A 115,343-nucleotide genomic window follows, 5' to 3' on the forward strand; every position below is an offset into this window, starting at 1 on the left:
GTCTATACCTTCGTATCTTCCGCAGATAAAAACCAGGTTTTCTTTACGGCTGAGTTCGACTGCCTTTTTCTGCGTAAACTGCTTTCCGCTGGGCGTCACGTAAATAACGTGCTGCTGCTTTTTGTAAGCCTGTATGCTGTCTAAAGCTCGTCCGAGAGGTTCGGGCATCAAAAGCTGTCCTGCTCCCCCGCCATAGGTCCCGTCGTCACATGTCTTGTGTCTATCCAGGGCAAAGTCCCTGATATTCACTAAATCGTAAGCAATAATTCCCTTTTCCACAGCTTTTGCCATGATTGAAGTTTTGAAAAAAGCTTCAGGAATTTCAGGGAATAAGGTCAGCACTGTAAATTTCACAGGAATTACTCCAGAATCCAGAGGTGCATCAGCTGCATTTTCTGCCCTTCAACATCAACTTCGCCAATAAACTGATCCTTAAACGGTACATAAACCGTCTTTGGATTGCCTTTTTTGTTCAGTTTGACGCTGTCTGCCAGTAATGTACAGCTCTCGGACAGCAAAATCTCAACGAGATAACCTGATCCGCCTTCCAATACGTTTGTGACTGTGCCAACAACATGTTCTGCTGCCGGTGCGTCTTCCGCCGTTTCCTTATATATTATTGAACATCCTTTAAGATCTTCAATGTACCACTCACCCTTCTGCAGAGGATGTGCGTATTTGCGTGGAACTACGATTTCCCACCTGTTGTATTTTGCAGCTTCTTCAGGTGAATTTATTCCCGCCAGTTTCATATACAGAACAGCAGCACCTTCTCTGGTTGATTCAACCGTAAAAGTTTTTTTTATGTTACCGTCTGTTAAAGTCACTTCTTCCATACATGCAAAATGCCCGTACTCGCCGGAAGTGCTTTCTACTTTAAATTCGCCCGTAATTCCATGGGAACCCCGGACAATACCCACAACAAACTGATCTACCATTATAAGCTGCCGTCAGTCCAGAATTTCAAGAGTGTAACGAGTACCATCTTTACTGGATGTTGCACTTAAAACAGTACGAAGAGCTTTTGCAATACGACCGTACTTTCCAATAACTTTGCCAATGTCACCCTGAGCAACGCTGAGCTGAAGAACTCTTCCACGTTCACCCTCGGTTTCTGTTACAGAGACTGCATTTGGATCATCGACCAATGATTTTGCAATGTATTCAATCAGGTCTTTTTCCATTGTTTAGTTCCCTCTGTTAATTATTTGGCAATAGATTTTCCAGAAGCAGACAAGCCCTTGATGTTGAAAAGCTTCTTCACCATGTTTGTAGGCTGTGCACCGACACCAAGCCAATACTTTGCACGTTCTTCGTCAAAGCTTACCTGATTAGCTTCTGCTGCGATCGGGTGATACTGACCGATTTCTTCGATTGTAACTCCATCACGTGGTTTGCGTGAATCCTGAACTACAATACGATAGTCCGGGCGCTTTTTAGTACCGAACTTCTTGAGTCTGATTTTAACCACTTTATTCCTCCGAAGGTCTCTCGCGAACGGGGTCAAGACCTGAGATATAGTATGCACACTATACAGTGTGAATGCGAATGATATTGAAAAGAAAGGTTTTAGTCAATGGTGTGAAGCGCATACCGGTGCAGACAGTGCATTTTTATGCAGTTTGCTTGAGCTTTTTTGAAAAGTTTTAATAAAGGTATTATTAAATAAAAAAACCTGCATCGTAATGATACAGGTTTGTCGGGATGTACGAGGCTCGAACTCGTGATCTCCGGCGTGACAGGCCAGCGCGATAACCAACTTCGCTAACACCCCAAAAGTGTGGTTATCATACAGACTGATTTGCTTTATGTCAAGTAGTGTTTGTAAAAAATCATGACATTACGGCTTTTGCGAGCTGGTCTGCGCAGGATGTTGACTTTGCACCGCAGATATTGCCTTTTAATTTTGAAGAGATTTCCTGAGCCGTCATTCCTTCACAGAGTTTTGCAATTGCTTTCAGGTTGCCGTTGCAGCCGCCTGTAAATTTTATGTTGCGTATGATGTCTCCGTCTTTTTCAAATTCGATTTTTGTGGCACAGGTGCCTTTTGTTGTATAGCTTATTTTTTCCATAGACGACTATTTTATAGCTTTGGGAGTTTTTATGTAAATATGTATTTATATAGAAAAAAAATATTTAGAGGATTTTGAAAGAATTATTAATTAATAAGTTGAAAGAAATATATTGCTTCAGTTAAAATTAAGTATACTTAATAAGGGAGTCTAAATTGAAAAAAATAGTTTTATTGCTTGCAGTATTCTGTCTTGTATCTGCCGGACTGGTTTCCTGCAGTGCAGAAAATACTTCGGAACCGGTATAGACCTGTACTGTTGCTTTTTATCCAAATACAGACAGTACTTCATATCAACCGGTAACACAGGTTTTTACTGTTGGAGAAACAAAGCCGCTTACTGGAATAGACCGTCTTGGTTTTTATAATCCCGGATATTATTTTGCCGGCTGGGCCTTAACACAGGATTCAGAGGAAGTTGTTTACAGTGATTGTCAGACTGTAACTTTGGATAAAAGTATTAATCTTTATGCAGTCTGGTCTGCCAGTCCCCGTTATTCGGTTACTGTGGCTGGTCTGGAGCATTGTACTATAAGCTTTTCTTCATCTTCTGCTTATGAAGGCGAGAAGATTTCTGTTTATGCAGTAATTGATGCCGGCTATAAAATTAATCAGATATCTGCAGAAACTCAGACTCATGAGGCAATTGAATTAAAGCACTATGAAGACGTAGAAAACTACTGGTATTTTATTATGCCGGATGAGGATGTAGTGTTTACGTTAAAAACGGAAGCTCAGGTGTATAGTATTTCTGTAAAGGATGGGCTTACCGGTGGACAGGCTGTTCTTAATAAAAATTCCGCCTGTACGGGAGAAGAGGTTGTTCTGACTGTAACGGCAGACTATGGTTATAACTATAGTTCCTTTGTAAAAGTTACCGGGGAAAATAAATTTGGCGATATAGATGCTGAAAAGACAGAATCTGACGGTAAGATTATTCTTACTTTTGATATGCCTGCGGGAGATGTTGTTATTGAAGTATTCTTTACACCAGTTTCTAATTATGTAATTGCTTCAGATTCAGAAAATGGAAGTATGGAGGTAATTAATTATGCCGCTTATGGAACAGAGGTTTCTGTAACTTTGATTCCGGATGAAGGCTATGCAGGCGAACAGGTTTTTGTACAGGACAATGAGGGAAATCCTGTTTCTGTAACAAAAAAGACTGAGAGTGAATATACTTTTACGATGCCGGCAACCAGGGTAACGGTTTCCTGCTTATTCAAGCTTGTCAGGGAGTATTCTTTTCATACAGAGCCTGAACTTCTTCCAGAAGGAACTGAAGGAACTGCGGGAGTTACAGGTAAATATGTTTACTTTGGAGACTGGCCTCAGACTGTAAAGTCGGATAAGGTTACTGTTGATGAAGAGCAGACGTTTACAGCTGGAGATAATACTTATTATCTTGGAAGTGATAATTTTTATTATGCAAAGATTTTAGAAAATGCTTATTCAGATGAATGTAAATATTCAGACAGGAGCGTCGCAAAGACATCTGAAGAAAACAGTTACAGGTATTTTAAGGTTGAACCTGTTAAGTGGAGAGTATTGAATCCTGATGCAGATGCAGCTGAAAATAGAATTCTTCTTGCAGAAACTATCCTTACTTCAGGAATAGCTTTTGAAAAAGATGCTGCTGATTCTGCAACTTATGAAACATCAGACATCTGCACCTGGCTTACTTATACTTTCAGACTGTCAGCATTTGCTCAAAATAGTTATGCGCTGCTGGAGCATGCCGGGGTTGTTGATGATAGTGATACGAATAAAGATTATGTATTCCTTTTAAGTGAGGAAGAACTTATTAATACCGCTTATGGATTTTCTGCTAACAAGGATGAAGAGAATTCTGTAAGGACAAGAACGGCCTGTGATTTTGCTGTTGCAAATAATGTAGAAAAGAGTTATTCAGGCTGTATGTGGATGTGCCGTGATGTTTATAATATTGTTGCTTCAGATACAGATTCTGTTAGATATGTAGCATATGATGGTAAATTAGATTCTGTTAGAGCCCTTGATGATGCTCATTTAGGAATCTGTCCTGCAATCTGTATCAGTGCAGAAAATTTACAGTAGCAGTAAATCAGTTTTTTTTTATAAACTCCTATGCCCCACCAGGCGTAGGAGAATTTTTTTCATCTTTTACAGAAGTAATTTTAATGATTATTATTGTCGGATAGTTTAAGTTATCTCCGATAAGTACATTGTAACATTCATCTGGCTTAAGTTCATATTCTAATAAATTCTTTGTTTATTTGTCGTGATTTTGAAAATTCAGTGAAAATATATATATGTAAAAATATATAAAAAGGAGCTGTAAAAATCATGAACGGACAATTCACCAGACCGTGGAAGGACCTGACCTTTAAGGACAACTTTATTTTCTGCAAGGTTATGAAAAACGAAGAAATCTGCAGAAAGATGCTTGAGATTCTTCTTAAAATTAAAGTCGAAAAAATCGAATACATTGAATCAGAAAAGACCATCGAAAACTATTATGAATCCAGGGGAATCAGGCTTGATGTCTACGTAAAGGATTCCGACAGAATCTTTGACATAGAAATCCAGACCGGCAACTATGATGACCTGCTGCTGAGGGCCCGCTACTATCAGGGAGCCTGTGACGTAGCAACCGTAAGGCGCCGCACTAAATTCAGGAACCTTAAGGAAACCTACATCGTCTTCATTTGTGAAGAAGATCCTTTCGGAATGGGACTGCCCGTGTACACGAAGAAGAACCGTTTTACAGAAACAGACGCCCTGATTTATGATGACAAAACCCATGCCGTATTTTATAATTCAAGTGCATGGAGCAGGGTTCAGGACGAAGAACTAAGGGACGTACTGCGTTTTATTTATGAATCCAAAGCAACTTCTTCTTTTTCAAAACTTCTTGAAGAAAACACCCTCCGTGCAAAATCCAGACCCGAGATGGAGGATGAATACATGTATTTTATGGACATACTTGAAGAAGAAAAGGAATATGCCCGTGAAGCTGGTCTTGCCGAAGGTGCCCGTCAAAAAGCTGTTGAAACAGCAAAAAATCTTTTAAGCATGAATCTTTCTCCTGAACAGGTTGCACAGGGAACAGGACTTTCTCTTGAAGAAGTTTTAGATTTAAGAAATTAAGTTTTTAAAGTTTATAAATCTGTCTTTCTAAAATATTTATTCCCCGTATTAACAAATTTTTAATAAAGGAATATAATCTCTTATCTATAGTATTGAATTTTTTTTTAAGGAGTGACGATATGGCTAAGGATATTGACTGGGGAAGCCTTCCGTTCGGCTATAAGGAGACTTCAAAGAGTTTCGTTGCAAATTTTAAAGATGGAAAATGGGATGAAGGTACATTGACTTCGGATCATACCATCACGCTTAACGAGTGTGCCGGTGTACTTCAGTATGCACAGACTTGTTTTGAGGGACTTAAGGCTTATACTACTGCAGACGGTAAAATTGTATGTTTCCGTCCTGACCTTAATGCAGACCGCATGGCTGATTCCTGTGCCCGTCTTGAAATGCCTGTTTTTCCAAAAGATAAGTTCATTCAGGCAGTAAAGGATGTTGTAAAAGCTAATCTTGACTGGGTTCCACCATATGGTTCCGGAGCAACCCTCTATATTCGTCCGTACATGTTTGGTTCAAATGCTGTTATTGGCGTAAAACCAGCTGATGAATATCAGTTTAGAATTCTTGTTACTCCTGTAGGACCATACTTTAAGGGTGGTGTAAAACCTATTAAAGTACGCATTTCAGATCTTGACCGTGCTGCTCCTCATGGAACAGGTGATATCAAGGCTGGACTTAACTATGCAATGAGCCTTCATAATATTGTTGATGCACATAAATGCGGATATGCAGAAAACATGTATACAGATCCTGCAACTCATACTTATATTGAAGAGACTGGCGGTGCAAATATTCTTTTTGTTACAAAAGATGGAAAACTTGTTACACCTAAGTCAAATTCAATTCTGCCGTCTATTACCCGTCGTTCACTTCTTGTTGTTGCAAAAGAATATCTTGGTATTGAAGTTGAAGAACGTCAGATAAATAAGAATGAACTTAAGGATTTTGTTGAAGTTGGTTTGTGCGGAACCGCTGCAGTAATTTCTCCTGTAGGTCAGATTGATGACCACGGAACTTCAATAATGGTTCCTAGCGGAATGGAAAAATTCGGTCCTGTTCTTGGAAAACTTCGTGATACCCTCACTGGAATTCAGATGGGTACTGAAAAAGCTCCTGAAGGCTGGGTAGTTCAGATTGCTTAGTTAAATTAAATTAAGAAGAGTGCTGCATTGAATCATGCGGCACTTTTTTTGACAAAAAATAATTTTATAAGGAAAAGAAAATGGATTTTGTAAAAGAATTGCGTGCAAAGGCAAAAGCAGCCGGAAAAACAATCGTTCTGTGTGAAGGTGAAGATAAGCGTGTTGTTGAAGCAGCTTCTCTTGTAGTAAAAGAAGGTATTGCAAAGATTATTCTTCTTGGAAATAAAACTGAGATTGAAAAGTTTGGGTTTGATATGAGTGGTGTAACAATTGTTGACCCTACTGCTGATGCTAATGCCGATAAATATGCTGAACTTCTTTATAAGGCTCGTGAAGGTAAAATCAATAAAAAGACTGGCGCTCCGGAATATGCTGATGTTGCTGCTGCAAAAGCTGCAGCTCTTAAAGATTATACAATGTATGGAGCACTTATTCTTAAAGCAGGTGACGCTGACGGTTTTGTAAGCGGTGCATGTCATTCTACAGCAAATACTCTTCGTCCTGGTCTTCAGGTTATTAAGACTGCTCCTGGCATCAAGACAGTTTCTTCATGCTTTATTATGGTTGCACCTGAAGGTGGAAATAAATACCTTTCTGATGGAATTGCAGTTTTTGGTGACTGTGCTATTAACATTGAACCTAGCTCAGAAGAACTTGCAGATATTGCAATTGCTTCTGCTGATACTGCAAAGAAAATTGCCGGAATTGATCCTAAAGTTGCACTTCTTTCTTTCTCAACAAAAGGTTCAGGTAGTGATGCAAAAGGTCTTAATACAGTCGGCAAGGTTGTTGAAGCTGTCGGTATTGCAAAGCAGAAGGCTCCGGAACTTGCCCTTGACGGTGAATTCCAGTTTGATGCAGCTATTGCTCCTGAGGTTGGAGAACTTAAGGCTCCTGGAAGTTCTGTTGCAGGTCATGCAAATACATTTATTTTCCCTAATATTAATGCAGGAAACATCGGTTATAAAATCTGTGCACGTATGGGTGGATGGAAGGCAATCGGGCCTGTTTGTCAGGGATTTGCTAAACCACTTAATGATTTAAGCCGCGGATGTAATGTGGATGAAATTGTTGATACTGTAGCAGTAACTGCCCTTCAGGCTTAGATTTCTTATTCACTGTAAATAAAAATACCGGTTGTTACAGGTTTTAATATGAAACTTACTTCATAATTGTCCTGTAACAGCCGGTATTTTTTTTGTATTAAAACCGGAAACTAATTGTGTTACCGGTTAGTTTTTTGTTATCCGCTAGAAAATCGTAAGAATGAATGAAGTTACGAGTCCTACGAAAATTGATATTCCTAAAACATGAACAGGCATGAATGAACTGAGCATGATTGCTCCAAATGAAAATGCCGTTGTAAAGAAGGAAAGTGCTATGGCAAATGTTTCTGCCTTGCTTTCTTTGTTTTCCATTTTGTAGATTATGTAATCCAGTCCAAGTCCAAATACAAGAATCATACCTGTAATGCAGAAGAATTCTATTTTAAGTCCTGCAAGGGAGAATATGGCTGTAATCATAAGTACGCTCAGGGCAGGAACGGAAGCAATCTTCAGTGTGTCTTTCCAGCTGTAGAAGATTTTAAGAACGATGAAGATTACAACATATGCAATAAGGAACATTTCCATAATCATGAAGGAAAGCCTGTCCAGACCGTAGCTGATGTCTTTTATGCGGTTCTCGAAATAGATATTGCTGTCCTGATCTGCAATTTCATTGTATTCTGCTTCTTCTTCAGGGTGAACGATTGCCGGAAGCACGAGCGAATAGTATTTGTTTTCGTATCGCCCGATCCAGATGATATCAAGTACGCTTTGTATTGCTTCAGGAAATTCATTTTTTGGAGTCAGATATTTTTTATCTCTGCTTTCAAAGTCTTTAACAAAGTTATTTTCAATCTCATCGTCAAAATCAAGATATTCACTTCTGAAGTCTTTTAATGCCACAAGATTTTTTGCAGCTTCATAGGATTCTTTCTGTGACTTTATGGAAGGAACAAAGCAGGCAGTACAGATGTAAGGCTTATCTTTTAACGCGGTCATTATTTTTTCTTCACGCTGAAGAACTTCTTCTTCCGTGTTTCCGCTTACGATGAACCATGACGTAGGATTATAGTTGAGGATCTGGAAGGCTTTTGCTGCATCATCCTTAAGACGGCCTTTTGGCTGATATAGAGATGTAAGGTCATTCTTGACGCTTATGTCTTTGCGGTTGATGAAGATCACTGTAAGTGAAAATACCAGCAGTGCTGCAGTAATGATTTTTGAAACCAGATTTTTATTAGGAATGGTGAAATTAATTTTATTAAGAATTGGAATTACACGTTTTTCTCTTGGAGGAATTTTGAGCAGGGAGAAAAGACCCGTTACTGTAAGGAATGAACTTAAAATTCCTGTAAATGAGAATACGGCAACCTGCTTGAGCATATAGAACGGTGCACCCATTAAAAGTGCGTAGCAGATTTCTGTAGAAAGAAGAGAAAGGAACAGTCCGTTAAAAAGATGTGCACGGATTTTACGTCCGGAATTCATCTTTTTGCGTCCTTTCCAGTTAATGAAGAAGTGAAGTGTGTAGTCTATCGATGAACCGATAAGGGATGTTCCAAATACCAGGGACATCATGTGTACTCCGCCGAATACAAAATGTGTGGTAAAGAATGCCGTAAACATTGAGACTGCAATAGAAAATACTGATGCAAAAATCGGCAGAGGGCTTCTGAATACTACAAGCATCATCACAATAATCAGGATTACGGAAACCGTAGAGATTATTGAAACTTCGTTTGTTGCATCGGAAGAACTTTTATAACTGTGGAAGGTTGTTCCTGAAAAAACAAATTTAAGGCCGTCTTTTTCTAATGGAAGACATACATCATAAATGAGCGGGACGGCATTTTTCTTGCTTGCCAGGGCTGCTCCTTCATCTGAGAGCTGAAGCCTGAGCATTACATTCCATTTTGTTTCTTCTGTCGGATTACCGTTTTCATCAAGAGGCCATCTGTTTGCCAGAACACCGTCTTTCGGCTGCATTGCAGGACCTGCATTCTGTGCATATTTCATGTAGTTCATGAGGTTTGTATTATCCAGACAGAAAGGATCGTTTTCTGTATCTACAGCTGCTCCAAAACTAAGTGCGCTGTAAAGGCTGCTTAAGGCTTCCATTGAAAATTCCTGTGCACCTTCTTCTGTCGAAATAAGTTCCCTCAGTTCCGGGGTAAGTAAGTTGTATCTCCACTGGGACATGAATTCCTGATAGCTGTTCATGTCTTCTGCAGTTCCTGAATATAGTGATACGCTTTCAAACTTAGGGCTGTCCTTAAGTTTTTCATAAACAGTTTCAGCACCTTCCTTTGCTTTTGCAAAATCTTCATGCGTTGATAAAATGAACAGACTTCTGCCGCTTGTAGAGGTAATGTTTTTGTCTGCAATCTTTGCAGCCTTGTTCAGGTTATTTGACGGAAACATGTTGTACAGGTCTGCGTCAAACTGGAGTCCGTTTGTAAAGAAAAGTGAAACAGAAAATAAAAGTGTTAAAGTTGCATGAAAGAGTATCCATGAAACAGTAAAAAACTTATTTGATAAAGTAAGCTTCGTCTTCATTTGAGAGTGTCTCTTTAAATTTTATATTTTTGAGTGAATATTTTGTATAATCAGTATCGCTCTGCATGATTGTAAAGGAATTAAGTTTTGCTGCTGTTCCTTCATAGCTGCCGCCGATGATAATCTGTTTGAGGGCAGAAGAAATCGTCATGTCTTTCGGTGCAAGAGTTATAGTCCATTCATGTCCGTCAGAAACAGTAACATCAAAATATTTTTCAATTTCTGAAGAATCTCCTGAGAAAATAGATGTCATTGCAGATGCAACGGTTCCGAAAATTTCTGAGGAAGAACTTTCAATTACTGAGCGTTTTCCTGATGCAGTTGTCTGAATTATGTAATCAGGTGTAACTGCTGTCGAAGTTTTCATTGGCTTAAGCGTGCGCCAGAGAATTTTGTCCTGAGAAAAAATAAATGTTCCTGAAGACTTCAGAGGTTTCTTTAAGGCTGATGAATATTTTTCCTGAGTAAAATCACCTGCAGTTATTTTATGAGATGTAATCGAGGTTAAAATTTTGTCCAGCTGAGCATTCTGAGCAAAAACCGTTGCTGACATCATGAGAGTCAGTGTAAAAATTGCATGTTTAATAAAGCTTTTCATGGGTAAAAGGATAGCATATTTATTAAACTTGAAAAAGTATCTGTACACAGTATCTTAACACAGTTTACAATATGCTTACTATGACTTTACGAGAACATATTGTAGCGCCGGGGACATATATTCCTGAACTTAAAATTGCTTATCCGGCTCGCCCTGACGAAAGCATGCGCAATCCTGAAAAAGTAAACGATATCGATATTGAAAATGATTTTGATTTTCTGCAGAAAAGTTTTAGCAGAAGAATATGGAAGGCTGTCATATATGCAGGAATATTTTTTCTTGTTTTCCCGCTCAGCAAGATTTTATACGGAATAAAAATTTCTGGAAGGGAAAATATCCGTAAGAATAAACGCTTATTGAAAAACGGAGCAATGACTGTCTGTAATCATGTTCACAGATGGGATTTTCCATTCGTACTTCAGGCTGTCCGCTGGAGAAGAATGTGGTTTCCGGCAAAAGCATCTAACATTCAGACAAAGGATGCTAATCTGATCCTTGGAGCCGGAGGAATTCCGATTCCTCAGACTATGGCGGCAGTCAGAAAATTTAATGAGGCCTTTAATTACATACATGCAAAAAAAAGATGGATTCATGTTTTTCCGGAAAGCTGCCGCTGGGCATTTTACGAACCGATACGTCCGTTCAGGGCAGGAGCTTTTAAAATGGCATTGAGATATTCCCTTCCTGTCATACCTGTTGCGATTTCTTACAGACCGGTAACAGGCTGGAGAAAATTTCTTGGAATAAAGCATCCTCTTATAAATGTCAGAGTCGGCAGTGTGATTTTTCCGCAGGATATAAAGGGGGAGTCAAAAAAAGAACGCTGTGCATTACTCAGGGATGAAGCTCACCGTCAGGTTGTAAGTCTTGCAGGTATTGAGCAGAACAAGTGGCCTTCAGCTTATGATGATGAATGAGCGGGTAGTGTAAGATTATAGTTCCTTTATTTTATTCATTTTTTAGAAAGTGTGCCTGTATTAGCTGGCATATTTCAACCCAGGTAAGAGTCTCTTCGTTTTTTTTAGTTTTATGAGTAAGTACCTGAATGTAGTTCATGCCGGCAGCAAGTGCTCCCTTTCCGTCGGTATCAGATCTGTCTCCAATAAATAGAGTTTCTTCAGGTTTTACCTTAAGTTCTTCCGTAATTTTATAAAGCAACTGAACTGCAGGTTTCAGTCCTCCTAAATCTTCAGCGTTAAAAATTCCTGTAACAGTAGACGTGTTGATGTTCAGCGCTTCCATTCGTTCTTTAGTTTTTGAATAGTCACTGTATACGGCTGTTTTGATTTCCTGTTCTTTTAAGAAGGTAAAAAGACGGTTTACATTTGCTCTTGCCTTGAAATTTTTTTTAAGGGAAGTAATCATTGCCTCAAGGTATACGCTGTCATACCAGTCCTGAAGTTCTTCGGGATTTTTTTTTACAATGCGGGAAAATTCATAAAAAAAACGTTCGTCAAATGACTGCCTGTCTCCTGTGTATATTCCTTTCAGTCTGGATCTTACTCTGCGCTCTGCACCGGCAAGAAGCTTATGAGAAAATTTCAATTCTTTTAGAAGTTTCCGGACGGCTCCCTTATGGTCGTAAAGAGTTCCGTCAAAATCAAAAATAACGGCTTTTATGTTTTTCATTGATGTATTATTCCGTTACAAGTTCCTTAAACATTTTATGACGTTTTTCATCCTGCATGAGAAGGTTAAGCTTGAACTGTCCGTCCCTTGCACCGCCAAGAATGCAGCGTTCCTTATAAGTTTCAAAACTTTCTTTTTGAAGTCTGTGGGCTTCAGGAGTTTTTATGCGGAAAGAATCTCTTTTAGCTGCGTATTCTATATTGATTTCTTTAAGCTTTTCATCAACTGTTTTGTTAAAGAATTCAACCTGTTCTTCCGGAAGATTGCAGTCTTTAAATTCGTAATAAAAGTGATAGACGGAATTTTCTACGTCTGCAAAACCTACATAGAACTGAAGTTTGATTTTTGTTTCATGTTCAGTCTGATGCACGGCTTCTATAAACTGTCTTTCATGGAGTTTTTCGCCGGTCATAGAAATGATTCCGTTTATTTTCTGAATGAATTGAATTGTAGGAATCGAATTATAGAAACCGGTAACTTCTATGAGATCATTCATCGGATATCTGTAAAGCCCTGACCAGGTAGTAACGTATACGGAATACTGTTTACCTTTTTCAAGTTCATGGAGTTGCAGAAATTCAGGATTCTTTTTTTCCAAATCTTCTGCACTGATAAATTCAAAATAGTGATAATGCGGGAAGAGTACTGTATCGTTTTTTCCGTTAAGCACAAGTCCGGCTCGGCATTCAGAAGCAAAATAAGAAAATTCCTGATAAAGAGTATTTTCCGGGAATGAGTTGGAAAATTTTTCCATGTAAACTTTTGTGTTTCCGCATTTCCAGGTTGTAAGAATTTGAAAATCCGGCCAGTAATGTTTTGGAAGAATTATTTTATGTTCTGCTTTCAGAGCCCTGAGTTCAGCAGCGCGTTTCGGATTTGGTTTCAGAGTTGCCTCTATTGTTTTTCGGATTTCAGGATCAATGTTAAGCTTTGAATTAAGGGTTCCGTTTTCTATATCCGTTACATAATCATCAAAGAACTGGTTTACGTTGTTCTGCATTTCTACAATGGTACTTGGGTTTGCAGTTACGATAATAGTAATGTGCTGCTCGATGCCGATCCTCATTATAGTGTAGTAGCGGGCGGTGTAGTCTGCTATGGCAAATACGGCATCAGGTGCTGAATGAATCGGTCGTACGAATGCCGGAATATCACGTCTTGTTACTCCGGATACAGATCCGTAAACAGTTCCGTCCGGAGCATGTCCTTCAATAGCCTTTCCTACTATGGAAATTGTCTGTCCGTAAAAGCATTTCGGTCTGTGCATGAGGAAAGTGTAGAGCCATATTTTGGACATTTTGTTGTAAACGTTTTCATAGTATTCATTTGTAATCGGAATCCATTTTGGTTCTTTTGTAGTGCCGCTTGTGGTTGCATACATTTTTGGTTTGCCTGGAAACAGAATATTTGCTTCTCCGTTTTTATGGCGTTCAATATAAGGACGAAGATCTTCGTAATCCTGAGGAGGAACATTTTTTTGATATAATGAAACAAGTTCATCATCTGTTTTTGTGGAAAGAATTTGACTGAAGTTATGAGCTTTCCCGAATTCAGTATCTTTTGCATAGTTCAGAATCTGTCTGAGGGTTTGCATTGAAACTTTCCGGCAGTTTTTTGAAGCCTTATTTACTTTTGCAAGCTGAATTTTTCCTGCCATCGAAAGTGCGAGTTTTATCAGACGAGAATTTTTAATCGTGTTTTTCATTTTTAATTCCTTCAGGCTCGATTTTTTTTGCTATAAATTTATGGAATCACTTGAATTGAGTTCTACAAATCCTGCATTAAGTCTGTTCATTGCTTTATAAAAGTCTGGGAAACTTACACTGCAGCATTCAGCATCTTTTACGGTAATGAATTCTCCGCTTGGAAGTCCAAGACCGAGGCAGGCCAGGGACATTGCAACTCTGTGATCTCCGTAACTCTCTACGATTGCACCGCGAAGCTTAAATGCCGGGTTTGGCCGTCCTTCTTTTGTTACCGGTGAATGACCTCTTACGATAAGATAGTCTTCTCCTTCTTCAAGTTCTGCACCGATTTTTGTAAGTTCACTTACCATTACCTTGATTCTGTCTGTTTCTTTTCTGCGGCAGCCGGCAATGTCTTCAATGTATACTGTTCCTTCCGTGAAGCAGGCTGCAACAGCCAGTGCGCATATGGCATCAGGCAGTCCGGAAAGATTTACATGCAGTTCCCCGTTTTCAAGATGTTCTGTAGAAAGCCGTCCGATTTTATCTGAAGATTTTTTTAATCCTCTGACAAGAAGGGTTTCTGCTGTTTTATTCCATTCAATATCAGCACCCAGTTTCTTCAGAATATTTACGATTTCATCATCACCCTGAGTTCCGCTGGAGTCTACATGTTCGATTAAAATCTGACTGTCTGTGATTAGGGTAGCTATAAGCGGAAATGCAACTCCTTCCCAGTCGCTTGGTATTGTTGCATTAAAAGCGCTTATGTCTTTTGGACCTGTAACTTTTATATGGTGAAAGTCGTCAGATATTTCTGAAGAGATTCCGACTTTATCAAGCCATTTCTGTGTCATGGTAAGATAAGGCGTTTCTTTTGGATCCTTAAGTTCTATTTCAAGAGTTCCGTTGAGCCTTGAAGCGGCCATCATCATTCCTGAAATATACTGGCTTGAAATGTTTCCGTCCGTGATAAGTTTTTTTTCTGAAGAGATAGGGCCCCTGATAATAAGGGGACAGTTTTTTGAACCGGGAATTGCAGTAGTTGCTTCTGCACCCAGCTGGTTAAGTGCATCAACTACATGGTGTACAGGTCTTGTCCGGATGCTTTCGTCTCCAGTAAAAACGCTCCATCCGTCAAAGGTTGCTGCAATAGGTGAAAGAAAATAGAGCAGGGATCCTGAATCTCCGACATTGACTACATCATAGGGCAGGTGAATGTTTTTTCCGGCCCCTTTTACAGTCCATGTTTTAACCGGAAAGTCTGATGTTTCCTGAAGGTCAATCTGCGCACCTATAAGCGGAAGGGCTGCTGCAGTGCTCAGACAGTCTGCGCTGATAAGCGGGTTTGTAATGTTACAGGTGCCGTCTGACATGGCTGCAAGAAGAAGTGCCCTGATTGTATGTGACTTTGACCCAGGTACCTGAATTGTACCTGATAATTCTGCATGTTCTGCTCTTATTTTCATAATATAATAGGTTACCATAAGGCTATAATTTTTTAAAGATAAAGAAGGAGTTATAAAATTAAATTAAGTTTACTTAAGTTTTTTTACAGTTTTATGCACCAGAATGTATTTGCTGCCTTCCAGTTAAAGATTCTGTCTGAAATATTGTTGATAAGAAGCTGACGTATTTTATCTACGCCTGCTGAAGAAATTTCTGAAGCCAGTTCTTTTCCGTAAAGAGAGTTTTCTGAATCAAGCCATAAGTTTGCTTCGGCCGGGCTGATGCGTCGTTTTTCTATAAGACATTCTTCTTTCAGACTGAATTTGAATCCGGCTTCTGATAATGATTGTTTTATGAAATTGCAGTCCCAGGAGTATATCTGTGTTTTTTCTGAACTGTAGAATTTTCTGTCAAAGGCCTGCATGTTTTTTAGAAGCTCCAGCGTCTGTGTATCTGTATCTTTTGTAACAATCTGTTCTATTATGAGGTCACTGAGTTTCTGACTGTCACAGGGAATTCTCTGGCTTAAGAGAATGCGTGCGTCTTCAGAAAAGAGAGGGGCATTTTCTTTTAATACTTTAATGCAGCGGAATATGTCTTCTTTTGCAGCAAAGCAGTCCCGTAAAAAAACTCTGTCAAAGACTGCGTCGTTAAATTGGGCCACAGTTCTTGCAAAATTGTTTTCAGAAAAAATATTCCCGGAAGACAGTACGAATTTTGTTTTATCCAGATCGTCCAGGGTGTTCTGATAGGTCTTCAGTATTTCAATTCCTTTTTTTGTCCTGCATACACCATAGGTTGCACCTTCAGGTGTTTTTCTGCAAAGGTCAAAGATAAGCAGGGCATCATCTGCATTCCATACCAGAACGCGGCTGTGCCTGTAGATTTCAGACATTGATAAAAGGGTTGTTTTTATTTTTTCAAGAAGTTCGGCTCTGTTTGAGTCAAGTCTGCTTCTCCAGCTTCTTTCTGCCTTATCAAGAAGGGCATTTTTCTGCCTGTCCTGGGGAGTGAATGTTAGGTTTTCTTCCTTTGGCTTGAACCAGCTCTGATGCTGATCAATCCACCACTGGCTTAAAGGTTCAGCGCAGCTTTTGGCAGTTGCAGAGCGTTGAGGTGAATTTTTGTTGTATTCCGAAGTATAAAAGTTTTCCGGATGATTTTTGATTTCTTCTTCCAGAAGACTGGCAATTTGAAGTTCCCTTCTGTTGAGAACTTCATCTCTTATTTTTGCTTCATATCCTTGTGTTGAAGGATTGTAAAATATTTTTCCCGTCAGGTTTCCCGGAAGGTACTGTTGTGCTACCCAGTGATCTCTGTAGGCGTGCGGATACATATACCCGCTTCCATGTCCGAAGCCTTCTGCGTCCCTGCTGGAATCTTTTAAGTGATTAGGCACATCGGCATCCTGGGTTTCTACAGAGTGCAGTGCATCAAAAAAAGCCATGCTGGAATTTGATTTTGGTGCTGTAGAAAGATAGAGCGCTGCATGAGCAAGAAAATATCTTCCTTCTGGAAGACCGACTCTGTCAAAGGCTCTGGCACAACTTTCTACTATTGAAATTGCATTAGGATCTGCAAGTCCTGTGTCCTCACAGGCAGAGATGAGCATGCGCCTGAATATAAAATGAGGGTCTTCTCCTGCCTTTACCATTCTTGCCAGCCAGTAGCAGGCTGCATCAGGATCCCTTCCTCTCAAACTTTTTATGAAGGCACTGATTATGTCGTAATGATAGTCTCCGTCTCTGTCATAGAGAACAGCTTTTTTCTGAATAGATTCTTCTGCTGTTTCACGGCTGATGAAAATTTTTTCTCCAGCTTCAGGCGGCCACTTTTCCGGTGTGGTTTCTACTGCCAGTTCAAGTGCATTTAAAAGAGAGCGGCAGTCTCCGTTTGCTGTTTCTACAAGATGTTCCAGTGCTCCGTCTTCAAACTGAACGTCATATTTTCCGTAGCCTCGTTCCTTATTTGAGAGAGCCTGCCGTGCGGCTTTTAGAAGATCTTCTTTTGTAAGCGGCTTAAGCTGAAATACACGGCTTCTTGAAACCAGCGCCTTGTTTACTTCAAAGAACGGGTTTTCTGTTGTTGCACCGATTAGAATTATGGTTCCGTTTTCTACCCATGGAAGAAGGGCATCCTGCTGGCTTTTATTCCATCTGTGAACTTCATCTACAAAGAGAATTGTTTTTCTGCCGTACAGTTTTTTCTGCTGTTCTGCATTTTTTATGGATTCCCGAATGTCTGCAACTCCTGTAAGAACTGCATTAAGGGTTATAAAGGCTGAACTTGTGTGGTTTGCAATAACTCTTGCAAGAGTGGTTTTTCCTGTTCCCGGCGGGCCGTAAAAAATAACGGAGGTAAGCTGGTCTGCTGCTATTGCCCTGCGTAAAAGACGGCCTTTCCCTACAATATGATCCTGTCCGACATATTCATCAAGAGTCACAGGCCGCATTCTGGCAGCCAGTGGTTCATGAGAATAATCTTTTTCCGCAGAATCAAAAAGGTCGCTCATTATATAAAGCTGCTGTCTGATCAGTTTCCGTTGGAAGAATTATCAGAAGTTCCGTCACGGTTCCAGGTTCCTCTGTTTTTATAATATGCGTAAAGACCTGTATCTTCCCAGTTGTCGGATGAACCTGAAATTGAACCGTAAATAACGGATGCTACATATTCATCATCATCGCCTTCTGCTGCTGAAGGATCGAGGGCAAAAACACTCATTCCGTATTCTGTGATGATTGAATCACCATTGTTGCTGAAGGATGCGGAAGAAGTATAAGGAATATTATCCAGTGAAGTGGATGAACCTGTGCTTGAAAGTACAACTCTGGAAAGTCCTGAGGTTGTTCCTAAAAGCAGGTAATTGCTTGTAACTGCAATTGAAATGATTCCGCCTGCATTGCATGAAGTTGAGGATGCTGCTTCTGAATCAAGAAGGAATCCTTCAGCGGATGAGCGGGTATAATAGGTTTTGCCGGAGGCCTTTTCTGTATCAGAGGTCAGTACATAGTTGTCATCAGAATCTTTTTCATACCAGCCTGCAGCAGAAGGATCTGTTACGCTGGAATCAGAAGCTGATGAATATGTATAGTATGTACCGTAGCCGTTTGCCCTGAAAATTGAAGAACCTGTGGTCATTGCTCCTGAACTGCTGTATGTGGTTGTGTAGTACATGTATTCATCATTTGCAGTCAGTGAATAGTATTTGCTGAAGTAAGTATTTCCGTCTTTAGGGAAGTAAACTGCCGTTACAGTATCGGTACTGAGACCGGTTGATTCATCGGTAAGTTCTTCCGGGGCAGAAGAACCGTTAAGCTTATATATTTTGTAGGTTGAGTTTTCAGAATCATAAGCCCTCAGGTAGGCAATTCTGTTTGCGGCATCAACGGCATTGTTCATGAAGAGCTTGATTGGAGTGATTGTGTCATCAAGTGTTATTTCCGTCCATTCAATTCCATCAGAGAAATCCGTATCTGTTGTAGTGAATATCTGTCTGTTCTTAATGCTGTTGTATCCGGAAGAGTTTTCATACCAGGTGTGCATGGTTATGTAAAGGTTCGTGCTGTCTGAAACTGCATAATAACACTGTCCTGCTATGTAGTCGACTTTTTCTGTTGCAGGAAGCTGGGCTTTGTTCCATTGTCTGTTGTAAAGGCCTGTTGTATTTGAAGATTCGTTAGTCTTGTAGTAAAGCTGTCCTGTAGGGAACAGAAGATAATCTGCGTAACGGGAAATTGCTGCGGCTCCGTTGATTCCGTTTGACTCAAGTTTTACTTCATTGTTAATTGATTCAAAAAGGTTGTCATGGCATGCAGAAAAAAGAACTGCTGCAGCTGATAATGTCAGTAATGTTTTTATTCCTTTATACATTCTTTCTTCCTTATTATTAGAAATAGTAGCGGGCTACGGCTGAGATTGTTGCAAACTGTCCGAAATAATTTTCTCCTGTTCCGTACAGTTCACAGAACTGAGGCATAAAAATATAGGATGCTTCTAAACCGGCAGACCAGTCCTGGTTAAAGCGGTAGTGTACTCCGATTTCAGGTTTGATTATGAGTCCCGGAAAGTAGTTGTCGTTATTGTAAGATTCCCATGCAAAACCGATGTTGAGGGTGAGCGGGAATTCAAGTTTGTTCCATGTTGGCTGGTACATTGCAGAAAAAAGAATTGGTACATAATTGAATATGTGGCTTCCGATTGTAGGATTAAATCCAAAGGAAACGTCAAAACCAAGGGCAAAGTCCTTTGCAATGAAACGGTGGTACCCGAGACTTCCCATTCCTCCAAGGCTCAGCTGAGTTCCGTCCGTTTCAAACAGGGAAGGTATGTCAGGAAAATTGAGGGGAAATACAAGTCCCAGAGCAAGCCTGATGTTCTGGTCACCGGCTTTGTTTTCAATATGCTGCGGTTCAAAATAGATGGTGTCATCTTCGGTTGTCTGTGCTGCAGCAGAAAAGGTCAGGGCAAGCAAAAGGCATGCTGTCGTGAATAAACGTTTCATAATTCCTCTCTTGAATGTATGAGCCAAAATACTTTATATGGCAATTTATGTTGTTTTTCTATAATATATCAACTGTAATTTCTATAGAAACGGCATAATCATACATTTTATTGTTTTCAGTTTCAATATTATAGAAAATTTAACACAGGGGAAGGTTACATTATGAGCGCTGTTATTATTGACGGAAAGGCTGTTGCCGCAAAAGTAAAGAGTGATGTTGCTGCTAAAGTTGCATCGCTGAATGAAAAAGGAATCCGTCCGTGTCTTGCCGTAGTTCTTGTGGGAGATAATCCTGCAAGTGTAAGTTATGTTACCGGTAAGCGGAAAGCTCTTGCAGAAGCCGGCATGGTTGACCGCAGCGTAATTCTTCCGGCAGAAACTTCAGAGGAAGAGGTGCTCAGGCTTATAGATGAACTTAATAAAGATCCTGAAGTTCACGGAATTCTTGTTCAGCTTCCACTTCCGAAGCATATTGATGAAAAGAAAGTTACAAATGCAATACTTCCTGAAAAAGATGTAGACGGTTTTCATCCGGTTAATGTGGGAAAACTTGTTACCGGAGAAGACGGTTTTCTGCCGTGTACTCCAAACGGAATAACTGTTCTTTTAAAGGAAGCAGGAATTGAAACTTCAGGAAAAAAATGCGTCGTAATCGGAAGAAGCAATATAGTCGGCAAGCCTATGGCACTTTTAATGCTTCGTAAAGAATTTAATGCAACGGTAACTGTATGTCATACCGGAACAAAAAATATCGCGGAATTTACAAAAGATGCAGACATTGTCATTGCAGCAAGCGGTCATCCTTCTACTTTAACTGCAGACATGATAAAAGATGGAGCTGTTGTAATTGATGTAGGCGTAAACAGAATTCCTGACAGTTCTAAAAAAAGCGGTTTCCGTCTTGTAGGAGATGTAGATTTTGAAGGAATAAAAGAAAAAGCTTCCTTTATCACGCCGGTTCCAGGTGGAGTTGGTCCTATGACCATTGCAATGCTTATTTACAATACACTCCAGGCTGCGGAGAATACTTTAAAATGATAGACATTCAGAATACGCCTGATAACAGGGAAGTTCCTCTTGAAAAAGTTGGAGTTAAGAACTTAAAGTACCCGGTTAAAGTTCTGGATAAAGTAAACCGGACTCAGGCCACTACTGCAGAAGTAAATCTTTTTGTAAATCTTCCTCATGATTATAAGGGAACTCACATGAGCCGCTTTGTGGATATTTTTCACAAACATCATCAGGATCTCGGCATGAAGCAGTTTCTTGTGATGCTTGAGGAAATCAGGGCGTCTTTAGAAGCACAGCAGGCTTTTGGCAGCATGAAGTTTCCTTTTTTTATGGAAAAGACTGCACCTGTAAGCAGGGAAAAAAGTATCATGAGTTATACCTGTACTTATGAAGGGGAAGTAAGAAGTGACGGCAGCCATGATTTCTTTGTAAAGATTGAAGTTCCGGTTACGACGGTATGTCCCTGCTCAAAAGCAATAAGTGCGTACGGGGCACACAATCAGAGGGGTACTGTTACAGTACGTCTTGAAAACTCAAGTCTTTTCTGGATTGAAGACGTCATTGAACTTGTAGAGAACTGTGCTTCTTCAGGTTTGTACAGTCTGTTAAAACGGCCGGACGAAAAATACGTTACCGAGCATGCTTATGACAATCCTCGTTTTGTGGAAGACGTGGTCAGGGAAGTTTATGTTGCATTGAAGAAATTTGATAAAAGTGAAAAACCTTTTTCTTATTTCAGCATTGAATGTGAAAACTATGAAAGCATTCACAATCACAATGCTTATGCAACTGCTACTTACAAAGCTTAGCTGCCAGTGCATTACAGCATTTGACGCCATCCATTGCAGAACTGACGATTCCGCCTGCGTAGCCTGAGCCTTCTCCTGCAGGATAAAGGCTTTCTATGCAGACAGATTCGCAGGTTTCTTTATCACGAAGAATTCTTACAGGGGTACTTGTACGGGTTTCAGAAGCAATGAGCAGCGCACAGTCACACAGGTAGCCCTTCATTTTTTTATTGAATACCGGAAATGCTTCCTTAAGTCTTTTAGAAATATGAGCAGGAAGCCACTGATCCAGCCTGCTTGAAATTACTCCCGGTGCATAGCTTGATGCTGGAAGTTTTTCAGAAAGTTTTCCTTCCATAAAGTCTGTCATTATTTGTGCAGGGGCTTTCTGACCCTGTGCATTTTTGAATGTAAGTTCTTCAAGCCAGGTACGCCATAAAAGTCCTGCAAGAGCCGGGCATCCTTTTTCTTCTGCCTGTTTCTTAAATTCTGCAGGAATGTCTTCAGGTCTGATTTCTACAACAATGGCTGCATTGCTCCATTTACTGTTTCGTTTTGCAGCACTCATTCCGTTTACGACAATCTGATTCTGTCCGCTGGCGCTTGGTACGACAAATCCGCCTGGACACATGCAGAAACTGTATACGCCTCTGTCTTCTGCCTGTGTTACAAGGGAATATTCTGCTGCTCCGAAATTTTCAGGCTTAGTTCCGTGAAACTGAATTGCATCTATAAGTTCTCTCGGATGTTCAACCCTGACTCCGGCTGCAAATGTTTTTGCTTCAAGTGATTCCGGAGCTGCTTCTGCCATCATCTGGTAAATATCTGATGCAGAGTGTCCTGTTGCCAGAAGGCAGGCATCTGCCCTGAATATTTTTTCTTCTCCTGTTTTTACGTTTACGGTTTTTACAGCTGAAAACTTTTTAGAAGAACTTTCTGTCATTATGGCAACGGCTTTTGTATCAAAATGAAATTCTCCTCCGCATTCAATTATGAAGTTTCTCATGTTGTTGATAATTGCAGGGAGTCTGTCCGTTCCTATGTGAGGATGTGCATCGGTGATAATTTTTTTATCTGCACCGAAATGAGCGAATATTTTTAATATAAGAGGAATGTTACCGCGCTTGTTGCTTCTGGTGTATAATTTTCCATCTGAAAATGTACCGGCACCGCCTTCTCCGAAACAATAGTTTGAGTTGTCGTCAACAATATTTTTCGTACTTATGGCAGCAATGTCCCTTTTACGTTCTGAAGTTGAGCTTCCGCGTTCAAGAATCACAGGTTTTATTCCATGCTCAAGAAGAGTGAGGGCACCGAAAAGTCCTGCAGGTCCTGAACCGATAATTACCACTGAGGTTTTTCCGTCAGTCTTTTTCCAGTCAGGAAGTGAATTAAGTTCATCTTCCGGTTTTTCTCCGATGTATACTTTATAGCGCAGGTAGAGTTTTATTTTTGAGTGGCGGGCATCGATTGATTTCTTAATGAATACACTGGTTATATCATTTTTTTGTGCATTGATGCCGGCTTTTTTTAATTCTTTTTGAATTGCTGAATTAATTATGCTCTGATTTGTTTCCTGCTCAGGAAGCAGACATATTGAAATTTCTTTAACCATTAGAAAAATCCTCTTTCTGTAAGCCAGGTTTTAAGGTCTTCATTCCATCTGAATGTTTTCATGAATTTGTTGTTCAGCATGCCGAAGCCGTGTCCGCCCCAGGGATAGGTTTTAAAAAAATAATCTGTATTTTTTTCTTCAAGGGCTTTTGCAAGACGGACTGAGTTTTCGTAAATGACAACAGGATCATCTTCGCAGGCTACAAGGTATGTCGGAATCATGTCGTCAGGAACATTTTTTTCAAGAGAAAGAGAGTCCATTTCTTCCTGAGAAGGATTTTTTCCGAGAAGACTTTTTCTTGACCAGGCATGTCCTATGTCTTTATCCATTGTAACTACCGGGTATACTGGAATGGTTATATCCGGTCTGAGGCTTACGTTAGTTTTTATTCCAAGTTTTGCAAGATGGTTTATTCTGCTGCCGAATTCTCCTGCCCAGCATACGAGATGTCCTCCTGCAGAAAATCCGATGGCCGCAACTTTATCCGGACTGATTTTAAACTTTTCTGATGATTCCCTGATAATCTGAACGGCTCTCTGAAAGTCTTCCATCATGGCAGGATAGTGCCAGTTGTTTTTTGCGACACGGTACCACAGTACAAATGCGGCGGTTTTATTTGAGTTGAACCATTTTGCCGTGGAGTAGCTTTCTGTAATGATTCCAAGATGATCGTAACTTCCTCCCGCACAGATGATGGCAGCGCTTCCGTTACAGTCTTCAGGAATCCATGCTTCCATTATTACGCGGCAGTGCTTCATGGAAGGAACATCCTGCCAGATATTGATTACTTCTTTTTTTACTTTTTCTGTGTGGGCAGAAAAAAGAAATACTGAAAAAAACAGTGAAAGAAGAATTTTAGTTCTGTTTGTTTTTATCTGCATAAGGATCTTCCTCTTTTGCTTTATCCAGTATTTGTTTTATGTCTTCTGTTATGCGTCTGGCGGCAATCTGCTCTTCAAGTCCGCTGTATTTGTCTATGCTGACTGTTTCCAGAACTTTTATTGTATAAACCAGCTTGCTGTCCGGCAGAAAACTGAAGTACGGGTCATGTTTTCCAAGGCCGTATTTATCAGTTCCCCCGATATAAACCGGAAGAATGTTTTTTTTGCTTTTGTATGCAATGTGCCCGGCTCCGCGTTTATAGGAATTTGTACCGTGGCGGGGAGTTCTTGTTCCTTCAGGGAATATGATCAGGTTTGTTCCGTCTGAAAGTGATTTGTCTGCAAGAGAAAACATTTCTTCAGAACCGAGTGTGTTAACCAGATACAGATATTTGATTACAAATACAAAGGGCGTGTGTACGAGACTTCCCCGGACTATGCAGTCTGCGTTACGTATCAAAGAAATAAGGATTACTACATCCAGAAGGGAAGGGTGGTTTGCAACAACTATTGTAGATTTTAAATTCTTCAGAGTGTCTTTTCCTTCTACATGAAGTTCCATCAGCTGAAGGAGACGGAGCATGAAAGTAAAGTGCCGGAATGTCATGCTTATAAAACTTTGTGCCCGTCTTTTAAATATTTTTTTGTTCCAGGAGATAAGAAAAATCAGGGGAAAAACTATAGAGCCAAGAATCATTCCGCCTATTGTAAAATAAATAATGGCAGTACATTTTCCTAAACACCTGTAAAAGTGCAGGAGTAAGTTCTTAGGCTTTGGAAGTTCACTGTGGTCATATTTAGGATCAATGGTTTTCATTTTAATTTTTCCAGAATTTCCTCAGGAGAGAGAGCCTTTAATTCCTTGAGTTCGAGAGGCTTCCATCCTTCTTTTTTTTCTGAAGAAGCAATTACTGCAAAAGCCATTGCCCTGTTGTCTTCAGGTCTGAGGGAACCGTATTCTTCCTGAATGTATTCATCTCCGTAAGCAATGAGCATTTCTTTTTCGTCTTTACAGATAACCGGTGCAAGTGCTGCCTGGAGTGCCTGATAAAGGTTTCCTTTTGAAGGAAATATTACTGAGTATCCGCTTTTTAAGGAGCAGGCCAGGGTTGCCTGTGCAATCGGGGTATTGAACACTGACAGGGAAAAGCCTGCCGGAAGAATTTCTTCATCGTTGATGAGCTGCTCGTTTATGGAGAATTCCCGTCCGATGTCTCCCCGCTTTGAGATAAAGACCTGCTTTGCGTTTTTTATTCCTGTAGTTTCTGTTACGTCATGAACAACCTGAACTATCATTTTTGTAAGCTGACTGAGCCTTCTTCTGAACAGCGGCGTCGTAAATTCAAGTTTAGGAGAAGACTCTGGCTGTGACGGATCCGGAATATAAAATTCAGGCTTAGAAAAATAGAGAATCATTTTTTCTTGTTGAATACCAGCAGTGAATAGCAGTTTGATCCGAGATTGTGGTGTGCGGTCTTCAATTCAAGTCCGGATTCTTCAATTGCGTCTACCAGTTCCTGGAAACGGTACATTTTTGAGTTTCCGTTTGCCATGCAGGTAAAATAGAGGGAAGTTGCCTGAAGGGAATATGAGCTTGCCGTAAAGTGCTGTTTGTCCCATAAAGGTTCAAGTACGTAAACGTTTGTATTCTCGTCAGCTGCTTCATATACTTTTTTTGCAATTTTAGAAATCTGGTGAAGGGAGAAGCAGTCAAGAAACTGACTCATCCATACGGCATCAGGTTTTGAAGGAAGCTTTGTTTCTTCCCTGAGAATGTTTCCTGCGCAGGTAGAGATTCTGTCTGCAAAACCGGCTGCGGCTGCATTTTTTTCTGCAACTGCGGTCTGTCCCGGAAGATCAACGATTGTTACGTGAACATCGCTGTCGAATTTGCAGGAAGCTATTGCCCACTTTGCAGTGTTGCCTCCGATATCAATGAGGTGCTTCGGTTTTTTTGCATATACGATAGGAAGTGCTTCCGGAAATGCTATGTCTGAATAAAAATGATCAAAATCAAACCAGGATTTTTTTGCACGTTCCGGCAGTGTCGATAAAGCTTCATAAATAGTTGTCCACTGAGTTCCGAAAACTTTGAGACCTTCAGGCTTTGAATTCTTTATTGAATCAAGAAGGTCCCAGGCTCCCTGATAGCAGATGTCATTTGTAAAATTAAAGTTTGCTTTTGTAAGATCGTCTTCAAGAAGCATCCATCCTGTCTTTCCGAGAACGAATTTTTCATTATGGAAATCAGTTGTATCTTTACTGAATTTAAGTACGTCCATTCCCAGTGCCATTTCGCAGAGAACGCCTACGCCGTATTCACTGATTTTTGATTTTTCTGCAAGCTGTGTGCGGGAAATTCCTTCATCTCCTGCGTCTTCAATCATCTGAAGAAGTCCTGTTTCGATAAGTGCACGTACAGCCTGAAAAGTAAGGGGGCTGAATGCGATTTTCTGTGCTTCGAATTTTGCATCTACAGCGCGAATCTTGTCATTTTTAAAAGTGTCATCGTTATATAAAGCTTTATCCATAGTTCTATGATTCTATCGGATGATTGATTTACTTTCAATAATAAGGGCGTTATATTGCATTAAACCGTCTGTTTAGTTATACTCAAAACATTATGGACGAATTAAAACAGCAGATAAAGGAAGTAATTATTGATTCTCTGGATCTTGAAGATGTAAAGCCGGAAGATATCATTGATTCAGAACCATTGTTCGGTTCTGGACTGGGACTTGATTCTATTGATGCTCTTGAACTTGGTGTAGCTCTTAAGAAGAAGTTTGGCGTAAAGTTCTCTTCGGAAAGTGCAGATAATAAAAAACATTTTGCTTCTGTAAATGCACTGGCAGAATACATTTCTGCAGAAAAAGCTAAGGCGTAAGGATTGTTTTATGACTCATGACGAATTGTTTTCAAAAGTTAAGGAAATTCTTGTAAAGGATTTTGAAATTGATGAAGCAGATGTTGTTCCTGAAGCACATCTTGTTAATGATCTTGATCTGGATTCCATTGATTTTATTGATCTTGTTGTAAAAACAAAGGAATTTATTCCTGGAAGAATTGATCCTGAGATTTTTAAATCTGTCCGCACTGTAGAAGATGCAGTAACGACACTTCTTCCTTATACGGAGCAGTAAAAAGAATCCGGCGGCCGCTGTTTATGAAATTATTTTTCAAGATTTTATTTTATGTAACTGCGGCTTTGTATCCGGTTCTTATTTTTACTTTTCTTGTTATTTTAAAATTGCCGGTGCGAATTCTGTCACTTTGTATTGTGGGACTTGCACTGGCATTTTTTATTGCACTTACAGGAAAACGCAGTGATAAAAAAAAGTCATCCATGAGCTGGAAACCGATGGTATCTGCCTTACTGTTCATGACTGCCGGAATAGTCTGTTTTTTAACTAATCAGACGGTTTTTTTAAAGCTGTATTCTGTAGTGATATCAGCAATGCTGCTGATTGTTTTTTCAAGCACACTGTTCTTTGGTCCCAACATCATATTCAGATTTGCACTGATGGGAAGAAAGCCTGTAAAAAATACTGTGTGTGAAAAAATGGTGGAAGCCTACTGTAAAAAAGTTTGTATAGTATGGTGCTTTTTTTTCATTATTAATGGAAGCATTTCTGTATGTACGGCTTTTTCTCAGAAACTTTTCGGTCTGACTCCGGCTCAGGCTGATGCTTTGTGGTCTGTATACAACGGTGGAATTTTTTATGTGTTGATGGGAATTCTTTTTACCGTGGAATATATTATCAGAAAAATGGTGGATAAAAAAATGCCTGAATCGTTTGCTTTTACAAAATTTAAGAGTTCTTCACGTCCTGATGATTTTATTCTCTGTTATGAAGATAAATATTCTTCAGGCAGTTATAAAACGTGGAAAGATTTTCTTATAGAAACTTCCCGCATGAGGAACTTCCTTACTTCAGAAAAAAATAAGAGGGTTTCTGAATGGATCCTTCACTGTGAAGATTACTGGTATTTTCTTGTGACGTTTGCTTCTCTTTTACAGTGTAAAAAAACTGTTCACCTTACTCAGAATATAACGGAAAGTTTTCTCTGTGAAATAAAAAAAGACGGCTATAATTTTTTAACGGATCAGAATGTTGATGCAAAGTTTAATGCGGATTTTATTCCTGATGTAATTGCAGAAACTGCTGAAAGTGAAGATTTCCGTACAATTCCTTCTATTAACAACGATGATACACAGATTCTCATGTATACTTCAGGTTCTACCGGTAAGCCGAAGGCTGTACATCAGCGCATGACTGAATTTGAGGCAGATAACGCTTTTATCATAAGCAGATGGGCCCGTGATTTTTTAAGCCGCCGTCTTGTAACCACAGTAAGCCAGCATCATATTTACGGCTTTCTTTTTGGAATAAGCCTTCCGTTTTCTCTTGGCGTTCCTTTCAGAAGAAAGAGAATAGAGTTTCCTGAGGAATTTGAAAGTCTGACTGATGATAAATATATCATAATTGCAACGCCTGCATTCCTTAAGAGAACTGTTGAGGTTGAGGAAAAGCTTCCTCTTGATGACTGTTTTATTTTTACATCAGGAGGCGCATGTTCACCGGAACTTTCTAAAAAAACTCTTGAAGTGTTCGGGTTCTGTCCTCTCGAAGTATATGGTTCAACAGAGACTTCCGGAATTGCATACAGGCAGCAGAGTAAGGATGGTTTGTATTTTACTCCTTTTGACAATGCAAAGATATGGAAAGGAGAGGACGGCTGTCTTAGAATTATTTCTCCTTATATAAAAGATCCTGAGGGGTTTGCTACAGCAGATCTTGTTGAGATTTTTGATGACGGCAGATTCCTGCTGAAGGGACGTTCTGATTCAATTGTAAAGATTGAAGAAAAACGCATAAGCATGACTGAGGTTGAAAACCGCATTCTGGAAACAAAACTTGTAAGGGATGTTAAGGTAGTTGCTCTGGAAGACAGACGTCAGTATCTTGCTGCTGCAATTGAATTGAATGATGAAGGAATGAAGAAGTTTGAAGGTCAGAGAAAGCTTGTTCTTAATAATTATTTTCATGATTTTCTTACTAATTATTTTGAAAATGTTGTCATCCCGAAAAAGTGGCGCTTTGTTGAAAAACTTCCTGTAGACGTACAGGGTAAAAAGCATAAGGATGAAATCGTTAAATTATTTGAAAAATCAGAGCAGGACTAATGGAACATCATTCAATAGAAAATGAAAAGGTAAAGTCGCGCACAGAAGATTCTGTAGAACTGGAGTTTTTAATTCCGGCAGAGTGTGATTTTTTTGACGGACACTTTCCTGAGTTTAAGCTTCTTCCGGCTGTAGCTCAGGTTCAGATTGTGACAAGGTTTGCTTCTGAATATTTTAACGTTCCGTGTACTGTCAGCAGGGCAAAGAGATTTAAATTTTTAAGTCCGGTTCTTCCTGACACACAGGTTATTTTGAGTCTCTCTGTAAACAAAGAAAAGAAATCTGTATCATTTTCCCTTGCAAAAAAAGATGGCGGATGTTTTTCTACCGGATCTTATTTTTATGCTGATGCAGAAATGAATAAAAATTAATCACAGGAAAATTTTATGAAATTGTGTTTTGTTGTTCCGGTTTATAATCATGGTTCGACACTGGAGGATGTGGTAAAATCGCTTCTTGTTTTTAACTGTCCTGTAATTGTCGTTGATGACGGTAATGGAGAGCCGGATAAAACTCTGATAAAGAAATGTGCAGAGCTGCATAAAGAAGTGATTCTTGTAAGTTATGAAAAAAACAAAGGAAAAGGTTCTGCTGTTTTTGCAGCTGTAAGGCGTGCACATAAAGAAGGCTTCACTCACATTTTTCAGGTGGATTCTGACGGTCAGCATGATATTGCAAAGTGCCGTGAGTTTATTGAACTTTCAGAAAAAAATCCTGATGCCATAATCTGCGGTTATCCTGAATATGATGAGAGTGTTCCTGCTGCAAGAAAAAACGGACGGGAGTTTTCAAACGGATGGGCAAGAGTTGTAAGCTGGCGTCCTGATATAAAGGATGTGTTATGCGGTTTCAGGCTTTATCCGGTAAAACCTTTTATCAGGGTTTTAAATTTTACTCCTTACATTAATCACCGTATGGGATTTGATGCAGAGATTCTTGTACGCATGCTCTGGATAAATACAGGACTTGTTAATGCAGGAGTTCACGTTACATATCCTAAAGATGGCGTTTCTAATTTTAAAATGGTAAGGGATAATGTTGCCATATCATGTACTTTTGCAAGGCTTTGTGCCGGAATGATTATAAGATCGCCGCTTTTGCTTGTAAGGCTCTTTATACGGAAATTATTTTTAACTGGTAAACGGAATCATTAAAATGCAGGAAGAACACTGGTCTCAAAAAAAAGAAAAGGCTTCTTCCGTACGGCCTGTAAAATTTACAATAATGCTTGTAAAAATTTTTCCTCACTGGCTGCTTGCATTAATAGCATTTATTGTTGGATTTTTTTATTTTATTTTTTCTTCCGGTGCCCGTCGGGATGCAAAGAAGTTTCAGCTTGCAGTAATTGATTTTTGTAAAAAGAATAATATTCCCTGTCCTGTAAAAAAAGTTAATACTTACAGACAGATTCTTTCTTTTGCAATATGTCTTATTGAAAAAATAGAAGGCTGGTGCGGTAAGTCTGATCTCAGTCACGTTGTGTTTCATGAGGATGATGTTGCAGAACTGAAACAGTCTCTGGCTCAGGGTAAAGGCGCCATGCTCATAGGTTCTCATCTTGGAAACATGGAATTATTCCGGAGTCTTGCAATGGAAGGTCAGACCGGTGTGGGCAAGATGGTTGGTGTTACGGCAATTATGGACATGAAGGTGACTTCCAGTTTTAATCAGGCAATGAGTGAATTGAATTCAAAGACTTATATGGATGTGGTCAGTTCGGATTCAATTGGCGTTGATACTGTAGAGGTGTTGCAGAAAAGACTTGAAGATGGCGGGCTTGTGGTTATTGCAGGTGACCGGACTTCTGCAAACAGTCCTCAGCGTAATATCAGGCTTTCGTTTTTAGGAAAAGAAGCTGAGTTTCCATTCGGGAGTTTTTTTCTTGCATCTATTCTGGAAGTTCCTGTGTATTTTGTTTTTGCCCTCAGGGTAAAGGACATAACCTTAAAATCCCGGTATGATATGTATGTAAAAAAATCAACTGTGGATTTTAACTGCAGCCGTAAAGAAAAAAAGCTGCGCATTGAAAAACTCTGTTCTGAGTTTAAATGTGAACTTGAAAAATACAGCTGCCGTCATCCTTATCAATGGTATAATTTTTTTGACTTTTGGAGAAAATCAGATGAAGAAGACTGAAAAGCAGATTGAAGAAGAAGTTGTCTTTAATGTTGAGTTTTACGATGTTGATTCCATGAAAATTGTTTATCACGGAAAATATGTAAAATATATGGAAAAAGCCCGCTGTGCCCTTTTGAATAAAATAGGATATACATATCTTGATATGGACGAAACAGGCTATTCTTTTCCTGTTGTGGATATAAAGTTGAAGTATGTCCGTTCCCTCCGTTTTGGTGACAGGGCCAGGGTAAAGGCAATTCTTCTTGAATACGAAAACTGCCTTAAGATTAAATATGAAATCTATAATGATAAGACCGGTGAATTAACAACCCGCTGTGAAAGTACACAGATGGTTGTAGAAGTTGCAACAGGAGAAACAAAATTTGTCTGTCCTGATGTTTTTATTGAAAGAGTAAGGAAGCTTCTGTAGAATTATATGCCTATGATTAGAAAGATTGTTTTTTGTCTGTCGTTATGTTTTGTAATTGCAGGTTTTAATTCCTGTACTTCATCTAAACTGAATAAGGTTTATGTTACAAACACAAAAAAAGTTCCTTTACTTGCGCCGTCTTCAATGAACGGCAGCGTAGAGTGTTATGAGTATTTCAGCGGTTCTTTCGGGGAGCAGTCTTTTGCAGTAACCTGTTATTTAACTTCCGATAATGAAGGAATGAATATTCTCATGCTGAATGATTTTGGTGTTCAGATGGGAATGATTTATTACGACGGAGAAGCTGCGGGAATTGAATCTTCAATCCTCCCTGATAATTTCAAAAGTGAATATATTCTTCTTGATATTCAGAATGCGTATTATGATGCGGAAGAATTAAAGAATCACTATAAGCAGTATAAACTTGATTTTACTAAGGAAGTTTTATCTGACGGAACAGAGGTTAGAAAAGTTTTCAGTAAAAAAGAGCTCATCGAAGAAATCAGGATTTTTGAAAAAAATATTTCCATAAAAAATTATCTCCGGGGATATTCCTATGAGCTTACTGGAGCAGATGATGAATAAAGTATATCTTTCTGCTCCTGCCCTTATCTGTTCTGCAGGAAATGATGCTGACGAATTCTGGAAGAGAATTGTTTCTGGTAATCGGGACGGAATAAAAGAAACGGAAACCTGTACCGGTAAAAAATTCTATGCTGCAAGAATTGAAGAATCTTTTCTTCCTGAAAAGGCTTCACGCTTTAATATGAAAATTATGCGTATTGAAGATGCTGCACTGGAACAGTTACGCGGTTCTGTAAAAAAAGCAATGGAGCGTTATGGAACTGAGCGGACGGGTGTGTGCGTAGGTTCCTGTGATAATGGAAGTGAGTTTTCCGTTGCTGCCCACAGAGTTTTTTTTAAGGATGGAAAATTTCCGGAAGATTACAGCCTTGAAATGCAGGGGGCTGATTATGTTGCAACCTATGTAAAAGAAAAGTTTGGAGCAGAAGGTCCCTGTCTTGCATTTTCTACTGCATGTTCTTCCAGTGCCGGTGCTGCCGTTAAAGCTGCCCAGCTTATAAAAAGCGGAATCTGTGATGCAGTAATCTGCGGCGGTGTTGATATCGCTTCTGATACTGTGCTTTTAGGTTTTGATTCTCTTGAAGCCGTATCTTCTGAAAGAACGAATCCTTTCAGTAAAAACCGGAGCGGTATTACTCTTGGTGATGGAGCTGCTTTTTTTGTCATGAGCCGTGATAATATTTTTGAAGACGGAATGGGAATATATCTTGCCGGATATGGCGAAAGTGCAGATGCTTACCACATGACAAGTCCGGATCCTTCTGGAGAAGGCGCCTTTATAAGTATGAAGGCTGCTCTGGAAAATGCAGGACTTGAAGAAAAAGATATTGGTTATGTAAATCTTCACGGTACTGGAACTAAATTCAATGATTCAATGGAAGGAAAGGCTGTAGATAAAGTTTTTAACGGCAGAAAAGTTTTGTGCAGTTCGACAAAATCCATAACGGGACATACTTTGGGTGCAGCCGGTTCTCTTGAACTTGCAGCCTGTTATATGACGCTTAAAAATAATTCCGGTAAGAAAAACTGCATCTTGCCCTGTCAGGTCTGGGATGGAGAAAGGGATGAAGATATTCCTGAATTAAATTTTGTAACTGCAGGAAAAGAGTATGTCTTTGATGATGAAATTAAATTCTGCATGTCGAATTCATTTGCATTCGGCGGATCTAATGTTACTTTGATAATAGGAAGGGAATAAAAGAATGACTGATGATGCTTTACCTCAGCAGATGGACAGAAGCATGATAGAAAAACTTCTTCCTCATAAAGGAAAAATGTTTCTGCAGGACAGGATAACTTCTTATGATCCTGAGGCTAATATTATCTGTACTGAATTTGACGTAAAGGAAGACTGTATTTTTTATGACGTGGCTGCAGGTGGAATACCGGGATGGGCTTCATTTGAAATTATGGCTCAGGGAATTTCTGCCCTTGCATCAATAAAGCGTATTCTGCGTCATGATATGACTCCACCTAAATCCGGAGTTGTTTTAAGCGTTACGGATTTTTCAGCAGCACAGTCTGTTTTTAAAAAGGGTGAAGTACTTTATATGACTGTCAGTGAAGACTGCTGTGTTGGAAACGTATATAAATATTTCTGCAGGCTTTATCTTGATAGAGACAAAACTGATTTGAAAATTCAGACAAATATTTCTGTAATGGAAGTTGATGATATCAGAGGAGTATTGGAAAACAATGTGTGATAATAAAATAGAAAACTGCGAACAGAAAAAAATTATTGTTACAGGCGCTTCCGGCGGAATCGGAAGAGCTATTGCCGTTGAATGTGCAAAGGCCGGTTATTATGTTATCTGCCATTATAATCGTGGAAAAGAAAAGGCAGAAGAAACCCTGCGCATTATTTGCGAAAACGGCGGTTGCGGAGAATTGATTCAGTTTGATATTACAAACCGTGAGGACTGTAAGGTTAAACTGGATGAACTTTGTGAAAAACATGGTGCACTCTGGGGCGTTGTAAGCAATGCCGGCGTAAATAAAGACCAGACTTTTGTAGGCTTAAGCGGTGAAGAATGGGACAGTGTAGTTCATACAAATCTGGACAGTTTCTTTAATGTCGTTCAGCCTCTTGCCATGCCAATGTGCCGTAAAAAGAAGGGCCGCATCATAACTATTTCTTCTGTAAGCGGTGTAATCGGTAACAGGGGACAGACAAACTATTCTGCAAGTAAGGCAGGAATTATCGGTGCAACAAAAGCTCTTGCGGTAGAACTTGCAAGCCGTAACATTACAGTTAATGCTGTTGCTCCAGGACTTATAGATACAGACATGATAAAAGATTCTCCGCTGGACATGATTCTCCCGGGAATTCCTATGAAGCGCGTCGGAAAGCCGGAAGAAGTTGCTGCTGCTGTTGTATTTCTGTTAAGTGAAGGTGCCGCTTATATAACCAGACAGGTTATTAATGTAAACGGAGGCATTGCATGACATTTACTCGCCCTGATGGAAAACGTCGTGTTGTTGTTACTGGTGGCGGAATGCTTTCAGCATTAGGTGATGACTGGACTGAAGTTTTTGAAAACCTTAAGGCATTAAAAAATAAAATCATTTATATGAAGGACTGGGATGTTTATGAAGGAATGAATACACGTCTTGCCTGTCCTTATACAAAGGAACTTCCTTCTTTTCCAAGAAAAAAAATCCGCGGTATGGGACGTGTTGCTCTTCTTTCTCTTCTTGCTACTGAAAGAGCATTTGAATGTGCCGGATTAAAAAAAGAAGACGGTGAACTTGTTGAAGAACTTCATAATGGAAGAACGGGAATTGCATACGGAAGCTGTATGGGCAGCATGGATTCCATTCTTGATATGTTCAGCATGATTACCGGAAACGATGTTTCTAAAATTAATTCTCAGACTTACATAAAGTGCATGCCTCAGACATGTGCGGCCAACTTAAGCGTGTATTATGCCCTCAGGGGAAGAATCATTACTACAAATACTGCATGTACTTCAGGCAGTCAGTCCATAGGATATGCTTACGAAGCAATTGCAAACGGCATTCAGGACATTATGGTTGCCGGCGGAGCAGAAGAGCTTATTCCTCCTGATGCAGCAGCTTTTGATGCAATGGGTGCGACGGCATATGATAATGAACACCCTCAGGAAGAACCGAAACCTTTTGATGTAAAACGCGACGGACTTGTAATCGGAGAAGGAGCCGGTTCCCTTATTCTTGAAGATATGGAACATGCAGTTAAACGCGGTGCAAAGATTTATGCGGAAGTTGCCGGATTCGGAACAAACTGTGACGGAACTCATATCACAAATCCAAATGCAGAAACAATGGCTGAAGCTCTCAGACTGGCTATAAAAGATGCAGGAATTTCTTCTGATGATATCGGCTATGTAAATGCTCACGGAACCTCAACAGCTGCGGGAGATATTGCAGAAACTAAGGCTACGTTCAGCGTGTTTAACCGGGCAGTTCCTATAAGTTCCACAAAAAGTTATATAGGTCATACCCTGGGAGCCTGCGGATGTGTAGAAGCCTGGATTACCATAAATATGATGAATGAAGGCTGGTTCCATCCGACGCTGAATCTTTCTGAGGTTGACGGAAACTGCGGAGAACTTGATTATATAAAAGGTGAAGGCCGTCAGATAAAAACTGATTATGTTATGAGCAATAATTTTGCCTTTGGCGGTGTAAATACAAGCCTTATCTTTAAGCGTACGGAATAATTTTAGTTTTGCTTCGGGCAGAACTGGTTTATAAAAAGGAGGAAAATAATTATGAAGGATTTGAACAGGATTAAGGAACTTTGTCCATCTGCTTATGATTTTATCGTGAATAAAGCACAGTCAGCAGAACCGGGAAAGTATGAACTTGAGAACGGTGCATATGTGAGCGTACAGGAATATACGACTAAGGCCCGCATTGATGCAAAGTATGAAGCTCATAAAAAATTTATAGACATTCAGATGGTACTCAGCGGTCAGGAAATTATTGCCGTTGCACCTCTTGATAAAATGACTGTAAAAGATGAATACAACGAAACAAAAGATGTAATGTTCTTTGTTCATAATGATGAATGCACAGACTATCTTCTTCAGTCAGGAGATTTTTTAATTCTTTACCCTCAGGATGTTCACATGCCATGCGTATGTGTAAATGAAAAGTCTCAGGTAAAGAAGGTTGTCGTAAAGGTACCTGTTGCAGGATGAAATTATGCTGTCATTTGAAAGTGATTATATAGAAGGTGCTCATCCCCTTATTCTTGATGCACTTGTAAAAAGCAACATGGAAGCTCTGTCCGGATATGGTGCAGACCGTTTTACAAAGTCTGCAAAGACTAAAATTGCAGAAGCCTGTTCCTGTCCGGATGCTCAGATTGCATTTATAACAGGCGGAACTCAAACAAATCAGATTGTAATTGATACAATGCTCCGTCAGTTTGAAGGTGTAGCTGCTGCTTCTACAGGACATGTCAGCGTTCATGAAGCAGGTGCAATAGAGTATACCGGCCGCAAGGTTCTTACACTTCCGTCTCATAACGGAAAAATGGATGCTGCAGAACTGGATAAATACATAAGTGATTTTTATTCTGACGGAAACTGTGAGCACATGGTTTTTCCGGGAATGGCTTATATTTCTTATCCTACTGAATATGGAACTCTTTATTCAAAGAAAGAGCTTACTGCCCTCAGTGAAGTTTGCCGTAAGTATAAGATTCCGCTTTATATGGACGGAGCCCGTCTGGGGTATGGTCTTATGAGCAGGGAATGTGATCTTACTCTTTCTGATATTGCACGGCTGTGTGATGTTTTTTATATTGGTGGAACTAAAGTAGGTGCGTTATGCGGAGAAGCTGTTGTTTTTACAAAAAATAATATGCCTGCACATTTTGAGCATCTGATAAAAAAACATGGTGCACTCCTTGCAAAAGGCCGTCTTAATGCAATTCAGTTTGATACGCTGTTTACAGATAATCTTTATTTTACACTCGGAAAGAATGCAATTGACCGCGCTGAAGAATTGAAATCTGTTTTTATACAGAAAGGATATAAATTCTTTATTGATTCTCCAACTAACCAGCAGTTTGTAATTCTGGAAAATAAGAAGTTGAAGCAGCTTGCCGAAAATGTAAAATTCAGTTTCTGGGAAAAATATGATGATTCCCATACGGTTGTACGTTTTGCAACAAGCTGGGCGACAACATCAGAAAAAATAAGCGAACTTGAAAAGCTGTTATAATTTGTCTTACAAATGGAATTCAATTATCAAAAGGATTCATTCCAAAATTGCTGTTAAAGCCGGAATTGAAATCATTATTAATTGAATCGTTCCAGCCTGGAGTCATGTGAATGCTGCCGTCTTCAGTGTTCACAGAAAGATCGTTTCCCATGTTCATGAAAAAGTTGCCTTTTGAGTTCATGCCTGTTTTATCACTTATGGGCATTATAAGATCTCCATCGGTCATATCAAAAAACATGCTGCACCTCCATTGTAAATACTAAGCAATTCTTGTGCTTTATATTATAACATGGTATTTTAAATATAGAAATCAAATTACAATAAGGTCACATACCGGAGTCATTTGACTATAGTCCCGCTTTTTGTGGGGCTACAGGAATTATATATGTATGTCACAGAATATTTCAGACGTTTTATTTTTCGTTGTTACAGAAACAGAGTTATAAAAAAACACGAGCTTAATTATTTATTCTGGGAGTGTACGTTACGGTGCAACCTTAACTGTAAACATTGTGGAAGTGACTGCCTTAAAACTTCTGATGTAGAAGATATGCCGCTTGAGGATTTTGTACAGGTGCTTGATGATATTAAGCAGAATAACACTTCAAGGCATCTGACTGTCTGCATTACGGGAGGGGAACCTCTTTTGCGCACTGATCTTGAAGAGGCAGGTAAACAGATTGTAAAGAGGGGATTCAACTGGGGAATCGTTACTAATGCCCTTGCCTTTACACCGGAGCGCTTTGCTTCACTATTAAAAAGCGGAATGACTTCCATAAGTTTTTCTCTTGACGGACTTAAAGAGCAGCATACGGCTCTCAGAAAAAATCCCTGTTCCTTTGAAAGAACAGTAAATGCAATAAAGACGGTCGTAAAGTTTCAGAAAGATAATCCGGGATATTTTGCTTTTGATGTAATTACCTGTGTTCATAAAAATAATCTTGAGGAACTTCCAGCCCTCAGGAATTTTTTGATTGAACTGGGGGTTGAGCGCTGGCGGATATTTTCTATATTTCCGTCAGGTCGTGCTGCAGAAAATAATCTTGCCCTTTCTGGCCGGGAATATGTCCGGCTTATGGAGTTTATAAAAGAAACAAGAAAGTATAAAGATAAAAAAGGAAACGGTATCAGGCTGAATTATGCCTGTGAAGGTTTTCTTGGAAAATATGAACTTAAAGTAAGGGATTATTATTTTTTCTGTCGCGGTGGAATAAATGTCGGCTCCGTTATGTGCGACGGAAATGTAAGCGCGTGTCTTTCTGTACGGGGAAAAGATTTTATTCAGGGTAACATTTATCACAGACCTTTCATGCAGATATGGAATGAAGAATATAAAAATCTTCGGAACAGAAACTGGGCAAAGAAGGGCAGGTGTGCTTTATGTAAAGAATGGAAGAACTGTCTTGGAAACGGTCTTCATCTATATAATTCAATGTCTGAAGAACCTGCACACTGTAACCTTCAGATGCTGGCTGAGATAACTTGAAGTTTTTTATTCATTGTATTAAAATTTTATTAAGAAATCTTTAAGAATAAAATCTGGAGTTTTTATGAAAAACAATATAAATAAAATTACCTGGACATGGAAAAAAATATCCGCTTCGATACTTGCTGTTTTGGGAATCGGTACCCTGACTTCATGTTATGGAGTAGTGGAAAGTTACAATACGGTTTATGGTAAGGTCTCAGGAGATTCGGATGGGGACGGAGTAAATGAGCCTGTCGGTGGAATTAAAATAGACTTTGTTTCTGATAATGAAACAGTTGCTTCTTCCTATTCTTCCATGGATGGTGAGTATTATATTGATATTGATGACAGTTTCAGCTCTAAGGGAAAACTTGTGTTTACTGATGTAGACGGAGAAAAAAACGGAAAGTGGAAGACTTTGGAAAAAGAAATAAATCTTGATACTGACGATATCTGCAAATTTGATGTAACTCTTGATTCCGACGAATAAAAAAAAACTTGCGCGATTTAAATTCCTGCCTTAAAATATCTTTATTGGAAACCGATTTTTAAAAACTGGTTTCCGTATAATTCATTATGTTTTATGAAATTCTTAAGGAGGAATTTAAAACATGAAAAGGTTGGTAGGATTTTTTTTAACTGCTGTGGGTGTTATTGCCCTGCTTGCTTCCTGCAGTCCTGTTGTTGAGGAAGAGGATTCTTATGGAAGCGGACTTTCCCTTCGTTCTGTTTATACTGCTAATACAGAAACTTACACAATGGCTCCGGAAATTTATGATGTTGTCGGTCTTGGCTACAACAATGGAGAAAAAGGTCCTGTAAGCATTACGGAGGGAGTACTTAAAGTTTCGTCTTCATCAGAAAAAGTTTATCTTGTTGCTTTATCCGGAACGGAATTTGTAATGAATCAGTCTACGGGACTTATTACGGATCTTCTTTCTGGCTTTAATCTTAATAGTCCTTATTTAAAAAGGGTTGTCAGCGCTATCTGTAATAATGTGCCGGAAGGTTCAAATCTTATGCTTTCAGGTCACAGTCTTGGAGGAATGATTGCACAGCAGGTTGCGGCAAATAAGGAAATAAAGCAAAAGTATAATGTTCTTTATACTGTTACTTTCGGTTCGCCGCTTCTGTCTGCAGGTTCAAGGGAAGGTACTGTAAAAAGACTGGGGGATACTGCAGATGTAATTCCTTATGCCAGCGGAAGTCTTATTAATAATACTATCTGGGCAATTGCAGGTCTTAACAGGGAATCAGGCGGATATAAGTTTGCATCAGAAGATGCTCATGTTAAAAGTTATGCCAGAACCGACGTATGGGGTGCCTACGATGTAACTGGTACAAAGAATGGAAAAGCTGTGCTTACGGTTGATCTTGATACAAGAAAGTTCTATCAGGCTCCGGTATTTGGAAATTAATTGAAATAAAAAAAATCACCTTGGCTTGCGCCAAGGTGGTCGAGTTTTACTTGCGTAAAACTCGCAGCCTTATATTACAATACTGGTTTCATTGCGGTCCTTTCAACTTGGCTTGCGCCAAGTTGGACGAGTTTATGCTTTGCATAAACTCGCAAGCTTATATTACAATACTGGTTTCATTGCTGTCATGTAAGCACGGAGCTTGCGGCCTACTACTTCAATCGGGTGATTGCGGATTTCGGCATTTACTTCTACAAGCTGAGTGTTAGGAACGCTGTTGCTCTTTACGCTGAGACCCTTTCCGATTACTTCAGTTGTAAGTTTAGGCATAAGGTCTTTTGCCATCATAGGAGCTGCTACGCGGCTGAAAAGATAGCATCCGTATTCTGCTGTATCAGAAATAACACGGTTCATTTCATAAAGGCGCTTGCGGTCAATAAGGTTTGCAATAAGAGGAACTTCATGAAGTGATTCATAGTAAGCTGATTCAGGTTTGATACCTGCGTCTACCATTGTTTCAAATGCAAGTTCGCATCCTGCTTTAACCATTGCAACCATAAGAATACCCTTGTCAAAGTATTCCTGTTCAGTGATTTCTTCGTCTGATTCCTTTGTTGATTCAAACGGAAGCTTTCCTGTTTCTTCACGCCATGTAAGAAGATCTTTGTCTCCGGCTTTCCAGTCTTCCATCATTGTAGAAGAGAATTTTCCAGAAATGATGTCGTCCATGTGCTTCTGATAAAGTGGAGTAAGGAGAGTCTTGATTTCTTTAGAAAGTTCGTTAGCCTTGATTTTTGCAGGGTTAGAAAGGCGGTCCATCATGTTAGTGATTCCACCCCATTTAAGAGCTTCAGAAATTACGTTCCATCCGTGCATCAGAAGTTTTGTAGCATATTCAGGGGCAATTCCCTCTGCAACCATCTTGTCATAGCATACGATTGTTCCAGCCTGGAGCATACCGCAGAGAATTGTCTGTTCACCCATAAGGTCTGACTTAACTTCTGCAACAAATGATGATTCAAGAACACCTGCTTTGCTTCCGCCCATACCTACAGCAAGAGCTTTTGCAATAGCCCAGCCTTTTCCTTCAGGATCGTTTGCAGGGTGAACGGCGATAAGGTCAGGTACACCGAATCCGCGCTGGAATTCATGATAAACTTCTGTTCCCGGTCCTTTTGGAGCACACATTACAACAGTGATGTCCGGACGAATCTGCATTCCTTCTTCAATCATGTTGAAGCCGTGTGAGTACCAGAGGGCAGAGCCTTTCTTCATTCTCTTCATAACTTCTGTGATTACAGGAGTGTGCTGCTTATCAGGAGTAAGGTTTCCTACAAGGTCAGCCGTAGGAATGAGTTCATCATATGTTCCTACTTTGAATCCGTTTTCCGTAGCGTTTTTCCATGACTGGCGTTTTTCTGCAATTGCTGAATCGCGGAGTGCATATGAAACATCAAGACCTGAGTCACGAAGACACATACCCTGATTTAAACCCTGGGCACCGCATCCTACGATTACAATTTTCTTTCCCTGAAGAGCTTTTACTCCGTCAGCGAATTCTTCTTTTGCCATTGAGCGGCAGTGTCCCAGCTGAAGACGTGCTTCACGCCATGGAATAGAATTAAAATAGTTGTTTCCCATTTTGTAAACCTCTTTGTATTTTATTAGCGTAACTACTATGCCGTATTTACGACTCAGTTTTTTCAGTTACGTATTATAGAGGCAATGCAACGTTGCGTAAAGTGAAATCATTTTCATACAACGTTGCATAAAATGCAATAATGAGTTATTTACCTTGCTATGTATTCTTCCAGAGCGTCGAGGTCCTGACTTGTGTAGAGATTTACCGGAATTTCTACAATGCGTTCAACGTCTTTTCCTTTTATTGTGTTCAGGGCATTTTCCAGCGCAGTATAACCCATAAGATATGGATTCTGTACCGAAACTGCAAGAACTTTTGAATTTGGCCTCAGCATCTCAAGGGCAATACTTTTTGTAAGGTCAGTTCCGCAAATGAGTATATCTGTACGCTCCATTTCTTTTAGAGTTTGTAAGCAGGCGCTAAGGGTAGTCTGGTTCCAGCACCATATGAGCTGAATGTCCGGATGATCATTAAGAAGTGTTCTTACGTTTCGTTTGGTTTCTTCTGTAAGTTCACTGTTGATTTCTGCCTTTACGATAATTTTTTTAGAATCAACAAGAGACTGTACTGCAGATTTAAATCCGTTGCAGCGTTCCTTTGCAATTGTATAGGAATTATTTGTTATGAATGCAGCCTTAACTTCTGAAAGCTTGTGTTCGTTTACATATTCCTTCAGATAGGTTCCGGTAATCTCTCCCAGTTTCTGTGAATTGACAATAACTTCACTGTCTACAGGGTAATTTACGAAGGTGTTCCAGGTAACGACTTTTACGCCGTGTTTTTTTAGAAAATCTATTGCAGGAACGCTTTTTGTGTAATCAATCGGGCTTATTATGACTGCCTTGATATGGGATTTTACAAGTTTTTCTGCAAGCTGGAATTCCATGCCGGTATCATAATATGAGTTATAACTTATAAATTTTATATGGTTTTCTGAAGATGCGTCTTCCATTCCCTGTATGCCTTCCTGAAACCATTCAATATTCGAATCAAAGCATATGGACGCTATGAGGGCATTCTGTTTTTTACAGGAAACTGCAAGAGTCTGGATAATGCAGACGGTAAGCAGCAGAAATATTCTTTTCATTACCGTCTCCTTATTTTGAATAAATATGGAACTGATTTTTACCGTTGTTCTTTGCAACGTAAAGAGCCTTGTCTGCATGCTTGAACAGGTCTGAATATTTTGTTCCGTGTTTAGGATATATGGCAACACCGATACTTGAAGAGACGTTTACCTTGATATTTCCATCAGAGTAGAGTTCATTCAGTTTAGTGCAGATGGCTTTTGCTTTTGACTGAAGAATTTTTTCTCCGGTAATATGATCAACGGCCTGAAGCTTAAGGAAGGCTGCGAATTCATCGCCTCCGACTCTTCCTACGAAATCTTTGTCGCTGAATACCATGCAGAGTTTTTTTGCAGTATCAAGAAGTACTTTGTCTCCTACGGTATGTCCCATGGTATCGTTTACTTTTTTGAAATTGTCCAGATCAATTATGTAGAAAGCATAAAGCTCACTGTCTCCGGAATTGCCGAGAACTTTTTCTATGCGTTCCCTGAAGGTTGATTTATTGAGGAGACCAGTCAGCGGATCTTCTTCTGCCTTCTGCTTAAGGAGCTGTTCTTTATTCATTACTTCATCAACATTGACGAGGTTTCCTACAAAACGGTGGGCGGCTCCATTTTCCGTTCGTACGACTGTTCCGATGAATTTGAACCAGTAGTAGTTTTCATCACGGCATTTTATTCTTACTTCACGGTTGAAAGCTGTTTCTGTATTGTTCCTGAGGTCCTGAATGTCCTTAATAAAAGAAATATCATCTGGATGAACATTGTTAATCAGATCAATAACCTGCTTACCCTGAAGCCGGTCTATGTATTTTGTGCTTAAAAATTCAGTGTCTCCGGAAAGTTCGAGACGTTCCTTGAAGAAATCATAGTCAAATACAATAGTCTGGGTCTGCTTTGTAGCAATGCGGAATTTTTCGTTTGCCCTCAGCATTTCATTATTGTTTTTAACAAGATATATTATGGAAAAAATCAGTATCATGAATGCTAGGGACAATATGATTTCTACGGCAATAATCTGTGAAGAAATAGTCGTTGACATGTCCGTTATTACAGTCTGAGGCGTAATCAGTGCGTAAAACCATCCGCTGACTGCAACCGGCGCAAGAATGGCCATTCTTTTCTGAGAACCTGTTTCATAGGGAATTACAAGAGGTTTTGATGTGTTCAAGGCTGATTTTACAGTATTTATATCCGTATCTCCGTTGATTCCCCAGGATGTACCCAGGTCAAAGAAGTTTACTATCCGGTTTGTAACCAGTTTTGAATTTTTAGAACGGGCGATAATCATTCCGTCGGAAGAAATAAGGATTGAAGACGCGTTTTCGTTGTAGTTGAATCCTTCTATAAACGTGTTAAGTCCTTCTCCTGAATAAACTCCAAAAAGAATACCTGTGGTCTGGCGTTTTTTACGGATCGGGACAGAAAGAATGAGGCTTTCCGTATAATTTGTTCCCGGGAGAATCTGTTTTGTGATTATTTCCTGGTTGGAGAAGGTTTTGTCAAAGAAATCCATGTTATAAATATTTATTTCTTCATTTTCTGTTGAAATGGCACGGCCGTTTTTATCAGCTACGTAGAGGGAAGAAAAAGTTGCCGTATTCTTAAACTGGGAGATGGAAGACTTAATCTGGTCAAAATTATTCATGTCCGTTGAGTCAAAATGCATTGCCATCGAACGGAGCATCGTAAGCTGGTCTTCAAGCCTTGTTTTAAACCCGGCAGACTGTGCACGGCATGTCTGTTCAAGAGATTGTTTTACGGATTTTTCAATCAGGGATTCAGTATTTGAGTCAAACCAGAAGGCAACGCCTATGATACATCCTAAGGTTATTAAAATTGAGGCGATAACCGGAAGCTGTATTTTTAACTGACGCATTTTAGCCCCCTTAAACTTTTTTAATTTTTTAAATTATATACCAATATTTTATATTAGAGAAGTGGATGTTCAATAAGTTCAAAAAATGTCATTTTCGGGCTGTTAACAACTTTTTATAAGTGTCATTTTCGGGCGCGACCCGAAAATCCATTTAATTACAATACAAGAGATTGCCGCATCAAGTGCGGCAATGACAGGGTGTCGAGCACGGCAATGACAGGGTGTCAACAACTTTTTATAAGTGTCATTTTCGGGCGCGACCCGAAAATCTAGTTAATTACAATACAAGAGATTGCCGCATCAAGTGCGGCAATGACAGGCTGTCGAGCACGGCAATGACAGGGTGTCAACAACTTTTTATAAGTGTCATTTTCGGGCTCGACCCGAAAATCTAGTTAATTACAATACAAGAGATTGCCGCATCAAGTGCGGCAATGACAGGGTGTCGAGCACGGCAATGACAGGGTGTCAACAACTTTTTATAAGTGTCATTTTCGGGCTCGACCCGAAAATCCATTTAATTACAATACAAGAGATTGCCGCATCAAGTGCGGCAATGACAGGCTGTCGAGCACGGCAATGACACTAGGAAGTAATCAGGTTTAGTTTTCAGTTTCTGATTTAAAGGCATAGACAGGTGTATTTTCAGGCCAGATACATCTGTCATTTTCTGAATCTGAGCAGCCGTAATTGGTTCCGGAAGGGTGTTTTATGTAGAAAGACTGGCTGTTTGAGGAAGAACCGTCGCTGGAAGTAACCGGCTTTTTAAAATAAAGCATGACGGTGTTTCCTTTAAGGACAATCGGCTCAGATTCATCTTTTTCGTCAGAGGTGTCGGAGGCATTCGGATCTCTGATGTATACCTGATAGGTTTTACTGCCGGTCGTAAAAGATATGCCTGTGTAAGTAGTTTTATAGATGTCTTTAACCGTTGAACTGCCTGAAGTAATGATTATGTGTCTTGCAGTCTGTGAACCTTCTGAAGGAGTAAGGGTTCCGCTTCCGTTTATTTCTGTTGAAGCAATCGTTCCGTATGTACAGGTGAAGGAAGGTTCTGATACTTCCACAATTGAATTGTTTATGACTACATCTGCCGTTCCTGTTGTTTGAGAAAAATTTACCGTAACGTCAAGTTCGACTTCTTCTTCTGATTCTCCGTCGGCAGAAGTTTCTGTCGTAAGGAAATAGCTTCTTGAACTGTTTAATACAAGGAGCCCGTCAGAAAGGTCGTATTCACCGTATATCGAAGAAACATCATAGTTTTCTACTGAATCTGAGCATGAAAAAAACAGTATGCCGGTTAAAAGAATGAAAATAATCTTACGCATGAGGGAATTTTATCATTTTTTAATTAAGGCTGGATTAAAAATTTGTAAAATTTTTGTTTTATGAGACTTCTACTATAAAATTCCCCTGGATTTGAGCATTGCATAGGCAGAAAGGGTTCCGGAATCCTTTATCATGTTTGCCTTTATTAAGGTTTCAAAATCTGAGGGAGTTACAGTTTTTATTTTAAGGTCTTCTTCCTCTTCATCAAGGTGCTGGTTTCCTTGAGAGAGTTCCGTGGCATAAAAAACATGTCCGGTCTGATCAGAAAAGCCTACTGCCGTAAAAAAAGTGCCTGCTTCCTGAATGAATCCTGCTGAAAGCCCTGTTTCTTCTTTTAGTTCCCGGCGGGCGCCTTCCGTAAGGCCGGTGTCTGATTTTTCCAGCATTCCCTGAGGAAATTCCAGTGTTTTTACTTTAAGAGGGTAGCGGTACTGTTCTACAAGATAAAGATATTTACCGTCAAAAGGCACTATAAGGGCAAACTCACCTTTTTCTACAACTCCGTAAAGTCCTTCCTTTCCGCTGGAACGCAGGATTTTGTCTTCGTAGACTTTCATCCACTTGTTTTCGTATTTTAATTCGTGGGTAAGCTGTTTTATAGGCGGTTCGTTAGTGTTCTGCATGGTTTCCTTCTATAGTGATGGTAAAAAAAACGGGCTTCCCTATGTACAGGAAGCCCGTTTGTGAGTTTCCGTTATTTACGAAAACTCATGCAAAATTATTTTGCAGCCTGAAGTCTCTTTTCGAGGTCATCAAGACATGCTGTAAGTTCTTTTGGAAGGTGTTTTCCAAACTTAGGATAATGGTTCTCACGAATGTCTTTAACTTCCTTGAGCCATCCGTCAACATCAACCTTGAGGATTTCTGGAAGTGTCTTCTTGTAGCAGTCAGCAAGACCGTCAGTGTTGAGGGCACCTTCTTTTGGCATAAATCCGATAGGTGTTTCAACTGCATTGTCTTTTCCGTCACAGCGGTCGAAGATCCATGCAAGAACGCGGCTGTTGTCACCGTATCCAGGCCACATGAATCCACCAGGGAGATCCTTGTTGTTTTCGTCCTTGCGGAACCAGTTAACGTAGAAGATCTTTGGAAGTTTGTCCTGATCAGCTTTTGCACCTACTTCAATCCAGTGTGCAAAGTAGTCACCCATGTTGTATCCACAGAATGGGAGGATTGCAAACGGGTCACGGCGGATTTTACCAACTTCTGCAGCATTGATTGTAGAAGCAGCTGTGATTTCTGAACCTACGATAGATCCGAGGAATACACCATGGTTCCAGTTGCGTGCCTGATGTACGAGAGGTACAGTTGAAGGGCGGCGTCCACCAAAGAGGATTGCAGAAATAGGTACACCTTCAGGGCTTTCCCAGTCAGATGCGATACATGGACACTGCTTAGCAGGTGCTGTAAAGCGTGCATTTGGATGAGCAAATTCTTCACCCTTAGGAGACTTGTCCTTTGGAAGTGCATCACGAGTCTGTCCCTTCCAGTCAACAAGCTTGCCCTTTGCAGGATATCCGATACCTTCCCACCAGACATCTCCGTCTTCTGTAAGAGCACAGTTTGTGAAGATTGTGTTCTTTTCTGCAGAAACAAGAGCGTTCTTGTTTGATTCAGCAGATGTTCCCGGTGCAACACCGAAGAATCCTGCTTCCGGGTTGATTGCATAAAGGCGTCCGTCTTTTCCGAACTTCATCCATGCGATATCGTCACCAACTGTTTCTACCTTCCATCCTGGAATTGTAGGAATAAGCATAGCAAGGTTTGTTTTTCCACAAGCAGACGGGAAAGCACCTGTTACGTATTTTACTTCACCCTGTGGGTTTGTAAGCTTAAGGATAAGCATGTGTTCTGCGAGCCAGCCTTCATCACGTGCAATAACTGTAGCGATGCGGAGTGCAAAACATTTTTTTCCGAGAAGAGCGTTTCCGCCGTATCCTGATCCGTAAGACCAGATGAGGTGTTCTTCAGGGAACTGAGAGATATATTTGTGTTCAACGTCAGCGCAAGGCCATACACCGTTGTCTTTTTCTCCGTTGTTAAGTGGCTTACCTACTGAGTGGAGACATGGAACGAAGTCATCTCCGAGGTACTGCCATACTTTTTCTCCGGCACGTGTCATGATGTCCATGTTAAGAACTACGTATTCAGAGTCTGTAAGTTCAATACCGTATTTTGCGATTGGTGAACCGAGTGGTCCCATGCAGAAAGGAATAAGGTACATTGTGCGGCCGTGCATACATCCTGTGTAGAGACCTTTCATTGTAGCCTTAAGTTCTTTTGGATCGATCCAGTGGTTTGTTGGACCTGCATCTTCTTCTTTTACAGATGAAATGAATGTGCGTGATTCAACACGTGCAACATCAGAAGGAAGTGAGCGGAAAAGATAGCTGTGTGCTTTTTTTGCAAGAGGTGTAGCAAGACCAGCATCAACACACTTTTTCATCAAGCGGTCATACTCTTCGTTTGAACCGTCGCAGATTACAACGTTGTCCGGTTCACACATTTTTACGCATTCTTCAACCCAAGCCTTGATTTTTGGGTTTTTGATTTCATCGATAGTTTTAATAGCCATCATGTGCTCCTATAGATATTTGGAAATCCATTGAAACAGTGCTTTTTACAACGTAAGCTTTCTGTTTTCAGCTTAGATTTCTACAGAACTGATTCTAAACTTTTTTTTCTTTCTTTTCAACAGAGCAGGGAAAAATCGGAAAAGCCCGCATTTTTAAGTGAACGTTGAAAATGAATATAATTTATGTTAAATTAGTCTGATATTTGTGATGGGGAACAGATTTCTTTGTAATTTATGGAAGAAAATTGTCTAAAATATAGAAAAGTTCTTAAACGTTACAATTCTCAGATGCTTCTTGCTGCAGAAAAAACTTTTAGTGCAAGTACTGTTTCTAATGTTACATTAAAACACATTGTCTGCCATGCAGTGTCTCCTGTTCTTTTTGATTATGTGTACTGGATGCTTTGTGAAGCACGCAACAAAAAAATAGAGCGCCTTTATTTTTTTGCCCGGGATGGTTTTATACTTTATAAAATTGCACTTTTAATTGTAAAAAAACTGAAGCTGAATGTTGACTGCCGGTATTTGTATATTTCCAGATTTGCATCACGAATACCGCTTTATCATTTCTCGCTGGAAACGGCTTTTGATTTTATATGTGAGAAAAAAATTTTTAATTCGTTACGTACGGTTATTCAAAATATTACGCTGGATAAAAATGAATTTGAATACATAAGGAAGTTACTTAATATAGAAGAAAATAGACTTGATAAGGAACTGTCTCGTCAGGAACTTGAAGAATTAAAGAAAAGCTTTTTGAAAAATGAAAGTCTTAAAAGCTATATATATTCCCTTTCAGAAAAAGCGTATGAAAGTGCAGTAAAATATTTTGCACAGGAAGGTCTTTATGATAATGTCAGTTTTGCTTTTGCTGATGTGGGCTGGAGAGGAACATTACAGGTTTCGTTGAACAGGCTTCTTTCTAAAAAAATTCCTGCATTTTATTTTGGTCTTTATACGGATGAATTTTTAAAAAAATCATGCAATGATTTATGGGCTGCCTACTATTTTTCTCCAGTAAAGAATTTTGTCAGAAAGCTTCATTTTAATAATTCATTATTTGAATGTTTTTGTACTGCTCCGGATGGAATGACTTCTGGTTACGAGTTTAAGAATGGAAAGTGGATTGCATTATTTGTATCAGAAGGAAATGTAAACTGTAAAAAATGGTTTTTGCAGGAGCAGCTTAATCTTATTGAAGCCTGGACTGAAAATTATCTGTCTCTTGGGATTCCGGATAATCCTTCTGTAAAAATGGACGAGAAACTTCTGTGTGCACTTATGTTCAGACCGGCAAAAAATGAAGCTGAGCTATATGGAAGCTATTTATTTTCAGATGAAACAAATGAAGAAAATCTTATACAGCTTGCACCGGAATATACAGAGAAAGATTTTAAGGCTGTGCTTTTACGTCTTCTGCATAAATCGTTAAAAAGAAAATGCGTTAAATCTTTCTGGAGATACGGTTCAATAGCACGTTCAAAACTTGATTTTTTAAGTAAGTTTGTATTCAGAAGTTATTGTTATGCAGTTTCGGTGTGGACATCTATAAAACAAAAATGAGGATATTATGAATATTGAAACAAAAGAGAAAATTTACAGGTTTCTTGTATCCAGGAATAGGAATATCAATGGGGAGTATTGTACATACAAAAAACAGAATCCGGATTATCATGGACATCCTGTAAGAAATTTTATCAAAATTTTCCGTTTGAATTTTCATTACAGAATTTTGCGGAGTAAGAAGCCTCTGTATTATAAATCTGTAAATGCGGTTCGTCTTCCATATCTGGATGGTTCTGAAAGTGAAGCATTTAAGCGTCAGAATGTAATGCATTTTGCAAAGGGCTTGCTTCAGTATGATGTAATTTCGTTTGATATTTTTGATACTCTCATACTGCGCCCTTTTGCAAAACCGACTGATTTGTTTCTTCTTATAGGACATGCCCTTGAGATTCCGGATTTTTATCAGATAAGAATTAATGCTGAAAAAAAAGTTCGTCAAGAAAAGTTTGAAAAAACAGGAAATTATGAAATAACTATTAGTGATATTTATAAAGTTATTGAGCGGAGAACAGGAATTTCTGCAGATAAAGGAATTCAAACTGAACTTGAATATGAAAAACGCTATTGCTTTGCTAATCCGTATATGAAACGGGTTTACGATATGCTCGTAGAACTTGGAAAAAAGATAATAATAACTTCGGATATGTATATTCCTGGTGAGCAGATGAAAGAAATTCTTACTTCATGCGGTTATACAAATTATGAAAATCTTTATGTTTCCTGTGATTATGGCACAAGTAAGCGTTCTGGCGGATTATATGAAATTGTAAAGTCTGATTATGAAGGAAAAGCAATAGTTCATGTTGGTGATAATTATGCATCTGATATAAATTCTGCAAACGACTGTGGTCTGGATACTCGTTTTTATCGTAACTGTCATGAAATCGGGAATAAATATCGTAGTGAGGGCATGTCTGAAATAATTGGATCTGCTTATGCAGGAATTATTAATACTCATCTTCATAATGGCGATAAGACATATTCCTCTTATTATGAATATGGTTTTATTTATGGCGGACTTTATGTTTTAGGCTACTGTCACTGGATTCATGAAAAATGCAAGAAAGAAGGAATTGAAAAAGTTCTTTTCCTTGCCCGCGATGGTGCAATTTACCAGAAAGTTTTTAACATGCTTTATGATGATGTTCCAAATGAATATGTCCTGTGGTCTAGAATTGCAAATGCCAAGTATTCGCTGGAATTTGATAAATATGAATTTATTAAAAGGATAATTATTCATAGAGCATTTAATAAAGATGCACCTATGACAATTGAAGAAGTGTTTAAATCTGTTAATTTAGATAATCTTATAGGGGTTTTACAAGAATATGATTTACAGGCAGATTGTGTATTGACCCCTGATAATAAAGATTTACTTGAAGAATTGCTTATAGAGAATTGGGATTTAGTTTTAGACACAATGAAAATTCAAAGAGGTTTGTGTCGTTCTTATTTGACGGATATTATTGGTAATGCAAAAAAAATTGCTATTGTTGATGTTGGATGGGTGGGGTCTGGACCTACAGGATTAAAAAAAATAATACATAAAGATTATAAATTAGATTGTGAAGTTTCATGTTTTCTTGCTGCTTTTTGTTCATTTGATGTTACTAATAATTTGGATTTGTTGATGGATAATACTATTGAACCATATATGTTTTCTCGTTGCTATAATAGACTGAATTATGATTTTCATAGAAAAAAAAATAACGGCATAAATAATATTCTTATGGAAATGTTTACCCAAAATACAACTCCAAGTTTTTCAGGATGGAATGATGATGGTGATTTTATTTTTGATTTTCCAGAAATTGAAAATTATGAATTAATTAGTGAAATTCATAAAGGAATTTTTGATTTTTGCTCAAAATATAAATTAACATTTTTTAATGATGATTTTTTGTTTAATATTTCTGGCTACGATGCTTATACACAGTTTAGATTTGCAATTAAGAATTTAAAACTTGCTAAATTATTGTTTGGTAATTGTATTTTTGCAAGAAATATAGGGTTTGATGGAACAAAGCTTAATAAATATTTTAAATAAAAAGAGAGATATAAAATGGTTTTATACGAGGCAATAACAACATATCATATATTAAATTCTGTAGTAGATTTATTACACAATAAGAAAGAAGCTGTTTTATTAATTGATCAATATAAGTATAAGAAATTAAGTAGTACATTAAGGACCTACTTGGAGAATAAATTTAAAAAAATAGTTTGTTATGATATTGGTTTTGGCGATAATCGTTCTGATTCAGAAATAATAAAGTATTTCCATTCTTTAATTGGTAAAACATCATTATATGAAAAAATTTTTTGTGCTTCCGGAGAGCATTGTTTCGGGTTGTTTCTTGCAATTACAAAAACTCCATTTGTTTTCTGTGAGGAAGCTGCAGGAATATTGAGTAGACCGCAAATCTTAATAGATATAGATAATGGATATATTTCTAGAAAAAAAGTTACGAAAAGATATGAAGAACTTGGTCTGTATGATGGTACAAATTCTAATATAACAACGTTGAGATGTAATATAAAAGCACAGAAAGCTGATTTTTCAACGGCTGGAAAAAATATTGAAGACTTTGATGTTGTAGAAAAAATCTTAAATCTTTCTGGGAATGATAGAAATGAGTTGATTTCTGCATTTATAGAAAATGAAACTTCATTTGCAATAAATGCAGATGTATTACTATTGACGCAGCATTATGCAAATAACTGTATTTTGTCTTTTGAAAATCAAGTTTTACTTTATCAGTATTTTGTCGACTACTTCTTTTATGATAAAAAAGTTGTTTTCAAACCTCATCCAGAGGATATTTTATACTACAAAAAGCTTTTTCCTCAAAGTGAAGTAATCCGTCAGGTTTTTCCGTCGGAGTTTATTCCCTTTATTTTTGATCCAAAACCTAAATGTGTGGCAACGGTTTCTTCAACAGGTATTTATAACTTGCGTGGTCATTTTGAAGAATGCTTTGAACTTGATGTTGATTTTGAAAAACGATTTCCATTTATTCACAGATATTACGCAGCATTCCGCATTTATGATGCTCTTAAAATGAATGTTAATAAAACTGGCTGTAACGATATTCTGCTTGAACAGTTCGAAAAAAAATATGGCACTCTGGCAGAAAAACAAAATACAGCCTATATAATTGATGACATAAAATCAGAGGAAGATGAAGACAGAAACAGAATCATAAATCTTCTGGATAATTTAAATCCGAATGACTGTGTAATCTTTATTAATTCTGCAGGTGATTTCTGCTGGTATGATTATTTCCGTAAGGATTTATGGCAGAATATTGTGCCTGTTGTAATTCAAAAAAGTGTAATCAATCCGCAGAAAGAAGATTTTTATGCTTCAACCGATGAAGAAGTTATTTATGTTTATTCAAAGAATAAGGAGATTTTGAATATGGCAAAAGAAATTCATATTGAAAAAGATTTGACTAATACAAATTTAAAAGTAACGACTGCAGAGTTATCTCATGAGCAGGAAAGAATAAAGATTCTTGAAGGAATGCTTGCCGCTACGGAAAGAAGGCTTTTACTTTATATTAATAAAGAAAATGAAGCGGAAAAGTGATTCTTAAAGAATAGAATAATTGAAAAAATAATGCAGTGTTATTATACTGAACAAAACTGGTATATGTACCGTTTTTGTTCAGTGTGAGGTTATTGTGAAAATACTTCGTTCAAAATATATCGAAGCCCTTAAGAATCGTATGAACAACGGTCTTATAAAGGTTGTAACAGGAATCAGACGGTGCGGAAAATCCTATCTGCTGTTTAATCTGTTTGTTGACTTTTTAAAAAGTACCGGCGTTTCTGATGATTGTATTATTGAATTGGCTTTAGATGATGACTTGAATGAGAAATATAGGAATCCGGAAGAGCTCTCGGTTTATATTCGTTCTTTAGTGAAAGATGCTGACAAAACTTATTATATTTTACTTGATGAGATTCAGTTTGCAATAAGTGATGAAGAATACAAACATCCTGAAAAACCAATAAAAATATACAGTGTGCTGAATGGCCTTTTAAGACTTTCGAATGTAGATGTTTATATAACAGGCTCTAATTCAAGATTTTTGTCTAAAGATATTCTTACTGAATTTCGTGGACGTGGTGATGAAGTTCATGTTCTTCCATTTTCGTTTAGTGAATATTTACAGGGCTATAGTGGAGATGTTTATCATGCGTGGGCCGATTATATTGTTTATGGTGGATTACCCCTTGTGCTGAACATGAAAACTGATGAGCAAAAATCTTCCTACTTGATAAATTTGTTCACAGAAACTTACATCAAAGATATTATTGCAAGAAATAAAATTGAAAAAACTCAAGAGCTGGAAAACCTTATAGATATTCTTGCTTCCAGTACGGGTTCATATACGAATCCAACACGGATCTTAAAGACGTTTCAAACGGTTCTGCATTCAAAATTAAGCATTAATACTCTTATAAATTTTTTTGATTATCTTGAGGATTCCTTTATTATAAATGCAGCAAAGAGATATGATGTAAAAGGTCGAAAGTATATAGGCTCGTTAAATAAGTATTATTTTGAGGATGTTGGATTAAGAAATGCTCGTTTAAATTTCAGACAGATAGAAGAAAGTCATCTTATGGAAAATGTTATCTATAATGAATTACGTTATAGGGGCTTTAATGTTGATGTCGGAATTGTTGAGAAGCGGGAAACGGATGATGAAGGTAAACGAAAACGGATTCTGTATGAAGTTGATTTCATAGCGAATCAGGGAAGCAGAAAGTACTATATACAGTCTGCTTTGAATATTTCATCAGCTGAAAAATCAGAACAGGAAAAGAAATCTTTAAAAAGTGTAAATGACAGTTTCAAAAAGATTATCATTGTTAAAGATGTAATAAAGCAATATATGGATGAAGATGGCATTATGATTATCAGTCTTTTTGATTTTCTGCAGGATGAAAACAGTTTGAATTTTTAATATTATTGATGAATCTATTTTTTTACAGATATGGATTTTTTTTAGGAGGAAAGTGTAATGAAAATTACAGCAGTAATACCAGCAAGATATGCATCATCTCGTTTACCAGGTAAACCGTTAAAAGATATTTGCGGAAAGCCAATGATATGGTGGGTTTATAATCAGGTAAAATCAACTTCTTTATTTGATTCTGTAATTTGTGCAATTGATGATGATAGAATCAAAGATATATGTGAAAAGTATAATCTTGATTATATAATGACCAAATCTGATCATCCGGATCATATTGCAAGAATTCATGAAGTTTCAGAAAAAATTGTTTCTGATTTTTATATTTGTATAAATGGTGATGAGCCATTAATTTCAAAAGAATGTATTGCTCCTGTTATTCCTAATAAATGTGAAGAAAAACCGTTTTTTAATGGGGCATTCAGGATTCTTACAGATCCTGCTGAAACAATTGACTTTGCAAAAATAAAGCTTGTAATTTCGGATCAAACCGGAAAGTGTTTATATATGTCAAGAACGCCTGTTCCTTATCCGAGAGGTTCATTATTTTTTAATTATAAAAAATATGTTGGCGTTGAATGTTTTAATAAAGCTGCATTAGATTTTTTTGTTTCACATCCAATGGGAGATCTTGAAAAAATAGAAGATATTGATCATTTACGCTTTTTAGAGAATGGCATCGATTTACATTTTAATGAAGTAAAATCAGATTCTATTTCTGTTGATACTCCGAAAGACTTGGAAAAAGTTCGAACGATTATGGCAAAGAGATTACATCAGGAAGAATAGTTGTTGTTTAGTTCTATGTAATTTTTAACTTGTAATTAAGGAGAATTATCTCTGCAATGAATAACATAAGCATTCTTGATTGTACCCTGAGAGATGGCGGATACATCAATAACTGGGAATTCGGACAGGACTCAATAAAACAGATTTTGCATAGTCTTTGCGAATCTAATGTAGAAATTATTGAATGCGGTTTTTTACGTGATGAAGACTATAATGTAAACCGCTCTGTTTTTTCTTCAGTCAAACAGATTGCAGAGATGATTCAGCCTAAAAAGGAATCTGCAATGTATGTTGCAATGATTGCTTTAGGGGATATTGATGTAAATAAAATCTCTGAAAGAACTGGAAATTCAATTGATGGAATCCGACTTACATTTCATAAGCATCAATGGAATGAGGCAAAAGAATCTGCAAAAATTCTTATGGAAAAAGGGTATAAGGTTTTTGTTCAGCCAGTCGGTACAACTTCGTATTCAGATATGGAACTTTTAAAATTACTTCTGGATGTGAATATCTTAAAGCCGTTCGCTTTTTATCTTGTAGATACCCTTGGTATAATGTACAGAAAAGATTTACAGCGTTCATTTTTTTTGATTGATAATAATCTTGATTCAGAAATTTCTGTAGGCTTTCATTCTCATAATAACCTTCAGCTTTCTTTTGCAAATGCACAGGAATTGATGCGTTTTCATACAAAGAGAAAAATCATTATCGATGCTTCAGTATATGGAATGGGACGTGGAGTTGGAAATCTTTCTTCTGAACTTTTAACACAGTATATAAATGTAAATGTTGAAGAGCGTTATTCGATTTTACCGCTTTTAAAAATTGCGGATGAATATTTAATTGAGATTTATAATAAACACCGCTGGGGATACAGTCTTCCGTATTTTTTATCCGGCATAGAAAAATGTCATCCTAATTATGCTTCATATCTTATGGAAAAAGAAACACTTTCCATTGAATCGATTTCTAAAGTTTTGAGTTTATTGCCTGTAGATAAAAGAAATCTTTTTGATAAAAGTCTTATTGAAGAATTATATCTGGAATATCAAAAATCAGATATTGATGATAATGATGTAGTAAAGGAACTAAAAGAAATTTGTGAGAATAAAACTGTTCTTTTGCTTGCATCAGGAAAATCTATTCTTCAAAAAGTTGAAGAAATCAAGACTGTTATTAAGAACGAGAAAGCTGTTGTTTTTGCGATAAATTTTTCTCCAGACTTTTTAAAAAGCGATTATGTTTTTGTTACAAATCAAAAGAGGCTCTCAAATTTAAAAAATGTAAATTCTGCAAAAGTGATTGCTTCAAGTAATCTCAAAAACGAAGAATTCAATTTTGATTACATAATCAATTATTCTTCATATCTTGGAATCGGTTCAGGTTCTGATAATGCGGGTGCTATGCTTATAAGGCTTCTTTCAAAAATAAATGTAGGAAAATTATATCTGGCTGGCTTTGATGGATTTAACCCTAATACAGTCGAAAATTATTGCGTACAAAATAACTCTGCTATTTTGGAATCTGAAACTGCAGCTCAAAAGAATCAGTCAATTTCGATTCAGTTGAAAAATGCATTGAATAAATTATCTTACATTCTTCTTACGCCAACACGATATGAGATTTAAGGATTTTGATTATATGAAAAAACTTGTTTTATTTGATTTTGACGGTACCCTTGCTGATACTTCGGAAGGTATAATTAACTCTCATAAATATGCTCATAAAATGATGGGGAGGGAGATTCCTTCGGATGAAGTTCTTTATTCTGTAATCGGCGGTCCATTGCTTCAGACATATATGAACCGTTTTGGTTTTAATGAAAATGAGGCAATAGAAGCTGTAAAGTATTATAGAGAGTTTTATGCGAAGCAGGGAATTAATGAGGCTCAGCTTTATCCCGGAATAAAAGACCTTCTTGTTACCTTGAATCAGAAAGGCATTCTTGCTGGTGTTGCTACATTAAAAGCTGAAAAGTTTGCAAAAATAATGTCAGAGAATCTTGGTATTGCTGAATACTTTTCAGTAATTCACGGGATTGATGCTAATGATAAAAGTTCAAAGGCTGATATTATTAAGCGTTGCCTTGAAGACACTGGCACAAACTTTTCTGATGTGCTGATGGTTGGTGATAGTATTCATGATTATAATGGTGCGCAGGAAGCAGGCATAGATTTTGCTGGAGTTATATACGGCTTTGGTTTTACCGGACGTAATCACGGAAATAACTTTAATATCTTTAATTCATCGGCAGAATTACAAGATTTCATTTTGAAATCCTGTAATTAGTGGTAAATATTATTTGTTTTATTAACTCTGATAAAAAAATCCCAACTGCCGGAGTCTTTGGCGGTCGGGATTCATTCTTATTTATAAAATAAACGTTTATAAAATAAACGAAGATGCAGTAAAAGACAGGAGTTTCTTTTGCTGCATCTGTTTTTTAAAGAATGCTTTTTTTTAGAAGAACATTTCGATACCGATAGGCATGTAGATTTTGTTTGATGAAGATTCATAAGAAAGATCACAAACGCCGCCTACTGTTCCTTCCATAGTTGCTTTTGTATAGCGGTCAGCAATTCCTACGAAAAGATAGTTGTTTGCACCGAAAGTTTTCTTTACGTAGATTTCTGCTCCTACGTTGTGCTGGCGAAGCTTAAGGTCTGCAAATGTGCTGTCTTCTCCGTCTGCTTTTGTAATGTTGTAGTTTCCTGAGAGACCTACGAAAAGATCCTGTGAACCGAACGGATTGATACATACTTCAGCAAGTGCGTCAACACCAGCCATAAGAATATCTGCACCCTTTCCTTTTTCGAGAGTTACGATACCGCCCGGTGTGTACTGAGCAAGGTTTGATGTTCCCTGTCCGCCCCAGATGTGTCCTTTGTAAAGGATGAATCCTTTTTCTACAACACCCATTGTTCCGATACAAGAGTACCAGTTGTAGAAGGTTTCAGGATCATATTCGCGAAGTTCATCACGGGTTACGAGTGGAAGCTTGAATCCAACTTCAATAAGGTTTGCATTAGGAGTCTTTTCAAGATCTACATCACCGAGTCCTGTTGCTCCGCCCATAAATCCAAGGAAGTCAATACCGAATTCAAGACGTCCGTAGTAGTCGTTCATGTCATATCCTGCTGCTCTTGCTGAAGCAAACTTGCTTTCTGCATAGCGGTAGTTGTCTGCACTGATTGAATCTCCCCAGTACTGAGCTTTGATCTGTGCAATGCCTGGAATTGTGTATCCGATGCCTGCCTGTACCGTGCGCAATGCATCATAGAGAGGCATGTCTGAATCACGGTCTGTATCTGCACAAGAAACGCCTAATGTTCCTGAGAGGTCAATTGCAGCTGCTGCATAAGCACCTTCAAGTACTGTGTCTTTCATACCTGTTGCAGAAACGAAAAGTCCTGTTGTAGGCCAGAATTCAGAGAAGATGTCATCTTCAGATTTTACGTCTGATGATTCTCTCTGTCCGAAGTCACCGATTGAACCGCGGAGGTAGTTTTCCCTCATTTTACCGAAAGCAATTTTTCCTGTAACTGCAAGAGGTTCGATGTCTCCCTGTGCCCAGATTTTTGCCTGGTCACCGATTGCTACAGCATATTTTCCGTCTTCATTGTAGTTTACGTCTTCTTCTGCTTCATCTGCATCATAGAGCTTGTGAAGGAAAAGGGCGTGTCCGTCAGAGTCAAGGTTGAAGTCAAAACCGAAGTGGTTGTCCGGAGTGCGTCCGATAATCCAGAAACCTACGCGGCTTCCGTAAGACCAGTCAGGATCAAGGGATGCATAGTTTTTTGATGTTGATTCATCTGTTTCCATGGCTTTGAGCATCGCAATAGCGGCTTTTGCCTGGTAAGCCTGTGTAAGAGTAGCTGCTGCTTGTGCCTGATAGGCTGCCTGAGCTGATGCGTCAATTGCTCCTGTTGCTACAGCCTGTGCTGCCTGTGCTGCACTGACTGTTGAAATTACATCTGCAATATAGCCTTCGTTATCGGAAGTCAGTGTACCTCCTAATGATGTATAAGCTGCTTCTGCGCTGGTTACGCCGTCAAGGGCCTGCTGTCCCAGGGTTGTTGCATCTGCGGTAATCTTTGTATCTACCTCTGAGTGACCGATGTTAAAGGTTGAGCGTCCCCATGCTCCAAAAGAAATGTCGCCCACTGATGTTCTAAGGGTCGAAGTGTAGTTGTCCTGTGCGCCTGCTGTAAATCCTGCAAGAACTAAACCAGCTGCTGCTGCCAAGATCTTTTTCATAAAATTCCTCCTTCTGCCGTGCAGAAAATAACTAAAGTACAAGTAACTTCTGTTTTTATGGAAACTAAGAAACTTGTTTTGGTTTTTCAGTTTCCTAAAGTATATAATGAGTGTTTAATTCGTGCAACTTATTTTTTCTGAATTTGCTGTTTTTTCTGGCTGTAGGGAGGTTTTTCAGAACTTCAATGCAGAAACAAGACAGATTTGCGTAAAAACTGTATACTCCTTTACTATGGATAGCATTCAGAAATTTCATTCAGACTTAGAAAAGATAAAAAAATACAATAGAACTTCAGGCGGCCGTTATGACGGAGAAAAAGCCTGCCGTGAAGCTGCAGAACTTCTGGTTCGAGAAAATCCTTCCGTCAGGGAACTGGCAATGGCAGTATCAGATTACTGGCTTAATGCTTATATCCTTTCGTCAGCAGATATTCAGAATGAACCTTCAGACATTCACATGGAAAAGCTTGAAGCCATGCAGGCACTTTTGCAGGGAGATGACCAGACTGATGCTCTTGAAGCGGAAGACTGGAAGGAACTTTGTTCTATAGTAAATGCAGAAGCAGAGGATCTTCCTATGGATCTTTTAAATGACCTTATGGCGGTTTTTCTTGATCACCAGGCATTTTAGTTTTGAATTTTTTACGTTTATAATGAAGGAACCTTATGTGTGATGAATTATATGCAGAATGCCGCCAGTGTCCGAGAAAATGCGGTACTGACCGGCGCAGGAGCAGGGGTTTCTGTACACAGAACGACAGACTGTATGCTGCAAGTGCCTGCCTTCATTTTGGAGAAGAACCTCTTATAACGGTTTTTGGCGGAAGCGGAACTATTTTTTTTACAGGGTGTACGCTGAAGTGTGCTTTCTGCCAGAACTATCAGATAAGCCAGCAGGGAATGGGTGCTGAAGTAAACTGCAGTACCTTTGTTGACATGTGCCTTAAACTGGAAGAAAAAGGGGCTGAAAATATAAATCTTGTTACTCCAAGTCATCATGTGCCGGTCATTGCAGAATATATCGTCGCTGCAAAAAAAGCAGGAGTAAAAATTCCTTTTGCATGGAATTCCAGTGCCTATGAATCTCCGGAAATGCTGGATATGGTAAAAGGTCTGGTGGATATTTATCTGCCTGATTTAAAGACCCTTAATCCGATTATGAGCCGGGAACTTTTTGCCGCAGAAGATTATCCTCAGGCTGCAAAAAAAGCCATCCGCCGTATGATTGAAAATGCACCGCTTAATATAGAAGAAATCAGTAAAAATGGTGAAACAAAAGAAAAAATGCTCTCCGGTGTAATAATACGTCATCTTGTACTTCCTGGAAGAATGGATGATACCCGGCTTGTACTGGACTGGCTTAAAGCTCATGCAGATTCAAAAGCCTGCATTTCTTTGATGAATCAGTATACGCCCGTTCCTTTTACCGGAAGCAGCGGGGAATTGGAAAAACGCAGAAAAGCTCTTGAGGCATTTTCGGACCGCCTTATAAGTAAAGAAGAAGATAAGACCCTTCAGCAGTGGATTGACAGCTATGAATTTGAATATCTGTTTTATCAGGAGTTAAGCGATGATACTTCCTGGCTGCCGGATTTTTCAAGAACACAGCCTTTTTCCAATGCGCTTGCCCGTCCTGTATGGCACTGGGACAAAGGGTTTATAAATGAATGATTATTTGATATAATGGGAGAACGAGGTTTGTTATGAAAGCTATTATTACTGTTGTAGGCGGCGATAAAGTCGGAATCATTGCTAAGGTGTCTGCATTTCTTGCAGCTCATTCAATTAATATTATTGATATTACCCAGACGATTTTAAGCGGTAATTTTGTAATGATGATGATGACTGATTTTGAAAAAGCTGATCTTGACCTTGATTCAGCCCGTAAGGCACTTTGTGAAGACTGTCAGTCTCTGGGCGTAGAAATTAACGTGCTGAATGAAAAAGTATTCAGCGAGATGCACAGAATATAATTCAGGCTTTTTTTATGGCAAAAAAATCAAAGCTCCGTTTTGTATATGATTCTCCTGTAGTATCAACTTTTGTTATAGTCAGTGCACTGCTTTTTGTGACAGATGTTTTTTTTCTGAAAGGTAAGATTGTATCTTCTTTTTTAACCTGCCCGGGAACAAAAAAAAGTGCGGGTTTTGATGCTTTTAATTTTAAATCCGCTTTGGATTACGTGAAGATTTTTACTCATATCTTCGGAAACTCTGCATGGGAAAATCTTTTTGTAAACTTTGCATTCATTCTTGTTTCTGGTCCTGTCTTTGAAGAAAAATACGGTTCAGTTTATATTTTTGTAATGTGCCTTACAGCGGGAATCGTATCCGGCGTACTTAATGCCTGTATGTCTCCTTTTGCATCTACGGGAGCGGCTTCCATCGTCTTTACTATGATTTTTCTTTCAATGATAACTGCATTTTCCAAAAAGACGTTTTCCGTTTCTTCACTCCTGATACTGCTTCTTTATATCGGCTATGAATTTTATTGTGTCATAAAACTTTCGGGCGGTGGCGGATTTAAGGCAGTTCTTCTTGTTCCTGTATGTGGGGATTTGATAGCCGGAATCTGCGGAAGTCTTTTCGGATTTTTTGTCAGTCCTAAAAAGAAAAGTTCTTCAAGTGCAAAAACCGTTCTTCAGGAAAAAGAAAAATATTCAGCTCCTGCTTATTCTTCAGATGAGACTGTTGTGGGAACATTAAACTAGGATTTTATTCCAGGGGATTTACTGATGGCGAATTCAAAATCAAAAGTAAAGAGATTCGGTATTCTTACTAGCGGAGGAGATGCTCCGGGGCTTAATGCTGCAATCCGTGCCGTATGCCGTACTGCAAAAATTCAGTATGGAATGGATGCTGTAGGAATCCGTAACGGTTATCGCGGCCTCATAAACGGTGATATGTTTGATATTACTTCAGATTCTCTTGTGGGACTTCTTACTGAAGGGGGAACCATTCTCGGAACTTCCAGAGAAAAGCCTTTTAAAAATCCTGTTGCTGATTCAAAGGGAAAATTTCCGGTTGACCGCATAAAAGAAAATTATAAGAAACATAAGCTGGATGCTCTTGTGTGTATTGGCGGAAACGGAACAAATACGACGGCCAGTCTTCTTGCAGAGGAAGGGCTTAATGTAATCGGTCTTCCTAAAACCATAGACAATGACATTGTAAAAACGGATATGACTTTTGGCTTTCATACGGCGCTGGATGTGGCAACGGATGCCATTGACAGAATTCATACAACTGCGCATTCTCATTCCCGCATAATGGTTGTGGAGGTAATGGGCCATAAGGCAGGCTGGCTTGGGCTTTATTCAGGAATTGCAGGAGGTGGAGACGTAATTCTTATTCCTGAGATTCCTTATGACATTAATCATGTTGCACAGCGCATTATGGAAAGAAAAAAGGCCGGTAAAAATTTTTCTATTGTTGTTGTTGCAGAAGGGGCAAAGAATAAAGAAGAAGCCCTTATGGATAAAAAGAAATTCAAGAAAGCCAGGGCAGAGATGCCTTACTCAATCGGCTATCGTGTTGCTCATGAACTGGAAGAAGCAACTTCCCTTGAGTCCAGGGTTACTGTTCTGGGTTATCTTCAGCGCGGAGGAACTCCTTCTCCTTATGACAGGCTTCTTGCCACACAGTATGGAACTGCTGCTGCTCATTTTCTTGCTGACGGAGATTTCGGAAAACTGGTTGCCCTTCAGAATTCAAAAATAACAGGGGTTCCGCTTTATGAAATTGCCGGAAAGGTAAAAAACATTCCGCTTGATCATGCAATGATTGAAACTGCGCGGGAACTGGGGACTTGTCTTGGAGACTGAATTTAACTGTCACTTTTGTGACGTGTGTGACGGATACGGCTGTGTAGGACAGATGCCCGGGATGGGTGGTCCTAATGCCAGCAGAAATTTTATTTTAAATTGTGCCGCATGGAAGTCTGTAGGAAAAGGACCTTTTGAACCTGAAGAAATTGAAGTCCGTCTTGCACCTATGACCGGTGCTGTAGAAAATGTAGGCTACTTTGACGAAAAGCAGTTTTACTTTGATCTTGTTGCTTCCTGTGTTGAATCAGGTATAAAAATTACTATCGGAGACGGTACTCCTGATTTTAAATTGTTCTGGGGAATTGAAGCCGTTGAGTTTTATCAGAAGAAGAATCCTTCATTAAAGGCAGGTGTGTTCATAAAGCCTTATCCGGATGAAAAAATTTTTGAGCGCTATGAAAGGGCAATGGGCATAATGGAATTCGGCGGAATCGATATTGACAGCTATAATATCATAACCATGCGCAATCTTGTTCATCTTGAAAAAAAATCCGCATCAGATCTTATTGCATTAAAAAAATTTCTTTCTTCAAAAGGAATTCCCTTTGCCGTAAAGGGAGTTTTTAATTCAGAAGATATTGAAGTGATGGAAGAAGTAAAGCCGGATATTGTTTGTATTTCAAATCATGGCGGAAGGGTTGACGTTCGTCAGGGAAGTACTGCAGAGTTCTTAAAAGAAAATTACAGGCGGTTAAAAAACTGCTGCGGCAGGCTGTGGGTTGACGGAGGAATCCGTACGATGGAAGATGTAAGGACTGCATCGACCTTCGGGGCTGACGGTGTTATGATGGGCCGTCCTTTTGCAACAGCATTGTGTCAGAAAAAATCCTTTTCGGAAGTTTTAAAATAAATTTTTTGAGATTAAAGAGGTGGCTGTATGGTTGATGCTGTTTCAGAAAAAAAATATGTTCTTGCTTTAGATCAGGGAACCACTTCTTCAAGGGCAATTCTTTTTAATCATAATGCAAAGAAAATTTCTTCAAGTCAGCTGGAGATAAAATTATTTTTTCCTAAGAGCGGCTGGGTTGAACAGGACGCACAGGAACTTTTTTTAACTCAGCTTACTGTAATGAAGGAAGCCGTTAATACTTCCAGAATAGATCCTGAAGAAATTGCAGCGGTGGGAATTGCAAATCAGAGAGAAACTGTAATTCTGTGGGATAAAGAAACCGGTGTGCCTGTATATCATGCAATCGTATGGCAGTGCAGGCGTACTGCATCTATGATAGAAGAACTTTCTGCACAGGGAAAATCTGAATTAATCAGAAAAAAAACAGGGCTTATTCCGGATGCGTATTTTTCTGCTACAAAGATAAAATGGATTCTTGATAATGTTGAGGGAGTAAGGCAGAAAGCTGAGCAAGGAAAAATCCTTGCCGGAACTGTTGATACCTGGCTTATCTGGAAACTTACCGGCGGAAAGGTTCATGTTACAGACTGTACTAATGCCAGCCGCACTATGCTTTACAACATACACGAATGCAGGTGGGATGAAGAACTGCTGCAACTGTTTGATATTCCAGAATCCATTCTTCCTCAGGTAAAGGATTCTTCCTGTGTTTACGGCGTGACTGATAAAAGTGTCTGCGGTTTTGAAATTCCTGTAGCTTCGTGTATCGGGGATCAGCAGGCAGCTCTTTTTGGACAGGCATGTTTTGAAGAAGGAAACGTAAAGACTACTTTTGGAACCGGCTGCTTCATGCTGATGAATACCGGTTCTACTCCTATTGATTCAAAAAATAATCTTCTGACTACAATTGCAATCGGTATCGGCGGCAAGGTTGAATATGCTCTTGAAGGAAGCGTTTTTATGGGCGGTGCTGTCGTTAAGTGGCTCCGCGACCAGCTGGGAATAATACGCAGTGCAAGGGAATGTGATGTTCTTGCAGAAAGTGTCTCTGATACGGAAGGGGTTGTAATGGTTCCGGCTTTTACGGGGCTTGGTTCTCCTTACTGGGATCCGTATGCCCGGGGAATGCTCATAGGTCTTACAAGAGGTTCAGGTAAAGCGCATATATGCCGTGCAGCTCTTGAGGGAATTGCCTGTCAGGTTAAGGATGTTCTTGAGGCAATGCGGGATGATTATTCCGGCGGCCTTACGGAAGTAAAGGTAGACGGGGGTGCCTGTGTCAGTGACGTTATGATGCAGTTTCTTTCTGATATTCTTGATATGAGTGTTTTTAGACCTAAAAATGTTGAAACAACTGCTTTAGGTGCAGCCTATTGTGCAGGCCTTGCGGTTAATTTCTGGAAAAGCCGGCAGGAGATTGTAAATAATCTGCAAATTGATAAAATATTTACTTGCGCAATGACTCAGGAGAAACGCAGGGAAATTTATTCCCGGTGGAAGCTTGCAGTTGAACGCAGCCGTGGCTGGGCTAAACAGCCGGACATTTAATAATCGATATAGAAGAGGAAAGTTATGGAAAAAAAAGTTAATCAGAGCATCAATTACAAAATTGCTATGACCGGTGTGTTCGGAGCACTCAGTGTCGTACTCTCAGTTACTCCTTTGGGATACATTCAGATTCCTTTCATTTCAATTACTGTAATGCATATTCCTGCAATTCTTGCAGCAATTACGGCAGGTCTCATTCCCGGAATGTGTGTAGGTCTTATTTTCGGTATTACCAGTCTTCTCCGTACAGTAATTACCGGCGGTGGAGCAAATCCTTTCTTCCTTAATCCGATGGTAAGCATTGTTCCGCGCATTCTTTTCCCTGCAGCAGCCTGGCTTGTGTATAATCTGCTGGGCAGATTCAGCAGATTCCCTTCAGGTTTAAGAGGTGCTTTTGCAGCTGCAACCGGTACTTTGTTCAATACCCTGCTTGTTATGGGTGCAATCTACATCTTCTACGGAAAAACTCTTGTAGAAGGAATGGCACAGACTTTTGAAAAATTTGGATTCCATTTCAGCATTACGGGACTTAAAGGTTATCTTGCAGTTATTGCCGTTATGGAAATGACAAACGGGCTCTGGGAAATTCTTGGTGCAGTAATCATTACGGTTGCCGTAATGGGAGCAATGCATGCTTCATCAAAAGCAAGATCAAGACTGTCACAGATTGAAAGTGATGATTATGATGACTATGACGATATTGATGATGACGACATTGACGAAGAACTTAATGAAACTGAATTAGATTCGGAGAATTAATTTTATATGAACATTATGATTGTTGGCGCCGGCTTTACCGGTATTCAGCTTGCCAGACGTCTTATTAACGAAAAGAACACTGTTACTCTCATCGATAATGATGCGGATGTAGTAAGTCATGCAAGCAATCGTCTTGACTGTGCAGTCTATGAAGCAGACGGCAACAATCTTGAAAATCTTGAGGAACTGGGGCTTTCTAAAATTGATGCTCTGGTTACCGTTACATCCAGCGATGAGATTAACATGATAACCTGTTCGCTGGTTGATGCAGTTTATCCGGATATTTTAAAAATTGCCCGCGTAAGGAATTATGCTTATTACGTAAACAAAACTTCTGCCACGGAACATCATGCAGAAACTTTTTCTGGCAAGCATCGTCCTCTTTACGGAATTGATTTCATGATTCATCCTGACGTTGAGGCTGCCCGTGCGATTGTAAGTGCTGTAGAGCATGGAGCTGTTACGGATGTTGTTTCTTTTGGAAAGGATGAAGAGTTTGAACTTAGTGCCATCCAGATAGAAAAAGAAAGTTCGCTTGACGGTATGGCTTTGAGAAACATACGTAATATTACAGAAAAAAAAGTTATAGTAGTTTACGTAGAAACAGAAGAAGGAGCTTCCCTTCCTGCAGGAGATACGGTTCTTCATGCAGGAGACAGAATCGGTGTGCTTAGTGCCCGTGATGATGTAAAGAGTGTTCTTGAAATCTGCGGAACGAAAATTGAAACATTAAAGAAAATAGCTCTTGTTGGTGCCGGAAGAATCGGAACTATTGTTGCAGATCACATTGTCCAGCATGGAAAGAATTCGGTCTTAAAGAAACTGTTTGGAGGTGTCCGCAACTTCAGTCAGGATTTTGTAATCATTGATACTGATAAGGAAGCCTGCAAGGCTGCAAGCGAGCGTTATCCTAAGGCTAAGGTTTTCTGTGGTGATGCAACGGATGAGAGTTTCATTCAGGAAGAACAGATAGGAAAATTTAATCTGGTTATAAGTGCAACCCACAATCATGAAATGAATATGGTTATCTGTGCTTATCTTGAAAGTCTTGGTGTTGAAAAATCTATAGCACTTGTTTCTCATTCAGGATTTATTCCGATTACAAGAAAACTTGGTGTAGAAGTTGCCGTTCCTCTCAGGGATACAGTAGTTGATTCCATCATGAGTCATCTCAGGGGTAAGAGCGTTACTGGCATTCATACAATATGTAATGGTGAACTTGAAATTGTTGAGTGTGATCTTAATTCAAAAAGTTCAGTGAACGGAAAAACTCTTAAAGATGTTGCCATGCCTGGTGAATATCTTATGCTTCTTGTAAAGAAAAACGGTTCGGAAATGTATGAACTTCCTCACGGTGATACAGTATTTGCTGCCGGAGATCATCTTGTACTTGCAGTAAAATCAGGAAACAAAAGGGTTCTTGAAAAGTTCAGCGGAGAGTAAAATATGACTTTTACGGTTGTACGGATTATTTTTATAATTCTTGGAATTACAGGAATTACTTTTTCTGTTCCCCTTACTGCAGCTTATTTTCTTGGAGAATATTCGGTAATACCTTCTTTTCTTATTCCAATGGCAGTAAGTATTTTACTTGGAATTTTTTTTATGTATTCCGGTAAAAGTAAAAAATCTTATTTAAGCACAAGGGCCGGATTTATTGTTGTTGCTTTTTCCTGGATTGCAGTCAGCCTCTTTGGTGCACTTCCTCTTTTTCTCAGCGGAAGTATTCCGAGTTTTACAGATGCGTTTTTTGAAAGTGCAAGCGGTTTTTCTACTACCGGAGCAACGATTATTGATGATGTAGAAAGCCTTCCCCGCAGCATTAATTTATGGAGATGTCAGACTCACTGGCTGGGTGGAATGGGAATTGTAGCCCTTACGGTTGCTCTTCTTCCGATTTTAGGTGTGGGTGGATTTCAGCTTATAAAGGCAGAAACTACCGGACCAGAAAAAGGAAAGCTTACTTCTAAAATAACTGATACTGCAAAGGTTCTCTGGTTTATTTATTTTGGAATGACAATGATTGAATTTGTTCTTCTTAAATTTGCGGGAATGGATTTAATCGACGCTTTAAGTCATGCATTTTCTACTTTGGGAACCGGAGGTTTTTCTACAAAAAATTCCAGCATAGGCTACTATAACAGTCTCAGTATTGAAGTTATATGTTCTGTGTTTATGTTTTTAAGCGGTATAAACTTTTCTCTTTATTATTTTGGATTTACCGGAAAACTTTCTGATGTAAAGGATAATACGGAATTTAAGGTTTATGTTTCGCTGTGTCTGTCTGCGATTCTGCTTGTTACATTTGTTCAGATAAAAAACTACGGCGGCTTTTTAACGTCGTTAAGGTATTCAAGTTTTCAGACACTCTCCATTGTTTCTACTACAGGCTTTTCTACTGCTGATTTTACTTTATGGGCACCTGCTGCTCAGACAGTTTTATTCATACTGTTTTTTACGGGTGGTTCCTCAGGTTCTACTTCCGGTGGCGTAAAGGTTATCCGCTGGGTCGTTCTCTTTAAGCAGCTTAAAAATGAAATCCTTAAAATGCTTCACCCTCACGGAATTTTTACTATCCGGATTAATAAGAGGGCGGGGCGCAAAGACGTGGTTTTTTCAGTTGCTGCGTTCTTTATGTGTTTTGCCATGATTGTTGCCTTTACTACTTTTTTTGGAGCCTTATTCGGTCTGGATGTATTTTCTTCTTTTACCGGTGCTCTTTCCATGGCCGGCAATATTGGTCCGGGATTTAATCAGCTTGGACCTTCCCATACATTTTCTTTTTTGCCTGCAGCAGTAAAATGGTGGTATTCATTTGTAATGATGGCAGGACGTCTTGAATTTTTTACAATGATGATTTTCTTTGCTCCTGCTTTCTGGAAGCGTTAATTATATTCATATAACCTGCTGTAAAAAAAACGGGCTGCCGGATGTTTTTATCAGGCAGCCCGCTGTTTTTATAAACCAGGTATTTTACATTACAACATTAACGGTAATATTTTTAATCTGTCCCGTTCTGTTGAAAAGAAGTTTTGTAATATCTTCTGAAAGTGTATCAGAAGCAATGTTTTCAGAACTTCCGTCCGTAAAGTTAACGGTTATTTCTGCAGAAGATGAAAGTATGTATTTAATGTTCACTCCGCACCAGGTAAAGCTTAAAGTCTTGTCCTCAAGGAATTCTTCCTTATCGAGAATCTGAGGCTTGAAGCTTACTTTACCGTCTGCAATAGAAACTCCCAGTTCACCCCAGCGGGTAAGTACTTCTTCTTTTACCTGTCCTGTCATTCCAGGCTGTTTTGCTCCCTGAAGATAAGGAGTATGGCTGTAAGGGTCTGACGGGAAGGCTCCGTAAAGTTCCGGCGTTTTATTGAAGCTCAGGCCGTTTCTTACATCGTAATATGCATCGCGCAAAGCTTTTGCATTTTTATCATTTGATGCATAGGCTTTAAGGGCTGCTTCCTGAACTGCAAGAAGAAGTTTAGAAACCATGTGCCAGTAAATGCTTCCAAGGCCTTCGTAAGCATAGAAGGTTCCTGAACGTCCCGTAAAATTCTGGTGGTTGAATTTCTTTTCGTAAAGTGCAAGAAGAATTTCTTTTTCCTGAGCTGACGGACGCTTTGAAGAAGGAAGGGATGCAAATGCATCTTCCATGAGACGTGCATTGTGGAATTCTGCATTGAAGTGCCAGGTTCCGTTAATGTCTTTTTCAAGAATTGCAGAACCTGTTTTTTCAAGGAACTTTTCCAGTCCTGCAGTTTCTTTTTCTTCGATGTTGTTTTTATCAAGGAAATCAGGAAGAGTGTTGTTTGGATAAAGAATGTAAGAGTTCTGTCTCTTTTCATAGATAGGGCTCTTTTTAAGTGCCTTGAGAAGATCCAGTGTTTCATCAGAAGAAAGAAGATCCGAAGAAAGAACTGCTACCTGTCCTTCAAGCATTTCCTGAAGATATACAATTTCCATTTTTGATTCAGAAATCTTCATTGTGTTGTAAGCATGATACAGACCGTCACTGCGGCGGTTTGCATGAATGCTTGCCTTAACCATTTTCTGGAATGCTTCAAGAGATTCGATAATCTGCTGTCTTGTAATTTCTGAGAATCCTTCGTTGTATCCTTCTGTGTAGAATGCATTGCGTTCTGCTTCAAAAAGAAGTCCGGCTTTGTCAGTAAAGCATTTTCTTTCTTCATCGCTCTTAACTGCTTTATCAGCATCAGTTGTTTTGTAGAGTGTGCTGAGGGCAGTAAAGCAGTCATACTGAACTTTTGGAAGGGTGAATTTCTCTATTGATGTTTTTGAGTACATGCTGATGAGGAATGAGAGCATTCTGTTAAGGTAACAGAGAGTTACTACAGAAAGTCCGTAACCTGCAAGAGCGTTGTTTGCGTCGTTCCATTCAGGACGCTGTGTATTCATCCAGATACCGCCCCCTGGAACAAGGTTTGCAGTTTTAGCAATTACAATCTGAAGTATTTTTGCTGTAAGGCTGATGAGGGAAACTTCTCCGTTAATGCTGCGGATGAGTTTTGCATCTGTTCCGTAAGTACGGCTTTCTTTTACAAGGCGGTCGCTGAGTTCTTTCTGGAAGCTTATGGATGCACGAGGGTCGCGGCAGATTTCTGCATAACTCTTAAGGTGATACGGAATGTTTGCGCTTGAGTAAATTGATTCATCAAGAGAAGAGAGAAGGGAAGCACTGTCGGTTTTTTCCCAAAGTTCAAGAAGTTTTTCAAAATAAATTACCTGATGATCACCCCAGTAACCGAACTGAGCCCACGGATTGTTTGGTTCCGGACATTCCCAGTCGATACCGTCCCTGCTGATTCTGTAAGGATTGAATCCTTCTGCTGTCATTGCATTGAGGAATTTTGCTGCCATGTTTTTTATGTAGGCAGGGTAACTCATTGCAAGAGCTTCCCAGTTCTGGAAAATATCGCGCCAGTTTCCTTCGTAGTTAAGGATTGGATTTCCGCTGTCGTCATTGAGCTTGATGTTGAATCTGTTCCATGGACGGCTCGGGTCTCCGTGACGGCGGCTGAATATTATCGGCATGTATTCAAGGTAGAGTCTTGAAAGCTGAGGATTATTTGCAGCCGTTATTTTTTCGAGAATGACTTCTTTAGAAACTGAATAGCTGTCTTTTATTTCTTCAAGGGCTTTTTCTGCTGCACACAGTTCACCCTGGTTTCTTGTTCCGATGAATTTAAGAAGGTCAGGTACGTTGATTTTTCCTGAATCTGCAAAGAAGCCTCCGCGCATTATGTTGAACATTACGTTTGCACGGTGGTGAACGCAGGTCATGGTTTTTGCCGTATCCTGAAGACCGTCTGCTTCTGAAATGTACTGAGTCATGAGGCGGTCTGTGTCTTCAATGTCTTTTTCAAGAGAAGCTGCGGCTGACTTTTTATCAGAGATTTCTTTTCTGAGGACGGCAATTCTTGAGGCAGTAAGGAATGTGTCAAATACCTGGTGCCAGGATTCATTTTTACCTGCTTCAAGTTCAACAGTTTTTGCAATGAAGCAGGAAGGGCGTTTACCTTTAAGAACGGTTTCTTTAGTAAGGTTCTTTACATTTCCGTCATTTTCAAAAAATTCTTCATAGTTTTTAGGATCAAGATATACTTCATCATCAGTGGTGAACCATGAAACGTTTGCAATGAGGTTTTCACTTGGTTCTGCTTTATCTGTAAGAACTGATGAAAGTGTGAACATGGAAAGTTTTGTTTTCTGATCCAGGTCTGTTTTTTTATAGGCATCAAGAAGAACGCTGCTTCCGTTCTGAAGTGCATTATCAATGCTTGCCGGAAGAATGTTGCGGCATCCGTCAAGAATTGTAAGGGAAACCTTTTTATTTGAGAGGTTTGATATGATGCTGGATTTTACAAGACCGTATTTTGCAGATGAAGTCCATCCGTAGCGGAATGCAAGGCCAAGTTTTTCATTGATTTCTTCAAACCAGACTTTTGTTCCGTTGGCATTCTTATAGATGTTTCTTGTGATTGAAGAATCATTTCTGTCTTTAAAATCATTGTTTGAAAGCAGCGAGCCGAAAGGTTCCCATATTATGGTTGAACCGGATTCTTTTACGGCTATGGCTGTTGCCGGACCGGTTACAAGCTTTGCATCACTTACTTTGTCTGCTGTGTAATAAGGAAATACTGCATGATCGCAGTCACGGCGTCCTGCCGTAATTCCACCTTTAGACCAGCAGAAGTTCCAGACGTCACAGGAACTTGTGATTGTCATAAAGAAATCTTCCATGCAGTCATAGTTCTCGATTTTGTAGAACTGCTGTCCGTCCAGATTTACAAAGCTGCCCTTTACTTCTTTTTTCATAATACGTCTCCGCAAAAATTATGGTCATGCCTTTATTTTCAGGCCCTAGTATAGAAAATAAGATATGAATATATAACTGTCAATTTTCATTTTGGCGTAAACCGAAAATTTGAAACCAATCTGAAAACCTGCTTCCTACCTTTATGACAGATGCGGGAATATACTCGATGATGTAAAGAGGCTCAAAATGGAAAAAGTACAGACAGAAGTAAAATTAAAATCACCTCTCAGAAAGCGCACTTTCTGGAAAAGGCTGCAGGATGAATCATACCTTCAGCTTATGGCATGGCTGGGTATTATCTGGATGCTTGTATTTAACTATGCACCGATGTACGGTCTTTTAGTTGCGTTCAAAAGTCGCTATATGCCGACAACGCCTTTGTTCAGCTCTGAATTCCTCAGTCTGCCCTGGGCAAAAAACGGTGGTTTTGAACACTTCATTGCTTTCTTTAAGGATGAAGAATTCAAGAATGTAATGCTTAATACTCTTGGAATCAGTATCCTTAAACTGTGTATCTGTTTTCCGCTTCCTATTTTCTTTGCTATTCTTCTTAATGAAGTACGCAATCCTAAATTCAAGAAAACCGTTCAGACAATTTCTTACCTTCCGCACTTCCTTTCATGGGTAGTATTGGGCGGTATCCTTACTAACTGGATGGATGTACAGGGACTTTTCAATCAGCTCCTCATGAATATGGGACTTCTTAAAGAGCCTGTTTATTTTCTTGCTGAACCAAAATATTTCTGGGGAATTGTTGTTCTTTCAGATCTCTGGAAGGAAATCGGCTGGTCTGCAATTATTTATCTTGCTGCAATTTCCGGTATTGATCAGGAAATGTATGAAGCTGCAGAAGTTGACGGGGCAGGACGCCTCCGCCAGATTTTCTCCATTACGCTTCCTTCTATAAAAGGTACTATCGTAATTATGTTCATTCTTGCTGTCGGTGGACTTCTTAATTCAAACTTTGATCAGATTTTTGTTTTGAGAAATCCTCTTAATGACGTGCGCAGTAACGTAATTGATATATATACTTATAAAATCGGTCTTGGAACAATTGGACGTCTTTCATACGCTTCGGCTGTTGGACTTTTCAAATCTGTAGTTGCATTCATTCTTCTGTTCATTGCAAATAATGTTACTAAGAAGCTGAATGATACTTCATTGTTCTAATAAAGGGGAATAAAAATGGGAAGATTAAAGAGAAAGACTGCAGGTGATTACGTAATAAACGGTATAATGCTTGCTATATGTTTTATTTCATTGTATCCGGTATGGTATACGCTCATCCTTTCATTTAATGATGCTCAGGATGCTGTAAAAGGTGGAATTTATTTTCTTCCGAGAAAACTTTCCCTTGAAAGCTACAGACAGGTATTCCAGGATAATACTATCGTTACTGCATTTATAGTAACGATTTTAAGGACTGTTATTGGTACTGTCATCAGTGTTTTCTTTACTGCTATGGTAGGTTATTCCTTCTCAAAAAAGAATATTATGGGAAACCGCTTCTATATGATTTTCGGAACGATTACAATGTTCTTCGGAGGCGGACTTATTCCTACATTCATTCTTTTTAAGAATATCGGACTTTATGATAACTTTCTGGTTTACATTATTCCGAGTATGTTTAACTTCTATAATATGATTATTTTTATGTCATTCTTCCGTGAACTTCCGGCAGGTCTTGAAGAAAGTGCCAAGCTTGACGGAGCAAATGACGTAAAGATATTTGTACGGATTATTATTCCGCTTTCTATGCCTGTAATTGCAACCATAGCATTGTTTAACGGTGTATGGCAGTGGAATGATTATTTTACCGGCGTTATTTATATTAACGATGCCAGCCTTCAGCCTATTCAGACATATCTGTACAGACTTGTAGCTTCTGCAAGTGCTGCTACAAAAGCAGTTTCTGTTGCCGGTGGTGTAGGAACGAGTGGAGCTCAGATCAGTTCACAGTCACTCCGCCTTGCAACCATGGTAGTAACAACATTGCCGATTGTCTGTGTATACCCGTTCCTTCAGCGTTACTTCGTAAAAGGAATGCTGATCGGAAGTATTAAAGGGTAATTGCGCAAGCAATTACGCCGTAGTGTAGCACACGAATTCGACGAAGGAGAAAAAGTGTGCGGAACGCAGGCCGGGCTGAAAGCAATTGCGAAGGCAGGGCTGAAAGCAATTGCGCAGGAAATAAAATTATCAGATATTTTATATGGAGGAGATTATGAAAAAACTTTCAAGAGTTGTATTAGGATCGGTTTGTACAGTTCTTGCTGCTGCCGCTCTTTTGACCGGCTGCAAAAAAGATGAATCGAAAGTCGTTGCCGGTGATGAAAACACTCCTGGCTGGAGCATTCCGGAAAACGTAAAACAGAAGGTTAAGTTTGACTGGTATGTAAACTTCAGCTGGTTTGCACGTCACTGGGGTGATTCAAAAGTATCAAAGTACATTACAGAGAAAACTGGTGTAGACATTAACTTTATTGTTCCTGCAGGTAATGAAGCAGAAAAACTTAATACAATGATTGCAGGTGATGTACTTCCGGATCTCATTACCCTCGGATGGTATGAAGGTCAGGTTCCTCTGATGATTGATTCCGGTTATGTATGTGCCCTTGATGAACTTGCAGAACAGTATGATCCATACTTCTTTAAGGCAGCAAATGCACAGAAACTTAACTGGTACCGCCAGAAAGACGGACATGTATATGGTTATCCTAACGCATCATTCACACCAAGTGATTATGAAAAATATGCAGGAAAACTTACATCAAACGAAACATTCCTTGTAAGAAAAGATCTTTATGAAACTCTCGGACGTCCAGACATGTCTACTCCGGAAGGATTCCTTAAAGCACTTCGCAATGCAAAGGCTATGTTCCCTAAAGTAAACGGACAGAATCTTATTCCGTTCGGAACTACAGAATTCTCTGACGTAGGATGTTCACAGCTTCAGGCAACACTTGCACATTTCCTTGCAATCAGTCCTGAAGAAGACGGAAAGTATGTAGACGTAAACCTCGGTCTTACAGAAAATCCTGAATACCTCAGATGGCTTAAAGTTCTCCGCACAGCTTATCAGGAAAAACTTTTGACAAAAGAAATGTTCATTGACAAACGTTCTCAGATTGAAGAAAAGGCATCTAACGGACGTTACTTCTGTATGCTTTACCAGAACTGGGATATGCAGACAGCACAGAACACTCTTTATGCTAATGACCCTGATTCAATTTATATTGCTGTTCCTGGTCCTAAGAACTCTAAGGGAGATGATCCTGTTCTTGCCGGCGGTGGAATTTCCGGATGGACAATCACTATGATTTCCAAGAAGTGTAAGGATAAGGGTAAGGCAATTCAGTTCCTGACATATCTTATCAGTGAAGAAGGACAGATGGATACAAACTTTGGTATTCAGGGAGAAACCTGGGAATATGACGCAAACGGTGTTCCATATCTTCTTCCGGAAATCAGGGCTCTGGACTCAGAAAACAAAAACCGTCAGGAAACAGAAATCGGCGTTCAGTATACATACTGGATGCTTATGGATACAGCATGGCAGACTCAGTTCCCTGTTGAATATGCACCTTCTTTAGGTCAGCCTCAGCTCTGGACTGTCCCATACGTACATTCTTATGCAGTATATGACGGTCTTACAATTCCAAGCGGATCTGATGAAGATTTGATTTATGCAGACATTCAGCGTAAGTGGGGTAAGGTTCTTCCTGATCTCATTCAGGCCCGCAGTGATGAAGAGTTTGATGAAATCGTAGCAGAATTCAATGCTTACAAGCGCAGTAAGGGAATTGATAAGGTTCAGAAACTTCAGACAAAACTTATGAACGAAAACAAGCTTAAGCTTCGCTGATGAAGTTGTCTGGTAAATAAAAAAAATCGCGGTAGATTGACGAAGAATCATTGAAGTGATCTTCTGAAGTGCGCTTCACTTCATCTGCCGCGTTTTTTTTTCGAAAATTCGACTTCCAAAAAAAATACACTAATTCCGAAAATCAGCCTACTTGTGAATGAGTTCAAGGGATTAGAGAATTAGGCTAAGAAAAAATCATGGGGGAAAAATGAAAAAACTTTTGAAAATGTTACCTGCAGCAGTTTCATGTTTTGCTTTGTTTTCACTGACTTCATGTCTTACTGTGAATGCAAAAAAAACAGTGGAACTTCCTAAAAAGATTCAGGCTGAACTTAACGGTCAGACTGTAAAGGTAGAAAAAGAAGCTCTTTCTTATTTCTATTATTCAACAGAAAGTCTTCCTGTAATTGACGGAAACTTTTCTGAATGGTCAGGACTTAGCGGTGTTCACTCACGTCAGCAGGTTTATGGCGGAAGGTTTGATCCGAAAAATGCAGACGGCTTCTTTGTTGCACGTACTGACGGTGAGAATCTTTATATCTATGCTGATGTTACTGATAATGATGCACGCATTAACGAATATGAAGTTCCTCAGGCATGGCGCGGTGACGGTGTTGAATTCTTCTTCGGAACAGATACAGGAAAGCACACTGCATTTAAAGAAACAGATGCACGTGTAAGAATCGTTCCACGCAGCACAAGCGATATTTTTGATGTTGCAATCGGTCTTAACGATGCTCCTATCGTAAGTTCAGACATTCAGACTGCAGTTGTGTTTAACTCAAACGGATATAAGGTTGAAGCAAAGTTTCCTCTCAGCCTTGTAGGAGGAAAAACACTCAAGCTCAAGCAGAAGGCTCGTGTTGACTTCCAGGTTAACGATGCTGACGGAGGAAAAGAAAGAACAGGACTTCTTCACTGGAACAGTCCTAATGACAATACTTATGCAGACCCTTCTTCCTGGGGTAATGCACAGGTAGTACAGCTTCCATAAGCGTGCTTTAGTTTTGACGGAGGATTATGATGTTAAAAAAGAAACTTGCAATATTAGCAGCTGCTTTAATCTCGCTTACATCTGCTGTCTCTGCACAGAAGATTACAGTTAAACAGGATGCAGGCGGCTGGAAACTTTATGATGGAAGAACACCTGTAGAGGTAAAGGGTGTCGTATGGGCTTTTACTCCAATCGGACAGAGCTTCAGCTACAATCTTTTTGCCCAGGGTGATGCATTTATTCAGAAAATGATTGATACGGATATGCCTATGCTTAAAGCAATGGGCGTAAATACAATCCGTTGTTTTACAACAATCCCGCCGAAGTGGGTTGAATACATTTATACAAAATACGGCATCTACACAATGGTTAACGACCTTCTCGGACGTTACGGTGTAAGTGTTAACGGAACCTGGTATCCGCAGACAGATTATTCTGATTATTACACACGTCAGACTCTTATCGAACAGGCACGTCAGACAGCACTTGCATATAAAGACTGCAAGGGTGTCCTTATGTATATGTTCGGTAATGAATCAAACTATGGTCTCGTATGGTCTTCAACAGAAATTGAAGATCTTCCTGTAGGAGATCAGAATACTGTAAAGGCAGCATATCTTTATGACCTTCTCGAACAGGCAATGGCTGTATGTAAGGAAATTGATCCTAACCGTCCTGTAGGTATCGTAAACGGTGACGTAGGAAACATGGAACTTATTGCAAAGCTCTGTCCTTCTCTTGATATTCTCGGTGTTAACGTATACCGCGGATACAAGGCATATGACAGCCTTTATGAAAATGTTGCTGACGTTCTTGGTAAGCCGATTGTATTTACAGAATTCGGTGCAGACGCATTTAATGATATCCTTAAGCAGGAAGATCAGAGTGCACAGCTCACATACATGAAGACTCAGTGGGAAGAAATTTACCAGCAGTCTTACGGAAAAGGAAAGTGCCAGAATATTCTCGGCGGTTATGTATTTGAATGGATTGATGAATGGTGGAAACGCTATCAGGTAAAGAATCTTGATGTACATGATGATGCTTCATGGTCAAATGCCGGATATGACATTGACTACCGTGAAGGCGTAAACAATATGTCTGAGGAATGGTTCGGTCTGTGTGCACAGAGTCCGTTAAAAGAAAACGGAATTAACGTACGTATTCCTCGTGCTGCATATTATATGCTTCAGGATGTATGGAAGCTTTCTCTTTATGATTCAAATACTCAGCAGATTGCACGTACTTTTGCTAACCTTAATGATGCTGTTTACATTGCAAAGGGAAATGAAAAATCAATAAAGCAGACTTTTAATGAAAATAAAAAAGTAGAAATCAGTCAGCTCAACACAACTGTTCAGGCAACGACTCCAGTTTACCTTAATGCCGTTGTAGATGACATTATGGATGGAACCCGTAACTGGGCAAGTGACTTTCGTTATAAGAATTCCGACGGAGACATTAACGGACCTACAGTTGTTGCTGAAGCAAGTGTAGGCGTAAAGGTAAGACCGTTTGAAAACTTTGAAGGTGAAGTTGTAATCAAGACAGCTACAGGAGAACCTTATACAAGAATCGGTGATCACTGGACAAGCTACTATGAAGACAAGGGATACCTTTATGGTAACAATGCGGAAGATGATGATGATCATCTTAAGTATGCAGATGTTTATTCTGCAAGCTTCAATTATACAAATACAGCATTTGACCTTAACGGATACTATCATGTAGGTCATGCAAGTTTTGAAGGCAAGGGTGATCCTTTCTGCATTTCTAAAGAAGGTTTTGATATCATCGGTTACGATACTTACGGTTCAAAGGCTCCGATTGCTCTTGAATTTGTAGGACACGGTGCACTTCAGGGACTTGAAATTATCGGTGGTCCGGAGATTGTAGGCGGTGCAAAACCACAGGTACAGGCAAATTACTTTAAGTGGATTCCTTCAGTAGGACCTCTTGACGGTATTGTATTTAACATGACTGGAGCAGCAGAATTTGCTTCTTCAGAAAACATACTCCTTGATCCTTATGCAGGATTCGGCGGAGGCTATAAAGCTTCTGTATATGGCGAAACATATATCATGCCATGGTTCCAGCTTAAGGGAGGAATCCTTACATCCGGTTCAGAAAAAATCGGTGCATACTATATTGATGGAGACAGAGAAATCCAGCAGGTTGATTTCCTTGATACTCTCGGTGCACAGGTTGAACTTGGAACAAATATGTTCCAGCACACATATATCTTTACTAAGGCAATTTATCGTGGTGTTGTAGCAGATACAAATGCAGCAATGGCCCGCGGAAGTTTCTTTACTTCTGATTCAGGAAGCGGAAACCGTTTTGAAGTTCAGCTCGGAGCAGAATTCGGTTACGGTGATATGGTATTTAAGCCGGTTATCCGTGCCCGCACTCCTCTTGAAAAGCCTATGGGAAGATCACTTCTTGACGGTTCACCATTTGTCGTAGGACTTGGAAACCGTCAGGCAGTTGAAGTTGAAGCTGTATTTACTTATGACCCTGAAGGCGGTACATGGTTCCACGAATGGAATTCTAACGATATTGAAGGTGCTCCATGGGCATTCAGTCTTACAGGTCTTTATCAGCTTTATGCAGGAAAGACAGACAGACTCTGCTATAAGAGTAATGATGATCAGGAAGTTACACGTAATGACGGTACTACTGTAACTCAGAAAGCATGGTATGATGGCGGTGCTCTTGATCTTCAGAATAATCTGTTCCAGGTTGGAACACGCTGGGTTCTTAATCCTCCTCAGGTTCCTGGCCTCAGGGCTATCATTAAGGCTAACATCGGACGCCTCAGTGCAAGTACCGGTGCATGGGAATCAGCAGGTTCTCCGGAATACTGTCACTTTGTAAGCGGCGGTATTGCAGCACGCTACGGTCACTGGATTGGAAGCCTTGACTGTACTGTTAACGGATGGGGTGCAGAAAGCTGGTGGCGTGACTTTAATATGTCATTCCCTCTGCAGTATAAGCTTGACATTGCTTATGCATTCGGAACAAATCCTTCTTTCATGGAAAGCACAAACCGTGTAGGTCTTAAGATTGTAGGAAAGAACTTTGGTGAATATTCAAGTGATGCTTACCATGCTCTTCCTATGGGAGCAGATGTTGACGGTGCCAAGTATATGGAAGTTACCACATACTTCAGCATCGGACTGTAATACAGAGGTTTTGAATCAGGGACGGAGTTTTTATACTTCGTCTCCGGAAACTGAAAGAGACATTCGGAGGAATTATGAAAAGAAAATATAAAATCCTTGGTACAACGGCTGCTGCAGTTCTTGCTGCAAGTGCTGTAATAACTTCCTGCTGCTTCCTTCCGGAAGAAGATGAAGAACTGGATTTAAGCAAATATGAACTTGTATGGGCAGATGAATTTGACGGGAACAGTCTTGATACTGATAACTGGAATGAAGTTGTCTGGGCTAAAGGTACAGTAAACAATGAAGTTCAGTCTTATGCAAAAGGAAAGACTTCTATTGTTGATGATGATGATGCTACAGATGGAAAGGTTCTCCGCCTTACAGCTACAGGTTCAGGAGCAAGCTGGGTAAGTGCAAGACTTGATACTTCTACAAAATTTAATTTTAAGTATGGTTATGTAGAAGCCCGTCTCAGAATGCCTGTTGCTTATGATAAGTCTACTGGCGGTAACGTAATTGAAAATAACGGTGTATGGCCTGCTTTCTGGATGATGCCGGAAGATGCAGTTGATGAAGACGGAAATTCTCTCGGTACTGGCGGTGAATACGGAGTATGGCCGCGCTCAGGAGAACTTGACATAATGGAATATTCTCCTTCTACCTCAGGAGAAAAAACTTATGCAACCATTCATCATGCAACATCAAAGACTGACGCAACAGATGACTACATGTCACTGGGCGGAAAGTTTTTTGATGATCCTTATGAATGGCATACCTACGGTCTTTTATGGACAAGCGGAACTGTAGAAGCTTACTATGACGGAAAGTCTCTCGGTACAGTTTATGCAAATCCTGGAAGCAACAACTGGGCTAAGTATCCTTATGATCAGAACTTCTATATCATTCTGAACCTTGCCATGGGTGGAACTCTTGGTGGCTCAATCAACAGTGATATGAAACGTGCTGAATATGACGTTGACTATGTACGCGTCTATAAGGCTAAATGATTTTAAGGTGGAGGAATAATCATGAAAAGAATTTTAAAAGCTTTAGCTGTCAGCATTCTTGCATTTTCTGCCTTTGGAGTTATGAGCTGTAAGGATGCAATCGTTGATGACGGAACAAATGTAAAGAGTTATGTTTCTTCATCAGGCGGAGCAGGCGGTGCTGTTCCGTTCCATATGTTTGCAGATAAGTTTGATTATCAGGTTTGGGATACGGGATCTAGTGTTACTACTGTTAATTCTAAGGAAGATCTTTCTATTACTCCGTTAGATACTTCGAAATATTGGGGTATTGCTGTTTGTACAGATTCTTCTTTGAATGATGAAAAAACTGGTCAGAAATACAATGTTGAAAATGTTAAAAAAATCACTTTTTCCGCAAAAGGTTCTGTAGATGGTTTGAAACTGTATGTAAGTGGATGTGATAAGAGTGGTGGAAAATTATTTACTTTGACTGATGAATATGAAGAATATGAAACTGATGAAATTTCATTGTCAGGCACTCATTATTCTTTAGTCTGGCTTATTGCGAATGAAGGTATTTCTCAGCAGGGTACCTGGTACATTAAGAACATAGCTTTCTTTGATGCATCAGGTAATGAAATAGTACCGACTGTTTCAAAATAAGTTTTTTTACTGAAGCCTTTAATCCGCAGTACCGTATGTAAAAGTACGGAACTGCGGATTTTTTTTTAATATGATTGAAATCTGGAAATCCCAGTATAGAATAATATATGGTGTCGTAATTTTGTTTTTTTTTGCTCTGATCTTTTATTTAAAAGGAGTAAATATGAAGAAATTAATTTTTCCGTTATCCGTATTATTCATTCTTTCATTTTTTTCTGCCGGCTGTTCTTTGAAGGAAGAAAAAACAGCTTCTGTAGTTTTCAAACTTGACAGTAAACTTGTATCTAAAATTAATTCTTCTGCCAGGACTTTATCTCCTGAAGAAATGGCCGGAATGTTTTTTGACATAAGTCTTAAAGGGGATTATGAAGAAAGTCAGACGATTCCTGTTATGGAAGGGGCTCAGGCCCGGTTTATGCAGGTTCCAGTCGATTCTGAGATTTACGCAGAAGCAGAGGCATACCGCATTGTAGATGAAGAAAAAAAGATTCTTTATTCCGGAAAAACTGACTCTTTTATTGTAAAGCCTGGAGAAAATCAGATTCCTCTTAAATTAAAAAAAGTTACTGATCCAAATGGAAATTCTGATACTGTAGAAACAATTACAATTTATATTTCCGCAACAGGTAGTGACGAAACCGGTACTGGAAGTCAGGAACTTCCTTTTGCTTCTATTACTTATGCTGTTTCAACTATGAATAAAAAAGCGATATATAATCTTAAAGTTGATGGAGTTTTAACAGGAGTTCAGCAGAAAATCTCAGAAACCGGAGAAGCTGTAGAAATTATTCTCTCAGGAGCTAACGGCTGTGATGCAACCTTAACACCTCAAGATGCAATTGACAGGGGAATCAGTGCGTCAACAAATGGAACCACAAACGGAAATGCACTTATAATAGATACAGATATTCCAGTTACGATTGAAGATTTAAAAATCATGAGGGGGGCTGCTGCAGACGGTTCAGCTGTAAAAGTCTGTCAGGGAGCAACTGTAAAACTCGGTAACGGGGTTCTTATTACTCAAAATTATTATCAGAGCGGTTTTGGAACTGTCAGAAATGAAGGAACTTTGTTTATGTATGGTTCTGCCGTAATCGGAGACAGAAATGCATCTGCTTCTGCAAAAGATTCTTCATCTACTTCCCTTATTACCAGCGGAGAAAATGCTAACTATTCAGGAAGTGGCGGAGGTATTTACAATGGAAGCAATGATTCTGCAGCAGATATTTCTGCAAGCCTGTATCTTGGTTATAGCGGATTTGAAGATGATGGAGAAACTCTAGTAAAAGAAGAACTTACCGGCGGTATTTATAAGAATGGCGGCGGAGGAATTTATAATTCCAGTAACAGTTATGTTTATTTTGACAGCGGAAATATTGAATGGAATGCAAAAACTTCCGGAGCTGGAATTTATAATGCGGCTGGGGCAACTTTAAAAATGAGTGGAGGCAATATTCTTAATAATATTTCTACTTCTTCAAGTGATGTTGCCGGAGCCGGTGTTTATAATGAAGCTTCTTCTTCAATGTTTGTAATGAGCGGCGGTACGATTAATCAGAATAAAGCCATCTGTACTAATACTTCCTCTTCATCTTTCCATGGTTATGGAGGAGGAGTTTTTAACGGCGGAAAGATGTTTATGTGCGGTAGTGCCGTAATCGGAAATAAAGACGCAACTTCTTCTGCTGATTCAGAAAATAATGGAAATTATGCCCGTGAAGGCGGTGGTATATATTGTGAATATAATAGTGCAAACAGTCAGATTTCTGAATTGTATTTAGGCTATGTTCCTGATGATGACGGAAGTAGTTATTCAGAAAGTAAATTGTCCGGAGGAATTTATTATAACTATGCAGATACTCTTTCTTCACAGACAGACGGAGGCGGAGCAATCTGTTCCATGGGTCAAGTAAAAATTTCTTCAGGAACAATAGCTTTTAATGCAACCAGCAGAAATGGTGGTGGGGTTTATTATCTTGGAAATACTTCCTGCAATCTGGAAATTGACGGCGGTATAATCAGCAGTAATAAAGCCGACGGTTGCGGCGGTGCACTTTGCATTGCAGGAAAATCCTCCGGCGGTCCAAATGCTCTTTATTTAGGCGGCAGTTTTGAAATTCCTGAAGCTGATGATTTGTCCAATGATATTTATTTAGGCGGAACTACTGATTCATATTACTCAAGAATTTATTTAACAAAATCTCTTGACGGCAGTTTCAGCGCGCTTGTTACTCCCGAAAGTTATACTGAAAATCGTCAGCTTGTCATGCTTAGTGATGATTCTTCTGCAACACTTGAACCTGAGACATCATGTTTTAAAATCAGGCAGCCATCAGGTATTAATTATGTCTGGACTCTTGATTCTGAAGCTAAGCTTGTGAAGGCAACTGGATATATGGAGGGAACCTTTGATGGAAATTATGTTTCCCGTACTTTGAAATCTGCTTCAGGATTTACTGTCATTACATCTGATTTAACAGGCTGGGACAACGGCTGGTATCTTGTTGATTCAGATATAGAAATCTCTGAACGTATTACAGTAAGCGGTTCTGTAAATCTTATTTTGTGTGACGGAGCAACCCTTACAGCTTCAAAAGGAATTACTGTCAGCAGTGGAAATACCTTTACTGTTTACGGACAGAGTGAAGATTCCGGAAAGCTTATTGCATCAGGTTTTTCTGATTATGATGAGTATGGTGAAAATTCCGGAGCTGCTATTGGCGGTATCTGGTCTGACATGGATTCTAATTTAGATGCAGCAGGCAGCGGCAGTATAATAGTTCATGGCGGTACAATTACGGCTACAAGCGGAAGTAATTGTGCAGGTATTGGAACTGCCGGGCAAGAGGACGAAATAGTTACAGGTTCATTTACTATTTTTGGCGGAAGCGTTACTGCTTCTGGTGGTGACGGAGCTGCCGGTATCGGAGGTCGAAATGACGGCGGAACTGTTATAATTTATGACGGTACTGTTAATGCTTCCTGCAGTGAAGACTGGGGTGCCGGTATCGGCGGCGGCTTCGACGGAAAAGGCGGAAACGTTACTATTTACGGCGGATCAGTTACAGCAACAGGCGGCGGTGGTTCTGATGCCGGTGCAGCAGGTATAGGTGGTGGAGGAAGTTCTGGTTCTACCGGTGGAGACGGCGGTAGTGTAAGTATCTATGGCGGTACGGTTGTAGCTTCTGGTGGAAATGGCGGTGCCGGTATTGGAGGCGGTAAAGGCGCTTCTAATCAGGGTTCACTTATTGTTGGAGACGGTTTGACCCTCCTCGGAGGAAGCAGTGCAGACAGTGCAGTTGAGACAACAGCTGATGATTACATTGCTTCTCCAGGCTTTTTTGTTAAAATTGAATGATTGGTCATACCGAAAAAAAATTACCATAAATAAGACTCCTTTTCTGAATTATGACTTACTTTTTTTTTGAAAAATTCTGTCGGAAAATATTTATGACAGAATGTATTTCAAAAAGGAGGAAGTATTTTATGAAGTTATCTGTAAAACTGCTGGCTTTATGTGCCGGCTTTGCATCACTGGTTTCAGTTACTGCATGTTCTGATTCATTCAGGGTAGAGGGAGCGTCGGACACTGTAATCAGCCGATCTGCTCTTTCTGGAGAAAATGGAACTGTAGAAGTTTCAGGTATGAGTAATGGTTCGCTGACTGTTTCTTATACTTCGAACCCCCTTTATTATGCACGGCTTTTTGTGTCGGAAGGAAACGGTGCGGGCATCGTTCTTGCAAACTGCGACATGAATTATTCTAATGGAAAATATACCTATACTCTCAGTCACGGAACTTTTGTAAACGGAGCAAAAATCTATATTTGTGTTTTAATCAATGACGGCACTGAAAAATGTGTTCCGCAGGGAATTCTTGCTTCTTCAACATCATGGGCTTCTATAATTTATGGCAATGATTCTTCTTCAGGTGGAGCTGCATCTTCAGACATAACTTCTGGTGGAGTATATACAATCGTTAACAAGGGTAGCGGAAAATCTCTTGACAATGACGGCTGGTCCAAAGATCAGGGAACAAATATTATTCAGTGGGATTTGGGCAGTAATCAGTCAAATCAGCAGTGGAAGATAGAAAGTACAGGTGACGGATATTATTCGGTTTCAAATATTTATTCGGGATTTGTTCTTGATGTAAATGACTGGTCTGTTAATAACGGTGGAAACGTTCAGCAGTACGGATATAACAGACAGGCTAATCAGCAGTGGAAAATTGAAAAACTTGATGACGGTACATACAGATTTTTAAACAGAAATTCAAATCTTGCTCTTGATGTATCAGGAGGTTCTCTTGATAATGGTGCAAATGTTCAGCAGTGGGAATGGAACGGAACTAATGCCCAGAGATGGATTGTTTCTTCTACAGGTTCAGTTTCTAGCGGAACAGGTTCCGACGGATCTGGTTCAGGTTCTTCAAATTCAGGCTACATAATGGAAGGAGCTACTGACGGAAATAGTGTCGGGGGAAATGGATTTTCTTATGTTGCCTATGATAATAATTTTGACACACTTGTATGGAGTGATGAATTTGAAGGCAATTCATTAAAAAGTGAAAACTGGGTATATGATACAGGTGCCGGCGGATGGGGTAACAGCGAACTTGAAACTTATACTGCAGGCAATAACGTAAAAGTAGCAAATGGTGTTCTTGATATAGAAGCCAGGGCAGATCTTACTTCAGCTCGTCTTAAGAGTGCCGGAAAAAAACAGTTTCAGTATGGACGCATAGAAGCACGCCTTAAGTGCAGTCAGGGAACAGGCGCATGGCCTGCATTCTGGATGCTCGGAAACGGATCCTGGCCTTACTGCGGAGAAATCGACATTATGGAACATGCAAACTACGACGGTTTTGTTTATGAGACCTGTCACTGGAATGGAAACGGTTCGGATACTTCCAGCGGATATAATCATGCCTGGTATGGACTTACAACCAATAACAACTGGTATAATAATATTTCAAACCTTGATGTAAGCCAGTGGCATACATATTCGATTGAATGGACCAGCACTCTTATAAAATTCTTCGTTGATAATACTCAGGTTATGGAAATTGCAATCGGCTCTTCTGCAGGTCCCGGACTTGATGCGTTTAACAAGCCCTTCTATCTTCTTTTGAATTTTGCAATGGGCGGACAGTTTACGGGAATTTATAACGCTTCTGCATTTAACGCACTTCCATGGCATATGTACGTTGATTACGTGCGCGTATACCAGTAATGATTTAAATTACGGGAGCAGCATCCGGCCGGGGTAAGCTCTAATGACTGCTCCTTTAATTTTAAAAACATAATTTTTATTGTTATTACAATTTATTATCACGTAATTTAAGTTTTGATTTAAATTAGGCTCTTATGATTTTAAGCAGATGACCAATAAGTTCAAAAAGTGTCATTTTCGGGCTCGACCCGAAAATCCCCCTGCATGAGATTGCCGCATCAAGTGCGGCAATGACAGGGTGTCGAGCACGGCAATGACTCATACTTATTGGACAGCTGCTTATTTTTTTTATAGGAGTTTAAAATGAAAAAAACTAAGTTTTTTATTATGACAGCATTCTGCATGCTGAGTACTTCACTTTTTGTTTTAACAGCTCAGGAAAGTTCCGAAAATGAATTTCCGCCGCCACCTCCTGATGGAGCTGAAATGGATGAAAACTTCAAGCCTGGAAAAGGAAAGAGACCTGACGGGTTTGGAACAGTTGCAGATGAAAAAGAACCTGAACTTAACGCAGTCAAGTTACTCGCTGATAAAGAAAATATTTCAAAAGTAAAGCTAGCTTCAAAGTCAAAGGATGAAAGTGTTGTACTTGCTTCAGATGGAATAAGTGCCTCTTTGACAGATTCAGAACTTATAAAGAAAAGCGGAGATACTTCTAACGGGGGCAAGAGTAATTTTTACGGTCTGAATGCAGCGGTTGTTTCAAAAGGCGGCTCATCTCTTGAGTTAAAAAATGTAAAGATAAAAACAAATGCCGACGGTTCAAACGCAGTTTTTTCTACAGGAGAAAAGTCTCTTATAAAAATTGACGGAATAGAAATCGTAACGGAAAATAATTCTTCCCGTGGACTTGATGCTACATACGGCGGTACCATTGAAGCAAAAAATGTTAAGATTTCTACAAAGGGTGCTCACTGTGCGGCTTTTGCCACAGACAGGGGAGAAGGTACCGTTAAAGTGGACAATGGAACTGCAGAGACTGCCGGTGAAGGTTCACCTGTAATTTATTCAACTGGAAACATAAGCGTGCGCAATCTGACTGGTAAATCAACAGGATCAGAGATTGCAGTTATTGAAGGTAAAAATTCAATCTTGATTCAGGATTCAGAAATTTCTGGAGGAACAAAATCCCGCAGGGAAACAGGCTGTGCCGTAATGCTTTATCAGAGTATGAGCGGCGATGCAGGTCAGGGAACTTCTGTCTTTACAAGTGAAAACTCAAGACTGATAAGTAATTCTGACGGAGCATTCTTCTATGTAACTAATACCTCGGCAAAAGTAAATTTAAGAAATACGGATATCGTAAATCCGACAGAACTTCTTCTTCAGGTTTCTAAAAATAATTCAGAAAGGGGCTGGGGAAGAAAAGGTGCAAACGGTGGTACTCTGGAATTTAATTCTGAAAACCAGAAACTCTCAGGTAAAATTATCGTTGATTCAATCAGTAAGGCAGATTTGAATTTTAATGCCGGAACAGAATTTAAAGGTTCCATTAATTCAGAAAAAGCCGGTAAGGTAAATTTAAACATTTCAAAAAAAGCTGTGGTTGAACTTACAGATAATTCTTATGTAAACATTCTTTCTGATGAAGCTGCAGATTTTTCAAACATAAAATCCAACGGTTATACGCTGTTTTACAATAAGAATGCAGAAGAAAATAAGGCTCTCGGAAATAAAGTCATCAATCTTAAAGACGGAGGAAAAATCATCGGAATTGAAATGACTTTTGAAGAACCAAAGGCAGAAGAAGGAAAAAAGCCTGGCAGACCAGGTAAGCCTCCTGCAGGAAAAGGACCTTCAAAAAAATAAATAAGGCGTGTGCGTTTAAGAAAAGGGGATGTCCAAAAAGTATCGTCATGCTGAACTTGATTCAGCATCTACACTAGGATGAAGTTCGGAATGACACCAGGAAGTAAACTTATTGGACATCCCCTTTCATGGAAGAAACTTCGCTGACAAAAAAACTCCTTTGCTGTATACTTTCCTAATGATTGAAGTTTTAAATATTACGGAAAAAAATCCACTTGAACATATTGGTATGGTTGCCGGAATCTGCTGGAACAGTCCGGTTGATAATCCGGAAAAAAACAGAAAGCGTGCAGTAAGCTGCATTAATTCCGGTCATGGAAGAGTAATGGAATATGCTGGTGCAGAACTTGTTATTTCAGGATATTCTGCAAGATGTATCCGTGAACTTTATACCCATATAATCGGAACGACCCGCCTTCAGGAAAGTACCCGCTACGTTAACATGGAAGACTTTAAGTATTACGTACCGGCTACAGTAGAATCTGAGAAACAGAAAGCAACATACAAAGAATGCATGTCTTCTATTGCAGAAAGTTATTCTTCACTTATAGAAAGCGGAGTATCAAAAGAAGATGCTGCAAATCTCCTTCCTCTGGGAATGGATACAAAAATCGTTTTAAAAATAAATCTTCGTGCTCTCATTCATTTTATGGAGATGAGGCTTTGTACCAGAGCATATAAAGAAATCAGGGCGCTGTCAGCTGAATTAAAAAAAGTTCTGTCTGAATATTCTGAAGAATGGAAGTTTATAGCTGATAATTATTTTCTTCCAAAATGTGAAGCAGCCGGTTTCTGTATTGAAGAAAAATGCTGCGGAAGAAAACCTAAAAAGTCTGACATAGTTATTATTTCAAAAGAAGAATACGAAGCCTTAAAATCAGGAAAATAAAGATAATTAAAGATAAAAAAAACGGGGATGTCTAAAAAGTTCAAAAAATGTCATTTTTGGGCTGTCAACAACTTTTTATAAGTGTCATTTTCGGGCGCGACCCGAAAATCTATTTAATTAGAATACGTCTGGTCAAGGCACGCTTCGCTTAAAGCCTTGACACAGCCGTTTTTAGGTTTTGTATTAAACCCTAAATACAAGAGATTGCCGTGTCGAGCACGGCAATGACTCGTACTTATTGGTCATCCCCGTTTTTTTACCGGTTTATTTTGCTACGATGTTTACGAGTTTGTCTTTAACGACAATTACTTTTGCAATAGTCTTGCCTTCTGTAAACTTTTTATAGCCTTCAGTTTCAGAAGCCATTTTCTTAAGGGTTTCATCGTCTGTTCCCGGAGCAGCAGAGAATTTGTCCCTGAGCTTTCCGTTAATCATTACGACGATTTCCTTAGAATCTTCCTTACAGAATTCTTCACTGAATACAGGCCATTTTGCATAGGCATTTGATTCTTTGTGTCCAAGTTTTTCCCAGAGTTCTTCACCAAGGTGAGGAGCATAAGGAGAAAGCATAAGTACAAAGCCTTCCCACATTGCCTTAGGAAGGGAATCAAATTTAGAGCATTCGTTTATGAAAATCATCATCTGGCTTATAGCTGTGTTGAAGTCAAGATTTTCTGTGTCTCTGGTAACTTTAGCAACTGTTTTTGCATAAGTTTTGCGGAGGGCTGCAAGAGCCTTGTCTTCAATTTTTCCGGTTATATCAATATCCGTAAGCGGCTTTTCAGAAATGCTCCATACCTTATCAAGGAAGCGGTTGATTCCGATAAGTCCCTGTGTGTTCCATGGTTTAGAAACTGTAAGCGGACCCATGAACATTTCATACATACGTACGCTGTCTGCCCCGTAGTTCTGAATCATTTCATCTGGATTGACAACGTTTTTAAGGGACTTGGACATTTTTGCAATTACCCGTTCAAGTTCTTCCCCGTCATCCTTTGCGTAATACTTACCGTCTCTTTCTTCAACTGCATCTACGGCAACAAGAGACTTTGATTTTCTCTGGAATGCAAATGAAGTAATCATTCCCTGGTTGATAAGGCGCTGGAAAGGTTCTTTTGTAGAAACTACTCCAAGATCGTAAAGAACTTTGTGCCAGAATCTTGCATAAAGAAGATGAAGAACGGCATGTTCTGCACCTCCAACATAAAGGTCTACCGGCATCCAGTAAGATTCTTTTGCCTTGTCACAGAAAGTTTTTTCGTTTGAAGGATCAATATAACGCAGGTAATACCAGCAGCTTCCTGCCCACTGAGGCATTGTGTTGGTTTCCCGCTTTGCATCCTTACCGCATTTAGGACACTTGCAGTTTACCCAGGAATCAATTCCTGCAAGAGGAGATTCTCCTGTTCCTGTCGGCTGGTAGGTTTTTACATTCGGCAGTTCAAGAGGAAGTTCTTCTTCCGGTACAGGAACTGTTCCACAGTCAGGACAGTGTACCAGAGGAATTGGTTCACCCCAGTATCTCTGACGGCTGAATACCCAGTCCCTGAGTTTGTAATTTACTGCTTTTTTACCGATTCCTTTTTCTGCAAGGAATTCAAGCATTTTTGCAATGGCGTCTTTTTTGTTAAGCCCGTCAAGGAATTCTGAGTTTACGTGAATGCCGTCTTCCGTCCAGGCCTGAGTCTGAACGTCAACTTCTGATTTAAGAACTTCGATTATAGGAAGATTGAATTTTTTAGCAAATTCCCAGTCACGGGTATCATGGGCAGGAACCGCCATGATTGCACCGGTTCCGTAAGAAATGAGTACGTAGTCTGCAACCCAGATAGGAATAAGTTTTCCGTTTACAGGATTGATGGCATAGCTTCCTGAGAAAACGCCGGTCTTGTCTTTTGCAAGGTCAGTGCGTTCAAGATCAGATTTTTTTGCTGCCTGCTCACGGTAAGCTTTTACTGCATCTGCCTGTTCTGGTGTGGTGAGTTTTTCAATCATCGGGTGTTCAGGAGAAACAACCATATAGGTTGCACCGAACAGGGTATCACATCTTGTTGTATAAACTGTAAGGGTTGTGTCTGTAGCTTTTCCGTCTTTGTCTGCAACTGTAAAGTTTACTTCAGCACCTTCTGATTTTCCGATCCAGTTTTTCTGCATGAGTTTAACGCTTTCCGGCCAGTCAAGTCCGTCAAGGTCTTCAATAAGGCGTTCTGCATAAGCCGTGATTTTTAAAATCCACTGGCGGATTGTTTTATGTGTTACCTGTGCACCGCAGCGGTCGCAGTGACCTTCCTTTACTTCTTCATTTGCGAGACCTGTAAGACAGCTCGGACACCAGTTGATAGGAGTTTCAGCTTCATAGGCAAGTCCCTTCTTATAGAGCTGAAGGAAAATCCACTGAGTCCATTTGTAATAGTCAGGAGTACATGTACGGATTTCCCTATCCCAGTCATAGCTGAATCCAAGAGCTTTTATCTGCTGTGTAAAGTGTTCAATGTTTGCATTGGTTGTGGTCGCAGGATGAGTTCCTGTCTTGATGGCATAGTTTTCTGCCGGAAGACCGAATGCGTCATATCCCATCGGATGAAGGACGTTATATCCGTTCATGCGCAGGTAGCGGCACCAGATGTCAGTTGCAGTATATCCTTCCGGATGACCTACATGAAGTCCGGCTCCGCTCGGGTAAGGGAACATATCGAGTACGTAACGTCTTTTTTCTTTAGGAACATCAGCATTTTCTGTTGTTTTGAATGTTTTGTGTTCATCCCAGTATTTTTGCCATTTAGGTTCTATGTTTTTGAATGGATAAGGCATTATTCATCTCCTGAAAAAATATGATGAATATATTATCACTTTTTTAATGCCGTGTCATTCTTTGCCGGCTTTTATCGCGTCAAATCTTTTACCCATTTATATTTTCTGTAATGATGAAGGACCCATGGAATTTTTCCTACTTCATCAAGACAGGTGCAGGCATAAATTAAAAGTATGGGCCAGTTGAACAGGAAGGTTCCGGCTGCTGCAAGAGGTACTGCAATTCCCCACATGCATACTGCAAGGGAATATACGTCAAAGAGCGTATCTCCTCCGCAGTCAAAGATTCCGTTGATGAGAATAGAATTGACTGTCCTTCCGATCATGTATACCGCCATGATGATCATCATTCCTATAAGAAGTTTTCTTGCTTCAGGGGTAAGCCTTACAAAATCAAGAACAAGAGGGGTAAGGGCAAGCATTATTGCCGTAGAAGCAAATCCAAAAACAAATGCTATTATCAGCAGTCTGTCTCCGTAAGATTTTCCTTTTTCAAGTTCTCCAGCCCCCAGCTGTGTTCCCACAAGAATTCCTCCTCCGGAAGCAAGTCCGTTACAGAAACAGCATACAAGATCACGGACGACACTGGCTACAGAATTGGCTGCTGCTGCGTCCTTTCCTAAGTGGCCCATGAAGGCTGTATAGGAAGTAAAACCGGTTCCCCAGAACAATGATGCTCCTAAAAGGGGCAGGGTGCATTTTGCAAAATCTTTTTCCAGCACTTTATTGAATGTAAACAGTTTTCTGTAATCCGGTGCGACGAATTCTTTCTTAAAGGAAGCTCCAACGCTCCATACAAGTTCAACAATTCTTGAAATCAAAGTTGCAAGGGCGGCTCCCCTTACATTCATTTTTTCAAATCCAAAAAGTCCGAAGATGAATACGGCATTGAGAAAAATATTGAGTATTACGGTTCCTGCACTTATCTTTGCAGTTTCAAAAGCATGGTCCGTAATTTTCATCATTGCAAGATAGCACTGGGATACTCCCGTAATAAGGTAAGACCAGGCTGCAATCCTGAGGTAGCCCGCTCCGATTTTAATAAGTTCAGGTTCATTCGTAAAAATGAGCATAAGGTTTTCCGGAAAGAATTCACACAGAACGAAAAATATAATGCAGGTAATGCTGTTTATCCTGATGCTTATAAGGAATATATCATTAAGGGATTTAAAGTCATTTTTACCGAAGTACTGGGCTCCTAAAATAGATTCAGCACCGATTACTGCAAATACAATCATGTTCTGGATGAACTGAATCTGTGTTGCCAGAGAAACGGCAGACATCATGTTCTGTTCAACATTGCCAAGCATGATGGCATCGCAGGCTGCTACTGCAGAAAGCATAAGGCTCTGGAATGCAATGGGAAGTGCCAGCTTAAAAAGCTTGTGAAGGAATTCATGTTCAAAAACATCATTAAGTTTAGTCATGTCTATTTCTTAGCATGGAGATAAAAAAAAATAAAGGGAGAAAATATTTTTTTTATTCAGGTAAAACGGAGATTTGACAACTGATTATATGGGAACTGCATTTTTTTAAGACCTGTTTTTTTTATTTACATTTCTTTTTATGGGCTTTATTATAGAACAAAAGAGAAATAAAAGGTGGTTCTTATGAAATTAAAATCAATTGTTGTTTTGTCTGCAGCTGTTGTAATGGCAGGACTTCCTGTTTTTGCAAAAAGTAAGACTGTAAAAAAGTTTGCAGTTAATTCAGAAAAATCTCTGGAAGTATTCCTGACTTTTGATGAAGAAACTGAATCTTATACTGCAAAAGGCAATCCTGTTACAGGCGATGGTTTTGAAGGTAAAGGCCTTGTTTTTGACGGCAGTGATGATTACCTTGAGCTGGATAAAAAAATCCTTGAGGGAGACGGGCTTACTTTTTCTGTAAATATTAAGCCGGAAAGCTGGGCGTACTGGGAACGCATATTTGACTTTGGAAACGGTTCAGACTGTGATGTATGGCTTGGCCTTGATCAGGCAACAAAAGCCCTCCGTCTTGCAGCAGGCAGTGCAACCGTACTTGCTCCTCTTCCGGAAACAGGAAAATGGACGACTGTAACGGTAACCTTCGGAGAAAAAAATGCGGCCATTTATATTGACGGCAAACTTTCTCAGAAACTTTCCAAAGGTGTCAGCCCTAAAAAAGTTCTTGCAACCGTTAAGGGAATCTATGTAGGAAAATCAAACTGGAATGATCCTATGTACAAGGGAATCATGGATAATATTTTTGTTGTCTCAAGGATTCTTTCTGCTGAGGAAGTTCAGGCTGTTGCAGCCGGATTCATTAACACAGATTCTGCAGGTTATCAGAAATAAAGTGCATTTAAGGGAGGACAGACTGGTTTTGCCCTCCCGGGTGCTTGACATGGCAGTTAATAAACGTTCATAATTTTATTCACTATGAAAAAAGAACATAGAGCGGACGAGCGTTTTGATGAGGTCGGCCGTGTGACAGCAGAAGAAATTAGTGCTTTTCCAGGAATGCTTGATGACATCAGTCTGTCAGGATGCAGGGTTCATTTTCCGGTAAATACCACTGTGGATATGGAAAAAGACTATACCGTTAAGATTAATCTTTCTCATACAGGTATTGTAGAGCAGCTTGATCTTGTGGTTCATCCTCAGTGGATAAAGGATGAATCAAACGAAACTTATATTGGTTTCAGAATACTCCGTTCTCCAGATACTCCTCTTTTGAATGAATATATAGAACACATGAAGAGTCTTGCTCCTGAAGCACAGATGCAGAATCTTCTGATTACTACAGACGTGAGTTTTATTTAAATGGCATTTCAGATACAGAACCTTGAAGGAAGTGCCCTCCTTGCTTTTCCTGAAAAAAAATCCATGCTCCTCTCGGAACTTACCCGCCGTTTTTCCGCACCGTTAAAAGATGCCGTGCATTACGGTGATTTGATTTATCTTAAGGATTTTAATGAAGTGCCTTATTTTGCCCGTACGGTGATGAAAAAGCCTTTTCTGGTGAAATTTGATTCCATCGGGGATGCTGCGGCTGCTTTAAAAAACATACAGCGCTCATGGGCTCCCTATCAGTATACCTGCTTCAGGCGGGGACAGCTTATTCAGGAAAAACTTCCCTACGTAAACCTTAAGAACCGTAATTTTCCTGTAAAGATTCCCTCATCTCCCATCGGTCTTTATACATTGATTGACGAACATACTATGATTGCTTCTGCAGAAACAACAAGTCCTCTTCCTGCAGGAAGCCTTATATTCAATGAAGACCATGAAAATCCTCCCAGCCGGGCGTATCTTAAGATTCAGGAGAGTCTTTCCCTTGCTTCTTATTTTTTTAATACGGAACTTCCGGGTGAAGGTTCCCGGTGTTTTGAGGCAGGTGCATGTCCCGGCGGCTGGACTTATGTTCTCGTAAATTTAGGTTCAGAGGTTTATGCCGTAGACAGGGCTCCTCTTGCAGACAGCCTGATGAATAATCCTAAAGTTAAGTTTGAAGCTCATGATGCCTTTACCCTTCTGCCTGAACAGATAGGTGAATGTGACTGGGTTTTCAGTGACGTCATCTGCTATCCGGAACGTCTTCTGTCCTGGATAAAACTCTGGCTTGAAAGCGGTCGTACAAAAAAAATGATCTGTACGATAAAAATGCAGGGCGAAATTGACTGGGATCTTGTAAAGGAATTCGCATCAATTCCGTCCAGCAGGGTCGTACACTTAGGCTACAATAAGCATGAACTTACTTTCATTCATGTTGAGCCTTAGTTTGTGATTTCTTTCAGTCTGTAAGGCGTTTCCTGATAAACGTAATAGTTAAGCCAGTTTGAGTAGAAAAGGTGAGCCGTACTTCTCCAGGTAGAATATACCGGTTTTGACGGGTCGTTGTCCGTAAAATAGTTTTGCGGTGGATTTATCTTAAGGCCCTTCTTTATATCCCGCTTGTATTCAGTAGCAAGGGTTTCCGTGTCATATTCAAGATGACCTGTCATGAAAATGGAGCGGCCGTCTTTTGATTTTGCAATAGTCATTCCCGTGTCGGCAGAGTTTGCAAGAAGAACAAGATCCCTGCATTTTTTTACTTCATCGGTACTGATGTAAGTATAGCGGGAAGTAGGTACCGGAAAGTAATCGTCAAATCCCCTCATGAGAGGATCCTTGCTGTTGAGGAGTTTTGAATAGTAGATTCCGGAAAACTTTTCTTTTACTTCGTGCTTGTCGATTCCATAAAGATGATAAAGTCCTGCCATTGCACCCCAGCAGATATAGAGGGTACAGAATACGTTTTTCTTAGCCCAGTCCATTATTCCGCAGAGTTCATTCCAGTAGTCCACCTGTTCGTAAGGAAGCTGTTCTACAGGGGCTCCCGTTACAATAAGGCCGTCATACTTTTTGTTTTTGAGCTTGTCTGAGGAAATATAGAATCTGTCCAGATGGGTCTTTGAAGTATTTTTAGAAGTATGTCCCTTCATCTGAACCAGAGAGATGTCAATCTGCAGAGGAGTATTTGAAAGCATGCGGAGAAGCTGTGTTTCCGTAACTTCCTTTGTAGGCATGAGGTTGACGATGGCAATTTTAAGAGGACGGATCTGCTGCTGTTTAGCGCGGTCTTCCGTCATTACGAAAATGTTTTCTTTAGTAAGGATTTCTCTTGCCGGTAAATCCGCATCAATTTTAATTGGCATGCTTAAAGCATAGCAAAAAATCTATTACTTTGCTATACTGAATAGTCATGGATTCCTCTAATAACAGAAAGGCAGCTATAAAGAAATTACGTTCTCTTATTATCAGCCCGAAGGGTGAAGTAGAAAAATTCCGCGCTAAAATAGAAGATACATTTTCTTCCGTATTTCTTCCTAATAACGTAGAGTGTTCCAGACGGGATTACGGCGGTGTCATGTGTGACATGCTTATTCCTGAAATGTATACTTCCGGAAAAGTCATGATATACATTCATGGCGGAAGTTTTGTAGGCGGTTCTTCCGCATCATACAGATCCTTTGCGGCAACTCTTGCCAATGCCTCTAACTGCCGGGTTCTTGTTCCGGATTTCAGGCTTCCTCCTGCATATTCCTTTCCTTCCGGAATTGAAGATCTTCAGAGTGTATTCAGAAGTTTTTTCATTCAGGAAGAAATAGAATGCAGCCTTAAAAATAAAAAAAGTGACCTTAACCTTACAGTAGCAGCAGATTCCAGCGGTGCAAGCCTTGCTTTCGGTGTACTGCAGGGATTACCGGAAAAGAGTTTCAGCAGGATTTCTACCATTCTGCTCTTTTCTCCGTGGCTGGATTTTTCTCCTGACAGTTATGTTTTTAACCGTCATGCAAAAGACGAGGTTCTTAATGCAGAAGAACTTCGCCGTGCCATAGAATTCTATACTTACGAATCTAATTATTCCAACCCGCAGATTTCGCCTTTAAAAATGGAAAGGGATTTTATTTCAAAGTTTCCTCCTGTTTACATTCAGTGCGGCTCAAGGGAGCTTTTCCTTGAACAGACAAAAGCCTTTGAAGACATGCTGGAACGATGCGGAGTTGAATGTACTCTTGATGTAGTTGACGACATGATGTTTATGTTTCAGCTTGCGGATGAATATCTTAAAGAGTCTCATCTTGCAGTAAACAGAATAGGAGAATATCTTTCTCAAAAATCAGAGAGTGAATCTGAGCGTAAAGAAAGAGAGCTCATCCTTAAAAGAAATAATGTAATGGACTGATGTCAGAAAAATTTCTGATGTTTATGAAACAATGGTTTTACAGGATTATATATGAATGACGGAATAGAACTTTTATCACCTGCCGGAAATGTAGACAAATTAAAATACTGCTATACCTATGGAGCAGATGCCGCTTATATCGGACTTAAAAATTTTTCCCTCAGGGTAAAGGCAGATAATTTTTACCAGGATGAATATAAAAAAGTACAGGAACTTAAGCAGAAGTTTCCCGGAAAGAGACTTCACTGTGCCCTTAATATTTCTTTTCATAATGATGAAATTGACAGGCTTATTTCTGAAATAGAATATTTTAAGCAGTATCCCATAGACGCTTTTATTGTTCAGGATCTGGGAATTGTTCCAATACTTCAGAAGCATTTTCCTGACGCAGAACTTCATCTTTCTACTCAGGCAAGCTGCATGAACCGTGAAGCCGTTAAAATGTATAAGTCCATCGGCTTTAAGAGGGTTGTAATGGGGCGTGAAGCTTCGTTAAAAGAGATTGCAGAAATAAAAGATGCCGTTCCTGATATGGAAATTGAATGTTTTGTTCACGGAGCAATGTGCATTGCATATGCAGGCCGCTGCCTTATGAGTGCCTATTTAAATGGCCGCAGTGCCCAGAGCGGTTTCTGTTCACATACCTGCCGCTGGGACTATGATGTCATGGCTCCCGGTGATATCGGAAAGACAATTGCTCAGTCAGGAGATCTTGTTCTGAGGGAACATAAAAGGTCGGATGAGTATTTTCCGGTTTATGAAGGTGAAAATTTTACTGCGGTTCTTTCTTCAAAAGATCTGTGCATGATAGATCATCTTGCAGAATTAAAGAAAGCCGGGGTTGATTCCCTTAAAATAGAGGGAAGAATGAAGAGCGTATATTATGTAGCCATGATTACCCGTGCCTACAGAAAAGCTCTTGATGCCCTTGAAGGAAAAATTTCAGACGAACAGGCCAGACCTTTTATTGATGAGCTTTATAAGGTAAGTCACCGTGCCTTTACTACTGCATTTTATTTTGATAAAACCGAAGCTGATAAAACCGTAAGCGGTGCCAGTGACAGTCCGTGGGAACTTGCGGCAGAAATTTCCTCTGCGGTTTCTGAAGAACAGCAGCAGTGGATATTGAATAAAGCTGCCGAAATGAAGAAAATACGTGACGATGAATATAACGGAATGTGCGAACAGGCAAAAAAAGCCTTTGATCTCAGGGTAGAAAAAATGCCTGACAAGTATCTTCCTTATGTTCTTCCGAAAGAAGGCTGGAAGATGTATCCCCTTACGGCGCTTAACATGATTGATAAAAATACGGAACTTGAGCTCGTAAGTCCTGACATTAACGGAAAACGTATAACTTTTGATGATTTTAAACTTGTAAATCCAAATACAGGTGAAGTGTATAACTGGGTTTGTGCAGATCATCCCTGCGTAATATATACAGGTGAAGAAATTCCTGATGGAACACTGCTCAGATCAAAAAATCCTGAATATGTTGAAGGAAAAATCAGGGATACAGGCCGCTGAACTTTCAGTGCGTAAAAAAAAATAATAAAAAAACGGGAGTTTTGTTTTTTATGGAAAAGCAGCAGAAGATTTTGTGCATTGGAAACGTTTCGGTAGATATAAAGGCATTCAGCATGCTGGACGATGATACGGAAGCTTATCGTGACGGAACCATTGAACTTGTTCCTGGCGGTGTAGGCCGGGGAATGGCAATAAATCTTAAGCATCTTGGTTTTGATACATATATTTATTCTGTTGTGGGAAATGATATTTTTGGAGATTATCTCAGGCATGGACTTGAAGCCGAGAATATCAACACGGAACTTCTGCGGGTAAGTCATACACATGAGACTGCTTTGTTTTCCGTAATGTCAAAACCTAATTCCCATTCTTCCTGTATTTACAGTACAAAGATTCTTAGTGAAATAGTATTTGATGAAACGATAAAAGAATTCATAAAGAAAGAAAACATAAAAGTTCTTGTCCTGGATTCAAATTTAAGCGAAGAGACTTTTGCAGATATTTATGCCTTTAAGAAAGATAATCCCGATATTTTTATTTTCCAGAATGCAACGGCTCCTGATATTGCCCGTAAGACAATGAAGTATTCTTCCCTCATAAATCTGTTTGCCTGTAATGAACATGAGGCAAAGGCTATTATCGGAGAGAAGGCAGATCCTGTTTTAGAAACGGCTGATAAAATGCAGGCACTGGGTTATAAGGATTTCATCATAACTTTTGAAGACAGGGGCGTTATGGTTCGTATTGATGGAGAAACCTATAATGCTCCTCCTTATACTCCGTATAAAATTGTAGATACTATCGGGGCCGGCGATGCCCTTGCTTCAGGATTCCTTACGGGACATCTTACGGGAGAAAACGTAAAGCAGTGCGTTCATTATGGACTTATCTGTGCAAAAGAAACCCTTATGACCCGTCAGACGGTCAGCAGCCTTCTTTCCAGGGACTATCTTGCTGCTTACAAAAATAACTGATTCTAATTTTCTGAGACTTCAGTTTTTTTTGAGGTGAGTGGATTTTTATTCCTTGTAATTTATGTGCGTAACGTTGTATAGTTTTAAGGATGGCAGAAGAAACCTTTGAAACTAATACTACAGTTACGGATCCGGATATTCTCATAAATACTTTCTTTTCAAGGTATGGTGAAAACTATTCTGAAGAAGATAAAGAAAAAATTCGTACTGCATGGGAATATTTAATTTCAAAAACTTATGAATTAAAGCGTAAGTGCGGTAAGCCTTATTACCTTCATCCCATGAGGGTTGCGGCAATTCTTGCAGAAAGCAGGCTTGGATATGAAGCTATTGCTGCCGGTTTTTTTCATAACATTGAGGAGGCCGTTCCGGACTGTATGGACGAAGTTGAATCCAGGTTTGGAAGTGAAATCGCAAGAATCTGCAGGGGAACTTCTAAAATCACAAACCTTAAAATTAAAAGTCAGACTCTTCAGCAGGCAGATGCAATCAGAAAAATGCTTTTTGCCATGGTTGATGACATAAGGGTAATTCTCGTAAAGCTTGCAGACAGACTGGACCGCATGCGTAATTTAAAATCGGTAAGTGAAGAAGCGCAGCGTGCGGTTGCAAAAGAAGTTATAGACATCTGGTGTCCTCTTGCCAGCAGGCTTGGTATGAGTGACGTTAAAAGCGAGATGGAGGATCTCAGCCTTAAGTACAGCAATCCTGAAGTATTTCAGCAGATAAAGACAATTGTTGCCTCAAAGAAAGCAGAACGCTCTGAATATCTTGAACGGGCTGTAAAGAAAATTTATACGGCTACAGAAAAGCTTGGAATTAACGTTCAGATAAAAAGCCGGGCAAAACATTTTTATTCGATTTATCAGAAGATGAGAAAGCGCAATAAAGGGGTTGATGAACTTTATGACCTTTTTGCCCTCAGAATTCTCTGCGAAACCAATGCAGAATGTTATACTCTGGTTGGAATCGTTCACGGTATCTGGAAGCCGATGGACGGACGCTTTAAGGATTATATTGCAATGCCTAAGCCTAACGGATATCAGTCTCTCCATACGACCGTAATCTGTGAAGGACATCCTCTTGAAATTCAGATCCGTACTTATGCAATGCATAACGTTGCAGAACACGGAGTTGCGTCTCACTGGCTTTATAAGAAGGGAACAAACCATGATATGGTTAAAGCTGAAGATTTAAGCATCATTAATCAGCTGAGGGCCCTTCGGGATGAACATCTTACTGACGAAAACTTTTTTACGGAACTGAAGAACGAACTTCTTGGTGACTCAATTTATGTATTTACTCCTATGGGCGACGTAAAGGAACTTCCTATGGGGGCAAATGCCATAGATTTTGCTTATGCAATTCACTCTGGAGTAGGCGAGAAGATTATCGGTGCAAAGGCGGATGGAAAAATAATTCAGCTTACGGCTCCCTTAAAAAATACACAGATTGTAGAGATTCTTACAAATCCCCAGGCGCATCCTACACAGGCACAGCTTAAGGCGGTTCATACTTCAAAGGCAAGACAGAAGATACACAGCTGGCTTGTGGAAAATGATCCTACTTTTATTGATAAGGAAGCAGAAGCAAAACGGCAGGCAGAAATAATTGCCAATACCCTTCATTCAAAACAGGTGGCAGAAAAGCTTGCTGAAGAAAAAAAGAAAAAAGGCTCGTCAAAGAAAAATCAGACGGCTTATACCGGAAAAATCCGTGTAGAAGGACTGGATAATTTTCTTGTTAATATTGCCCAGTGCTGTAAGCCTCAGCCTGGTGATCCTATTGTAGCTTATATGTCTCATAAGAAAGGTCTGGTCGTTCATTGTGCCGGCTGCATGACATTTCTGCGCATTCCGAATATTGAAAACAGAATGATTGAGGTAAGCTGGGCGGTGGGAAAACCTCAGCAGGAACCTTCCAGGGCTGATTTAAAGATTGCAGCAGAAAAGCAGAAAGCAAAGACTCTTCAGATAGAAAAGAACAAATTTAGAAAGATTCGCTGAAGTTTTTAAATCCTTCCGTAACCCTCAGCTGTCCTTCCAGGTCTCTGTGGATTTTTGTACGGGTAAGTCCGTTCTGCCTGAATAGCTCTTCCGTTTCCTGTGCATTGTATTCTCCGCTTTCACACAGAAGGGCACCGCCTGCTGTAAGTCTGGATACTGCCTGAGGTACAAGGTTCCTCATTATCCCAAGACCGTCGTTCTGTAGGGTTGGATTTCCGTTAAGGTCAATGTCTCCGTCCAGGGCCAGAACAGGTTCATTTCTTCCGTCCGTTAAAAGATTTCTTACTTCTTCTGCAGGAATATACGGCGGATTTGAAACTATAATGTCAAAGTTTCCCGGTACGGAATCAAAAAGATTTGTCTGAATGAATCTTATGTTTGCAGCTTCTTCCGGTGTAAAGAGTCTGGCAGCATTTTTTCTTGCGATATTAAGGGCTGCACTGCTTATGTCCGCAAGAATTAAAAGGGGAATGTTATGTTCCGGAATTATTTTGTGCTCAAGGGAATATTTTAAAATGCTTAAACCTACGCATCCGCTTCCAGTGCACATGTCGCATATCGAAAGAATTCCGCTGTGAAGTTTTGAATTGATTTTTTCATCAAGAATTTCCACTGCTTTTTCTACAAGTATTTCTGTATCAGGTTTTGGAATGAGTACATCAGGAGTTACGTAATAATTGTACCCGTAGAATTCTTTTTCAGAAATGATGTAGGCAACAGGAAGTCCTGTACTCCTTAAGTTTATGCTTTCAAGGAATGACTTCTCCTGCTCAGGTGAAAGTTCTGTGTCCCGTTCAAAAAGGAGCCTCGTTTTATCAAGGCCCGTTACATGCTGAAGTATAACTTCCGTATCCAGCTGAGGGGAAGGAGAAGCCGTAAGTTTGTTTTTTCCGTAAATTTTTGCCTGTAAAACCGTCATCTCAGATTTTTAAGCATCAATTTCGTTGAACTTTTCTTCTTTTGCATAAACGTTAAGGGCATCAAGCATTTCATCCATATTGCCCATCATGAAGCCTGGAAGATTATGCACGCTTAAATTTATGCGGTGATCAGTAACACGGTCCTGAGGATAGTTATAGGTTCTTATTTTTTCAGAACGGTCTCCGTTTCCGATCATGCTTTTTCTTGAAGCTGAACGCTCTGCATCAAGTTTGCTCTGTTCAAGATCAAAGAGCCTTGCACGGAGAACCTGCCATGCTTTTTCTTTATTTTTAATCTGGCTTTTCTGATCCTGCTGGATAACAACGATACCTGTAGGAATATGGGTAAGACGGACTGCTGAGTCTGTTGTATTTACACACTGTCCTCCCGGTCCACCGGCACGCATTACGTCAACGCGGACGTCTCCCGGATTAATTTTAATGTCAGCTTCTTCTGCTTCCGGAAGTACGGCAACCGTTACTGTTGAAGTCTGAAGACGACCCTGGCTTTCTGTTGCAGGAACCCTCTGTACGCGGTGAACTCCTGATTCAAAGCGGAGGGTTCCGTATACGAACTTACCTGTAATGGAAGTAACGATTTTGTTGAATCCTCCAACTTCAGTTTCCTGAGCTTCCATGGTTTCATATTTCCAGCCTTTCTTTTCGCAAAGGTGGCAGTACATTTCCCACATGTCGCGGACAAACAGAGAAGCCTCGTCTCCTCCTGCGGCGGAACGGATTTCAAGAATGATGTTTTTTTCATCAAGAGGATCAGGAGGAATAAGCTTGAGTTTTATGGTTTCTTCTATCTGAGGCTGCTTTTCTTCAAGTTCCTTTAATTCCTCACGGGCCATTTCTTTCATTTCTGCATCATCTTCTGCAGTAATCATCATTTTTGCGTCTTCGATGCCGGTGAGGACTTTTTTATAGTCAGCGTAAAGTTCCATAAGGTCAGAAAGATACTGATTTTCGCGCATCGTGTCCTTGTATTTTTTCTGGTCTTTTACAAGATCCGGATCATTGATGGCTTCTGTTACTACCTTGTAGCGCTGTGAAAGTTCTTCTAATTTCTTTAATAAATCCATAGTTCACCAATAATAAAGAATTCTGCCCGTTGTTTCAATAAAACAGCAGGCAGTTTATGAATCTGTGTCAGAGCAGGTTTTCGAGTTTTTCTACAAGACCTGCAAAAACGTCAAGGGCATCCTGTACCGGTTTTGTGCTGCTCATGTCTACGCCGCCGACTTTAAGGGCTTCAATCGGATATCTTGAACCTCCGGACTTAAGGAAGTTAAAGTAATCGTTAAGTTCTTTTTCTCCTCCTTCAGTAACTCTCTTTGCCAGGGCAAGGGAAGCAGAAATTCCCGTAGCATATTTGTAGACATAAAAGGCATTGTAAAAGTGAGGAATACGCAGCCCTTCAAGATCTGAAGATTTCTCAAACTTCATTTCAGGTCCAAAATACTGCTCCAGAAGTGAACGGTAGGTTGAACGGATTGTGTCTGTACTTAAAGGTTCTCCATTTTCTACCATCTCGTGACATTTGAGTTCAAACTCTGCAAACATAGTCTGACGGTGCAGGGTTGCAAGAATGTCAGAAGCACGCATGCTGAGAAGATACTTTTTCATCTCTTCATTTTCTGCGTTTTTGAGAAGATATTCAAAAACAAGTTCCTCATTAAAGGTTGAGGCAACTTCTGCTTCAAAGATGGTGTAGTCATAATGGCGGAACGGATTGTTGTGTACGCTGAACCATGAGTGCATTGAGTGTCCGCCTTCATGAGCCATGGTAAATACGTCCCTTATGGAATCTTCTTTATAATTGAGAAGAATGTACGGATATCCGTCATAGGCTCCGGAAGAAAATGCTCCGCTGCGTTTTCCTTTATTTTCAAAACGGTCAGTCCAGCCGCTTAAAAGTCCGGAACAGAGAGTATCAGTATATTCCTTTCCCAGAATAGAAAGGGCGTTACGTACAATTTCTACAGCTTCTTCGTAAGTGTGGTTTACCTTTACGCTTTTTACGAGGGGAACATAAACGTCATAATGCCTGAGTTCTTCCAGTCCCAAAACCTTTTTGCGCAGGGCATAATAGCGGTGAAGGGCCGGAAGATTTTTGTGTACAGTTTCAATAAGATTTTTGTAAACGCTTACAGGAACCTTATCTCCGTAGAGGGAGGCTTCAAGGGAAGAGCCGTATCCTCTTGCCCGTGCAATAAAAATATCCTGCTTTACGGATCCTGAATAAAGGGCTGCCAGGGTGTTTGCATGCTTTTCGTGAACTCCGTAAAATTTTTCGTAGGTTTCTTTTCTTACGTTTCTGTCCTGGTTTTCTTCAAGGGAACTCCAGGTGCTGTGGGTAATAGGAATTTCCTTTCCGTTTACGTTTACGCTGCCGAAGTCCAGGTCCACGTCAGAAAGAAGGGAGAAGGTATTTGAAGCCGTGTCTGCCGTCTCTGACTGCAGTGCAAGAAGGCGTTCTTCTTTTTCTGAAAGGGTATGTGGTTTTGCATGAAGAATTTTCTGAATGTAGATTCTGTAGTTTTCAAAACCAGGCTGCTGCAACCATTGAGAAATTTTTTCTTCCGGTACAGAAAGAAGTTCCGGTACAAAAAAGGAAGTTGCACTTGAAGCTTCCGTATATACCATCATTACTCTGTTAAGATCTTCCTGTGCTTTGGAATCTCCCTGGTCTGCAGAATTTTTAAGGCTTGCATAGTGATAGACTTTCTCAAGCTGTCTGTCTAAAGCTTCATCTGCATGGAGGGCTTCAAGAAGAACGTCTGCACTTTCTGACAGGCGGCCTTTGTAAGAAACAAAATTTTTTGTAAGCTCCGGGACCTTCTTAAGGTCAGCTTCCCATTCTCCATCGGAAGCATAAAGTTTTGTAAGATCCCATTTATATTCAGCCGGTATCTGGTCTCTTGTCTTGATTTCTGTATCTGCCATGTTTTAAATCTCGCTTGCCATCCAGGCGATTGTCATTGCATCGATGCCGATGTTTTTTATGATGCAGTATTCGTTAGGCTGGTGAGCAAGTTCGTCCATTGTACTCCATACTACAGCGTCAATTCCCCTGCTTCTTAAACCTGCTGCTACAGTTCCTCCGCCGATACCGATAAACTTCGGTTCAATTCCGTGTACGGTTTTGATTGCCTGTGCGAGTTCTTTTGCAACAGCTGCATCTTTTGAAGTTGCAGGACTTTCTTCTGCCTGCAGTTCCTTCATTTCAATTTTTACACCGTATTTTTCTTCTACGGCTTTTACCTGCTTTTTCATTTCTGTCCGTACTTCATCAAGGGTGTAGCACGGGTTAATGCGGCAGTCGCAGCAGAATACGTCATCTCCCGGAATAAAGTTTACACCGTCTACGTTGCTGAGTTTTTTTGTAGGCTGGAAGGTTGAATAAGGCGGATCAAAAAGAGGATCCTGTTTATTAAAAGTATTTTCAAGGGAATTAATTCTGAGGGCAAGATCGCATCCGGCTATCATTGCATTTTTGCCAAGATCAGGCCGGCTTCCGTGGCACTGCTTTCCGATTGTATGGAATTCAACCCAGAAAATATTTTTTTCTGCAATTTCTATGGTTTCGCCTTTTGCATCTCCTCCGTCTGGAATAAGGATGCGGTCGTTTTTTCCGAATATGTCAAAATGTTCTTTTATAAGATAATTCATTCCGTATGCAGAACCGACTTCTTCATCTGCCATAAAGAGAAGTTTGATTGTATGTTCAGGAATTATGTGCTGCTTTACGAAACTTAAAGCTGCCAGAACGCCGGAACACAGTCCCTGCTGATTGTCTTCAACTCCGCGTCCGTAAATTTTTCCGTCTTTTTCAGTTACAGTCCATGGATCAGTATTCCATGCGCTTAATTCTCCTACAGGAACAACATCCATGTGGGCACATACCCATATTGCATAATCGTCTTTATTTCCGGGAATAGTTGCTATGAGGTTAGGGCGGCTTCCTTCTTTTACTCTTGAATCGGGAGCATCATAATGTTCGAGATTTTTAATTCCTGCAGATTTAAGATATTCTTCAATTGCCCGGCACTTTTCCCATTCTCCGTCACCGCCGTTTTCAGGAGCAAGAGCCTTGCATTTTGTAAGCATGGTTTCTAATTCAACCATATCGCGTGTGTGTTCAGAAATCCAGTTTTTTAACTGGTCAAATTCCAGTGACATTTTTAATTCCTCCGGTAAATGATTTATAGCTAAAAAAAGCCGTCCGCTTTTGAAGTGAACAGCTTTTTATTGTTTCTGCTGAAATCTCAGTATTTATTTAGTGTAGACATCCCATGTTGTCTTTACAAGTGTTTCTACATCTGAATACTTTGGTTCCCATCCAAGAAGCTCTTTTGCTTTTTTAGATGTTGTGTAAAGGCTTGCCGGATCTCCCGGACGGCGCGCAACTTCTTCTGCCTTGATTTCTTTTCCGGTAATCTTGCGTGCAGCCTCAATGATTTCTTTAACGGTTGTTCCTTTTTCAGTTCCAAGGTTAAGCATAAGGCTTTCGTTTTTCTTTGAAATGTATTCAAGTGCCATAACGTGTGCCCTTGCAAGGTCTGTTACATGTACATAGTCACGGATACAGGTTCCGTCACGGGTATCATAGTCAGTTCCGAAAATCTTAAGTTCTCTCTGACCAAGAGCTGCTTCCATAACTCTTGGAAGAAGATTTTCCGGTTTCTGTTCAAGTCCGCGGATTACACCTTCAGGATCATAACCTGCTGCATTGAAGTAGCGGAGTGCTGCAAATTTAAGTCCTTTAAGCTGATCGTACCAGCTCATGAATTCTTCAATCTTGAGTTTTGTAAATCCGTAGTAGTTGATAGGTTTCTGCGGATGATTTTCATCAAGAGGAAGATACTGAGGTTCTCCGAAAGTTGCTGCGGAAGAAGAGAATACCATGTATTTGCAGTTGTATTTTACGGCTGCATTCATGATGTTAAGGGTTCCTGTGATATTGTTTACGGAATACTTTTCCGGTTTTACCATAGATTCTCCTGCTGCCTTGTATGCTGCAAGATGAACGAAACCGTCAAAGCCCTGAGCAAAAGCTGCATCGATTTCTGAAGGAATGAGAATATCTCCGTGAATGAAATCGTTCTCAGGGAAGAGATTGCAGCGAAGTCCGCTTGATAAGTTGTCAAATACTGTTACTTTATGTCCAGCCTTCATCATTTCTTTAACGACATGACTGCCGATGTAGCCGGCTCCACCAATAACTAAAACCTTCATATATATGCCTCCAACATTTGCTATATATTGTACTGAATTGTTTTGTTGTATGCAATTTGCTTTCTGATATTTAACATTATATTGTTTCCATCGGAAAAATCGTATATAGTTTACCTTCCTATGATAAAAAAAGAAGTTTTGCAGAATAATGTCGTTCTTGTTTCCGAAGAGGTGGGGGGAGCAAATTCTGCAGCGGTTGCATTTTATTTTAATATCGGCAGCAGGTTTGAATCTGAATCTGAGCGGGGAATTTCTCATCTTACGGAACATCTTCTATTTAAAGGAACTTCTTCCCGTACCAACGCAGACATAACCAGAACTTTTGACAGAATGGGTGCCGTGGTAAATGCTTTTACAGAAAGAGAAAATGTCTGTCTTTACGCACTGGTTCCTGATATTAAGGACAATATAAAAAGAGCTGTTGAAATTTTATGTGACATGAGTACGGAGAGTTGTTTTCCGGAAGAAGAATTCATAAAAGAAAAAAGAGTTGTTCAAAGTGAAATTGCGTCTCTTGAAGATGATTCGGAAGAATGTGCCCTTGATGAAGCTGCCGGTTTTGTATGGAAAGATAAAAGTTTAAGCAGCTCCATAGGCGGTACTATTGCTCAGGTTGAATCAATAAAGCGTTCTCAGATTATGGACTGGTATGACCGGTATTTTTCTCACGGAGAACTTAGTGTTTTTATTACCGGTAAATTCTGCCTGGATGAAGTAAGAAAGCTTCTTGAGAAACTGCCTCTTCATAAAAAATTTCTGATGTATCCTCAGGAAAAGCATTTTGAGAATCCTGTTGAATGGAATGCAGGTTATGATTTTAAGAAATCTTCTTTCAGTCAGTGTCAGATTTATCTTATGTATCCTTTTGTCATGCCGCTAACGGAAAAAGAAAGTTTTGCCATGCTGGTATTCAATGCGCTTACCGGTGATACAATGAGCAGCCGCCTGTTTGAATCGCTCAGAGAAAAAAACGGTCTGTGCTATTCTGTTTTCAGTTTTTTTACCTATTACGAAAATGCCGCCGCATGGTGTGCCAGTGCTTCAACGGAAGAAGATAATGCTGTTAAAACCTCCGTTCTCCTGCAGGAAGAAATCGAAAAGCTTTTGTCAGAAGGAATAACTCAGGATGAAGTTGATGCTGCCATTGAGCATGTTTGCGGTGAAGAAATACTGGCTTCCAATGACATGGAGTACATCCTTAAACGCAATCAGAAAAATTTTTCACTGGGATTTACCCTGCATGATACGGCACGGACGGTTGAATGTATACGAGCCGTTACAAAAAATGATATAATGGAACTGATTCGCAAGCTTATTGTGGATTCAAGAAAGGCTTTGATTGTATACGGTCCTAAGCTTTCTAAAAAAAATAAAAAGGAAATATCATGCAGCAGAAAATAAAGATTAACTGTAAGGTTTCAGAAGGAGCTGTGCTTCCGTGCTATAAAACTGCGGGAGCAGCGGGAGCTGATGTCTGTGCAAATTCATCACTCGTCATAAAAAAAGGCTGCAGGGCTCTTGTGGGAACAGGACTTTTTTTTGAGATTCCTGAAGGATATGAAATACAGGTAAGGCCTAGAAGCGGTCTTGCTTTTAAGAATGGTGTAACTGTTTTAAATACTCCTGGAACAATTGACAGTGATTACAGGGGAGAACTTAAGGTTCTTCTTGCAAATTTCGGAGAGGAAGATTTTACTGTAAATCCTGGAGACCGTATTGCTCAGATTGTAGTTGCACCTGTTACTCTTGGAGATTTTATTCCTGCAGAGGATATTTCTGAAACGGAACGTGGAAGCGGTGGTTTTGGAAGTACTGGAGTTGCATCAAAATAAAAAATGTTTTCATTCGGACTTTCTGCATATATAAAACGAATATTCTCTTCTATTAAATATCTTGGATTTAAAGGAATTCTTGATTCCAGAGTTTCTAATTTCAGGCTGCTGAAGTGGATTTTCGTTTTTGGTTTTATTATTGCAAGAAAACGTTCGGATCATAAATACATGTGTTATTTTGCCGACCGCATATACAGGATGCAGGCTGTAAAAAGATTTGTAATGGTGCGGTATATTGCAAAAGAACTTTTTGTATATTTTTTTGTCTGCTTTCTTTTTTTCTTTGTAGTTTTTTTTGTCAATCAGCTGCTGCTGATGGCCGAAACGGTTTTAAAGAAAAGGGTTCCCGTAAAATATGTTCTGCAGCTTATAGTTTACTGCATGCCGGGAGTTGTTTCTCAAAGTGCTCCTTTTGCAACTCTTGTAGGATTCCTTATGTGTCTGGGACGCATGGTTACTGATAATGAAGTTCTTATTCTCAGGGCAACCGGTCATCGTTATGGGATTCTTCTTGTTCCTGTCCTTATAATGGGAATGCTTATTTCTCTTTTCAGTTTTGTAATGAATGATTATTTTCTTCCGCTGGGTACACTGAAATTCAACAGACTGTATAAATCCATAATCGTTTCAAATCCTGCCGTTGAGCTTGAATCAAATTCAATAAAGAGGCTTAATGATTCTACCCTTATAATCGGAGAAGTTGATAAGCAGCATGTAAGTGATCTTGTTTTCTTTGACGTAAAGGAAGCAAAGGATCAGCGTTTTATTGTTTCTAAAGATGCGGTTGTAAAAAAATCTACCCATGACGGAGTTCTCATGGAACTGGATATGACTTCTCCTGTGGTTCTCATGATGAATAAAAATACTAAGAGGGATTTTGATGTAATTGTTTCTGATGAACTGCGCCTCAATGTTTTTGAGGATTCAATCATAGATACAAATCAGCAGATTGCTCCCCGGGAAATGACCAGCAGTGACTTAAAAAAGAAAATAAACCGGATGAAGGCCCTTACTAATGTAAACAGCAAGCAGCTGAATACTTATATCCTTGAATATAATAAAAAGTTTTCCGTTCCTTTCGGTTCCATTTTTTTTGCTATACTTGCTTTTCCTCTTGCTCTTGTTTTTGGAAAAAAAGACGGTCAGACTTTAGGCCTTATTTTTGGAATAATAATTTCCGTCATGTACTGGGCGGCAAATATTTTAGGACAGATGTTCGGTTTGAGAAGCGGTTATAACGGTTTCTGGATGATGTGGGGACCTAACTTCTTTATAGGTATTGTTGGATTTATTCTTTATCTGAGGCTGAGAAGAAAATGAAGCTTGTGGTATATATGCTTAAAAAGTTCTTTGGAATTTTTTTAGGTTCACTTTTGTTTTTTATTCTGGTCCTCATGCTTACAGATCTTTTAATGAATCTGTGGAGTTATATTTCAAAGTCTGTTCCTTCAAAAACCGTAGGGCACATCATGCTTCTGTATCTTCCTAAAACCGTCTGGTATGCTCTTCCCATTGCCATGCTTTTTGCAACGGCATACATGCTCAGCGATTTTTATGCAAGAAATGAACTGCTGGCTGTTTTTGCTTCAGGAGTTTCTTTATTTAAGTTTGCTGCGCCTCTTCTTATCGTTGCAGTGTTTATGAGTTTCGGGATGTTTTTTCTGGAAAACAATCTTGTAGTAAAAACATTTGCCAAAAAAGAAGCCCTGCAGAAAAAAGTTTTGAAAACCGAAAAGAACATGAACAATGATAATATTGTAATCATGGCTGAGGGCGGACGCATTATTTATCAGGCTGAATATTATGATGATTCCTTGAAGAGACTTTTTACTGTTTACATTATGTTCCGGGATGAAAATAAAAATCTTCAGGCAATAATTGTTGCAGACAATGCAAGCTATCAGACGGATCACTGGGTTTTGTCCGGGGCAACACAGTATTCTTATGAAGACGGTAATGTAAAAATAAAGGGACTTGATCAGGAACTGATAAAGCGGCTTACGGAGAGTCCTGAGACTTTCAGGAATAATACTATTTCCGTAGAAACAGTTAACACTGAGGAGGCCCGGGCTTATATAAGGCATCTTGAAAAAGCCGGCCTGCCGAGTTCGGAAGCAAAGTCCGTATATTATAAGAAGTTTTCATTTCCTTTTGTTCTGGTTATTGTTGTCTTTCTTGCCGTAGGACTTAGCGGAAAGACGAGAAAAAATGTTCTTATAATAAGTTTGTTTCTAAGTATACTTTCAGTTGTTTTATTTTATGTAACTCAGATGATAACCATGCTTATGGCAAAGTTTGGAACTATCCCGCCTCTGTTCGGGGCCTGGTTCCCGGTATTTTTATTTATTGTCATAAGTATTGTTCTCTTAAAATATGCAAGAACTTAATTTTTATAGGATTGGAATATGATAAAGAATTTTTTTGAAGTACATCATGAATGTAAAAATTCCCTGGCCCGTACCGGAGTAATTCATCTGCCTCATGGAGATGTTCAGACTCCTGTATTTATGCCTGTTGGTACAAAAGGAACCGTAAAGGCCGTTGATAAGGATTCTCTGGAAGAAATGGGATTTGAAATCATCCTTGCAAATACATATCACATGTATCTTCGTCCTGGTGCTGATATTGTTCAGGAAGGCGGAGGACTTCACGGCTTTACAAAATGGAACAGGAATTTTTTAACCGATTCGGGAGGATTCCAGGTATGGTCACTTTCTAAACTCAGAAAAATTGATCCGAATGGAATTACTTTCAGAAGCGACATTGACGGAAGCAAACATTATTTTACTCCTGAGAATGTTGTTCAGACTCAGACAAA

The 115,343-nt window shown here is 39.5% G+C and carries 99 protein-coding genes and 1 tRNA gene (2 of these 100 cut by a window edge); 64 read left to right on the forward strand and 36 right to left on the reverse strand.

The annotated features are described in order from the left end of the window. The 6 genes from trmD to HNP77_RS00465 form a co-directional block, all read right to left on the reverse strand. Positions 1 to 354 carry the start of a tRNA (guanosine(37)-N1)-methyltransferase TrmD gene (gene trmD, locus HNP77_RS00440; protein ID WP_184651191.1) on the reverse strand. It extends 453 nt beyond the left edge of the window, so only the first 354 of its 807 coding nucleotides appear in the window; its start codon is at positions 352 to 354; its stop codon lies beyond the left edge, outside the window. A gap of 5 nt (positions 355 to 359) precedes the next feature. Then, positions 360 to 938: a ribosome maturation factor RimM gene (gene rimM, locus HNP77_RS00445; RefSeq protein ID WP_184651192.1), complete on the reverse strand. Its 579-nt coding sequence runs from the start codon at positions 936 to 938 to the stop codon at positions 360 to 362. A 12-nt stretch (positions 939 to 950) separates the two neighbouring features. Continuing rightward, positions 951 to 1,184 carry a KH domain-containing protein gene (locus HNP77_RS00450; RefSeq protein WP_184651193.1) on the reverse strand — a complete coding sequence of 78 codons (234 nt, stop codon included), beginning with the start codon at positions 1,182 to 1,184 and terminating at the stop codon, positions 951 to 953. 20 nt (positions 1,185 to 1,204) lie between these two features. After that, on the reverse strand, positions 1,205 to 1,471 hold the full coding sequence (gene rpsP / locus HNP77_RS00455) for a 30S ribosomal protein S16 (protein ID WP_184651194.1): 267 nt from the start codon (positions 1,469 to 1,471) through the stop codon (positions 1,205 to 1,207). Positions 1,472 to 1,700: 229 nt separating this feature from the next. Further along, positions 1,701 to 1,774: transfer RNA gene (locus HNP77_RS00460), tRNA-Asp, on the reverse strand. Positions 1,775 to 1,832: 58 nt separating this feature from the next. Further along, positions 1,833 to 2,072: a TIGR03905 family TSCPD domain-containing protein gene (locus HNP77_RS00465; protein ID WP_184651195.1), complete on the reverse strand. Its 240-nt coding sequence runs from the start codon at positions 2,070 to 2,072 to the stop codon at positions 1,833 to 1,835. Positions 2,073 to 2,518: 446 nt separating this feature from the next. On the opposite strand from HNP77_RS00465, the gene HNP77_RS00470 reads away from it, so the two are divergent. From HNP77_RS00470 to pta, 4 genes are all read left to right on the forward strand, one after another. Further along, positions 2,519 to 4,147, forward strand: a complete 1,629-nt coding sequence (locus HNP77_RS00470; protein WP_184651196.1) for an InlB B-repeat-containing protein — start codon at positions 2,519 to 2,521, stop codon at positions 4,145 to 4,147. A 249-nt stretch (positions 4,148 to 4,396) separates the two neighbouring features. Next, complete coding sequence (locus HNP77_RS00475; RefSeq protein ID WP_184651197.1) at positions 4,397 to 5,200, forward strand: Rpn family recombination-promoting nuclease/putative transposase; 804 nt, start codon at positions 4,397 to 4,399, stop codon at positions 5,198 to 5,200. Positions 5,201 to 5,319: 119 nt separating this feature from the next. Beyond that, positions 5,320 to 6,342, forward strand: a complete 1,023-nt coding sequence (locus HNP77_RS00480; protein ID WP_184651199.1) for a branched-chain amino acid aminotransferase — start codon at positions 5,320 to 5,322, stop codon at positions 6,340 to 6,342. 80 nt (positions 6,343 to 6,422) lie between these two features. After that, positions 6,423 to 7,448 carry a phosphate acetyltransferase gene (gene pta / locus HNP77_RS00485; RefSeq protein WP_184651200.1) on the forward strand — a complete coding sequence of 342 codons (1,026 nt, stop codon included), beginning with the start codon at positions 6,423 to 6,425 and terminating at the stop codon, positions 7,446 to 7,448. Between the two features lie 144 nt (positions 7,449 to 7,592). Here the strand turns inward: pta and HNP77_RS00490 are convergent, their stop codons facing one another. Next, positions 7,593 to 9,944: an MMPL family transporter gene (locus HNP77_RS00490; protein ID WP_184651201.1), complete on the reverse strand. Its 2,352-nt coding sequence runs from the start codon at positions 9,942 to 9,944 to the stop codon at positions 7,593 to 7,595. After that, positions 9,916 to 10,542 (reverse strand): LolA family protein, encoded by a 627-nt coding sequence (locus HNP77_RS00495; protein ID WP_184651202.1) that lies wholly within the window; start codon positions 10,540 to 10,542, stop codon positions 9,916 to 9,918. Before HNP77_RS00495 ends, HNP77_RS00490 begins: the two co-directional genes overlap by 29 nt. Before the next feature lie 80 nt (positions 10,543 to 10,622). Between HNP77_RS00495 and HNP77_RS00500 the strand changes: the two genes are divergently transcribed. Then, positions 10,623 to 11,459, forward strand: a complete 837-nt coding sequence (locus HNP77_RS00500) for a lysophospholipid acyltransferase family protein (protein ID WP_184651203.1) — start codon at positions 10,623 to 10,625, stop codon at positions 11,457 to 11,459. 31 nt (positions 11,460 to 11,490) lie between these two features. Here HNP77_RS00500 and HNP77_RS00505 read toward each other — a convergent pair whose 3' ends face one another. From HNP77_RS00505 to HNP77_RS00530, 6 genes are all read right to left on the reverse strand, one after another. Beyond that, entirely contained in the window at positions 11,491 to 12,171 is a 681-nt protein-coding gene (locus tag HNP77_RS00505; protein ID WP_184651204.1) for an HAD family hydrolase, read from the reverse strand. Between the two features lie 7 nt (positions 12,172 to 12,178). Beyond that, positions 12,179 to 13,876, reverse strand: coding sequence for a GH3 auxin-responsive promoter family protein (locus tag HNP77_RS00510; RefSeq protein WP_184651205.1), 1,698 nt, complete (start codon positions 13,874 to 13,876; stop codon positions 12,179 to 12,181). 30 nt (positions 13,877 to 13,906) lie between these two features. Then, positions 13,907 to 15,325: a 3-phosphoshikimate 1-carboxyvinyltransferase gene (gene aroA, locus HNP77_RS00515; RefSeq protein WP_184651206.1), complete on the reverse strand. Its 1,419-nt coding sequence runs from the start codon at positions 15,323 to 15,325 to the stop codon at positions 13,907 to 13,909. A gap of 83 nt (positions 15,326 to 15,408) precedes the next feature. Beyond that, positions 15,409 to 17,817: an AAA family ATPase gene (locus HNP77_RS00520; protein WP_184651207.1), complete on the reverse strand. Its 2,409-nt coding sequence runs from the start codon at positions 17,815 to 17,817 to the stop codon at positions 15,409 to 15,411. 20 nt (positions 17,818 to 17,837) lie between these two features. Then, positions 17,838 to 19,175 carry a hypothetical protein gene (locus HNP77_RS00525; protein ID WP_184651208.1) on the reverse strand — a complete coding sequence of 446 codons (1,338 nt, stop codon included), beginning with the start codon at positions 19,173 to 19,175 and terminating at the stop codon, positions 17,838 to 17,840. A 16-nt stretch (positions 19,176 to 19,191) separates the two neighbouring features. Further along, positions 19,192 to 19,806: a TP0733 family outer membrane beta-barrel protein gene (locus HNP77_RS00530; RefSeq protein WP_184651209.1), complete on the reverse strand. Its 615-nt coding sequence runs from the start codon at positions 19,804 to 19,806 to the stop codon at positions 19,192 to 19,194. Between the two features lie 162 nt (positions 19,807 to 19,968). Here HNP77_RS00530 and folD point away from each other — a divergent pair, with 162 nt between their 5' ends. Both folD and folE2 read left to right on the forward strand, forming a co-directional pair. Next, the gene (gene folD / locus HNP77_RS00535; protein ID WP_184651210.1) at positions 19,969 to 20,844 is read left to right on the forward strand and encodes a bifunctional methylenetetrahydrofolate dehydrogenase/methenyltetrahydrofolate cyclohydrolase FolD; all 876 of its coding nucleotides are present in this window, start codon (positions 19,969 to 19,971) and stop codon (positions 20,842 to 20,844) included. Continuing rightward, a complete protein-coding gene (gene folE2, locus HNP77_RS00540) occupies positions 20,841 to 21,626 on the forward strand; it encodes a GTP cyclohydrolase FolE2 (protein ID WP_184651211.1) in 786 nt (261 codons plus the stop codon). The genes folD and folE2 overlap by 4 nt, the downstream gene beginning before the upstream one ends. Here folE2 and HNP77_RS00545 read toward each other — a convergent pair. From HNP77_RS00545 to HNP77_RS00565, 5 genes are read right to left on the reverse strand one after another with little or no spacing between them, the layout of a single operon-like run. Then, positions 21,610 to 23,220 carry an NAD(P)/FAD-dependent oxidoreductase gene (locus tag HNP77_RS00545; protein WP_184651212.1) on the reverse strand — a complete coding sequence of 537 codons (1,611 nt, stop codon included), beginning with the start codon at positions 23,218 to 23,220 and terminating at the stop codon, positions 21,610 to 21,612. The genes folE2 and HNP77_RS00545 overlap by 17 nt on opposite strands. Continuing rightward, complete coding sequence (locus HNP77_RS00550) at positions 23,220 to 24,101, reverse strand: alpha/beta hydrolase (protein ID WP_184651213.1); 882 nt, start codon at positions 24,099 to 24,101, stop codon at positions 23,220 to 23,222. The genes HNP77_RS00545 and HNP77_RS00550 overlap by 1 nt, the downstream gene beginning before the upstream one ends. Beyond that, the gene (locus HNP77_RS00555; RefSeq protein ID WP_184651214.1) at positions 24,076 to 24,918 is read right to left on the reverse strand and encodes a lysophospholipid acyltransferase family protein; all 843 of its coding nucleotides are present in this window, start codon (positions 24,916 to 24,918) and stop codon (positions 24,076 to 24,078) included. Before HNP77_RS00555 ends, HNP77_RS00550 begins: the two co-directional genes overlap by 26 nt. Next, on the reverse strand, positions 24,915 to 25,517 hold the full coding sequence (locus tag HNP77_RS00560) for a beta-ketoacyl synthase chain length factor (RefSeq protein WP_184651215.1): 603 nt from the start codon (positions 25,515 to 25,517) through the stop codon (positions 24,915 to 24,917). Before HNP77_RS00560 ends, HNP77_RS00555 begins: the two co-directional genes overlap by 4 nt. Further along, complete coding sequence (locus HNP77_RS00565; protein ID WP_184651216.1) at positions 25,514 to 26,632, reverse strand: methyltransferase; 1,119 nt, start codon at positions 26,630 to 26,632, stop codon at positions 25,514 to 25,516. The genes HNP77_RS00560 and HNP77_RS00565 overlap by 4 nt, the downstream gene beginning before the upstream one ends. Positions 26,633 to 26,724: 92 nt before the next feature. On the opposite strand from HNP77_RS00565, the gene HNP77_RS00570 reads away from it, so the two are divergent. From HNP77_RS00570 to HNP77_RS00635, 14 genes are read left to right on the forward strand one after another with little or no spacing between them, the layout of a single operon-like run. Further along, positions 26,725 to 26,988: a phosphopantetheine-binding protein gene (locus HNP77_RS00570; RefSeq protein WP_184651217.1), complete on the forward strand. Its 264-nt coding sequence runs from the start codon at positions 26,725 to 26,727 to the stop codon at positions 26,986 to 26,988. A gap of 10 nt (positions 26,989 to 26,998) precedes the next feature. Further along, a complete protein-coding gene (locus tag HNP77_RS00575; RefSeq protein ID WP_184651218.1) occupies positions 26,999 to 27,244 on the forward strand; it encodes an acyl carrier protein in 246 nt (81 codons plus the stop codon). Between the two features lie 23 nt (positions 27,245 to 27,267). Next, positions 27,268 to 29,289 carry an AMP-binding protein gene (locus HNP77_RS00580; RefSeq protein ID WP_184651219.1) on the forward strand — a complete coding sequence of 674 codons (2,022 nt, stop codon included), beginning with the start codon at positions 27,268 to 27,270 and terminating at the stop codon, positions 29,287 to 29,289. Further along, positions 29,289 to 29,660, forward strand: a complete 372-nt coding sequence (locus tag HNP77_RS00585) for an ApeI family dehydratase (protein ID WP_184651220.1) — start codon at positions 29,289 to 29,291, stop codon at positions 29,658 to 29,660. The genes HNP77_RS00580 and HNP77_RS00585 overlap by 1 nt, the downstream gene beginning before the upstream one ends. Positions 29,661 to 29,675: 15 nt before the next feature. After that, positions 29,676 to 30,443, forward strand: coding sequence for a glycosyltransferase family 2 protein (locus HNP77_RS00590; protein ID WP_184651221.1), 768 nt, complete (start codon positions 29,676 to 29,678; stop codon positions 30,441 to 30,443). Between the two features lies 1 nt (position 30,444). After that, on the forward strand, positions 30,445 to 31,425 hold the full coding sequence (locus HNP77_RS00595) for a lysophospholipid acyltransferase family protein (RefSeq protein WP_184651222.1): 981 nt from the start codon (positions 30,445 to 30,447) through the stop codon (positions 31,423 to 31,425). Then, the gene (locus HNP77_RS00600; RefSeq protein WP_184651223.1) at positions 31,412 to 31,837 is read left to right on the forward strand and encodes an acyl-CoA thioesterase; all 426 of its coding nucleotides are present in this window, start codon (positions 31,412 to 31,414) and stop codon (positions 31,835 to 31,837) included. The genes HNP77_RS00595 and HNP77_RS00600 overlap by 14 nt, the downstream gene beginning before the upstream one ends. 12 nt (positions 31,838 to 31,849) lie before the next feature. Beyond that, positions 31,850 to 32,422 (forward strand): DUF3261 domain-containing protein, encoded by a 573-nt coding sequence (locus HNP77_RS00605; protein ID WP_184651224.1) that lies wholly within the window; start codon positions 31,850 to 31,852, stop codon positions 32,420 to 32,422. Further along, on the forward strand, positions 32,394 to 33,620 hold the full coding sequence (locus HNP77_RS00610) for a beta-ketoacyl synthase N-terminal-like domain-containing protein (RefSeq protein WP_246428831.1): 1,227 nt from the start codon (positions 32,394 to 32,396) through the stop codon (positions 33,618 to 33,620). Before HNP77_RS00605 ends, HNP77_RS00610 begins: the two co-directional genes overlap by 29 nt. A 4-nt stretch (positions 33,621 to 33,624) precedes the next feature. Next, positions 33,625 to 34,125 carry an ApeP family dehydratase gene (locus HNP77_RS00615; protein WP_184651225.1) on the forward strand — a complete coding sequence of 167 codons (501 nt, stop codon included), beginning with the start codon at positions 33,625 to 33,627 and terminating at the stop codon, positions 34,123 to 34,125. After that, entirely contained in the window at positions 34,118 to 34,867 is a 750-nt protein-coding gene (gene fabG / locus HNP77_RS00620; RefSeq protein ID WP_184651226.1) for a 3-oxoacyl-ACP reductase FabG, read from the forward strand. Before HNP77_RS00615 ends, fabG begins: the two co-directional genes overlap by 8 nt. Next, the gene (locus tag HNP77_RS00625) at positions 34,864 to 36,123 is read left to right on the forward strand and encodes a beta-ketoacyl-ACP synthase (protein WP_184651227.1); all 1,260 of its coding nucleotides are present in this window, start codon (positions 34,864 to 34,866) and stop codon (positions 36,121 to 36,123) included. The genes fabG and HNP77_RS00625 overlap by 4 nt, the downstream gene beginning before the upstream one ends. A 51-nt stretch (positions 36,124 to 36,174) precedes the next feature. Then, the gene (locus HNP77_RS00630) at positions 36,175 to 36,606 is read left to right on the forward strand and encodes a NanQ anomerase/TabA/YiaL family protein (RefSeq protein ID WP_184651228.1); all 432 of its coding nucleotides are present in this window, start codon (positions 36,175 to 36,177) and stop codon (positions 36,604 to 36,606) included. 4 nt (positions 36,607 to 36,610) lie between these two features. Continuing rightward, positions 36,611 to 37,636, forward strand: a complete 1,026-nt coding sequence (locus tag HNP77_RS00635; protein WP_184651229.1) for a threonine aldolase family protein — start codon at positions 36,611 to 36,613, stop codon at positions 37,634 to 37,636. Positions 37,637 to 37,655: 19 nt separating this feature from the next. Here HNP77_RS00635 and HNP77_RS00640 read toward each other — a convergent pair whose 3' ends face one another. Next, a complete protein-coding gene (locus HNP77_RS00640; protein WP_184651230.1) occupies positions 37,656 to 37,874 on the reverse strand; it encodes a hypothetical protein in 219 nt (72 codons plus the stop codon). A gap of 147 nt (positions 37,875 to 38,021) precedes the next feature. Here HNP77_RS00640 and HNP77_RS00645 point away from each other — a divergent pair, with 147 nt between their 5' ends. The 3 genes from HNP77_RS00645 to HNP77_RS00655 all read left to right on the forward strand — a co-directional run bounded on the left by HNP77_RS00645 (position 38,022) and on the right by HNP77_RS00655 (position 40,522). Continuing rightward, a complete protein-coding gene (locus tag HNP77_RS00645) occupies positions 38,022 to 39,122 on the forward strand; it encodes a TIGR04133 family radical SAM/SPASM protein (protein WP_184651231.1) in 1,101 nt (366 codons plus the stop codon). Between the two features lie 64 nt (positions 39,123 to 39,186). Further along, positions 39,187 to 39,594 (forward strand): peptidase associated/transthyretin-like domain-containing protein, encoded by a 408-nt coding sequence (locus tag HNP77_RS00650; protein ID WP_184651232.1) that lies wholly within the window; start codon positions 39,187 to 39,189, stop codon positions 39,592 to 39,594. 121 nt (positions 39,595 to 39,715) lie between these two features. Then, positions 39,716 to 40,522: an alpha/beta hydrolase family protein gene (locus tag HNP77_RS00655; protein ID WP_184651233.1), complete on the forward strand. Its 807-nt coding sequence runs from the start codon at positions 39,716 to 39,718 to the stop codon at positions 40,520 to 40,522. 162 nt (positions 40,523 to 40,684) lie between these two features. Here the strand turns inward: HNP77_RS00655 and ilvC are convergent, their stop codons facing one another. The 6 genes from ilvC to HNP77_RS00685 all read right to left on the reverse strand — a co-directional run bounded on the left by ilvC (position 40,685) and on the right by HNP77_RS00685 (position 49,016). Next, entirely contained in the window at positions 40,685 to 42,163 is a 1,479-nt protein-coding gene (gene ilvC / locus HNP77_RS00660) for a ketol-acid reductoisomerase (protein WP_184651234.1), read from the reverse strand. A 149-nt stretch (positions 42,164 to 42,312) separates the two neighbouring features. Next, positions 42,313 to 43,251 carry a sugar ABC transporter substrate-binding protein gene (locus HNP77_RS00665; protein ID WP_184651235.1) on the reverse strand — a complete coding sequence of 313 codons (939 nt, stop codon included), beginning with the start codon at positions 43,249 to 43,251 and terminating at the stop codon, positions 42,313 to 42,315. Between the two features lie 10 nt (positions 43,252 to 43,261). Beyond that, a complete protein-coding gene (locus HNP77_RS00670) occupies positions 43,262 to 45,112 on the reverse strand; it encodes a sensor domain-containing diguanylate cyclase (protein WP_184651236.1) in 1,851 nt (616 codons plus the stop codon). Between the two features lie 602 nt (positions 45,113 to 45,714). After that, the gene (locus HNP77_RS00675) at positions 45,715 to 46,440 is read right to left on the reverse strand and encodes a hypothetical protein (RefSeq protein WP_184651237.1); all 726 of its coding nucleotides are present in this window, start codon (positions 46,438 to 46,440) and stop codon (positions 45,715 to 45,717) included. Between the two features lie 72 nt (positions 46,441 to 46,512). After that, positions 46,513 to 47,064: an NUDIX domain-containing protein gene (locus tag HNP77_RS00680; RefSeq protein WP_184651238.1), complete on the reverse strand. Its 552-nt coding sequence runs from the start codon at positions 47,062 to 47,064 to the stop codon at positions 46,513 to 46,515. 95 nt (positions 47,065 to 47,159) lie between these two features. Beyond that, positions 47,160 to 49,016: a phosphoenolpyruvate carboxykinase (GTP) gene (locus HNP77_RS00685; protein WP_184651239.1), complete on the reverse strand. Its 1,857-nt coding sequence runs from the start codon at positions 49,014 to 49,016 to the stop codon at positions 47,160 to 47,162. Between the two features lie 234 nt (positions 49,017 to 49,250). On the opposite strand from HNP77_RS00685, the gene HNP77_RS00690 reads away from it, so the two are divergent. The 7 genes from HNP77_RS00690 (at position 49,251) to HNP77_RS00720 (ending at position 58,651) form a co-directional block, all read left to right on the forward strand. Then, positions 49,251 to 50,579: a hypothetical protein gene (locus HNP77_RS00690; RefSeq protein ID WP_184651240.1), complete on the forward strand. Its 1,329-nt coding sequence runs from the start codon at positions 49,251 to 49,253 to the stop codon at positions 50,577 to 50,579. A 7-nt stretch (positions 50,580 to 50,586) separates the two neighbouring features. After that, positions 50,587 to 52,629 carry an HAD family hydrolase gene (locus tag HNP77_RS00695; protein ID WP_184651241.1) on the forward strand — a complete coding sequence of 681 codons (2,043 nt, stop codon included), beginning with the start codon at positions 50,587 to 50,589 and terminating at the stop codon, positions 52,627 to 52,629. 15 nt (positions 52,630 to 52,644) lie between these two features. After that, entirely contained in the window at positions 52,645 to 54,174 is a 1,530-nt protein-coding gene (locus HNP77_RS00700) for a polysialyltransferase family glycosyltransferase (protein ID WP_184651242.1), read from the forward strand. Positions 54,175 to 54,268: 94 nt separating this feature from the next. Beyond that, complete coding sequence (locus HNP77_RS00705) at positions 54,269 to 55,561, forward strand: ATP-binding protein (protein WP_184651243.1); 1,293 nt, start codon at positions 54,269 to 54,271, stop codon at positions 55,559 to 55,561. A 57-nt stretch (positions 55,562 to 55,618) separates the two neighbouring features. After that, positions 55,619 to 56,359: a 3-deoxy-manno-octulosonate cytidylyltransferase gene (locus HNP77_RS00710; protein ID WP_184651244.1), complete on the forward strand. Its 741-nt coding sequence runs from the start codon at positions 55,619 to 55,621 to the stop codon at positions 56,357 to 56,359. A 56-nt stretch (positions 56,360 to 56,415) separates the two neighbouring features. Next, positions 56,416 to 57,990, forward strand: coding sequence for an aldolase catalytic domain-containing protein (locus HNP77_RS00715; RefSeq protein WP_184651245.1), 1,575 nt, complete (start codon positions 56,416 to 56,418; stop codon positions 57,988 to 57,990). A gap of 13 nt (positions 57,991 to 58,003) precedes the next feature. Next, positions 58,004 to 58,651: an HAD-IA family hydrolase gene (locus tag HNP77_RS00720; protein WP_184651246.1), complete on the forward strand. Its 648-nt coding sequence runs from the start codon at positions 58,004 to 58,006 to the stop codon at positions 58,649 to 58,651. A gap of 171 nt (positions 58,652 to 58,822) precedes the next feature. Here the strand turns inward: HNP77_RS00720 and HNP77_RS00725 are convergent, their stop codons facing one another. Then, the gene (locus HNP77_RS00725) at positions 58,823 to 60,619 is read right to left on the reverse strand and encodes a hypothetical protein (RefSeq protein WP_184651247.1); all 1,797 of its coding nucleotides are present in this window, start codon (positions 60,617 to 60,619) and stop codon (positions 58,823 to 58,825) included. Between the two features lie 232 nt (positions 60,620 to 60,851). Here HNP77_RS00725 and HNP77_RS00730 point away from each other — a divergent pair, with 232 nt between their 5' ends. The 10 genes from HNP77_RS00730 to HNP77_RS00775 are packed head-to-tail and all read left to right on the forward strand — an operon-like array spanning position 60,852 to position 70,491. After that, positions 60,852 to 61,250 carry a hypothetical protein gene (locus HNP77_RS00730; RefSeq protein ID WP_184651248.1) on the forward strand — a complete coding sequence of 133 codons (399 nt, stop codon included), beginning with the start codon at positions 60,852 to 60,854 and terminating at the stop codon, positions 61,248 to 61,250. 35 nt (positions 61,251 to 61,285) lie between these two features. Then, positions 61,286 to 62,290, forward strand: coding sequence for a radical SAM protein (locus HNP77_RS00735; protein ID WP_184651249.1), 1,005 nt, complete (start codon positions 61,286 to 61,288; stop codon positions 62,288 to 62,290). A gap of 32 nt (positions 62,291 to 62,322) precedes the next feature. Then, positions 62,323 to 62,592, forward strand: a complete 270-nt coding sequence (locus tag HNP77_RS00740; protein ID WP_184651250.1) for an ACT domain-containing protein — start codon at positions 62,323 to 62,325, stop codon at positions 62,590 to 62,592. 14 nt (positions 62,593 to 62,606) lie between these two features. Beyond that, positions 62,607 to 63,329, forward strand: a complete 723-nt coding sequence (locus HNP77_RS00745) for a rhomboid family intramembrane serine protease (RefSeq protein ID WP_184651251.1) — start codon at positions 62,607 to 62,609, stop codon at positions 63,327 to 63,329. Between the two features lie 24 nt (positions 63,330 to 63,353). Continuing rightward, complete coding sequence (locus tag HNP77_RS00750; protein WP_184651252.1) at positions 63,354 to 64,442, forward strand: 6-phosphofructokinase; 1,089 nt, start codon at positions 63,354 to 63,356, stop codon at positions 64,440 to 64,442. Beyond that, on the forward strand, positions 64,432 to 65,295 hold the full coding sequence (locus HNP77_RS00755; RefSeq protein ID WP_246428832.1) for an alpha-hydroxy-acid oxidizing protein: 864 nt from the start codon (positions 64,432 to 64,434) through the stop codon (positions 65,293 to 65,295). Before HNP77_RS00750 ends, HNP77_RS00755 begins: the two co-directional genes overlap by 11 nt. A 27-nt stretch (positions 65,296 to 65,322) precedes the next feature. Continuing rightward, on the forward strand, positions 65,323 to 66,843 hold the full coding sequence (gene glpK / locus HNP77_RS00760; RefSeq protein WP_184651253.1) for a glycerol kinase GlpK: 1,521 nt from the start codon (positions 65,323 to 65,325) through the stop codon (positions 66,841 to 66,843). Positions 66,844 to 66,867: 24 nt separating this feature from the next. Next, positions 66,868 to 67,602 carry an ECF transporter S component gene (locus tag HNP77_RS00765; RefSeq protein WP_184651254.1) on the forward strand — a complete coding sequence of 245 codons (735 nt, stop codon included), beginning with the start codon at positions 66,868 to 66,870 and terminating at the stop codon, positions 67,600 to 67,602. Positions 67,603 to 67,608: 6 nt separating this feature from the next. Then, entirely contained in the window at positions 67,609 to 69,045 is a 1,437-nt protein-coding gene (locus HNP77_RS00770; RefSeq protein ID WP_184651255.1) for an NAD-binding protein, read from the forward strand. 3 nt (positions 69,046 to 69,048) lie between these two features. Beyond that, entirely contained in the window at positions 69,049 to 70,491 is a 1,443-nt protein-coding gene (locus HNP77_RS00775; protein WP_184651256.1) for a TrkH family potassium uptake protein, read from the forward strand. A gap of 84 nt (positions 70,492 to 70,575) precedes the next feature. On the opposite strand, the gene HNP77_RS00780 is transcribed toward HNP77_RS00775, so the two are convergent. Then, positions 70,576 to 73,935 carry a hypothetical protein gene (locus tag HNP77_RS00780; protein ID WP_184651257.1) on the reverse strand — a complete coding sequence of 1,120 codons (3,360 nt, stop codon included), beginning with the start codon at positions 73,933 to 73,935 and terminating at the stop codon, positions 70,576 to 70,578. Positions 73,936 to 74,122: 187 nt separating this feature from the next. On the opposite strand from HNP77_RS00780, the gene HNP77_RS00785 reads away from it, so the two are divergent. From HNP77_RS00785 to thyX, 11 genes are all read left to right on the forward strand, one after another. Further along, complete coding sequence (locus HNP77_RS00785) at positions 74,123 to 75,106, forward strand: ABC transporter permease (RefSeq protein ID WP_184651258.1); 984 nt, start codon at positions 74,123 to 74,125, stop codon at positions 75,104 to 75,106. 15 nt (positions 75,107 to 75,121) lie between these two features. Then, a complete protein-coding gene (locus HNP77_RS00790) occupies positions 75,122 to 76,006 on the forward strand; it encodes a carbohydrate ABC transporter permease (RefSeq protein ID WP_184651259.1) in 885 nt (294 codons plus the stop codon). Between the two features lie 154 nt (positions 76,007 to 76,160). After that, the gene (locus HNP77_RS00795) at positions 76,161 to 77,801 is read left to right on the forward strand and encodes an extracellular solute-binding protein (protein WP_184651260.1); all 1,641 of its coding nucleotides are present in this window, start codon (positions 76,161 to 76,163) and stop codon (positions 77,799 to 77,801) included. A gap of 208 nt (positions 77,802 to 78,009) precedes the next feature. Further along, positions 78,010 to 78,795 carry a sugar-binding protein gene (locus HNP77_RS00800; RefSeq protein ID WP_184651261.1) on the forward strand — a complete coding sequence of 262 codons (786 nt, stop codon included), beginning with the start codon at positions 78,010 to 78,012 and terminating at the stop codon, positions 78,793 to 78,795. Between the two features lie 29 nt (positions 78,796 to 78,824). After that, positions 78,825 to 81,980, forward strand: a complete 3,156-nt coding sequence (locus HNP77_RS00805; RefSeq protein ID WP_184651262.1) for a glycoside hydrolase family 2 TIM barrel-domain containing protein — start codon at positions 78,825 to 78,827, stop codon at positions 81,978 to 81,980. Positions 81,981 to 82,054: 74 nt separating this feature from the next. Next, a complete protein-coding gene (locus HNP77_RS00810) occupies positions 82,055 to 82,969 on the forward strand; it encodes a glycoside hydrolase family 16 protein (protein WP_184651263.1) in 915 nt (304 codons plus the stop codon). 21 nt (positions 82,970 to 82,990) lie between these two features. Then, positions 82,991 to 83,593 carry a hypothetical protein gene (locus HNP77_RS00815; RefSeq protein WP_184651264.1) on the forward strand — a complete coding sequence of 201 codons (603 nt, stop codon included), beginning with the start codon at positions 82,991 to 82,993 and terminating at the stop codon, positions 83,591 to 83,593. Positions 83,594 to 83,756: 163 nt separating this feature from the next. After that, entirely contained in the window at positions 83,757 to 86,951 is a 3,195-nt protein-coding gene (locus HNP77_RS12420; protein WP_184651265.1) for a hypothetical protein, read from the forward strand. Positions 86,952 to 87,079: 128 nt separating this feature from the next. Then, positions 87,080 to 88,828: an RICIN domain-containing protein gene (locus tag HNP77_RS00825; protein ID WP_184651266.1), complete on the forward strand. Its 1,749-nt coding sequence runs from the start codon at positions 87,080 to 87,082 to the stop codon at positions 88,826 to 88,828. A gap of 303 nt (positions 88,829 to 89,131) precedes the next feature. Next, on the forward strand, positions 89,132 to 90,637 hold the full coding sequence (locus HNP77_RS00830) for a hypothetical protein (RefSeq protein ID WP_184651267.1): 1,506 nt from the start codon (positions 89,132 to 89,134) through the stop codon (positions 90,635 to 90,637). 178 nt (positions 90,638 to 90,815) lie between these two features. Continuing rightward, positions 90,816 to 91,526 (forward strand): FAD-dependent thymidylate synthase, encoded by a 711-nt coding sequence (gene thyX / locus HNP77_RS00835; RefSeq protein ID WP_184651268.1) that lies wholly within the window; start codon positions 90,816 to 90,818, stop codon positions 91,524 to 91,526. Between the two features lie 264 nt (positions 91,527 to 91,790). On the opposite strand, the gene leuS is transcribed toward thyX, so the two are convergent. Then, on the reverse strand, positions 91,791 to 94,337 hold the full coding sequence (gene leuS / locus HNP77_RS00840; RefSeq protein WP_184651269.1) for a leucine--tRNA ligase: 2,547 nt from the start codon (positions 94,335 to 94,337) through the stop codon (positions 91,791 to 91,793). 71 nt (positions 94,338 to 94,408) lie between these two features. Further along, positions 94,409 to 95,764, reverse strand: coding sequence for an MATE family efflux transporter (locus HNP77_RS00845; RefSeq protein WP_184651270.1), 1,356 nt, complete (start codon positions 95,762 to 95,764; stop codon positions 94,409 to 94,411). Positions 95,765 to 95,947: 183 nt separating this feature from the next. Between HNP77_RS00845 and HNP77_RS00850 the strand changes: the two genes are divergently transcribed. The 3 genes from HNP77_RS00850 to HNP77_RS00860 all read left to right on the forward strand — a co-directional run bounded on the left by HNP77_RS00850 (position 95,948) and on the right by HNP77_RS00860 (position 98,080). Next, positions 95,948 to 96,655 carry a LamG domain-containing protein gene (locus HNP77_RS00850; protein WP_184651271.1) on the forward strand — a complete coding sequence of 236 codons (708 nt, stop codon included), beginning with the start codon at positions 95,948 to 95,950 and terminating at the stop codon, positions 96,653 to 96,655. 84 nt (positions 96,656 to 96,739) lie between these two features. After that, complete coding sequence (locus HNP77_RS00855) at positions 96,740 to 97,123, forward strand: PilZ domain-containing protein (protein ID WP_184651272.1); 384 nt, start codon at positions 96,740 to 96,742, stop codon at positions 97,121 to 97,123. Further along, on the forward strand, positions 97,124 to 98,080 hold the full coding sequence (locus tag HNP77_RS00860) for an SAM-dependent methyltransferase (RefSeq protein ID WP_184651273.1): 957 nt from the start codon (positions 97,124 to 97,126) through the stop codon (positions 98,078 to 98,080). On the opposite strand, the gene metA is transcribed toward HNP77_RS00860, so the two are convergent. After that, entirely contained in the window at positions 98,077 to 98,997 is a 921-nt protein-coding gene (metA, locus tag HNP77_RS00865; RefSeq protein WP_184651274.1) for a homoserine O-acetyltransferase MetA, read from the reverse strand. The two genes, HNP77_RS00860 and metA, sit on opposite strands and share 4 nt — an antisense overlap. Before the next feature lie 47 nt (positions 98,998 to 99,044). Between metA and HNP77_RS00870 the strand changes: the two genes are divergently transcribed. The 4 genes from HNP77_RS00870 (at position 99,045) to HNP77_RS00885 (ending at position 104,532) form a co-directional block, all read left to right on the forward strand. Continuing rightward, entirely contained in the window at positions 99,045 to 100,028 is a 984-nt protein-coding gene (locus HNP77_RS00870) for an alpha/beta hydrolase fold domain-containing protein (protein ID WP_184651275.1), read from the forward strand. Between the two features lie 51 nt (positions 100,029 to 100,079). After that, positions 100,080 to 101,552, forward strand: coding sequence for a peptidase U32 family protein (locus HNP77_RS00875; protein ID WP_221266500.1), 1,473 nt, complete (start codon positions 100,080 to 100,082; stop codon positions 101,550 to 101,552). A 50-nt stretch (positions 101,553 to 101,602) separates the two neighbouring features. Continuing rightward, positions 101,603 to 102,526: a carbohydrate kinase family protein gene (locus HNP77_RS00880; protein WP_184651276.1), complete on the forward strand. Its 924-nt coding sequence runs from the start codon at positions 101,603 to 101,605 to the stop codon at positions 102,524 to 102,526. Between the two features lie 89 nt (positions 102,527 to 102,615). Then, positions 102,616 to 104,532, forward strand: a complete 1,917-nt coding sequence (locus HNP77_RS00885; RefSeq protein WP_184651277.1) for a RelA/SpoT family protein — start codon at positions 102,616 to 102,618, stop codon at positions 104,530 to 104,532. On the opposite strand, the gene prmC is transcribed toward HNP77_RS00885, so the two are convergent. The 5 genes from prmC to galE all read right to left on the reverse strand — a co-directional run bounded on the left by prmC (position 104,516) and on the right by galE (position 110,693). Further along, entirely contained in the window at positions 104,516 to 105,451 is a 936-nt protein-coding gene (prmC, locus tag HNP77_RS00890) for a peptide chain release factor N(5)-glutamine methyltransferase (RefSeq protein ID WP_184651278.1), read from the reverse strand. The two genes, HNP77_RS00885 and prmC, sit on opposite strands and share 17 nt — an antisense overlap. A 9-nt stretch (positions 105,452 to 105,460) precedes the next feature. After that, on the reverse strand, positions 105,461 to 106,537 hold the full coding sequence (gene prfA / locus HNP77_RS00895; protein ID WP_184651279.1) for a peptide chain release factor 1: 1,077 nt from the start codon (positions 106,535 to 106,537) through the stop codon (positions 105,461 to 105,463). 67 nt (positions 106,538 to 106,604) lie between these two features. Further along, complete coding sequence (gene pepF, locus HNP77_RS00900; RefSeq protein WP_184651280.1) at positions 106,605 to 108,401, reverse strand: oligoendopeptidase F; 1,797 nt, start codon at positions 108,399 to 108,401, stop codon at positions 106,605 to 106,607. A gap of 3 nt (positions 108,402 to 108,404) precedes the next feature. Next, a complete protein-coding gene (locus HNP77_RS00905; RefSeq protein WP_184651281.1) occupies positions 108,405 to 109,637 on the reverse strand; it encodes a M20 family metallo-hydrolase in 1,233 nt (410 codons plus the stop codon). A 93-nt stretch (positions 109,638 to 109,730) separates the two neighbouring features. Continuing rightward, a complete protein-coding gene (gene galE / locus HNP77_RS00910; protein ID WP_184651282.1) occupies positions 109,731 to 110,693 on the reverse strand; it encodes a UDP-glucose 4-epimerase GalE in 963 nt (320 codons plus the stop codon). 120 nt (positions 110,694 to 110,813) lie between these two features. On the opposite strand from galE, the gene HNP77_RS00915 reads away from it, so the two are divergent. The 5 genes in view from HNP77_RS00915 to tgt are tightly spaced (at most 18 nt apart) and all read left to right on the forward strand, a layout consistent with a single transcriptional unit that may run on beyond the window. After that, positions 110,814 to 112,094 carry a M16 family metallopeptidase gene (locus HNP77_RS00915; RefSeq protein WP_184651283.1) on the forward strand — a complete coding sequence of 427 codons (1,281 nt, stop codon included), beginning with the start codon at positions 110,814 to 110,816 and terminating at the stop codon, positions 112,092 to 112,094. Continuing rightward, positions 112,079 to 112,525 carry a dUTP diphosphatase gene (gene dut, locus HNP77_RS00920; RefSeq protein WP_184651284.1) on the forward strand — a complete coding sequence of 149 codons (447 nt, stop codon included), beginning with the start codon at positions 112,079 to 112,081 and terminating at the stop codon, positions 112,523 to 112,525. Before HNP77_RS00915 ends, dut begins: the two co-directional genes overlap by 16 nt. Positions 112,526 to 112,528: 3 nt before the next feature. After that, on the forward strand, positions 112,529 to 113,845 hold the full coding sequence (locus HNP77_RS00925; protein WP_184651285.1) for an LptF/LptG family permease: 1,317 nt from the start codon (positions 112,529 to 112,531) through the stop codon (positions 113,843 to 113,845). Then, entirely contained in the window at positions 113,842 to 114,912 is a 1,071-nt protein-coding gene (locus HNP77_RS00930; RefSeq protein WP_184651286.1) for an LptF/LptG family permease, read from the forward strand. The genes HNP77_RS00925 and HNP77_RS00930 overlap by 4 nt, the downstream gene beginning before the upstream one ends. Positions 114,913 to 114,930: 18 nt before the next feature. Further along, positions 114,931 to 115,343: the start of a tRNA guanosine(34) transglycosylase Tgt gene (gene tgt / locus HNP77_RS00935; RefSeq protein WP_184651287.1), read on the forward strand. Its footprint extends 724 nt past the window's final position; only the first 413 of its 1,137 coding nucleotides appear in the window; it begins with the start codon at positions 114,931 to 114,933; its stop codon lies beyond the right edge, outside the window.

The organism is Treponema rectale (assembly GCF_014202035.1).
In the GTDB taxonomy this organism is placed as follows: Bacteria; Spirochaetota; Spirochaetia; order Treponematales; family Treponemataceae; genus Treponema_D; species Treponema_D rectale.

What these genes read in the sequence shown, in the direction of transcription:
- HNP77_RS00670 (WP_184651236.1), bottom strand. Translation starts at nt 45,112, where the DNA reads ATGCGTCAGTTAAAAATACAGCTTCCGGTTATCGCCTCAATTTTAATA.
- HNP77_RS00830 (WP_184651267.1), top strand. Translation starts at nt 89,132, where the DNA reads ATGAAAAAAACTAAGTTTTTTATTATGACAGCATTCTGCATGCTGAGT.
- HNP77_RS00665 (WP_184651235.1), bottom strand. Translation starts at nt 43,251, where the DNA reads ATGAAAAGAATATTTCTGCTGCTTACCGTCTGCATTATCCAGACTCTT.
- HNP77_RS00875 (WP_221266500.1), top strand. Translation starts at nt 100,080, where the DNA reads ATGAATGACGGAATAGAACTTTTATCACCTGCCGGAAATGTAGACAAA.
- HNP77_RS00690 (WP_184651240.1), top strand. Translation starts at nt 49,251, where the DNA reads ATGGAAGAAAATTGTCTAAAATATAGAAAAGTTCTTAAACGTTACAAT.
- HNP77_RS00855 (WP_184651272.1), top strand. Translation starts at nt 96,740, where the DNA reads ATGAAAAAAGAACATAGAGCGGACGAGCGTTTTGATGAGGTCGGCCGT.
- HNP77_RS00905 (WP_184651281.1), bottom strand. Translation starts at nt 109,637, where the DNA reads ATGTCACTGGAATTTGACCAGTTAAAAAACTGGATTTCTGAACACACA.
- HNP77_RS00860 (WP_184651273.1), top strand. Translation starts at nt 97,124, where the DNA reads ATGGCATTTCAGATACAGAACCTTGAAGGAAGTGCCCTCCTTGCTTTT.
- HNP77_RS00930 (WP_184651286.1), top strand. Translation starts at nt 113,842, where the DNA reads ATGAAGCTTGTGGTATATATGCTTAAAAAGTTCTTTGGAATTTTTTTA.
- folE2 (WP_184651211.1), top strand. Translation starts at nt 20,841, where the DNA reads ATGATAGACATTCAGAATACGCCTGATAACAGGGAAGTTCCTCTTGAA.
- HNP77_RS00525 (WP_184651208.1), bottom strand. Translation starts at nt 19,175, where the DNA reads ATGTATAAAGGAATAAAAACATTACTGACATTATCAGCTGCAGCAGTT.
- HNP77_RS00635 (WP_184651229.1), top strand. Translation starts at nt 36,611, where the DNA reads ATGCTGTCATTTGAAAGTGATTATATAGAAGGTGCTCATCCCCTTATT.
- HNP77_RS00560 (WP_184651215.1), bottom strand. Translation starts at nt 25,517, where the DNA reads ATGATTCTCTATTTTTCTAAGCCTGAATTTTATATTCCGGATCCGTCA.
- HNP77_RS00625 (WP_184651227.1), top strand. Translation starts at nt 34,864, where the DNA reads ATGACATTTACTCGCCCTGATGGAAAACGTCGTGTTGTTGTTACTGGT.
- HNP77_RS00770 (WP_184651255.1), top strand. Translation starts at nt 67,609, where the DNA reads ATGAACATTATGATTGTTGGCGCCGGCTTTACCGGTATTCAGCTTGCC.
- HNP77_RS00805 (WP_184651262.1), top strand. Translation starts at nt 78,825, where the DNA reads ATGTTAAAAAAGAAACTTGCAATATTAGCAGCTGCTTTAATCTCGCTT.
- HNP77_RS00495 (WP_184651202.1), bottom strand. Translation starts at nt 10,542, where the DNA reads ATGAAAAGCTTTATTAAACATGCAATTTTTACACTGACTCTCATGATG.
- prfA (WP_184651279.1), bottom strand. Translation starts at nt 106,537, where the DNA reads ATGGATTTATTAAAGAAATTAGAAGAACTTTCACAGCGCTACAAGGTA.
- fabG (WP_184651226.1), top strand. Translation starts at nt 34,118, where the DNA reads ATGTGTGATAATAAAATAGAAAACTGCGAACAGAAAAAAATTATTGTT.
- HNP77_RS00885 (WP_184651277.1), top strand. Translation starts at nt 102,616, where the DNA reads ATGGCAGAAGAAACCTTTGAAACTAATACTACAGTTACGGATCCGGAT.
- HNP77_RS00870 (WP_184651275.1), top strand. Translation starts at nt 99,045, where the DNA reads ATGGATTCCTCTAATAACAGAAAGGCAGCTATAAAGAAATTACGTTCT.
- HNP77_RS00825 (WP_184651266.1), top strand. Translation starts at nt 87,080, where the DNA reads ATGAAGTTATCTGTAAAACTGCTGGCTTTATGTGCCGGCTTTGCATCA.
- HNP77_RS00555 (WP_184651214.1), bottom strand. Translation starts at nt 24,918, where the DNA reads ATGAAAACCATTGATCCTAAATATGACCACAGTGAACTTCCAAAGCCT.
- HNP77_RS00600 (WP_184651223.1), top strand. Translation starts at nt 31,412, where the DNA reads ATGAAGAAGACTGAAAAGCAGATTGAAGAAGAAGTTGTCTTTAATGTT.
- HNP77_RS00715 (WP_184651245.1), top strand. Translation starts at nt 56,416, where the DNA reads ATGAATAACATAAGCATTCTTGATTGTACCCTGAGAGATGGCGGATAC.
- HNP77_RS00590 (WP_184651221.1), top strand. Translation starts at nt 29,676, where the DNA reads ATGAAATTGTGTTTTGTTGTTCCGGTTTATAATCATGGTTCGACACTG.
- rimM (WP_184651192.1), bottom strand. Translation starts at nt 938, where the DNA reads ATGGTAGATCAGTTTGTTGTGGGTATTGTCCGGGGTTCCCATGGAATT.
- HNP77_RS00685 (WP_184651239.1), bottom strand. Translation starts at nt 49,016, where the DNA reads ATGGCTATTAAAACTATCGATGAAATCAAAAACCCAAAAATCAAGGCT.
- HNP77_RS00575 (WP_184651218.1), top strand. Translation starts at nt 26,999, where the DNA reads ATGACTCATGACGAATTGTTTTCAAAAGTTAAGGAAATTCTTGTAAAG.
- HNP77_RS00845 (WP_184651270.1), bottom strand. Translation starts at nt 95,764, where the DNA reads ATGACTAAACTTAATGATGTTTTTGAACATGAATTCCTTCACAAGCTT.
- HNP77_RS00565 (WP_184651216.1), bottom strand. Translation starts at nt 26,632, where the DNA reads ATGGATAAAGCTTTATATAACGATGACACTTTTAAAAATGACAAGATT.
- HNP77_RS00510 (WP_184651205.1), bottom strand. Translation starts at nt 13,876, where the DNA reads ATGAAAAACACGATTAAAAATTCTCGTCTGATAAAACTCGCACTTTCG.
- pta (WP_184651200.1), top strand. Translation starts at nt 6,423, where the DNA reads ATGGATTTTGTAAAAGAATTGCGTGCAAAGGCAAAAGCAGCCGGAAAA.
- HNP77_RS00850 (WP_184651271.1), top strand. Translation starts at nt 95,948, where the DNA reads ATGAAATTAAAATCAATTGTTGTTTTGTCTGCAGCTGTTGTAATGGCA.
- HNP77_RS00610 (WP_246428831.1), top strand. Translation starts at nt 32,394, where the DNA reads ATGAGCTTACTGGAGCAGATGATGAATAAAGTATATCTTTCTGCTCCT.
- HNP77_RS00605 (WP_184651224.1), top strand. Translation starts at nt 31,850, where the DNA reads ATGATTAGAAAGATTGTTTTTTGTCTGTCGTTATGTTTTGTAATTGCA.
- HNP77_RS00795 (WP_184651260.1), top strand. Translation starts at nt 76,161, where the DNA reads ATGAAAAAACTTTCAAGAGTTGTATTAGGATCGGTTTGTACAGTTCTT.
- thyX (WP_184651268.1), top strand. Translation starts at nt 90,816, where the DNA reads ATGATTGAAGTTTTAAATATTACGGAAAAAAATCCACTTGAACATATT.
- HNP77_RS00745 (WP_184651251.1), top strand. Translation starts at nt 62,607, where the DNA reads ATGGCAAAAAAATCAAAGCTCCGTTTTGTATATGATTCTCCTGTAGTA.
- HNP77_RS12420 (WP_184651265.1), top strand. Translation starts at nt 83,757, where the DNA reads ATGAAGAAATTAATTTTTCCGTTATCCGTATTATTCATTCTTTCATTT.
- HNP77_RS00680 (WP_184651238.1), bottom strand. Translation starts at nt 47,064, where the DNA reads ATGCAGAACACTAACGAACCGCCTATAAAACAGCTTACCCACGAATTA.
- HNP77_RS00925 (WP_184651285.1), top strand. Translation starts at nt 112,529, where the DNA reads ATGTTTTCATTCGGACTTTCTGCATATATAAAACGAATATTCTCTTCT.
- HNP77_RS00790 (WP_184651259.1), top strand. Translation starts at nt 75,122, where the DNA reads ATGGGAAGATTAAAGAGAAAGACTGCAGGTGATTACGTAATAAACGGT.
- HNP77_RS00810 (WP_184651263.1), top strand. Translation starts at nt 82,055, where the DNA reads ATGAAAAGAAAATATAAAATCCTTGGTACAACGGCTGCTGCAGTTCTT.
- HNP77_RS00475 (WP_184651197.1), top strand. Translation starts at nt 4,397, where the DNA reads ATGAACGGACAATTCACCAGACCGTGGAAGGACCTGACCTTTAAGGAC.
- HNP77_RS00780 (WP_184651257.1), bottom strand. Translation starts at nt 73,935, where the DNA reads ATGAAAAAAGAAGTAAAGGGCAGCTTTGTAAATCTGGACGGACAGCAG.
- HNP77_RS00735 (WP_184651249.1), top strand. Translation starts at nt 61,286, where the DNA reads ATGTGTGATGAATTATATGCAGAATGCCGCCAGTGTCCGAGAAAATGC.
- leuS (WP_184651269.1), bottom strand. Translation starts at nt 94,337, where the DNA reads ATGCCTTATCCATTCAAAAACATAGAACCTAAATGGCAAAAATACTGG.
- HNP77_RS00750 (WP_184651252.1), top strand. Translation starts at nt 63,354, where the DNA reads ATGGCGAATTCAAAATCAAAAGTAAAGAGATTCGGTATTCTTACTAGC.
- HNP77_RS00915 (WP_184651283.1), top strand. Translation starts at nt 110,814, where the DNA reads ATGATAAAAAAAGAAGTTTTGCAGAATAATGTCGTTCTTGTTTCCGAA.
- HNP77_RS00695 (WP_184651241.1), top strand. Translation starts at nt 50,587, where the DNA reads ATGAATATTGAAACAAAAGAGAAAATTTACAGGTTTCTTGTATCCAGG.
- ilvC (WP_184651234.1), bottom strand. Translation starts at nt 42,163, where the DNA reads ATGGGAAACAACTATTTTAATTCTATTCCATGGCGTGAAGCACGTCTT.
- HNP77_RS00490 (WP_184651201.1), bottom strand. Translation starts at nt 9,944, where the DNA reads ATGAAGACGAAGCTTACTTTATCAAATAAGTTTTTTACTGTTTCATGG.
- HNP77_RS00570 (WP_184651217.1), top strand. Translation starts at nt 26,725, where the DNA reads ATGGACGAATTAAAACAGCAGATAAAGGAAGTAATTATTGATTCTCTG.
- HNP77_RS00880 (WP_184651276.1), top strand. Translation starts at nt 101,603, where the DNA reads ATGGAAAAGCAGCAGAAGATTTTGTGCATTGGAAACGTTTCGGTAGAT.
- glpK (WP_184651253.1), top strand. Translation starts at nt 65,323, where the DNA reads ATGGTTGATGCTGTTTCAGAAAAAAAATATGTTCTTGCTTTAGATCAG.
- HNP77_RS00765 (WP_184651254.1), top strand. Translation starts at nt 66,868, where the DNA reads ATGGAAAAAAAAGTTAATCAGAGCATCAATTACAAAATTGCTATGACC.
- HNP77_RS00800 (WP_184651261.1), top strand. Translation starts at nt 78,010, where the DNA reads ATGAAAAAACTTTTGAAAATGTTACCTGCAGCAGTTTCATGTTTTGCT.
- folD (WP_184651210.1), top strand. Translation starts at nt 19,969, where the DNA reads ATGAGCGCTGTTATTATTGACGGAAAGGCTGTTGCCGCAAAAGTAAAG.
- HNP77_RS00710 (WP_184651244.1), top strand. Translation starts at nt 55,619, where the DNA reads ATGAAAATTACAGCAGTAATACCAGCAAGATATGCATCATCTCGTTTA.
- HNP77_RS00505 (WP_184651204.1), bottom strand. Translation starts at nt 12,171, where the DNA reads ATGAAAAACATAAAAGCCGTTATTTTTGATTTTGACGGAACTCTTTAC.
- HNP77_RS00450 (WP_184651193.1), bottom strand. Translation starts at nt 1,184, where the DNA reads ATGGAAAAAGACCTGATTGAATACATTGCAAAATCATTGGTCGATGAT.
- HNP77_RS00580 (WP_184651219.1), top strand. Translation starts at nt 27,268, where the DNA reads ATGAAATTATTTTTCAAGATTTTATTTTATGTAACTGCGGCTTTGTAT.
- HNP77_RS00725 (WP_184651247.1), bottom strand. Translation starts at nt 60,619, where the DNA reads ATGAAAAAGATCTTGGCAGCAGCAGCTGGTTTAGTTCTTGCAGGATTT.
- prmC (WP_184651278.1), bottom strand. Translation starts at nt 105,451, where the DNA reads ATGACGGTTTTACAGGCAAAAATTTACGGAAAAAACAAACTTACGGCT.
- galE (WP_184651282.1), bottom strand. Translation starts at nt 110,693, where the DNA reads ATGAAGGTTTTAGTTATTGGTGGAGCCGGCTACATCGGCAGTCATGTC.
- aroA (WP_184651206.1), bottom strand. Translation starts at nt 15,325, where the DNA reads ATGAAAATAAGAGCAGAACATGCAGAATTATCAGGTACAATTCAGGTA.
- HNP77_RS00465 (WP_184651195.1), bottom strand. Translation starts at nt 2,072, where the DNA reads ATGGAAAAAATAAGCTATACAACAAAAGGCACCTGTGCCACAAAAATC.
- HNP77_RS00730 (WP_184651248.1), top strand. Translation starts at nt 60,852, where the DNA reads ATGGATAGCATTCAGAAATTTCATTCAGACTTAGAAAAGATAAAAAAA.
- metA (WP_184651274.1), bottom strand. Translation starts at nt 98,997, where the DNA reads ATGCCAATTAAAATTGATGCGGATTTACCGGCAAGAGAAATCCTTACT.
- HNP77_RS00815 (WP_184651264.1), top strand. Translation starts at nt 82,991, where the DNA reads ATGAAAAGAATTTTAAAAGCTTTAGCTGTCAGCATTCTTGCATTTTCT.
- HNP77_RS00615 (WP_184651225.1), top strand. Translation starts at nt 33,625, where the DNA reads ATGACTGATGATGCTTTACCTCAGCAGATGGACAGAAGCATGATAGAA.
- HNP77_RS00740 (WP_184651250.1), top strand. Translation starts at nt 62,323, where the DNA reads ATGAAAGCTATTATTACTGTTGTAGGCGGCGATAAAGTCGGAATCATT.
- HNP77_RS00520 (WP_184651207.1), bottom strand. Translation starts at nt 17,817, where the DNA reads ATGAGCGACCTTTTTGATTCTGCGGAAAAAGATTATTCTCATGAACCA.
- pepF (WP_184651280.1), bottom strand. Translation starts at nt 108,401, where the DNA reads ATGGCAGATACAGAAATCAAGACAAGAGACCAGATACCGGCTGAATAT.
- HNP77_RS00675 (WP_184651237.1), bottom strand. Translation starts at nt 46,440, where the DNA reads ATGCGTAAGATTATTTTCATTCTTTTAACCGGCATACTGTTTTTTTCA.
- dut (WP_184651284.1), top strand. Translation starts at nt 112,079, where the DNA reads ATGCAGCAGAAAATAAAGATTAACTGTAAGGTTTCAGAAGGAGCTGTG.
- HNP77_RS00640 (WP_184651230.1), bottom strand. Translation starts at nt 37,874, where the DNA reads ATGTTTTTTGATATGACCGATGGAGATCTTATAATGCCCATAAGTGAT.
- HNP77_RS00530 (WP_184651209.1), bottom strand. Translation starts at nt 19,806, where the DNA reads ATGAAACGTTTATTCACGACAGCATGCCTTTTGCTTGCCCTGACCTTT.
- HNP77_RS00545 (WP_184651212.1), bottom strand. Translation starts at nt 23,220, where the DNA reads ATGGTTAAAGAAATTTCAATATGTCTGCTTCCTGAGCAGGAAACAAAT.
- HNP77_RS00655 (WP_184651233.1), top strand. Translation starts at nt 39,716, where the DNA reads ATGAAAAGGTTGGTAGGATTTTTTTTAACTGCTGTGGGTGTTATTGCC.
- HNP77_RS00500 (WP_184651203.1), top strand. Translation starts at nt 10,623, where the DNA reads ATGACTTTACGAGAACATATTGTAGCGCCGGGGACATATATTCCTGAA.
- HNP77_RS00630 (WP_184651228.1), top strand. Translation starts at nt 36,175, where the DNA reads ATGAAGGATTTGAACAGGATTAAGGAACTTTGTCCATCTGCTTATGAT.
- HNP77_RS00595 (WP_184651222.1), top strand. Translation starts at nt 30,445, where the DNA reads ATGCAGGAAGAACACTGGTCTCAAAAAAAAGAAAAGGCTTCTTCCGTA.
- HNP77_RS00700 (WP_184651242.1), top strand. Translation starts at nt 52,645, where the DNA reads ATGGTTTTATACGAGGCAATAACAACATATCATATATTAAATTCTGTA.
- HNP77_RS00650 (WP_184651232.1), top strand. Translation starts at nt 39,187, where the DNA reads ATGAAAAACAATATAAATAAAATTACCTGGACATGGAAAAAAATATCC.
- HNP77_RS00645 (WP_184651231.1), top strand. Translation starts at nt 38,022, where the DNA reads ATGTATGTCACAGAATATTTCAGACGTTTTATTTTTCGTTGTTACAGA.
- HNP77_RS00480 (WP_184651199.1), top strand. Translation starts at nt 5,320, where the DNA reads ATGGCTAAGGATATTGACTGGGGAAGCCTTCCGTTCGGCTATAAGGAG.
- HNP77_RS00720 (WP_184651246.1), top strand. Translation starts at nt 58,004, where the DNA reads ATGAAAAAACTTGTTTTATTTGATTTTGACGGTACCCTTGCTGATACT.
- HNP77_RS00775 (WP_184651256.1), top strand. Translation starts at nt 69,049, where the DNA reads ATGACTTTTACGGTTGTACGGATTATTTTTATAATTCTTGGAATTACA.
- HNP77_RS00785 (WP_184651258.1), top strand. Translation starts at nt 74,123, where the DNA reads ATGGAAAAAGTACAGACAGAAGTAAAATTAAAATCACCTCTCAGAAAG.
- HNP77_RS00550 (WP_184651213.1), bottom strand. Translation starts at nt 24,101, where the DNA reads ATGCAGATAAAAACAAACAGAACTAAAATTCTTCTTTCACTGTTTTTT.
- HNP77_RS00585 (WP_184651220.1), top strand. Translation starts at nt 29,289, where the DNA reads ATGGAACATCATTCAATAGAAAATGAAAAGGTAAAGTCGCGCACAGAA.